The organism is Mangrovimonas sp. CR14, assembly GCF_011764015.1.
Lineage (GTDB): Bacteria > Bacteroidota > Bacteroidia > Flavobacteriales > Flavobacteriaceae > Mangrovimonas > Mangrovimonas futianensis.
Genome location: NZ_JAAFZY010000002.1, coordinates 519,043 through 618,642 on the forward strand (window position 1 = coordinate 519,043; position 99,600 = coordinate 618,642).

98 protein-coding genes, 1 tRNA gene and 1 riboswitch (1 of these 100 only partly in view) are annotated in these 99,600 nt (G+C 37.0%); of the genes, 36 read left to right on the forward strand and 63 right to left on the reverse strand.

The genetic code is table 11. The annotated features are described in order from the left end of the window. Together GZ212_RS05495 and GZ212_RS05500 are read right to left on the reverse strand one after the other, a co-directional pair. Nucleotides 1-3,478 carry the 5' portion of an ATP-binding protein gene (locus tag GZ212_RS05495; protein WP_166957977.1) on the reverse strand. Its footprint begins 383 nt before the window's first position, so only the first 3,478 of its 3,861 coding nucleotides appear in the window; it begins with the start codon at nucleotides 3,476-3,478; its stop codon lies beyond the left edge, outside the window. Between the two features lie 583 nt (nucleotides 3,479-4,061). Then, complete coding sequence (locus GZ212_RS05500; protein WP_166957979.1) at nucleotides 4,062-6,017, reverse strand: helix-turn-helix domain-containing protein; 1,956 nt, start codon at nucleotides 6,015-6,017, stop codon at nucleotides 4,062-4,064. 269 nt (nucleotides 6,018-6,286) lie between these two features. On the opposite strand from GZ212_RS05500, the gene GZ212_RS05505 reads away from it, so the two are divergent. Beyond that, nucleotides 6,287-6,922 carry a hypothetical protein gene (locus GZ212_RS05505; protein WP_166957981.1) on the forward strand — a complete coding sequence of 212 codons (636 nt, stop codon included), beginning with the start codon at nucleotides 6,287-6,289 and terminating at the stop codon, nucleotides 6,920-6,922. Nucleotides 6,923-7,035: 113 nt separating this feature from the next. Here GZ212_RS05505 and GZ212_RS05510 read toward each other — a convergent pair. The 8 genes from GZ212_RS05510 to GZ212_RS05545 all read right to left on the reverse strand — a co-directional run bounded on the left by GZ212_RS05510 (nucleotide 7,036) and on the right by GZ212_RS05545 (nucleotide 16,722). Beyond that, nucleotides 7,036-7,109: transfer RNA gene (locus GZ212_RS05510), tRNA-Asp, on the reverse strand. Nucleotides 7,110-7,175: 66 nt separating this feature from the next. Then, entirely contained in the window at nucleotides 7,176-8,105 is a 930-nt protein-coding gene (locus GZ212_RS05515; protein ID WP_166957983.1) for a DUF58 domain-containing protein, read from the reverse strand. A 4-nt stretch (nucleotides 8,106-8,109) separates the two neighbouring features. After that, nucleotides 8,110-8,652, reverse strand: a complete 543-nt coding sequence (locus tag GZ212_RS05520) for a ClpP family protease (protein WP_166957985.1) — start codon at nucleotides 8,650-8,652, stop codon at nucleotides 8,110-8,112. A gap of 77 nt (nucleotides 8,653-8,729) precedes the next feature. Then, complete coding sequence (gene trxA, locus GZ212_RS05525) at nucleotides 8,730-9,047, reverse strand: thioredoxin (RefSeq protein ID WP_053971131.1); 318 nt, start codon at nucleotides 9,045-9,047, stop codon at nucleotides 8,730-8,732. A gap of 148 nt (nucleotides 9,048-9,195) precedes the next feature. Next, entirely contained in the window at nucleotides 9,196-10,497 is a 1,302-nt protein-coding gene (locus GZ212_RS05530; protein ID WP_166957987.1) for a DUF2254 domain-containing protein, read from the reverse strand. An 18-nt stretch (nucleotides 10,498-10,515) separates the two neighbouring features. Continuing rightward, nucleotides 10,516-14,895 (reverse strand): DNA polymerase III subunit alpha, encoded by a 4,380-nt coding sequence (dnaE, locus tag GZ212_RS05535; RefSeq protein ID WP_166957989.1) that lies wholly within the window; start codon nucleotides 14,893-14,895, stop codon nucleotides 10,516-10,518. A gap of 160 nt (nucleotides 14,896-15,055) precedes the next feature. Beyond that, nucleotides 15,056-15,505 carry a PA2169 family four-helix-bundle protein gene (locus GZ212_RS05540; RefSeq protein WP_166957991.1) on the reverse strand — a complete coding sequence of 150 codons (450 nt, stop codon included), beginning with the start codon at nucleotides 15,503-15,505 and terminating at the stop codon, nucleotides 15,056-15,058. Between the two features lie 188 nt (nucleotides 15,506-15,693). Continuing rightward, nucleotides 15,694-16,722: a DUF6252 family protein gene (locus tag GZ212_RS05545; protein ID WP_166957993.1), complete on the reverse strand. Its 1,029-nt coding sequence runs from the start codon at nucleotides 16,720-16,722 to the stop codon at nucleotides 15,694-15,696. 155 nt (nucleotides 16,723-16,877) lie between these two features. Between GZ212_RS05545 and GZ212_RS05550 the strand changes: the two genes are divergently transcribed. The 7 genes from GZ212_RS05550 to GZ212_RS05580 all read left to right on the forward strand — a co-directional run bounded on the left by GZ212_RS05550 (nucleotide 16,878) and on the right by GZ212_RS05580 (nucleotide 25,408). Continuing rightward, a complete protein-coding gene (locus GZ212_RS05550; RefSeq protein WP_053971126.1) occupies nucleotides 16,878-17,387 on the forward strand; it encodes a 30S ribosomal protein S16 in 510 nt (169 codons plus the stop codon). Between the two features lie 63 nt (nucleotides 17,388-17,450). Then, nucleotides 17,451-17,978 carry a ribosome maturation factor RimM gene (gene rimM, locus GZ212_RS05555; RefSeq protein ID WP_166957995.1) on the forward strand — a complete coding sequence of 176 codons (528 nt, stop codon included), beginning with the start codon at nucleotides 17,451-17,453 and terminating at the stop codon, nucleotides 17,976-17,978. Then, the gene (locus GZ212_RS05560) at nucleotides 17,975-18,694 is read left to right on the forward strand and encodes a tRNA1(Val) (adenine(37)-N6)-methyltransferase (protein WP_166957997.1); all 720 of its coding nucleotides are present in this window, start codon (nucleotides 17,975-17,977) and stop codon (nucleotides 18,692-18,694) included. Before rimM ends, GZ212_RS05560 begins: the two co-directional genes overlap by 4 nt. A gap of 61 nt (nucleotides 18,695-18,755) precedes the next feature. Continuing rightward, a complete protein-coding gene (locus GZ212_RS05565) occupies nucleotides 18,756-21,047 on the forward strand; it encodes a GH92 family glycosyl hydrolase (protein ID WP_166957999.1) in 2,292 nt (763 codons plus the stop codon). 2 nt (nucleotides 21,048-21,049) lie between these two features. Then, on the forward strand, nucleotides 21,050-23,362 hold the full coding sequence (locus tag GZ212_RS05570; protein ID WP_166958001.1) for a GH92 family glycosyl hydrolase: 2,313 nt from the start codon (nucleotides 21,050-21,052) through the stop codon (nucleotides 23,360-23,362). Nucleotides 23,363-23,438: 76 nt separating this feature from the next. Next, nucleotides 23,439-24,617 (forward strand): acyl-CoA dehydrogenase family protein, encoded by a 1,179-nt coding sequence (locus tag GZ212_RS05575; RefSeq protein WP_166958002.1) that lies wholly within the window; start codon nucleotides 23,439-23,441, stop codon nucleotides 24,615-24,617. Between the two features lie 50 nt (nucleotides 24,618-24,667). After that, nucleotides 24,668-25,408, forward strand: coding sequence for an SGNH/GDSL hydrolase family protein (locus GZ212_RS05580; RefSeq protein WP_166958004.1), 741 nt, complete (start codon nucleotides 24,668-24,670; stop codon nucleotides 25,406-25,408). A gap of 8 nt (nucleotides 25,409-25,416) precedes the next feature. On the opposite strand, the gene GZ212_RS05585 is transcribed toward GZ212_RS05580, so the two are convergent. The 7 genes from GZ212_RS05585 to trmB all read right to left on the reverse strand — a co-directional run bounded on the left by GZ212_RS05585 (nucleotide 25,417) and on the right by trmB (nucleotide 30,084). Next, nucleotides 25,417-25,752: a 2Fe-2S iron-sulfur cluster-binding protein gene (locus GZ212_RS05585; protein WP_166958006.1), complete on the reverse strand. Its 336-nt coding sequence runs from the start codon at nucleotides 25,750-25,752 to the stop codon at nucleotides 25,417-25,419. A 3-nt stretch (nucleotides 25,753-25,755) separates the two neighbouring features. After that, nucleotides 25,756-26,823: an NAD(P)/FAD-dependent oxidoreductase gene (locus tag GZ212_RS05590; protein WP_166958008.1), complete on the reverse strand. Its 1,068-nt coding sequence runs from the start codon at nucleotides 26,821-26,823 to the stop codon at nucleotides 25,756-25,758. Between the two features lie 69 nt (nucleotides 26,824-26,892). After that, on the reverse strand, nucleotides 26,893-27,135 hold the full coding sequence (locus GZ212_RS05595; RefSeq protein ID WP_166958009.1) for a NifU family protein: 243 nt from the start codon (nucleotides 27,133-27,135) through the stop codon (nucleotides 26,893-26,895). 3 nt (nucleotides 27,136-27,138) lie between these two features. After that, nucleotides 27,139-28,272 carry an Mrp/NBP35 family ATP-binding protein gene (locus GZ212_RS05600; RefSeq protein ID WP_053971116.1) on the reverse strand — a complete coding sequence of 378 codons (1,134 nt, stop codon included), beginning with the start codon at nucleotides 28,270-28,272 and terminating at the stop codon, nucleotides 27,139-27,141. Between the two features lie 173 nt (nucleotides 28,273-28,445). Further along, nucleotides 28,446-28,778 (reverse strand): MGMT family protein, encoded by a 333-nt coding sequence (locus GZ212_RS05605; protein WP_166958011.1) that lies wholly within the window; start codon nucleotides 28,776-28,778, stop codon nucleotides 28,446-28,448. Next, complete coding sequence (locus tag GZ212_RS05610; protein ID WP_157492088.1) at nucleotides 28,778-29,353, reverse strand: LysE family transporter; 576 nt, start codon at nucleotides 29,351-29,353, stop codon at nucleotides 28,778-28,780. The genes GZ212_RS05605 and GZ212_RS05610 overlap by 1 nt, the downstream gene beginning before the upstream one ends. 56 nt (nucleotides 29,354-29,409) lie before the next feature. Beyond that, on the reverse strand, nucleotides 29,410-30,084 hold the full coding sequence (gene trmB, locus GZ212_RS05615) for a tRNA (guanosine(46)-N7)-methyltransferase TrmB (RefSeq protein ID WP_166958013.1): 675 nt from the start codon (nucleotides 30,082-30,084) through the stop codon (nucleotides 29,410-29,412). 61 nt (nucleotides 30,085-30,145) lie between these two features. Here trmB and GZ212_RS05620 point away from each other — a divergent pair, with 61 nt between their 5' ends. Then, nucleotides 30,146-31,195 (forward strand): glycosyltransferase, encoded by a 1,050-nt coding sequence (locus GZ212_RS05620; RefSeq protein WP_166958015.1) that lies wholly within the window; start codon nucleotides 30,146-30,148, stop codon nucleotides 31,193-31,195. On the opposite strand, the gene GZ212_RS05625 is transcribed toward GZ212_RS05620, so the two are convergent. Next, a complete protein-coding gene (locus GZ212_RS05625) occupies nucleotides 31,178-32,215 on the reverse strand; it encodes a cell wall metabolism sensor histidine kinase WalK (RefSeq protein WP_166958017.1) in 1,038 nt (345 codons plus the stop codon). The two genes, GZ212_RS05620 and GZ212_RS05625, sit on opposite strands and share 18 nt — an antisense overlap. Then, nucleotides 32,215-32,898, reverse strand: a complete 684-nt coding sequence (locus GZ212_RS05630; protein WP_053971110.1) for a response regulator transcription factor — start codon at nucleotides 32,896-32,898, stop codon at nucleotides 32,215-32,217. Before GZ212_RS05630 ends, GZ212_RS05625 begins: the two co-directional genes overlap by 1 nt. A gap of 197 nt (nucleotides 32,899-33,095) precedes the next feature. On the opposite strand from GZ212_RS05630, the gene GZ212_RS05635 reads away from it, so the two are divergent. The 3 genes from GZ212_RS05635 to GZ212_RS05645 all read left to right on the forward strand — a co-directional run bounded on the left by GZ212_RS05635 (nucleotide 33,096) and on the right by GZ212_RS05645 (nucleotide 36,224). Then, nucleotides 33,096-33,431 (forward strand): T9SS type A sorting domain-containing protein, encoded by a 336-nt coding sequence (locus GZ212_RS05635; protein WP_166958019.1) that lies wholly within the window; start codon nucleotides 33,096-33,098, stop codon nucleotides 33,429-33,431. 108 nt (nucleotides 33,432-33,539) lie between these two features. After that, a complete protein-coding gene (locus GZ212_RS05640; RefSeq protein WP_166958021.1) occupies nucleotides 33,540-35,174 on the forward strand; it encodes a T9SS type A sorting domain-containing protein in 1,635 nt (544 codons plus the stop codon). Nucleotides 35,175-35,246: 72 nt separating this feature from the next. Continuing rightward, nucleotides 35,247-36,224, forward strand: a complete 978-nt coding sequence (locus GZ212_RS05645) for an acyl transferase (protein WP_166958023.1) — start codon at nucleotides 35,247-35,249, stop codon at nucleotides 36,222-36,224. 128 nt (nucleotides 36,225-36,352) lie between these two features. On the opposite strand, the gene tyrS is transcribed toward GZ212_RS05645, so the two are convergent. Beyond that, complete coding sequence (tyrS, locus tag GZ212_RS05650) at nucleotides 36,353-37,660, reverse strand: tyrosine--tRNA ligase (RefSeq protein WP_053971106.1); 1,308 nt, start codon at nucleotides 37,658-37,660, stop codon at nucleotides 36,353-36,355. On the opposite strand from tyrS, the gene GZ212_RS05655 reads away from it, so the two are divergent. Next, on the forward strand, nucleotides 37,659-38,756 hold the full coding sequence (locus GZ212_RS05655) for an NAD-dependent epimerase/dehydratase family protein (protein ID WP_370520454.1): 1,098 nt from the start codon (nucleotides 37,659-37,661) through the stop codon (nucleotides 38,754-38,756). The genes tyrS and GZ212_RS05655 overlap by 2 nt on opposite strands. On the opposite strand, the gene GZ212_RS05660 is transcribed toward GZ212_RS05655, so the two are convergent. The 3 genes from GZ212_RS05660 to GZ212_RS05670 are packed head-to-tail and all read right to left on the reverse strand — an operon-like array spanning nucleotide 38,742 to nucleotide 41,319. Next, entirely contained in the window at nucleotides 38,742-39,248 is a 507-nt protein-coding gene (locus GZ212_RS05660; RefSeq protein ID WP_166958025.1) for a DUF4296 domain-containing protein, read from the reverse strand. The two genes, GZ212_RS05655 and GZ212_RS05660, sit on opposite strands and share 15 nt — an antisense overlap. Next, entirely contained in the window at nucleotides 39,245-40,591 is a 1,347-nt protein-coding gene (locus tag GZ212_RS05665) for a dihydroorotase (RefSeq protein WP_166958027.1), read from the reverse strand. Before GZ212_RS05665 ends, GZ212_RS05660 begins: the two co-directional genes overlap by 4 nt. Beyond that, entirely contained in the window at nucleotides 40,567-41,319 is a 753-nt protein-coding gene (locus tag GZ212_RS05670) for a polyprenol monophosphomannose synthase (protein ID WP_166958030.1), read from the reverse strand. The genes GZ212_RS05665 and GZ212_RS05670 overlap by 25 nt, the downstream gene beginning before the upstream one ends. Nucleotides 41,320-41,424: 105 nt before the next feature. Here GZ212_RS05670 and GZ212_RS05675 point away from each other — a divergent pair, with 105 nt between their 5' ends. Continuing rightward, nucleotides 41,425-42,081, forward strand: a complete 657-nt coding sequence (locus tag GZ212_RS05675) for a DUF4271 domain-containing protein (protein WP_166958032.1) — start codon at nucleotides 41,425-41,427, stop codon at nucleotides 42,079-42,081. Nucleotides 42,082-42,095: 14 nt separating this feature from the next. Then, nucleotides 42,096-42,845, forward strand: a complete 750-nt coding sequence (locus GZ212_RS05680) for a uroporphyrinogen-III synthase (RefSeq protein WP_053971101.1) — start codon at nucleotides 42,096-42,098, stop codon at nucleotides 42,843-42,845. 70 nt (nucleotides 42,846-42,915) lie between these two features. On the opposite strand, the gene GZ212_RS05685 is transcribed toward GZ212_RS05680, so the two are convergent. From GZ212_RS05685 to GZ212_RS05695, 3 genes are all read right to left on the reverse strand, one after another. After that, complete coding sequence (locus GZ212_RS05685; RefSeq protein ID WP_166958034.1) at nucleotides 42,916-43,872, reverse strand: T9SS type A sorting domain-containing protein; 957 nt, start codon at nucleotides 43,870-43,872, stop codon at nucleotides 42,916-42,918. A 102-nt stretch (nucleotides 43,873-43,974) separates the two neighbouring features. Next, nucleotides 43,975-45,591, reverse strand: a complete 1,617-nt coding sequence (gene pckA / locus GZ212_RS05690) for a phosphoenolpyruvate carboxykinase (ATP) (RefSeq protein ID WP_166958035.1) — start codon at nucleotides 45,589-45,591, stop codon at nucleotides 43,975-43,977. A 66-nt stretch (nucleotides 45,592-45,657) separates the two neighbouring features. Next, the gene (locus GZ212_RS05695; RefSeq protein ID WP_166958037.1) at nucleotides 45,658-46,047 is read right to left on the reverse strand and encodes a DUF423 domain-containing protein; all 390 of its coding nucleotides are present in this window, start codon (nucleotides 46,045-46,047) and stop codon (nucleotides 45,658-45,660) included. A gap of 79 nt (nucleotides 46,048-46,126) precedes the next feature. Between GZ212_RS05695 and GZ212_RS05700 the strand changes: the two genes are divergently transcribed. Together GZ212_RS05700 and GZ212_RS05705 are read left to right on the forward strand one after the other, a co-directional pair. Beyond that, on the forward strand, nucleotides 46,127-47,491 hold the full coding sequence (locus GZ212_RS05700) for a saccharopine dehydrogenase family protein (protein ID WP_166958039.1): 1,365 nt from the start codon (nucleotides 46,127-46,129) through the stop codon (nucleotides 47,489-47,491). Between the two features lie 114 nt (nucleotides 47,492-47,605). Next, nucleotides 47,606-48,079: an Lrp/AsnC ligand binding domain-containing protein gene (locus tag GZ212_RS05705; RefSeq protein ID WP_053971096.1), complete on the forward strand. Its 474-nt coding sequence runs from the start codon at nucleotides 47,606-47,608 to the stop codon at nucleotides 48,077-48,079. A 47-nt stretch (nucleotides 48,080-48,126) separates the two neighbouring features. On the opposite strand, the gene GZ212_RS05710 is transcribed toward GZ212_RS05705, so the two are convergent. The 5 genes from GZ212_RS05710 to leuS all read right to left on the reverse strand — a co-directional run bounded on the left by GZ212_RS05710 (nucleotide 48,127) and on the right by leuS (nucleotide 56,279). Beyond that, nucleotides 48,127-48,831 (reverse strand): Bax inhibitor-1 family protein, encoded by a 705-nt coding sequence (locus GZ212_RS05710; RefSeq protein ID WP_166958041.1) that lies wholly within the window; start codon nucleotides 48,829-48,831, stop codon nucleotides 48,127-48,129. Nucleotides 48,832-48,918: 87 nt separating this feature from the next. Continuing rightward, entirely contained in the window at nucleotides 48,919-49,614 is a 696-nt protein-coding gene (locus GZ212_RS05715) for a zinc metallopeptidase (RefSeq protein ID WP_053971094.1), read from the reverse strand. Nucleotides 49,615-49,693: 79 nt separating this feature from the next. After that, nucleotides 49,694-50,794, reverse strand: a complete 1,101-nt coding sequence (gene ald / locus GZ212_RS05720) for an alanine dehydrogenase (protein WP_166958180.1) — start codon at nucleotides 50,792-50,794, stop codon at nucleotides 49,694-49,696. 246 nt (nucleotides 50,795-51,040) lie between these two features. Further along, nucleotides 51,041-53,344 carry a type IA DNA topoisomerase gene (locus GZ212_RS05725; RefSeq protein ID WP_166958043.1) on the reverse strand — a complete coding sequence of 768 codons (2,304 nt, stop codon included), beginning with the start codon at nucleotides 53,342-53,344 and terminating at the stop codon, nucleotides 51,041-51,043. A 118-nt stretch (nucleotides 53,345-53,462) separates the two neighbouring features. After that, nucleotides 53,463-56,279, reverse strand: coding sequence for a leucine--tRNA ligase (gene leuS / locus GZ212_RS05730; protein WP_166958045.1), 2,817 nt, complete (start codon nucleotides 56,277-56,279; stop codon nucleotides 53,463-53,465). Between the two features lie 126 nt (nucleotides 56,280-56,405). Here leuS and GZ212_RS05735 point away from each other — a divergent pair, with 126 nt between their 5' ends. The 10 genes from GZ212_RS05735 (at nucleotide 56,406) to GZ212_RS05780 (ending at nucleotide 62,631) form a co-directional block, all read left to right on the forward strand. After that, on the forward strand, nucleotides 56,406-57,284 hold the full coding sequence (locus GZ212_RS05735) for an ABC transporter permease (protein ID WP_166958047.1): 879 nt from the start codon (nucleotides 56,406-56,408) through the stop codon (nucleotides 57,282-57,284). 8 nt (nucleotides 57,285-57,292) lie between these two features. Next, entirely contained in the window at nucleotides 57,293-57,640 is a 348-nt protein-coding gene (locus GZ212_RS05740; protein ID WP_166958049.1) for a hypothetical protein, read from the forward strand. A gap of 2 nt (nucleotides 57,641-57,642) precedes the next feature. Beyond that, on the forward strand, nucleotides 57,643-57,897 hold the full coding sequence (locus tag GZ212_RS05745) for a DUF3098 domain-containing protein (RefSeq protein WP_166958051.1): 255 nt from the start codon (nucleotides 57,643-57,645) through the stop codon (nucleotides 57,895-57,897). 40 nt (nucleotides 57,898-57,937) lie between these two features. Beyond that, complete coding sequence (locus tag GZ212_RS05750) at nucleotides 57,938-58,732, forward strand: undecaprenyl-diphosphate phosphatase (RefSeq protein ID WP_166958053.1); 795 nt, start codon at nucleotides 57,938-57,940, stop codon at nucleotides 58,730-58,732. Beyond that, complete coding sequence (gene truB, locus GZ212_RS05755) at nucleotides 58,732-59,418, forward strand: tRNA pseudouridine(55) synthase TruB (protein ID WP_166958055.1); 687 nt, start codon at nucleotides 58,732-58,734, stop codon at nucleotides 59,416-59,418. Before GZ212_RS05750 ends, truB begins: the two co-directional genes overlap by 1 nt. 65 nt (nucleotides 59,419-59,483) lie before the next feature. Beyond that, on the forward strand, nucleotides 59,484-60,218 hold the full coding sequence (locus GZ212_RS05760; RefSeq protein WP_240923762.1) for an energy transducer TonB: 735 nt from the start codon (nucleotides 59,484-59,486) through the stop codon (nucleotides 60,216-60,218). A 42-nt stretch (nucleotides 60,219-60,260) separates the two neighbouring features. After that, entirely contained in the window at nucleotides 60,261-60,824 is a 564-nt protein-coding gene (locus GZ212_RS05765) for a DNA-3-methyladenine glycosylase I (RefSeq protein WP_166958057.1), read from the forward strand. A 1-nt stretch (nucleotide 60,825) separates the two neighbouring features. Beyond that, nucleotides 60,826-61,605, forward strand: a complete 780-nt coding sequence (locus GZ212_RS05770) for a threonine/serine exporter ThrE family protein (RefSeq protein ID WP_166958059.1) — start codon at nucleotides 60,826-60,828, stop codon at nucleotides 61,603-61,605. Nucleotides 61,606-61,617: 12 nt separating this feature from the next. After that, nucleotides 61,618-62,118 (forward strand): threonine/serine exporter family protein, encoded by a 501-nt coding sequence (locus tag GZ212_RS05775; RefSeq protein ID WP_206080388.1) that lies wholly within the window; start codon nucleotides 61,618-61,620, stop codon nucleotides 62,116-62,118. Nucleotides 62,119-62,184: 66 nt separating this feature from the next. After that, nucleotides 62,185-62,631, forward strand: coding sequence for a hypothetical protein (locus GZ212_RS05780; RefSeq protein WP_166958063.1), 447 nt, complete (start codon nucleotides 62,185-62,187; stop codon nucleotides 62,629-62,631). 209 nt (nucleotides 62,632-62,840) lie between these two features. Here GZ212_RS05780 and GZ212_RS05785 read toward each other — a convergent pair whose 3' ends face one another. The 7 genes from GZ212_RS05785 to GZ212_RS05815 form a co-directional block, all read right to left on the reverse strand. Beyond that, nucleotides 62,841-63,794 (reverse strand): Fic family protein, encoded by a 954-nt coding sequence (locus tag GZ212_RS05785; RefSeq protein WP_166958065.1) that lies wholly within the window; start codon nucleotides 63,792-63,794, stop codon nucleotides 62,841-62,843. Between the two features lie 187 nt (nucleotides 63,795-63,981). Beyond that, nucleotides 63,982-64,542, reverse strand: a complete 561-nt coding sequence (locus GZ212_RS05790; protein ID WP_166958067.1) for a hypothetical protein — start codon at nucleotides 64,540-64,542, stop codon at nucleotides 63,982-63,984. A gap of 146 nt (nucleotides 64,543-64,688) precedes the next feature. Next, nucleotides 64,689-65,135 (reverse strand): hypothetical protein, encoded by a 447-nt coding sequence (locus tag GZ212_RS05795; protein WP_166958069.1) that lies wholly within the window; start codon nucleotides 65,133-65,135, stop codon nucleotides 64,689-64,691. Between the two features lie 389 nt (nucleotides 65,136-65,524). Continuing rightward, on the reverse strand, nucleotides 65,525-66,148 hold the full coding sequence (aat, locus tag GZ212_RS05800) for a leucyl/phenylalanyl-tRNA--protein transferase (protein WP_166958071.1): 624 nt from the start codon (nucleotides 66,146-66,148) through the stop codon (nucleotides 65,525-65,527). Between the two features lie 8 nt (nucleotides 66,149-66,156). Then, nucleotides 66,157-67,533, reverse strand: a complete 1,377-nt coding sequence (locus tag GZ212_RS05805) for a short-chain fatty acid transporter (protein WP_166958073.1) — start codon at nucleotides 67,531-67,533, stop codon at nucleotides 66,157-66,159. Nucleotides 67,534-67,588: 55 nt separating this feature from the next. Next, on the reverse strand, nucleotides 67,589-67,966 hold the full coding sequence (locus tag GZ212_RS05810; protein WP_053971079.1) for a DUF3127 domain-containing protein: 378 nt from the start codon (nucleotides 67,964-67,966) through the stop codon (nucleotides 67,589-67,591). Between the two features lie 20 nt (nucleotides 67,967-67,986). After that, entirely contained in the window at nucleotides 67,987-68,856 is an 870-nt protein-coding gene (locus GZ212_RS05815) for a flavin reductase family protein (protein ID WP_166958075.1), read from the reverse strand. Between the two features lie 119 nt (nucleotides 68,857-68,975). Here GZ212_RS05815 and GZ212_RS05820 point away from each other — a divergent pair, with 119 nt between their 5' ends. Together GZ212_RS05820 and GZ212_RS05825 are read left to right on the forward strand one after the other, a co-directional pair. Then, nucleotides 68,976-70,178, forward strand: coding sequence for a PAS domain-containing sensor histidine kinase (locus GZ212_RS05820; protein ID WP_166958077.1), 1,203 nt, complete (start codon nucleotides 68,976-68,978; stop codon nucleotides 70,176-70,178). Nucleotides 70,179-70,180: 2 nt separating this feature from the next. Further along, the gene (locus tag GZ212_RS05825; protein WP_166958079.1) at nucleotides 70,181-70,528 is read left to right on the forward strand and encodes a hypothetical protein; all 348 of its coding nucleotides are present in this window, start codon (nucleotides 70,181-70,183) and stop codon (nucleotides 70,526-70,528) included. Here GZ212_RS05825 and GZ212_RS05830 read toward each other — a convergent pair. Together GZ212_RS05830 and greA are read right to left on the reverse strand one after the other, a co-directional pair. Beyond that, complete coding sequence (locus tag GZ212_RS05830) at nucleotides 70,503-70,892, reverse strand: HIT family protein (RefSeq protein WP_166958081.1); 390 nt, start codon at nucleotides 70,890-70,892, stop codon at nucleotides 70,503-70,505. The genes GZ212_RS05825 and GZ212_RS05830 overlap by 26 nt on opposite strands. Before the next feature lie 84 nt (nucleotides 70,893-70,976). After that, nucleotides 70,977-71,450, reverse strand: a complete 474-nt coding sequence (gene greA, locus GZ212_RS05835) for a transcription elongation factor GreA (RefSeq protein WP_053971075.1) — start codon at nucleotides 71,448-71,450, stop codon at nucleotides 70,977-70,979. A 183-nt stretch (nucleotides 71,451-71,633) separates the two neighbouring features. Between greA and GZ212_RS05840 the strand changes: the two genes are divergently transcribed. Continuing rightward, complete coding sequence (locus tag GZ212_RS05840) at nucleotides 71,634-72,080, forward strand: hypothetical protein (protein ID WP_166958083.1); 447 nt, start codon at nucleotides 71,634-71,636, stop codon at nucleotides 72,078-72,080. Here the strand turns inward: GZ212_RS05840 and GZ212_RS05845 are convergent. The 10 genes from GZ212_RS05845 to GZ212_RS05890 all read right to left on the reverse strand — a co-directional run bounded on the left by GZ212_RS05845 (nucleotide 72,077) and on the right by GZ212_RS05890 (nucleotide 80,513). After that, nucleotides 72,077-72,424, reverse strand: coding sequence for a hypothetical protein (locus GZ212_RS05845; protein ID WP_166958085.1), 348 nt, complete (start codon nucleotides 72,422-72,424; stop codon nucleotides 72,077-72,079). The two genes, GZ212_RS05840 and GZ212_RS05845, sit on opposite strands and share 4 nt — an antisense overlap. A 31-nt stretch (nucleotides 72,425-72,455) precedes the next feature. Then, nucleotides 72,456-73,061 (reverse strand): hypothetical protein, encoded by a 606-nt coding sequence (locus GZ212_RS05850; protein ID WP_166958087.1) that lies wholly within the window; start codon nucleotides 73,059-73,061, stop codon nucleotides 72,456-72,458. A 211-nt stretch (nucleotides 73,062-73,272) separates the two neighbouring features. Then, nucleotides 73,273-75,477, reverse strand: a complete 2,205-nt coding sequence (locus GZ212_RS05855; RefSeq protein WP_166958089.1) for a TonB-dependent receptor — start codon at nucleotides 75,475-75,477, stop codon at nucleotides 73,273-73,275. A gap of 130 nt (nucleotides 75,478-75,607) precedes the next feature. Continuing rightward, a riboswitch (TPP riboswitch) is annotated at nucleotides 75,608-75,699 on the reverse strand. Between the two features lie 79 nt (nucleotides 75,700-75,778). Then, the gene (gene arfB / locus GZ212_RS05860) at nucleotides 75,779-76,183 is read right to left on the reverse strand and encodes an alternative ribosome rescue aminoacyl-tRNA hydrolase ArfB (RefSeq protein ID WP_053971070.1); all 405 of its coding nucleotides are present in this window, start codon (nucleotides 76,181-76,183) and stop codon (nucleotides 75,779-75,781) included. After that, nucleotides 76,183-77,742, reverse strand: a complete 1,560-nt coding sequence (locus GZ212_RS05865; protein ID WP_166958091.1) for a DUF4301 family protein — start codon at nucleotides 77,740-77,742, stop codon at nucleotides 76,183-76,185. The genes arfB and GZ212_RS05865 overlap by 1 nt, the downstream gene beginning before the upstream one ends. Beyond that, nucleotides 77,732-78,304 carry an AAA family ATPase gene (locus tag GZ212_RS05870; RefSeq protein WP_166958093.1) on the reverse strand — a complete coding sequence of 191 codons (573 nt, stop codon included), beginning with the start codon at nucleotides 78,302-78,304 and terminating at the stop codon, nucleotides 77,732-77,734. Before GZ212_RS05870 ends, GZ212_RS05865 begins: the two co-directional genes overlap by 11 nt. After that, nucleotides 78,265-78,897, reverse strand: coding sequence for a nicotinamide riboside transporter PnuC (pnuC, locus tag GZ212_RS05875; protein ID WP_166958095.1), 633 nt, complete (start codon nucleotides 78,895-78,897; stop codon nucleotides 78,265-78,267). Before pnuC ends, GZ212_RS05870 begins: the two co-directional genes overlap by 40 nt. After that, on the reverse strand, nucleotides 78,881-79,141 hold the full coding sequence (locus GZ212_RS05880) for a thiamine-binding protein (RefSeq protein ID WP_166958097.1): 261 nt from the start codon (nucleotides 79,139-79,141) through the stop codon (nucleotides 78,881-78,883). The genes pnuC and GZ212_RS05880 overlap by 17 nt, the downstream gene beginning before the upstream one ends. Continuing rightward, nucleotides 79,141-79,887, reverse strand: a complete 747-nt coding sequence (locus GZ212_RS05885) for a geranylgeranylglyceryl/heptaprenylglyceryl phosphate synthase (protein WP_166958099.1) — start codon at nucleotides 79,885-79,887, stop codon at nucleotides 79,141-79,143. Before GZ212_RS05885 ends, GZ212_RS05880 begins: the two co-directional genes overlap by 1 nt. Beyond that, nucleotides 79,887-80,513, reverse strand: coding sequence for a 4'-phosphopantetheinyl transferase superfamily protein (locus GZ212_RS05890; protein WP_053971064.1), 627 nt, complete (start codon nucleotides 80,511-80,513; stop codon nucleotides 79,887-79,889). The genes GZ212_RS05885 and GZ212_RS05890 overlap by 1 nt, the downstream gene beginning before the upstream one ends. A 63-nt stretch (nucleotides 80,514-80,576) precedes the next feature. Between GZ212_RS05890 and ahcY the strand changes: the two genes are divergently transcribed. Together ahcY and GZ212_RS05900 are read left to right on the forward strand one after the other, a co-directional pair. Next, nucleotides 80,577-81,893, forward strand: a complete 1,317-nt coding sequence (gene ahcY / locus GZ212_RS05895) for an adenosylhomocysteinase (RefSeq protein ID WP_166958101.1) — start codon at nucleotides 80,577-80,579, stop codon at nucleotides 81,891-81,893. Nucleotides 81,894-82,010: 117 nt separating this feature from the next. Next, a complete protein-coding gene (locus GZ212_RS05900; RefSeq protein ID WP_166958103.1) occupies nucleotides 82,011-82,478 on the forward strand; it encodes a very short patch repair endonuclease in 468 nt (155 codons plus the stop codon). A gap of 128 nt (nucleotides 82,479-82,606) precedes the next feature. Here GZ212_RS05900 and GZ212_RS05905 read toward each other — a convergent pair whose 3' ends face one another. The 7 genes from GZ212_RS05905 to GZ212_RS05935 form a co-directional block, all read right to left on the reverse strand. Next, the gene (locus GZ212_RS05905) at nucleotides 82,607-83,566 is read right to left on the reverse strand and encodes a metallophosphoesterase (protein WP_166958105.1); all 960 of its coding nucleotides are present in this window, start codon (nucleotides 83,564-83,566) and stop codon (nucleotides 82,607-82,609) included. A 66-nt stretch (nucleotides 83,567-83,632) separates the two neighbouring features. Next, nucleotides 83,633-84,640, reverse strand: coding sequence for a phytase (locus GZ212_RS05910; RefSeq protein ID WP_166958107.1), 1,008 nt, complete (start codon nucleotides 84,638-84,640; stop codon nucleotides 83,633-83,635). A gap of 4 nt (nucleotides 84,641-84,644) precedes the next feature. After that, complete coding sequence (locus GZ212_RS05915; RefSeq protein ID WP_166958109.1) at nucleotides 84,645-87,494, reverse strand: TonB-dependent receptor; 2,850 nt, start codon at nucleotides 87,492-87,494, stop codon at nucleotides 84,645-84,647. Between the two features lie 161 nt (nucleotides 87,495-87,655). Beyond that, complete coding sequence (locus GZ212_RS05920; protein ID WP_166958111.1) at nucleotides 87,656-89,239, reverse strand: tetratricopeptide repeat protein; 1,584 nt, start codon at nucleotides 89,237-89,239, stop codon at nucleotides 87,656-87,658. A 134-nt stretch (nucleotides 89,240-89,373) separates the two neighbouring features. Beyond that, on the reverse strand, nucleotides 89,374-89,634 hold the full coding sequence (rpmA, locus tag GZ212_RS05925; RefSeq protein ID WP_053971058.1) for a 50S ribosomal protein L27: 261 nt from the start codon (nucleotides 89,632-89,634) through the stop codon (nucleotides 89,374-89,376). Nucleotides 89,635-89,658: 24 nt separating this feature from the next. Continuing rightward, the gene (rplU, locus tag GZ212_RS05930) at nucleotides 89,659-90,141 is read right to left on the reverse strand and encodes a 50S ribosomal protein L21 (RefSeq protein ID WP_053971057.1); all 483 of its coding nucleotides are present in this window, start codon (nucleotides 90,139-90,141) and stop codon (nucleotides 89,659-89,661) included. Nucleotides 90,142-90,239: 98 nt separating this feature from the next. Continuing rightward, on the reverse strand, nucleotides 90,240-90,692 hold the full coding sequence (locus GZ212_RS05935) for a DUF4199 domain-containing protein (RefSeq protein WP_053972083.1): 453 nt from the start codon (nucleotides 90,690-90,692) through the stop codon (nucleotides 90,240-90,242). Between the two features lie 149 nt (nucleotides 90,693-90,841). Here GZ212_RS05935 and GZ212_RS05940 point away from each other — a divergent pair, with 149 nt between their 5' ends. Beyond that, nucleotides 90,842-91,570, forward strand: coding sequence for a hypothetical protein (locus GZ212_RS05940; RefSeq protein ID WP_166958113.1), 729 nt, complete (start codon nucleotides 90,842-90,844; stop codon nucleotides 91,568-91,570). 40 nt (nucleotides 91,571-91,610) lie between these two features. Here the strand turns inward: GZ212_RS05940 and GZ212_RS05945 are convergent, their stop codons facing one another. Further along, a complete protein-coding gene (locus GZ212_RS05945; RefSeq protein WP_166958115.1) occupies nucleotides 91,611-92,489 on the reverse strand; it encodes a DMT family transporter in 879 nt (292 codons plus the stop codon). 87 nt (nucleotides 92,490-92,576) lie between these two features. Between GZ212_RS05945 and GZ212_RS05950 the strand changes: the two genes are divergently transcribed. Beyond that, nucleotides 92,577-93,107, forward strand: a complete 531-nt coding sequence (locus GZ212_RS05950; protein ID WP_166958117.1) for a heavy-metal-associated domain-containing protein — start codon at nucleotides 92,577-92,579, stop codon at nucleotides 93,105-93,107. A gap of 50 nt (nucleotides 93,108-93,157) precedes the next feature. On the opposite strand, the gene gldD is transcribed toward GZ212_RS05950, so the two are convergent. From gldD to mutY, 4 genes are all read right to left on the reverse strand, one after another. Further along, nucleotides 93,158-93,742, reverse strand: coding sequence for a gliding motility lipoprotein GldD (gldD, locus tag GZ212_RS05955; RefSeq protein ID WP_166958119.1), 585 nt, complete (start codon nucleotides 93,740-93,742; stop codon nucleotides 93,158-93,160). After that, on the reverse strand, nucleotides 93,742-95,046 hold the full coding sequence (locus tag GZ212_RS05960) for a gliding motility-associated protein GldE (RefSeq protein WP_053971052.1): 1,305 nt from the start codon (nucleotides 95,044-95,046) through the stop codon (nucleotides 93,742-93,744). The genes gldD and GZ212_RS05960 overlap by 1 nt, the downstream gene beginning before the upstream one ends. Before the next feature lie 27 nt (nucleotides 95,047-95,073). Then, nucleotides 95,074-95,523, reverse strand: coding sequence for a single-stranded DNA-binding protein (locus GZ212_RS05965; protein WP_166958121.1), 450 nt, complete (start codon nucleotides 95,521-95,523; stop codon nucleotides 95,074-95,076). A 71-nt stretch (nucleotides 95,524-95,594) separates the two neighbouring features. Next, nucleotides 95,595-96,650: an A/G-specific adenine glycosylase gene (mutY, locus tag GZ212_RS05970; protein WP_166958123.1), complete on the reverse strand. Its 1,056-nt coding sequence runs from the start codon at nucleotides 96,648-96,650 to the stop codon at nucleotides 95,595-95,597. A gap of 126 nt (nucleotides 96,651-96,776) precedes the next feature. Here mutY and GZ212_RS05975 point away from each other — a divergent pair, with 126 nt between their 5' ends. Then, nucleotides 96,777-97,076 carry an HU family DNA-binding protein gene (locus GZ212_RS05975; protein ID WP_304438205.1) on the forward strand — a complete coding sequence of 100 codons (300 nt, stop codon included), beginning with the start codon at nucleotides 96,777-96,779 and terminating at the stop codon, nucleotides 97,074-97,076. 302 nt (nucleotides 97,077-97,378) lie between these two features. After that, nucleotides 97,379-98,923 (forward strand): ribonuclease E/G, encoded by a 1,545-nt coding sequence (locus tag GZ212_RS05980; protein WP_053971048.1) that lies wholly within the window; start codon nucleotides 97,379-97,381, stop codon nucleotides 98,921-98,923. 63 nt (nucleotides 98,924-98,986) lie between these two features. Here the strand turns inward: GZ212_RS05980 and GZ212_RS05985 are convergent. Continuing rightward, on the reverse strand, nucleotides 98,987-99,600 hold a 614-nt coding region (locus tag GZ212_RS05985; RefSeq protein ID WP_166958125.1), incomplete at its 5' end, for an OmpA family protein.

A 99,600-nucleotide genomic window follows, 5' to 3' on the forward strand; every position in this document is an offset into this window, starting at 1 on the left:
GCCTTAAGGTTTTTTGCCATTTAAAGGTATTGATGATTTTGGCCAATAAGTATTTGACATTGACAGGCTTTTCTATATACTCTGAAATACCGCTTTCAATACTTTCAATCTGCTGAACTGAGTTTTGAAGAACTGTAAGCATGAAAATGGGAATGTGATTTAAATTGATGTCCTCTTTCAGCTTCTTAGACATTTCCATACCATCCATTTCAGGCATTATCAAATCTGTAAGAATTAAATCTGGGAATTGTTGTAAAGCCACTTCTAGACCTTCTGAACCATTACTAGCTTCAAAAATTTGAAAATGCTTTCCTAGGGTTTCAACGAGGATACTTCTCAATTCATCATTATCCTCAACTATCAAAATTTTATTATCACTAAAATCATCTAGTTCTGAAGGGTCATCCAAATCACTAGGAGATACAGGAACTACGGTTTTCTCTTTAACCAATTCTTGCTCCCTGAATTTAGATTTCAAGTTAGGTAATTCCACAAAAAATGAGGTTCCTTTATTTTCTTCACTCTCAAAGGTAATAGACCCACCAACCTTTTCTATCAATTTTTTAACCATGACCAAACCCAAGCCTGTTCCTGGTCTTTGACTATTAATAGCATTCCTCGCTCGATAGTACCTTTTTAAAATATATTTTTGCTGCTCCTTTGGTATTCCAAGTCCATGATCTTCAATTTCAATTCGCAAATCACCAAATCTAGTTGTACTGGTGTATAAATTAATGTTACCATCATCAAAGGAATATTTAATTGCATTTGACAAAAGGTTTAAAACAATTTTATCAAAGATATCTCTATCAAAGAAGAAAACTTCTTTATCCCATTTATGGGTTATTTCAAGATTTAAATTTCTTTCACTCGTCAAAGGTTTAAAATCGTCTATTATACCTTTTAAATGGGACTCAACTTTTATAGGCATAATATTTTGAACTTCCAGATCACCACTTGTCACTTTGTGAAAGTTCAGCATTTGCTCAAACAAAGAGTTAATTCGTTTTACGGTACGCTTAATTTTAACCTTTGATTCTTCATTAGATTTTACATTTTCTGTCATACCATCCAATGAGGACAATAATATTGCTAATGGCGTCTTGATCTCATGTGTAATGTTATTAAAGAAATCAATTTGTTCATCTGCATGACGTTTATGAACTACAACACTCGTAAAGTGAATTATCAATAGAATAACACCTATTATTAAAAAGGTATAGATAAAAAATGCCTTATTTGTTGCCCACCAAGGGGACGAAATCTCAACATTTAGGCTTCTCTCATCCCCAAAATTTCCATATTTATCAATAGCCCTTACTCTAAATACATATTTACCAGAGTTCAAATTGGTATAGGTAGCAAAACCATTGGGACTTGGCTCAGACCAATCTTCTTCAAACCCCTCCAAAAAATAAGAATAAGTCACCTTTGAAGGCGTACCATGTGAAACACCTGTGAATTCAATTTCCAAAGAATTCTCATCACTCTCCAAAACAATTTCATCAGTTTCATTAATATGTTTTTCAAGGACATGAGATTCACCTGGCTTAATTTGTTGATTGAACAATTTAAAACCATCAAAAACAATGGATGGGCTATGGCTTTGACCTTTGATTTTATCAGGGTTAAAAATGGTAACCCCATCGACACCTCCAAAAGCAATTAATCCATCTTTCAACCTGGTATAACTCCCATAATTGAACTCTGTTCCAGCCATACCATCTCTTTTGTCATACACCCTAATAATGGTATCTTTTTCTGAGGTCATAATATGAGCCAATCCTTTGGTGGTACTGGCCCAGACATCATCAACATCCATAGCTATTACCCCTTGTACAATATCTGACGGCATTCCAGACTTGACTGTCAATTTTTTAACATCTCTAGAATTTGAATTGAAATAAACCAAACCCGCACCATTGGTTGCAACAATGATCTCTCCGTTCGATGTTAGATCGATAGCACTAATAGTAGAGTATGCTAAGTTATTGGATTGTGGGCTTAACTCTTCTATTAATTTAAATTCACGTTTTTGATCATTTATCCTATAAATTCCATTTCTGCCCGAGGCCAAAATATCACCATCGGGGGCTAATTGTAAAGATTTAATCGTCTGAATAGGGTATGTTTCAACCCGATTGTCTGGTCTTAAAACTGTAAGATCCTCTTCAATACCTGCAAACCATAAGTTACCTACTAAATCCTTGCATATGGCATATATTTTCTTGAGCTTGATATTGGCATCTCTAGTTTCATTGAAGGGAACAATTTGAAAATTAGAAATATGGATTCTAAAAAGTCCGTTATTATAGGTGCCAGCCCACATATATTCTCCATCGGCTTCCAAGGATAAGACGATATCCTCTGCTTTTTGTGGGTTAGGGCTTAGATATTTGAAATTCTTCCAACTATTTTTTGCTACATTCCAAACGCTCAGTCCCTTTTTGGTTCCAAACCAAACATTTCCATTAGAATCTTGAGCTATGGCCCGAGTAAAATCAGTAATCAGCGTATGCTCATTATTTAATTCATGTTGTATTTTAATAAAAGGTAGTTTATTGGAATTATAATAATTGACTCCCCCCCCATAGGTTGCAATCCACAGAATTCCCTCATTACCCATTTCTATATCATAAATACCATTACTATTGAGAGAATTTTGATCATCTGGGTCATCTATAAAGTGGTCTACAACATTGAAATTCTTGTTCAGCAGATACAGACCATCCCCGTCGGTTGCCAAAAACAAATTCCCCTTTTTATCTGAAGAGAAATCGGTAATAGGAAATAACCCTAGAAAATCAACATCAACACGTTCAAGCTCCTCCTTTTCAACATTTAAGGTAAATAGCTCTCCATTTTTTGAACCAACTAGAATTTCATTATTTATTTTATGAATCACATTGATACTAGAAACAGTACCTTTAATAAAATGTGACTTTTGATTATTTATTTGATAGGCATATAAGCCCTTCCCAGTTCCTAAATAGAGTGTATTCCCTTCTTGATAGATATTTTGAACTACAAGATTTCCAATAATTCTTTCTAAACCATCAGAATGTTTTTCTGGTTGAAACTTCCATAAACCATTAAAAGCTCCAATCCAAATATTTCCATTTCCGTCTTCCGTTATTTTATTTACTAATGACGGATTGATATCATCTGCTTTCCCAATTAGATCAAACTTATCAAAGTTTTTATTATACAAGCAAATTCCATTCTCCATACCAACCCATACTTGCTGTTTGGAATCTATAAAAACTTCAGTAGTCCTATTGCTTATATTCTCAGGAAGCCCATCATAGGTGTCATAAATTTTAAAAAACCTTGAGTTATGTTTTAGGACACCCTCTTCTGACGCTATCCACACATTACCGATGCTATCCTGTTCTATGTCATAAGTAATACTTTGAGTAGACACATTGTCTCCCGTGAGCTGCTTGAATTCAATTGCAGATTGAGCCTGAATTCGCATGAAATTGCATAACAGAAGAAAAATCAAAAAATGTTTGTATGATAACATGTATAAACCGAGTAACGCTACTAAAAGTTAATTCACTTAATTGAGAAAATATAAAATTTATAACCTATAAATACGTGCCTTTTAACGAATGTCAAAAGAAAGCATTCTATTTCTGGCAATCCATATTAAGTCGTAAATTTCACTTTTTCTATGCTTGAATAAACAAAATAACTAAAATTCACTTAAAATAATCACAATATAATAAACCAAATCTTCAAAGTGGTCTTCCCATTACCATTTCAAAGAGTTTATTACCGATTAACCAATCATCCAAAGCATTTACTATTTACAATACCTATGACATAGGCATTCCATGAACAGGTGTAAATTGTATTTAAAATCCAGAAAAATGCTGTGGTGCAAGATTCAATAGGATGTATCCTCCACCGGAAGCTCCTTTTGAATAAATTAGGCTACTTTCCAGTAACCTATTAACACAAAAAAAGCCCCAATTTCTTGGAGCTTTGTGCATTGTTGCGGTCTGGACGGGGCATGATTAACTTAATTACGATGTATCAATATTTACAGCAACATATTACTGGTATTGAGTATCAGCATAGGCCTGAAATGTTTCTTCCTCTTTTGGCAGGTTTAAACTGGAAACAAACGCTTCAAACCTTGGATCGTTCTTTATACCCTCAAATTCCGGTACTACCATGGCCCATGCTACAAAAGCATGTTTTGGTTCTGTTTCCAACATTTTAACTGCCATTTGGGCATCATTTAAACCTGCATACAACATCGCCAAATTAAAATTTCTCCAAGCAGACTTTGGCCAGTTCTCTACTTCTTTAAGTAATTCATGAGTCTTGTCCAAATCATCATTTAAAGCATAAATATTTCCAAGCATACCGGCATATCCCGGTGTCAAATCATGTAACCTTTCAAAAGTTTGAATAGCTTTATCCATTTTGCCTTTTTTCCTATAAATAAATCCTTTTGCCAAATAGGCTATTGCATTATCCGGAGCCACATTTAATGCCTCCTCCACTTTTTCCGCTGCCTCCTTATAATGGCCATAGTAGGCAAGCAACCAAGCTCCCCATGCCATATATTTTACATTAAACGGGTCTAGCTTTTCAGCCATTTCATGATGATATATTGCTTTCTGCTCTTTCCCAATCAACAAGCAATACCAAGCATAATCATAATGAACATTTGCCATACTTGAGTTTCGTGATAAGATGTAGCGAAACAAATCTTCTGCCTCCTTCCAACTTCTATCGTGGTAAATGGCTATACTTGCCATACTGGCATAGGCCTCCAGAAGCGTAGAGTCAAGCTCTATAGCTTGTCTCGCAGCTATTTTAGCCGTTCCAAACACATTCTTGTTCTGTGCAGAACTATGGCCCAAAATAACGTGTCCGTAGGCTAAGCCAGCATAAGCCAAGGGCTCTGAAGGATCATCATCAAGCGACTTATAAAGGAAGCGGATCCCTTTATCAAAGTATTCTTGTGAAGATTTATGAAGGTAATACATCCCCTTAATATAATTTTTGTAGGCATTTTTATTAATTTTCCTGTTGTAATAACCAATTTCAGAATGGTTATCATCCAAAACCCCGATGTATAAAGCAATTCTCTTTGAGACTTCATTTTGAACCGTTATAATATTCTCAATAGAAGTATTAAAATCAAATGTTTGAAGTCCAGCTTTAGGAGCCCCCAATTTATAAACCGTTACATTTAAAACCAGCCTGTCATCTTGCAAATAATCAACCTTTCCAGACACCAAAAAATCGACATTTAGCTCTTTTATAATCTCCTCCATTGACAATTTACTGTCCTTATACTTTGCAGTAGTTGCGCTCGAGAGCACATTAAACTTCTTTATTTTCCCCAGGGAACTTGTTAGACCTTTCTGAACACCTTCAGACAAAATATCCTTCTCTATGGCTGTTGATTTCACCTCAAAAGGCATAATAGCCAAAGATTTAGACATTTGTTTACTAGGCATTTTTAAAGAATGATAGAACATGCTCACTGTGAAAAGCATCAAGAAACTTACAGCAATCTTAAATGCATTTATTCTAAAGCCCCCTAAACCAAAAGAATATTTGAATAACCTATCAAATAAAGGGTTCTTTGAAGTAGAAGAAGTAAAGGAAATAGGTTGTGGCTCCTCCTCTTCACCTACTAACGTTCCTTGCTCTATTTTTGCTTTTAATTCCCCAGGCGAACAATGGTATGTTTTCCGAAAGCATTTAATAAAATATGAAACGTTGCTAAAGCCTACATCATAAGCTATTTCGGAAACTGTTGACACATCATTTTTCAACAAAATAAATGCCTTTTGAAGCCTAAATAACCTAATATATTTGCTAGTAGTTACACCTTTGATATCGTGCAATTTTCGGTGAAGCTGTGATCTGCTTATCCCAATGGTTAACGCAAGTTTATTAACCCCAAAATTTTCATTTTGGTAATGTTTCTCAAGAATTTCATTAAGCTTTGAAATAAAAGATTGATCCTTTGACAATAGGCTTTCCATACCTTAAACATCCTAAAAACAACTTCTATAAGTTACAAAATTTTTTACAATTGGAGTTTCAATCAAAACTGTCTATTTATTAAGAAATCCCCAATTCATGGGAATTATCCCTTTATCAGTCTTACTCCTTGCAACATATGTTTTATTAACACAACATATGTTTTACCAATTACAACTTGCAATCCATTTGAAGCTTTACAAAAAATATAATTTCATAAATACTAATTAGTCTTTATTAATCTTATTGTTTTATCAAAAATCAAACTAAAATGAAAAATGTAAAATCCTTATTCATTGCCGCATGCTTAATTTATACATTTAGCGCATGTGAGGAACCCCAAGAGATGATAATGGAAGACAACCCATCTGGATTGTCCTTCAATGACAAAGCATCCCAACCGGCAGAAATTCCATTTAAAGCCAAGCTGCACACAAGTCAAGCAGAGGATGCTCTTTCAATAATTTGCTCAGTCAATTCCCCGACAGATTTCTGGGCAATGGAACATCAAGTAGGTGGAGGCCAAGGAACACACTTAGGTAATTTTACGGTCGATCTAACATTTTGCTTTCATATTGTTTTAGATGGGGAAGGTTTCCCGGATTTGGAAGGAGGATTTGGTGAATATGATGGTTCTGATGGACTAGAAGCCCCTATAATCATGGCAGCAAATGGCGATCTATTGTATGCTGAAGTATTAGAAGAATCAAGTCTAGTTCCCGTTCAAAATGAAACTTACGATTTTGAATTTGATGATGTTTGGTACATAATAGGAGGCACCGGACGATTTGAAAATGCCTCTGGTGAATTTAATGGCCATGGTAAGGTACGAAGCGATGGAACTGGAACCGATCACGTTTGGGAAGGCACCCTTATTTTACCCAATGCGTCGTCAAACCAAGATTAACTATTGAGCACATAAATTTAAAACACCCTACAATTTGTAGGGTTTGTTTTGTCAGTTAAAAAACTGTTTTATATCAAAAAAGCCCCAATTTCTTGGAGCTTTGTGCATTTTTGCGGTCTGGACGGGACTCGAACCCGCGACCCCCTGCGTGACAGGCAGATATTCTAACCAACTGAACTACCAGACCGTTGCTTTAATGCGGATGCAAATATACGTGCCTTTTTTAATAAGTCAAATATTTTTTCAGGTTTTTTTAAATAAATTTTTGCCGCTCTACCATGTAGGTCGTCAAGATATGGTCAAAGGCGTCATTTATATTGGCCTCAACGTACTTTATCTGGTATTGCCCACACTTCAATTTAACAGCCTGAAAGTACTCTTTTACAGCTTTTTGGTAGCTTTCCTGAATATTCTCAGCATATAAATTGATGTGTTCTCCCGTCTCAACATCTACAAATCGTCTGGGTGCGTTGTCAAAATCAAAATCCAATTCCTTTTCCTTGTCAAAAACATGAAACAACACGACTTCATGCTTATTATACTTCAAATGCCTTAAGGCTTCAAATAATTTAGTCTGATCTGTTTCGGTTTGGAACATATCTGTAAAGAAGAAAATCAAAGACCTCCTATGAATTTTTTCAGCAATCTGATGTAGATAGGTAAAAGTTTCCGTTTGCTTATTCTCTGGCTTGCTTAACACCATTTGAGTCAATTGATGCAACAACATATGATGGTGTCTATCACTTCCCTTTTCCGGCGCGTAATAATCATAGGCATCACTATAGATACTCAATCCTACAGCATCTCTCTGTTTTTTTAAAATATGCATTAGACTCGCAGCGGCCAAAGCAGAAAAGCCTATTTTATTCAACCTATCAATGGAGAAGGAACTCATGTTTGGATAATGCATGGAACTGCTGTTATCGATAATCAAATGACAGCGTAAATTGGTTTCCTCGTCATAGCGCTTGGTATACAATTTATCCGTTTTGGCATAGAGCTTCCAATCAATATGTTTGGTACTCTCACCACTGTTATAAATTTTGTGCTCTGCAAATTCTGCCGAAAAACCATGAAACGGACTCTTATGCATCCCAGCAATAAACCCTTCCACCACCTGTTTTGCCAACAGTTCTAAATTGGTAAATCCACTTGTTTTATTAAGCTCCTTGGTTAAATCCACGTGATTAAATTACCGCATCCACAATTCCGTATGCCACCGATTCTTCAGCATCCATCCAATGGTCTCTATTGAAATCCTTTAAGACCTTTTCATAATCCTGTCCACAGTTATCGGCCAAAATCTTTGCACTTAATTCTTTCGTTTTTAGAATTTCTTGTGCCGTAATTTCAATGTCACTGGCTGGTCCTCTAGCCCCTCCACTTGGTTGATGGATCATCACTTTGGCATGTGGCTGGATAAATCGTTTCCCTTTGGCTCCCACAGACAATAGTATAGATCCCATTGAAGCTGCCAATCCTGTACAAATTGTAGACACATCACTTTTCAAAGATTGAATGCAATCGTACATAGCAAATCCCGAAGTTACATAGCCTCCAGGACTGTTAATATAGAGATGGATGTCTTTGGTTTCCAAAGCATCCAAATATAGTAATCTATCAATGACATGTTTGGCCGAATCATCGTCCACTTGCCCCCAAAGAAACACTTTACGTTCCTCTAGTAATTTATGGTCTAATAGGTCTTGGACCTTAGTTGTTTTGCTCATATGAAATAATTTTACCTAAAAATAAAAAAAGGTTTGCAGTAACTGCAAACCTTTTATCAATACTTTATGTTTTTATCTTACAAAAGCGAATCGATAGCTTCACTGTAGGTTCCTTTAGGAGCTACACCAACCTGACGTCCTACTACTTCACCGTTTTGGAATACCAATACGGTTGGAATGTTTCTCACACCGTATTTTGCAGCAAACTCTTGATTGGCATCAACATCTACTTTTCCAATTACTGCTTTTCCTTCATATTCCTTACTTAATTCATCTATGATAGGAGCTACCATTCTACAAGGTCCGCACCATGCAGCCCAGAAGTCAACCATTACTGGTTTGTCGCTTTTTAATACCGTTTCTTCAAACGTTGCATCTGTGATTTCTAATGCCATAATATATAATTTAATATGTTCTACTTAACTCATCTATTAATAATGCAAACTTAGTCAAAAATTCTGCCAAACCTTACAGCCTGACAATTTGTTTTTTTTATGCCGACATTGTTGCAGATTATGCGGTAATCTTTTAAAAAACTAATATTTAGTCAAAGGACACCTTATTCGCCAACTGTTTTAAAAGATCCAGATCTTGTGTGTTTTTAATATGACCCTCTACATCATACATCAACCGATCCAATTCTTCTTTTATGGCGTTCTTATGGATTTTAGTTGCGTTTGGATTTGCAACTAGTGTAGCCATCATCATAACCAATTTTTGACTACATGTCATGTCTTGCTTACAGTAAGTCCTATAACTCATCATGATTTGAGACAACAAATCTGAAAAAGACAAGGTCCTTAATTTCACACAGGGATCACCTTCCTTTTTACAGATAAAATCACAATCAGCCTCCAGTAATTTTAATGCAAAAAGTTCGGTTAAATAATCTATGGTATTTACGGCTGTTCCAGGATCATTAACTCCTGGCGACATAGCTCTCACTCCAATCTCAGCAATTTGTTTAAATCCCAACACATAATTCTCCCTGACATTTTCAGTGGATCTATTAAGAAGAATAAAATCAAAGACACTATTTAATTCGTCATCAGATAAGGGCTTACTCGATTTAAAAAGCGGCATTCCCGCTCCAACAAAAAAACCTTGATATTTCAACAACTCAAGTTTAAAATTTTCCTTTTCACAGATATCCAAAAGTCCTTCCCGATTTAATCCTCTAAAGTACCCAAACGTCTTTGCGGAATATGATGTCCAGTTTTCCGAATCTGGAAAAGAAACAGGATCCTTTTGATTATCAATTATAAATTGAAGCCTCTTACTAGCTTTATTGAAAATACTGTCCAATATACTTTCAACCTGTATGGATTTTGAAATCGAATCAATAAAATAAATGAAAAAAAACAGACAGATGATGGTTAAGATAATCCCAATAAGAATGGAAAAACCAGGCAATTGGTATTGATCTTTTGTTGGCTCAATACCCACCATCACAAAGGTATTATAAAGTAACGTTCCTAAATAAAGACCTAAGATATACTGATGCTTTCGTACTGAAATCAATCCTGGCAAAACGCGTGGGGAAAAATTACTGGAAGCCTGATTAAGCAATAACATCACCATGGAAAAACTAAACACCATGATGGAAATTATTCCAGCAGACAAATAACTCAACAGTGTTGCCGCTGTTTCGTAATTATTGATTATTAAAAAAGGGGCCTTTTCGATTAAATAGGGAGTAATACCCCATTTTTCAGAAAGACCTGCAAGGACACCTAACAGAAATCCGGCCACTCCCAAAACTCCGGGAATGAAGGCAATGTTATTTGCAATGGTTTTAAAAAAGGTCTTTATTTTCCAAAAACTTGAAAAATAGGAATTATCCATAGTTGGTTATTTGACAAATCAATTCAATTTATAAAATAACTCTTGTTCCGTCAACTGATTTAACAATTCTTGGGAAATTTTCACCTTCTGTCTTCTACTTGGCATCGTTAATTTTAATTGGTCCTCATTATCATAAATGATAAAAGTCAACGCCTTGTCACCTTCATGCTCTTTGAACAAATTCTGTAAGGTTTTAATACGATCATCCTTTAAGTCCAAAATATTCAATTGCACAGATAATTTTCTGGCATAGGTATCCATCACATCATGCAATAATTGAAAACTATTGAATTGCAATCGAGGCTCACCTTTAACACCTGTATTCTTATTGACCCAACCTTCTCTTACAAAGGCTTTCACAAACACAAAGGAATTTTTAACCAAAAAGTGCCTAAATTTTAGATATTCTTCACCAAAAATCCGAAACTCAAAACTATCGTCATAATCCTCAATGATAAACAAGGCCCATCCTTTTCCTTGTTTACTGGTACGGTGTTGGATATCGGTAACTACGCCTCCAAAAACCATTTCACGATTGACAAATGGCTCTAAGTTTTTAAAATTGGACACCACAGCATTGCAAAAGGTTTTCATCTCTATTTTGAAATCATCTAATGGATGTCCAGAAATATAAATACCCACTACCTCCTTTTCTTGCGCCAACTTTTCCATAGTACCCCACTCTTCACAAGGCGGCACTTTAGGCTCCTCAATTTGCACTTCACTAGCATCCCCAAACAAACTTACCTGTGCAGAATTCTCGTTCTCTTGATGTTTAGCGCCATACTTCATGGCCTTTTCCAAAAAGGTAATGCCATCACCTTCGTCTTTAAAGTACTGGGCTCTGTGCGTATCGTCAAAACAATCAAACCCCCCAGCATAGGCCAAGTTCTCGAATGCACGCTTATTGGCTGCCCTTAAGTCTATACGTTTTGCCAAATCAAAGATGGATTTATAGGGCCCATTCTCCTTTCTATTCTCCACAATGGTCTTAACAGCACCATGACCTACACCCTTAATAGCTCCCATTCCAAACCTAACGGCGTTATCTTTGTTTACAGAAAACTTATAGAACGATTCATTTACATCAGGCCCCAACACGTTTAATTTCATACGCTTACACTCTTCCATGAAAAAGGTCACCTGCTTGATGTCATTCATGTTGTTTGAAAGTACCGCCGCCATATATTCGGCTGGGTAATGAGCTTTTAAATAGGCTGTTTGATAAGCAATCCAAGCATAACAAGTAGAGTGCGATTTGTTAAATGCATAACTGGCAAAAGCTTCCCAATCCTTCCAAATTTTCTCCAGCACCTCTCTCGGATGTCCGTTAGCCTCTCCGCCATCCAAAAACTGAGGCTTCAGTTTCTCCAATAAAGCAAATATCTTTTTACCCATCGCCTTACGGAGCATATCGGCATCACCCTTGGAGAAGTTGGCCAATTTCTGCGAGAGTAACATTACCTGCTCTTGATATACCGTAATCCCATAGGTTTCCTTTAGATATTCCTCCATGGCAGGTAAATCGTAAACAATTTCCTGGTCTCCATGTTTACGCGCAATAAAGTCTGGAATGTATTCCATTGGCCCCGGACGGTACAGGGCATTCATTGCAATAAGGTCATCAAACACAGTGGGCTTTAAGGACTGCATGTGTTTTTGCATCCCAGGAGATTCGTATTGGAACACCCCAACTGTTTCACCACGTTGGAACAACTCATAGGTCTTTTGATCGTCTAGAGGAAAATTCTCTGGGTCCAATTCAATACCATGTTTGGCTTTGACGATTTTGACCGTGTCCTTTATCAATGTAAGGGTCTTCAAACCCAAGAAGTCCATTTTTAACAACCCAGCACTTTCTACTACCGAGTTGTCAAATTGGGTGACGTATAAATCAGAATCCTTAGCTGTAGAAACCGGAACAAAATTGGTAATATCATCAGGGGTAATAATCACCCCACAGGCATGGATACCAGTATTTCTTACAGACCCTTCCAAAACCCTTGCTTGGTTTACCGTTTCAGCCTCCAAATCACTTCCGTCAGCTATATTCAATAACTGATTGATGTTTTCCACCTCTTCTGAACGAAATTTGCTTTTCAAAGTCTTTTCATCCATACCAAATATCTTGGCCAATTTGGTATTCGGAATCAACTTGGCAATTCTATCGGCATCAAATAATGGCAAATCCAAAACCCTCGCTGTATCTCGAATAGATGATTTGGCAGCCATGGTACCATAAGTAATAATCTGTGCCACCTGGTTCGCCCCATATTTATTGATTACATAATCCATAACACGTCCCCGACCTTCATCATCAAAGTCAATATCAATATCGGGCATACTGACACGGTCTGGATTCAAGAATCTCTCAAAAAGTAAGTCGTACTTGATAGGATCAATATTGGTAATCCCAAGACAATAAGCCACCGCCGAACCTGCAGCAGAACCACGTCCGGGGCCTACCGAAACCCCCATATTTCTGGCCTCACGAATAAAGTCCTCAACAATCAAGAAATAACCTGGGTATCCTGTATTCTCAATAACGGACAATTCAAAGTCAAGTCGTTCTTGGATGGATTCGGTAATCTCTTCATAACGCCTTTTAGCTCCCTCATAAGTAAGATGCCTTAAGAATTTATTCTCACCTCGCTTTCCTCCATCAACCTGATCTTCCTCTACTTGAAACTCCTCAGGAATATTAAACTTCGGAAGCAAGACGTCCCGAGCCAATTCAAAAGGCTCAATTTTATCTACAATTTCTTGAATATTGGTAATGGCCTCAGGCAAATCCTTAAAGAGCTCTTTCATTTCATCAGAAGACTTAAAGTAATACTCCTGATTAGGTAAGCCATAACGGTATCCTCGTCCACGCCCAATAGGTGTGGCCTGCTTCTCCCCATCCTTAACACACAACAAAATATCATGGGCATTGGCATCCTCCTGTTCTGCATAATAGGTATTATTTGAAGCCACCAGTTTCACCTCATGTTTTTGAGCAAACTCAACCAAAACTTTGTTTACCCTATTTTCATCCTCTTGATTGTGACGCATTAACTCAATGTACAAGTCGTCACCAAAGGTTTCCTTCCACCATACCAAAGCCTCTTCAGCTTGCTTTTCACCTACATTAAGTACCTTACTAGGCACCTCTCCATATAAGTTTCCTGTAAGCACAATAACATCTTCCTTGTACTTTTCTATTAAGTTTTTATCGATTCTGGGCACATAATAAAACCCCTCTGTATATGCTATAGAAGAAAGTTTTGCCAAATTGTGATAGCCCCTTTTATTTTTTGCCAAAAGAACAATTTGATATCCATTGTCCTTGACATTTTTATTGGTATGATCTTCACAAACAAAGAATTCACATCCTACAATCCCCTTAATAGGCTTAACATCAGCTTGTTCTCCATTTGCTTCTGCGGCTTCAATTTTATCCTTTATCGATCGATTGTAATTCCCAATTTCCTTCACAAAATGAAAGGCTCCCATCATATTAGCATGATCTGTCAAGGCTACAGCAGGCATATTATGTTTGGCGGCAGAGGCCACCAAATCTGGAATGCTAATCGTCGATTGTAAAATGGAGAATTGTGAGTGGTTATGCAAATGCACAAAATCAACATCGGCCAGCTCCTGAATGTTTTGTTTGATTTCAGCCGACGATATCGAATCTTCCTGCTTTTTTAATCGCTCATAGATTTTGGCACTCTCCTTTTTTAAATTGATGTGCTTTAAACCTATGAGTTGAATTTCCCTAGGGTTAGCTTGTGAAAAATTCTCAAAATAATCAGATTCTACATCCAATTCTTTTTTGTCAAATTCCTCTCTTCTTACCAACTCAAAGAAACATCTTGTTGTAGCCTCAACGTCGGCAGTGGCGTTGTGGGCCTCAGCAAAGGGCTCGTTGAATAAAAACTCATGAAGTTCCGTCAAGGTAGGCAGTTTAAATCTCCCTCCACGTCCTCCAGGGATTTGACACAGCTCTGCCGTTTTCTCTGTACAGGTATCTAAAATAGGTAGTTCCTGTAATTGATTTTCAAAATCCTCACGAAAAAATTCACATCCCATCACCTTGACATCAAACTCCACATTCTGCCCAACCACAAATTTGGCTTTCTGCAGTACGGCATGAAATTTATGTAATACTTCAGTCAAAGGCACACCTTGTTCTTCAGCCAATGCTGTTGAAATTCCGTGGACTTTTTCCGCATCATAAGGAATATTAAACCCCTCTGGCTGTATCAAAAAATCTTCATGCTCTATGACATTCCCCATGGCATCATGAAGTTGCCAAGCTATCTGGATAGCCCTAGGCCAATTATCTGTATCGCTTATTGGCGCTTGAAAACTTCTTGGTAAACCTGTGGTTTCTGTATCAAAAATGAGGTACATAGAACAATCGATTTTTTTAAAGTGACTCTTAAATTTGGAATAAGAAAAGTGATTAAAAATAAAGAGTTTTGTCGGAAAAAATCAAAGAACTTTTCAATAGTTTTAAACAAAAAAGCGCCGCATAAACAGCGACGCTTTTTTGTTATTTTGTTTCAATAAATTAAGAAATACTTTCTTCATGCACCTTTTCGGTATTGATGGCCGATTGAATGGCATTCTTATGTTTATTTAGTAAGGCATCTATACTTGGCGGCAAGTTCTTGTCTTTTAAAATAGCATTATATTCTTCCAGACTGGCTTCTTCTCCTCTGATAGCTTCTTCCAAAACAGCCTCCTCACTATTCTGAGAAAACGTATTTTTCAAATTCATCCAATTTCTATGCAATGCCCCTTGAAACGTACCTGATTTTTCTGGCGTCTCACCGTATTGAAGAATTTCAGTCCTTAATTCCTTAGCAAACATGCTTCTTTCAGATGCTCGACGTTTAAAAAACATTTTTAAACGATCATTTTCCACTTGTTCCATGGCATTTAAATAACCTTTCTCGGCGTCATAATTCTTTTCTAGTAACTCATTCAACTTATTCGACATATCTTTTGCAAATTCCATGATATTTTGATTTTTAAGTTTTTCAATGACCTTTTTTAAAGATGTGCATTGTTCAACATCTCTAAATCAAGATACCATGTAATGGCTGTGAAAGCAACTAGTTTAACAACTTTACCAATTTGTTATGTTTAATTAACAAAAAACGCAGCCCTAAAGCTGCGTTTCTGTTAAAGTATTTTAAGATATTATTAGTTGGCATCCAAATAATCTGGAATACCATCACTGTCTGCATCTTGAGCATCATCTGGGTTTCCATCGCCGTTTGGATCTGGATTTTCATCGATAGTCAATATCGTATCATTGTCATCATCATTATCCAAATAATCCAAAATACCATCCGAATCAGAATCTAAAGGATTGCCTAAAGCATCTTCTATTTCATACATGGTTAAAATGGAATCCCCATCATCATCTGTATCTAAATAATCTGGTGTACCGTCACCATCTGTATCGTCATTTGTCAAATCACCATCACCATTGGTATCCTCATCAACATCTGCAATACCATCTCCATCTTGGTCAGAAGCCTCACAATTCAACCCATCTATAATTCCTTGCAAAACCCCAGTTGCATCACCACAAGCAACTTGCTGATCCATTAAAGCTTCCTTATAATTGTTACATACTACAACATAATTAGCATCTGTTGGACTTGCTGCTTGATAAGTCTGAAGCGCAGTAGCTGCTGCAGAAACTGCCTCATCACAAGACATAATATCATCTCCTCCACCTACATAAGGCATAACTATATCAAAAAACACCCCTTCACTGAAATTAACTGTTTCATCTCCAGTTTCATTGTAAGCATTAAACCAAAATTCCCCAGAAATTTCACGTAAATCTGGATTCCATCTTGTAATGGTCACTTCCCCATCTGGAGGATACATAAAGTTCTCACCATCGTTTAGATAGTTGGTTGAATATAAGTCTCCATTAGATAATTCTAATGCCGCCATACGAGAGTTTGTACCAGACTCACCCCCTAATTGGTAAGTTTGTCCTTGGCTTGGGGCATTCACTCTAATGGTTAAGGTTTCATATCTACTTCTTGCAGTAATCACAACACGACCAGCTTCATCATAATCTCCAGACATGGAAACAGCTTTCCAATAGTCTCCATTAAATCTTCCTTGAACAGCAGGCGAATTGAATTCTACTTCATCTTGACAGCCTACCAAAGAAAGGACTGCCAACAGTAATACATAAATTTTTTTCATAGTCGATTTTAATAGTAAGGGTACAAATATGCCCAAAAATAGAATAAAATAATTAATTCATATCGCAGAGAAATAAAAAGTTGAAAATTAAAAAATTGTGGTATATTTGCACCCTCATTAATAACCGAGGTCGCGAACCTCAAAATTTAATTATTATGCCTGTAAAAATTAGATTACAAAGACATGGTAAAAAGGGGAAACCTTTTTACTGGATCGTAGCCGCTGATTCGCGTGCTAAAAGAGATGGTAAATACCTTGAAAAAATTGGTGCTTACAATCCAAACACTAACCCTGCAACAATTGACCTTGACGTTGATGGTGCTGTAAAATGGTTACAAAATGGAGCGCAACCTACAGATACAGCGAGAGCTATTTTATCTTACAAAGGTGCTTTATTGAAAAACCACTTAGCTGGAGGTGTTAAAAAAGGAGCTTTAACTGAAGAACAAGCTGAACAAAAGTTCACTGCTTGGTTAGATGAAAAAGCAAACAAAGTACAAGCAAAAGCTGATGGTTTAGCCCAAGCTGATGCTGATGCCAAGGCTGCTGCCTTAGAAGCTGAAAAAGCAGTAAATGCTGCTAGAATCGCTGCTAATACTCCTGAAGAAGAAGTAGCAGAAGAAGCTCCTGAAGTAGAAGCTGAAGCTTCTAACGAAGAGGAATAAAAAATTTATTTTTTATACTTTTAACCCCGACAAGTTTTGTCGGGGTTTTTTATTGCCAAGACTATGAAAAAGGAAGAATGTTTCTACTTAGGTAAAATTGTAAAAAAATACAGTTTCAAGGGTGAATTACTCGCCAAATTAGATACCGATGAACCAGAACTCTATGAAAATTTAGATTCTGTTTTTATCGAATTAAGAGGCCAGCTGATTCCCTTTTTTATTGAGTCCTCCCAATTCCACAAATCGGAATTATTGAGAATCAAATTTGAGGATGTTGAAAACGAAGCCGATGCCGACGCCCTTTTAAAACATGATATTTACCTGCCATTAGCTTTTCTGCCAAAACTGGAAGATGATAAATTCTATTACCATGAAATTATAGGTTTTGATATCGAGGATATTAACTTCGGAAAAGTTGGCGTTATTAAAGGCGTGAATGATTCGACGGCTCAAGCTCTTTTTGAAATAGACCGAGACGGAACCGAGATTTTAATTCCGATGAATGATGAATTTATCACAAAAATTGATAAAGAAAATAGAACTATTTTTGTTGAAACTCCCGAAGGTTTAATTGACCTTTACCTATCATGAAACCCTTCCAATTCAAACAGTTTTCCATAAATCAGGACCAATGTGCCATGAAAATTGGCACCGATGGCGTTCTACTTGGAGCCTGGTCTAAAATTGATAATCATCCACGAAATATCCTAGACATTGGAGCGGGAACGGGAGTTATTTCCCTTATGCTTGCCCAAAGAAGCGACGCTCCCGCAATTGATGCCCTAGAAATTGATCCCGATGCATACGAGCAATCTGTAGAGAATTTTGAAAACTCTCCTTGGGACGACCGCTTATTTTGTTATCATGCCGAATTCACAGAATTTGTTGCCGAGATGTTTGAGGAAGAAGAAACCTATGACATCATTGTGTCCAACCCCCCTTTTTATACCGAACAAGTTTCTTCTGGAAATTCAAAAAGAGATCAAGCAAGAATGTCCTCATCCTTACCTTTTGAAGATTTAATAGAAGGAACCTCCCTTATTCTTTCAGAGAACGGAATTTTCAATGTGGTTATCCCAAACAAGGAAGAGACAACTTTTATCCAATTGGCCAGTCAATTTGAATTGTTCCCTTTTGAAATCATGCGAGTCAAAGGAACAGGCACATCAGAAATCAAACGAAGCCTACTAGCATTTAGCTTTGAACAAAAGGATCCTGAATTTTCGGAATTAATCATAGAAACCGAAAGACATCAATATACAGATGCTTATAAGGAATTAGTAAAAGACTTTTATTTAAAAATGTAGCAAGGGCTTAAAACATATATAATAGGTATATTTAAGGCTTTAAAGATTTCTTCTTCCTATTATGAAACACGCCCTTTTTGCTCTCCTTATCCTTTTCTGCTGGATATCCCATTCACAGGAGGCACTTGTTAACCAAATCAATAGTCCTGTAGATTATGTGAACCCTTTAATGGGAACAGATTCCAAACCGAGCCTCTCCAATGGTAATACTTATCCAGTTATCGCCTTACCCTGGGGAATGAATTTTTGGACACCTCAAACCGGACCAATGGGCCACGGTTGGGCCTACACTTATGATGCGGACAAAATAAGGGGCTTTAAGCAAACACACCAACCCTCCCCTTGGATGAATGATTATGGGCAATTTTCTATCATGCCTATTACCGGAAGTTTGCGATTCACGGAAAACGAACGAGCTAGCTGGTTCTCACATAAAGCAGAAAAAGCAACCCCATATTACTATCAGGTTTATTTGGCAGATCATGATGTGACGACGGAATTTACTCCTACAGAGAGAGCTGTCATGTTTCGTTTTACATTTCCAAAAACAGATAGCTCATTTGTTGTTATTGATGCCTTTGACAAAGGCTCTTACATAAAAATAGATCCAGATCACAAAAGAATCACTGGATATACCACCAAGAATAGCGGTGGTGTCCCCGAGAATTTTAAAAATTATTTTGTGATTGAATTTGACAAACCTTTCACCTTCAACCAGACCTTCTCTGGTGAAACACTTATGAATTCTTTGGAAAATACAGATGACCATGTTGGCGCTGTTATTGGGTTTAAAACCGAGAAAGGAGAACAGGTTCACGCCAAGATAGCTTCCTCGTTTATCAGTAAGGAACAGGCCTTCCAAAATCTGAAGGAGATTGGACCAAACAATTTTGATACTTTAAAGGAAAAGGGCAAAACCAGTTGGAATAAAGAGTTGAACCGAATTAAAGTTACGGGAGGTACTGTCGAACAAACTAGAACATTTTACTCTTGTCTCTATCGCACCTTACTATTCCCGAGAAAGTTCTACGAAATGGATGCGACAGGAAACATAGTTCATTACAGTCCTTACAATGGTGAAATTCTTCCAGGGTATATGTTCACGGACACCGGCTTTTGGGACACGTTCCGGTCTCTATTTCCATTCCTTAATTTTATGTACCCACAACTCAATGTACACATGCAAGAGGGATTGGCCAACGCCTATAAAGAAAGTGGATGGTTACCAGAATGGGCTAGTCCGGGTCTAAGAAATATTATGGTTGGAAACAATTCAGCTTCGGTAGTAGCTGATGCCTATCTTAAAAACAAAGAGCAATTTCCCTATGACATTGAAACCTTATATGAAGCAGTAATTCATGGTGCCAATAATGAGGGACCTATGGAAGCCGTTGGAAGAGCGGGAGCTGAAGCATACAAATCGCTTGGATATGTTCCATATGATATCGGCATAAATGAAAATGCAGCAAGGACCTTAGAATATGCTTATGACGATTTTGCCATATACCAACTTGCCAAGGCACTCAATAAGCCCAAGGAAGAAATTGAAGTTTACAAAAAGAGAAGTCTTAACTACAAAAATCTGTATGATCCTAAAACGGGTTTGATGAGAGGGAAAAATAAAAATGGCCAATTTATGGCTCCCTTTAATCCTTTTAAATGGGGAGATGCTTTTACTGAAGGTAACAGCTGGCACTACACCTGGTCTGTTTTTCATGATATTGAAGGTTTAATTGGGCTCATGGGAGGCAAAGAGAAATTTGTCCAAAAACTGGATAGTGTCTTTACCATGAAACCTATTTTTGATGATTCCTATTACGGTGGAACCATCCATGAAATAAGGGAAATGCAAATTGCTAATATGGGGCAATATGCCCATGGAAACCAACCCATACAGCATATGATTTACCTCTATAATTATGCTGGAACACCTTGGAAAGCTCAATATTGGATAAGAGAAACCATGAACAGGCTCTATCTTCCTACCCCAGATGGTTATTGTGGTGATGAAGACAATGGACAAACATCAGCATGGTATGTGTTTTCTTCCCTTGGATTTTACCCAGTTTGTCCAGCTACAGACCAATATATTTTAGGCGCTCCTCTATTTAAAAAAGCTGAGATTAGTCTCGAAAATGGAAACACTATAACTATAGAAGCCAAAGAAAACAACTCTGCAAACCGATACATTCAAAGCATGACATTTAATGGTAAGCCATACACTAAAAATTGGTTATCACATTCAGAACTGATGAAAGCCGCCACTATTGAAATTAAAATGGGACCTCAACCTAATAAAGAAAGAGGCACAACACCAAATGACGTTCCATATTCATTATCAAATCAAAAATAATTATGAATAAACTCTCATTATATAGTATTTGTATAACTACACTACTATTTCTCCCGTTTAACATATTTTCTCAGCAAAACAAACTCATACAATTTGCAAACCCAATGATTGGAACAGCCAAAATGGGGCATACCTATCCTGGCGCGTCATCCCCTTTTGGTAGCGTTCAATTAAGTCCAGACACCGACACCATCCCCTTTGCTGTCAATGGCAGATACAATCCTGACGTTTATAAATATTGCGCGGGTTATCAATATGAGGATACAACAATCGTTGGTTTTAGCCATACGCATTTTAGTGGCACCGGCCATTCTGATTTAGGTGATCTTCTCATTATGCCTACTACTGGAAAACTTCAACTAAATTCAGGAACAGAGGAGCACCCTGAGAATGGTTATCGGTCTGTTTTCTCCCATGACACCGAAATTGCACAACCTGGTTACTACAGTGTCCTACTGGAAGATCACAACATAAAAGCAGAACTAACAGCAACCACCAGAACGGGCATGCATCAATATACTTTCCCAAAGTCGGAAGATGCACACATTATCCTAGACTTAACTTCGGGCATCTATAATTATGAAGATAAAAATGTTTGGACGTTCCTTCGAGTTGAAAACGACACCCTTATAACAGGATATCGACAAACCAATGGATGGGCGAGAACCCGAACGGTATATTTTGCCATGGCTTTTAGCAAACCTTATAAAAATTATGGCTATCAGAAACTGGAGAAAAGCACCTATCAAGGCTTTTGGAGAAAGTTTGACCAGATGCATCAGTTTCCAGAAATAGCAGGCAAACAAATAAAAGCCTATTTCGATTTTGACACTAAAGATCAAGAATCCATTCAAATCAAAGTAGCCCTTTCACCCGTAAGTACAGAAGGTGCTATAAAAAACATGCAAACTGAAATTCCAAATTGGGATTTTGAAGGCACCAAAAAGAAGGTTCAGGGTAATTGGGAAAAGGAACTTCAAAAAATAGAAATCACTTCATTAAATGATAGTGACAAAACCAATTTTTATACGGCTATGTATCATGCCTTTTTAGGGCCAACCGTTTACATGGATGTAGATGGAAACTATAAGGGACTGGACATGAACACCCATAAAGCTAGCGGCTTCACAAATTATACGAGCTTTTCACTTTGGGACACCTATCGAGCACTCCATCCTTTTTTCAATTTGATCCAACCCAAAAGAAATGGAGATATGATACAATCCATGATGGCACATCAAGAACAAAGTGTGCATCACATGCTTCCTATTTGGTCGCACTATGCCAATGAGAACTGGTGTATGATTGGATATCACAGCGCTTCGGTGATTGCCGATGCCATTGTCAAAGGAAACTCTAACTTTGACACCAATCAAGCGCTGCAAGCATGTGTTGCTACAGCCAATGTCCCCTATTTTGACGGTTTGGATTATTACATCAAAAAAGGATTTGTTCCAGAAGACAAAAATGGAGCATCTGTATCCAAGACTCTAGAATATGCCTATGATGATTGGGCGATTGCTCAAGCCGCCAAAACTTTAGGAGAACAAACTATATATTCAGAATTTATAAATCGTTCCAAAAACTATCAAAACGTATTTGATGCCAAAACTGGGTTTATGCGACCTAAATTGTCCAACGGCACCTTTAAAAAGGAGTTTGACCCATTGGATACCCATGGCCAAGGTTTTATTGAAGGAAACTCTTGGAATTATAGTCTGTATGTACCTCATGATCCCGAAAACATGGTAACCATGATGGGTGGAAAAGAACAATTCTCCCGACATCTAGATTCATTGTTCTCAATGGAATTACCAGATAAGTACTTTGAGAAAACCGAGGACATTTCAAGAGATGGCATTATTGGGAATTATGTTCATGGCAACGAACCATCACATCATGTGGTCTATTTGTACAACTGGACAAAAGATCCTTGGAAGTCCCATGATAAAATCAAAATGATCTTAAGAACCATGTATAAACCAACTGTAGATGGTCTAGGCGGTAATGATGATTTTGGTCAAATGAGCGCCTGGTATATTTTTAGCAGTCTTGGTTTCTACCCTGTTGCTCCTGGCAGTGAGGACTACGCTTTAGGTAGCCCACTGGTAAAGGATGCGGTACTTCACTTGGAAAATGGCAAGACCTTTCGCGTGGAATCGAAAAAACTTTCAGAGAAAAACAAATATGTTCAAAGCGTTCTTTGGAATGGAAAAGAACTGTCTCTACCTATTATAAAACACAGCCAAATAATGCAAGGAGGTGTTTTAACCTTTGAAATGGGCAGCAAACCAAATAAAAAATTATACCAGTAATTTATGTCAAAACCAGGCAATTTATTATGCCTTTGAAAACGATTTCGTTAATTTTGTGACAAACTAAAAACAACTCATGAAACCAGACTTATTTGAAGCTCCAGATTACTATCAATTAGACGAGTTACTTTCAGAAGAACATAAATTAGTACGTGATGCTGCCCGCGAATGGGTAAAGCGTAATGTATCTCCCATTATAGAAGAATACGCTCAAAATGCAGAATTTCCAAATCAAATCATTAATGGTTTGGCTGAAATAGGAGCCTTTGGGCCTTACATTCCTGAGGAATACGGCGGTGCAGGTCTAGATCAAATTTCCTACGGATTGATTATGCAAGAAATAGAAAGGGGCGACTCTGGAGTAAGAAGTACAGCTTCTGTACAATCAAGTTTGGTGATGTACCCTATTTGGAAATACGGTTCAGAGGAACAGTGCCAAAAATACCTTCCAAAGCTAGCCTCTGGAGAAATGATGGGCTGTTTTGGATTGACTGAGCCAGATCATGGAAGTAATCCAGGAGGCATGGTGACTAATTTCAAAGATATGGGCGATCATTACTTATTGAATGGAGCCAAAATGTGGATTAGTAACGCCCCCTTTGCGGATATCGCAGTTGTTTGGGCAAAGGATGAAGAAGGCCGTATCCACGGATTGATTGTAGAACGTGGCATGGAAGGTTTTTCTACCCCTGAAACCCATAACAAATGGTCTTTACGAGCTTCGGCTACCGGAGAGTTGATATTTGACAATGTTAAGGTTCCTAAAGAAAATTTATTACCTAAAAAATCTGGGTTAGGAGCGCCACTTGGATGTTTAGATTCTGCCAGATATGGAATTGCATGGGGAGCTATAGGAGCTGCCATGGACTGTTATGATACCGCTTTGAGATATAGCAAAGAAAGAACTCAATTCGGAAAACCAATTGGGCAATTTCAGCTGCAACAAAAGAAATTGGCCGAAATGATTACCGAAATTACCAAGGCTCAATTATTAACTTGGAGACTTGGCGTTTTAAGAAATGAAGGGAAAGCCACTACAGCACAAATATCCATGGCAAAAAGAAATAATGTAGATATGGCCATTAATATTGCTAGAGAAGCACGCCAAATGTTAGGCGGTATGGGAATCACAGGAGAATATTCCATCATGCGTCATTCCATGAATTTGGAAAGTGTGATTACTTATGAAGGCACCCATGATATTCACCTGCTTATTACTGGCTTGGATATCACAGGGCTTAATGCCTTCAAATAATAAAACTGAATGAGCTTTCTTTTCGTAAATTGTAGAAATATATGTTCGCAATGAAAGCTCATTTTTTAATTTTTATCGTTTTACTATTCGGATGCTCTTCCGGTAATAATTCTTCCAATAATTCGAATAGTCCTGTTGATTATTCTGAAGAAACCACTTCTGAAAATAATTCGAATACCACCCCAGAATATAAACTCTTGTTTCTTGGAGATAGTTACACGGTGGGACAAAGTGTATGTGGAACCTGTAACTTTCCGGCCCAACTTATTAGTCGTTTAGAAAATTCTGAAATTAGTGGTGATTATAACAAAGAAGTGATTGCCCAAACGGGCTGGACCACCACCAATTTACTAGGTGCTATTAGCGCTCAAAACCCTTCTAATGATTATGATTTAGTCACTCTTTTAATAGGGGTTAATAATCAATACCAACATAAGCCGTTTAGCATTTATGAAGAAGAATTCCCAGAGCTATTAGATTTAGCTAAAAGTTTTGCAGGTGGAGACCCCAATAGGGTCATTGTTATTTCTATCCCTGACTATGCATACACTCCATATGGTGAGAACAATCCAGACTTTGAATTGATTTCACAACAGATTGATCAGTACAATGACTTTGCCCAATCGATTGCAGAAACCAACAATGTCACCTTCCTATATATTACCGACATAACAAGGCTAGGACTTGAAAATCCCAGTTTGGTAGCTTCTGATGGATTGCATCCGTCAGTAGAAGCATACTCCCAGTTTGTGGATAGATTGATGCCTTTGGCTATAGAAAAAATTCCATAGGAGAGGAATTAGCTTTCCGGAGCCAGTTCTACTTTTAAACCATCCAATTCAGGCGTAATATGAATTTGACAACCCAAGCGACTGTTATCTTTGACATAAAAAGCTTCACTTAACATGGCTTCTTCGTCATCCTGTATCTCCGGAAGTTCGGTATCACTTAAAACATAACATTGGCAAGAGGCACACATGGCCATACCACCACAAACGCCAATAGTTCCTTCTGGAGCCAATTCATAACTGCGAACCACCTCCATTAAATTCATGGCCATATCTGTAGGAGCATCCACTTCATGGGTTACTCCATCTCTATCTATAATCGTGATTTTTATATCTTGTTCTTCCATGAATTAATTAATTGCTTTAACTACAGCTTTCGGGGCTTCTTTTCTCGTTCCATCAAACCCATCAACACCGCTAACCGTAGTATATTTTAAAACATATCGCTTTCCAGGGTTAATGATTTGGTATGCTGCTTGACACATCAATGTGGCTTCATGAAAACCACATAAAATGAGCTTTAATTTCCCTGGATAGGTATTCACATCTCCAATGGCAAAAATACCAGGAATATTGGTTTGATAATCTAAAGCATTATTAACCACTATGGCATTCTTCTCAATCTCCAACCCCCAATTTGCAATGGGCCCTAATTTTGGAGACAACCCAAACAATGGGATAAAATGGTCACACTCAATTTCAAATTCCTTTTCAATATGATCAGCTTGAGACACTACCACCCCTTTCAAATGATCCATAGGATCACCTAAAATCCCAGTCACTTCACCAGGCGTAATCAAATTGATTTTACCTTGATTTTTTAAATCTTGAACTTTCTCAACAGAATCCAAAGCTCCTCTGAACTCATTTCTTCTATGGATCAATGTGACTTCCTTGGCTACATCACTTAGGAAAATACTCCAGTCCAAAGCTGAATCTCCTCCACCAGCTATAACAACGCGCTTGTCTCTATAAACTTCTGGATCTTTAATCATATACTCCACACCTTTATCTTCAAAGTCTGAAATGTTATGAATTAAAGGTTTCCTGGGTTCAAAACTCCCCAAACCTCCAGCAATAGCAACTACAGGAGCCTGATGTTTAGTTCCTTTATTGGTTGTCACTATAAAGCTGCCATCTTCTAGTTTTTCAATGGTTTCGGCTCTTTCCCCCAATGTGAAACCAGGTTCAAATTGCTTCCCTTGCTCCAAAAGTTTTTCAGTAAGATCACCTGCTAAAATTTCTGGATAGGCAGGAATATCATAAATAGGTTTTTTAGGATATATTTCCGAGCATTGCCCCCCTGCTTGTGGTAAGGCATCTATTAGGTGACATTTTAATTTCAACAAACCTGCTTCAAAAACTGTAAATAGCCCTGTTGGTCCAGCGCCAATTATTAAAATATCTGTTTTAATCATGAATTTGTTTTTTGTTGTAAAGGAACGTTAGAAGAGACTTGTTCCAATACCATTAGAAATTCCGTTTGGTTAAATCTCTATGTTTATGACTTTTTCAATTTGAGGAACATATTTTTTAATAGTCATTTCCACCCCTGATTTTAAGGTCATTTGGTTGACACTACAATTAATACATGCACCTTCCAATTGCACTTTAACTAGCTTATCATCTTCAATAGAAATTAAGGAAATATTCCCTCCATCACTCTGAAGAAATGGACGAATCTCGTCCAAAGCCTTTTCAACATTCAATTTTATTTCTTCTGTTGTCATCACTTATTTCTTAACGGCTGAGCAACCAGCCATAGTTGTAATTTTAATTGCTTCGGTTGGCGGCAATTGGTCGTTTCTTTTAACAACTTCTTGCACCACATTTTGGGTGATTTTTTCAAAGGATTGCTCTAATGGCGTAGCCGTTTGGAGTGCTGCAGGTCTTCCCACATCACCAGCTTCCCTAATGCTTTGCACCAAAGGAATTTCTCCTAAAAATGGCACTTCTAGATTCTCTGAAAGATTCCTAGCTCCTTCCTTTCCAAAAATATAGTATTTGTTATCTGGAAGCTCTTCAGGAGTGAAATAGGCCATATTCTCAATGATACCCAATACTGGTACATTGATACTTTCCTGTTGGAACATCGCAACTCCTTTTCTGGCATCTGCCAAGGCCACTTGTTGTGGTGTACTTACTACTACCGCTCCAGTAATAGGCAAAGATTGCATAATACTTAAATGAATATCTCCAGTTCCCGGAGGTAAATCGATCAATAAGAAATCTAGGGTTCCCCAAGCCGCATCAAAAATCATCTGATTTAATGCTTTGGCAGCCATAGGCCCTCGCCAAATTACAGCCTGATCAGGCTTTGTAAAAAAGCCTATAGATAAAATTTTAACCCCATAACTTTCTATCGGTTTCATTTTGGACTTTCCATCGACTTGAACAGATAATGGTTTTTCAAATTCCACATCATACATAATGGGAATGGATGGACCGTAAATATCTGCATCTAGAATTCCAACTTGGAATCCCATTTTAGCCAGGGTTGCAGCTAAATTGGCTGTCACTGTAGACTTTCCTACCCCTCCCTTTCCAGAAGCCACAGCAATGATGTTCTGAATCCCGGGAATCGCCTTTCCTTTAATTTCGTTCTTAGGTTTTTCTGGGGCATCTACTTTGACATTCACCTTTATTTTTGCCTTTTCATATACTTTCTCATGAATAACCTTCATGATTTCAACCTCGGTCTTTTTCTTGGCTTGAAGACTCGGATTTTTAATAGTTACATCTACTATGACTTCATCTCCAAAGGTCACTACATTACCAACGGCACCACTTTCTATCAAATTCTGACCCTCTCCTGGGGCTGATATAGTTTCTAAAGCTGCAAGAATATCTTGTTTATTCAATTTCATTTTTTAATCAATACGTAAAGTTACTAGCTGAGCTAAACAACTCATGTAACGTAAGTTACAAACTTATTATTCAGAATAATTCTAAACTCCAAATATACTGCGAAATGTTTAGAAAGGGAAGCGGTTTTATTGAAATGATTTATGGTTTGATTAATCAAAATGATTGGTAGGTTCTATTTCAATTCCTTGGATGGATCCCAAAACAGCGAATCAAAATCTTGAACCTGATTATCAACTACTTGAACACCCTCAGCTTCCAGAAGTTGCTGCATGAGATTGGTTCCTTCAAAATGATGCTTTCCAGTCAACAAGCCTACTCTATTGACAACTCGGTGCGCAGGCACATTCTTTTCACCCGACACATTCATGGCATAACCAACCATCCTGGAACTTCTAGGAGCACCCAAATAGGAAGCAATGGCGCCATAACTGGTAACCCTTCCGAAAGGAATTAACCTAGCAACTTCATACACCTTTTCAAAAAAACTTAGTGTTTCTGGTTTCATTAAAATTCTTGAATGATTCTGATTAAAGTAATCAAAGAAATGATGGCCGTAATAGTTCCGATTATACGGTTCATATTTCGTTGGTTATTGAATTTTTTACTCTTAATTTTTTCGAAGAAAAACAAATAGATATACAACCCTACAAAGGCTCCTGAAGTCGATCCTGCGACATAAGACAAAATACTTATCTTATCAAAATGCAACCAACCAAAATCAGAATAGGAAATGGTAACATAAGCCTGAAACGGAATGGGAAACACATTGATAACCGACAAAAACATTCCCTGAAAAAACCGACTGGTTTTACTTCTACTGTCAAGATCTGCCTTGGGTCTTTCATGTTTATTCGCAATAAAAAAGAAGTAAATACTCACCAAAATAAATATCACCAAAGCGACTCTTTGAAGAATATCGACTACATCTGGATGGTTGCTTAAATACCGAGCAAATATGGTTGCCAGAAGCACTTGAAATACTATGACCAAGCATGCCCCCAATGCAAACATGACACTTCGAACATGACCTTCTCGCATGCTGATTTTGGCCGCAGTCATATTAAGTAATCCTGGTGGCATTGTGGTTAAAAAAGTTACCACAAAACCCAGGAAAAAGACAAAAGTTAAATTCAATTCTATCTCAATTTAAACCTAATATACGTAATTGGTTTGTTTTGTTCCAAATACTGACTTTCGTAGAAGGTTTGGATTCCAGTCACTTCCTCAGGGCTTCCCTGCTGTCTATACACATCATGATTGGCATAAATAATTTCATGGCCTTCGCCATGAAGCAACCCAAGCGTATATCCGTGCATAAACTCAGAATCTGTTTTTAAGTTAAGAACACCATCGGGCTTTAAAACCTTCCTGTATTTTTCTAAAAAATGAGTATTGGTCATTCTATGCTTCGTGCGCTTGTATTTGATTTGAGGATCTGGGAAAGTAATCCAGATTTCGTCAACTTCATTCTCTGCAAAAGCATATTCAATCAATTCTATTTGAATCCTCAAAAAGCCGACATTCGATATCCCTTCTTCAATAGCCGTCTTAGCTCCTCGCCAAAATCTAGCCCCCTTAATATCGATCCCTATAAAATTTCTATCTGGAAATTTCTTTGCTAAACCTACAGAGTATTCACCTTTACCACAACCCAATTCCAAAACTAAAGGCTGGTCGTTTTTGAAAAACGTTTTATTCCATTGCCCTTTTAATTGAAAATCACCATTCACCAATTCCTCCCTACTAGGTTGGATAACGTTATCAAAAGATTCATTCTCTTTAAATCTTTTTAGTTTATTTTTACTTCCCACGGATAAATTTAAAGTTTAGGCAAAATTAAGGAAACATAGCCGCTTTACATTTGCTTTTTTTATGAAATTGAGAAAACGCATATTAGTAGCCCCTCTTAATTGGGGTTTAGGTCATTCCACACGTTGCATTCCAATAATTCAAGCTTTAATTGATCAAGGGTTTGACCCAGTCATTGCTAGTGATGGAGTCGCATTAGAATTGCTTAAAAAAGAATTCCCCAGCTTAATCCATGAAGAATTACCCTCCTATAACATTACCTATTCCAAAAAAGGGATGTTTTTTAAATATAAGATTTTAAAAGACGCTCCAAGAATATTGAGGACCCAAAAGGAAGAGCTTCAAAAAGTCAAAGAATTGGTTAAAACTTATGATATTGTTGGAATCATTTCAGATAACCGATTTGGAGTAAGGCATAAAAACATTCCTTCCATATTTATCACACATCAATTACAAGTCTTAAGTGGTGCTACCACATGGTTTAGCACAAGGTTTCATCATAACGTCATTAAAAAATTTGATGAATGTTGGGTGCCAGATGCTGAAGGAAAAGTGAATTTAAGTGGTAAGCTGGGGCATTTAGACCACCCCATTATTCCTACTAAATATTTGGGTCCTATTAGCCGGTTTAACAAGCAAGACTTGGAAATAATTTATGACTTGATGGTGCTTCTCTCTGGTCCAGAACCTCAACGCACAATACTTCAAGAAAAGCTACTAACCGAACTTTCAAATTACAATGGAAAAGTCCTTTTTGTGAGGGGCGTCATTGAATCAAAGCAATTGGTTGAAAAAAAAGAAAATATTACCATTTACAATTTCATGACCAGTAACGAATTGGAAACCGCACTGAACCAAAGTGCCATAGTAATTTCTAGGTCTGGATATACCACTGTATTGGATTTAGCTAAACTAGGCAAAAAAGCATTTTTCATTCCCACACCTGGGCAAACGGAACAAGAATATTTAGCTATAGAATTACAAAAACAAGGATTGGTTCCTACATGCAAACAAAGTCAATTCAAAATTAAAGACCTTGAGCGTGTTAAGGATTTTAAAGGGCTCTCATTTGAGACAGAAACAAATTTTGAAAGTCTATTCAGCCTTTTCTAAACTAAAAGAAAATTCACTCCCTACCCCCAACTCACTTTCAATGTAAATTTTCTCTTCGTGCGCTTCAATGATGTGCTTAACTATGGAAAGTCCAAGACCAGAACCGCCCTCTTTTCTTGACCCGCTTTTATCAACCCTATAGAATCGTTCAAAAATTCTGGAGATATGTTCTTCACCAATACCTTCTCCATTGTCAGTTACCCTGATAATAATTTTATTTTTTATCAAGTTTTCTATACTTACCTCTGTTGTTCCCTTTTCCCTTCCGTATTTAATGGAGTTCACCATAAGATTGGTCACCACCTGTTGAATTCGTTCTTTATCTGCTTTTACCAAAACCGGCTCATCATAATTCAAGTCAAACATTAAGGTTATCTCTTTTTTGGCCGCCTTCATCTCCAGCATATCAAAAACGCTTTGGACGACCTCCACAATGTTAAACACCTCCATATTAAGTCGCAAATCACCTGCCTCTAATTTGGTAATCATATCAAGGTCCTTTACTATATAAATGAGTCTTTCTACCCCCTTATTGGCTCTTGATAAATATTTTTTAAGGATTTTTTTATCCTTCATGGCACCATCGAGGAGGGTTAAAATATAGCCTTGGACAGTAAATAAAGGGGTCTTTAACTCATGAGAAACATTTCCTAGAAACTCCTTTCGATATTCCTCCCTAACCTTTAAAGTTTCAATTTCCAACTTTTTATCCTTGGCATATTTGTCTATTTCCTTGGTCAGAGTAGCCATATCCGTAGTAATAGGCTGTTTAGTCAAGGACGTAGATTCCAAGAGGGTCAAATCATCATAAATTTTCTTAACCCTTCTGTATATGAAGCGTTCCACGCGGTATTGAATAATTGCAAAACAAACCAAATAAGAAAGAAGTGCAAAAGGAATCACAAACCAACCTAAGGCACCCACCACATATAAAAAAACACTCAAAAGGAGTGTTAGTATTATGGTGATAAACAGCGATGTTCTAATCGCAAATTTATATGTTTTCTTGAGTTTCTGCATCAATCGACAAACTTGTACCCAACACCTTTTACGGTTTTAAAGCTTTTGTCTCCAATTTTTTCACGAAGCTTTCTGATGTGTACATCAATGGTACGTCCACCAACAACAACTTCATTACCCCAAACTTTATCCAAAATTTCCTCTCGCTTGAAAACTTTACCTGGCTTTGATGCCAACAAAGATAGTAATTCAAATTCTTTTCTAGGAAGTATAATTTCTTCATTCTTAAGGGTGATTTTATACTCGTCCCTATTGATTACCAAGCTTCCAATTTTCACTGTAGACTCTTGGGTTTCATCTTCTTTAATTCGTCTTAATAAGGCCTTCACCTTACTTACCAGCACTTTTGGCTTAATCGGCTTGGTAATGTAATCATCAGCACCTGCATCAAAACCAGCAACTTGTGAATAATCTTCACCTCTAGCTGTTAAAAAAGTAACAATAGTATCCTGTAAGTCTGGCACTTTCCTGATTTGCTCACAAGCCTCAATTCCATCCATTTCAGGCATCATAACATCCAATATAATTAAATGCGGCTTCTCCTTTTTAGCTTTTTTCAAAGCTTCAACTCCATTCTCGGCTGTAATTACTTGATAACCTTCACTTGTCAAGTTATAACCTATGATTTCCAAAATATCTGGTTCATCATCTACAAGGAGGATTTTGATGTCCTTTTTTTTCATTTTTAAAGGTTTCGTTTAGTTTGAAAAGTAAAGATAGTATTAATCAAAATAATTTAATATCATTTGATTACAAATAACAATTAGGTAACAAATACCTTACAACAAGTTAAAGAAAAAGGGCGTTTTAACGAATGTTATGATAATTTTGGTCTGATTTTTGAATTATTTTATTACATTTAATTGAATAATTTTTCCCAATGAAGCAGTTTTACCTAATAACATTCTTTTGTGTGGTCTTTTCTCTAAGTGGTTTCTCCCAAACTACTGAGAAGTATATGGCGGCCAAACAAGATACGGAACTAGCAGAAAATTTAACGCTATATCCCAATCCTGCTAGTCATGGAAAAGTTTATATCTCCTCTAAAAACAACAAGGTTAAAAAAATTGAAATTTTCAATGTTTTAGGAAAATTGATTTTATCCACCACCCAATTAGGTAACGAACTCAATATTTCCAAGTTAAAGGCAGGTGCCTATATTGTGAAAATTTCTGAAGAAAGCCTAACAGTGACTAGGAAACTTATAGTTCGCTAAAACCCTTATGTTATATTAACGTAAAAACTGACATAAACCTACTTCTCAGGTAGATTTTACTCATAATAATCTTTATATTTGTTTTTCAACATATTAAATCAATAATCTATGAGAAAAATTTACTTATTATTAATTCTACTTATTACCTCTGCGGTTTCGTTTGGACAAAACCTAGCCGTAAATGGTGGTTTTGAAAATTGGACTGGAGGCGTTCTTGACACATGGACCTCTGAATCAGGAACAACCATTACTCAAGAAACCACAACATTTTCTGAAGGTACTTATGCTGCTAATTTTGAAGTTACTACTACTACACAAGGTGATACAGATTTTAGACAATCTATAGATGTTACTGCCGGAACAGTTTATAATGTATCCGTTGACATTTACCAAGTGGACAATGGTAGTAGAGCGAGAATTTATGCTGGCAACTATCAAGGATATTCAGACCCCGCCCTTGTAGGTGAGTGGCAAACCATTACTTATGAGTATACTGCTGCAGGAAATGAGTCAATTGAATTTGGCCTTCGTTTTTATGATACTGATGATTGGAATGGAACTTCTTCCTTTATCATTGTAGATAATTTCATCGTTGAAGCACAATCTGGACCATCCCTAGCAATTCTTTCGCCTTCAGACGGAGAATCTGTTGTTGGTCCCGATGTAGACGTTGAATTATCAGTTCAAAATTTTGAAGTTGGAGCTACTGATGCTGGATTGGATGGACACATTCATTATTCTTTAGATGCTGGTGGTACGGTTATGGTATATGACACAGATCCTATTGCATTAACTGGACTTGCTGATGGTGAGCATACAGTAGATGTTTGGTTAGTAGACAACACACATACTCCTTTAGACCCACCAGTTGAGGCTTCTGTTACTTTTACTGTGACTTCTATTACTGAGGTAGCTGACCTTGCTGCTTTAAGAGCTTCTGCCGAAGGTGGAATCTATGAAGTGACTGGTGAAGTTATTGTCACCTTTGTAACAGGAAACAACAGAAATCAAATTTTCATCCAAGATGCGACTGCTGGAATGTTAATTGATGATAATGCCGGAACAATTACTACTGCCTATATGGATGGAGATGGTATTACAGGTCTTACAGGACAATTGGGCAGCTATGCAGACATGCTTCAATTTGTACCCACTGAAGATCCAGGTGCCGCAACTTCTTCTGCTAACAGTATCTCTCCTCAAATGGTGACATTGACTGATTTGGAAAATAATTTGGATATGTACGAATCAGAATTAGTTATGATTAACGGTGTTACTTTTGCAGATGGCGATGGCACAACTACTTTTACTTCGAATACCAATTATGATATCTCTGATAGCACTTCTTCTGCCTTTGTGTTTAGAACCAATTATCCAAATGACAATTTGGAGGGAGAACTAATTCCTAATACGCCTGTAAATATCATGACTCTTGCAGGTGAATTTTTTGGAACTCCTCAGGTATATCCAACGGGAGCAGATTATTTATTATCAGTAAACGAAATCAATTCTCTAAGTACTCTAAGTATGTATCCTAATCCAGTTTTAGGAAACCAGGTAACCATTCAAACTCAAGGTAATGGTACTATTTCTGTTTCAGTATTTGACGTATTAGGGAAAAATGTATTGAACAAAGAAATTTCTAATAACACATTAAATGTTTCAAGTTTAAAGTCTGGAATTTATTTGGTTAGAATTTCTCAAAACGGGTTTAACACAACTAAGAAATTAGTAGTTAAATAAAAGAAACACAACCTAATTTTTATAAGCACTGTCTATTGGCAGTGCTTTTTTATTTTCAATACTTTTGTGAACATGGATCCCGCTACTATTTTTAATATTAATTCCCCTACCAACTTTGAGCAAAAAGCTCTGGAAGTTTTTAAATATCAATTTCAAAACAATAAAGTTTATAGGTCCTTTTGCGATCTACTCTATAAGAATCCAGCGGATGTGAACTGCATAGAGGACATTCCTTTTCTACCCATATCCTTCTTTAAAGCCAAAGAAATTACTACCACACCGGGAATCAAAGACATTATCTTTACAAGTTCCGGTACTACAGGCTCTTCTACCAGCAAGCATTATGTTTCTGATATTTCATGGTACATTGAAAGTTTTAGAAAAGGATTTCAGCATTTCTACGGGAATATTGAAGATTACACTATTCTTGCTCTCTTACCTTCTTATTTAGAACGAGAAGGCTCCTCACTCATATACATGGTTGAAGACCTTATTAAAAACTCCAAAAAGGAGAATAGTGGGTTCTATTTGAATGATTTAAAAAAATTAGCACACACTTTAAACCAATTGGATGCCCAAGGAGAAAAAACATTGTTAATAGGTGTCTCTTTTGCACTGTTAGATTTGGTTGAAAAGTACTCCTTCAATCTTCAAAACACCATTATCATGGAAACAGGGGGAATGAAAGGACGTCGCAAAGAATTGATTCGCGTGGAATTACATGCCATCTTGGAAGAAGGATTTGGCGTTAAAGAAATTCATAGTGAATATGGCATGACCGAATTATTAAGCCAAGGATATTCTAAAGGGACTGGAATTTTTAATTGCCCCCCTTGGATGAAAGTTCTAACCAGAGATCCAGAAGACGCTCTTACCATTCAAAACCATGGCAAAACTGGAGGTATTAATGTGATTGATCTCGCTAATTATCACTCTTGCTCCTTTGTTGCCACCCAAGATTTAGGAAAAACACATAAAGATGGAAGTTTTGAAGTTATAGGCCGATTTGATCATTCAGACATTAGGGGATGTAACCTTCTAATCTTGTAAGGAATTAATTTTCCAATCGACTAATAACATGCTTTCATGGAAAAGAAATTGATTTTTAAGTTGGTTAGAAAGCAAAGCGCCTGAAGATTTATATCTCAGGCGCTTTTATAGTTATTGATACGGCTTAATTAAACCGCCTTTATTATATAAGTATTTTTCTTCCCTTTATTTATAATAACATACCTATCATTGATCAAGTCATCACGTGTCAACAGATAGTCTTCCTTAACCTTCTCTTTATTGACAGCAATAGCATTTTCTTTCAAGGATCTTCTAGCTTCACCATTGGAGGCCAAAAACTCCGTTTTTGCGGCCAAAGCACCAATCATATCAACCCCTTCATCAAAATCTGAAATAGGTAATTCGGCTTGAGGCACACCTTCAAACACGTCTAAGAAAGTCTTTTCATCCAAAGTTTGAATATCTTGTTTAAAGGATTTACTAAACAAAATATTTGAAGCCTTTTCAGCTGTTTCAAAGGCTTCTTTAGAATGCACAAAAGTAGTCACTTCCTCTGCCAATCTTTTTTGTAAGATTCTATAATGAGGAGCTTCCTGATGGGCTTCAACCAATCCTGCAATAGTAGCTCTATCCAAAAAGGTGAAAATCTTGATATACTTTTCAGCATCTTCATCAGAAGTATTCAACCAAAATTGATAAAACTTATAAACGGATGTTTTTTCAGGATCTAACCATACGTTCCCTCCTTCACTCTTCCCAAATTTAGAGCCATCTGCTTTAGTTATCAACGGACAGGTCATCGCAAATGCCTTTGTCTCTTCTCCCACATTCATTCTTCTCACCAACTCGGTACCGGTAGTTATATTTCCCCATTGATCACTTCCTCCCATTTGAAGCAAGCAATTGAAGTTTTGGTGCAAATAATAAAAGTCGTAACCCTGTATTAGCTGATAAGTGAATTCCGTAAAAGACATACCTACACTACCCTCTTCTCCCGATAAACGTTTTTTAACAGAATCCTTGGCCATCATATAATTAACCGTGATTCGTTTTCCTACATCCCGAGCAAAATCTATAAACGAGAAGTCCTTCATCCAATCGTAGTTATTAACTAAAACAGGAGCATTTTCATCCTTAGAATCAAAATCCAAAAACCTAGAGAGCACGCCTTTAATACCTTCAACATTATGGTTTAAGGTAGCTTCATCCAATAAATTTCTTTCATCACTCTTCCCAGATGGGTCACCAATCATCCCAGTAGCACCTCCTACCAAGGCAATAGGTCTATGTCCAAAATTCTTAAGGTGCACCAACAAAATAATAGGCACCAAACTACCAATATGTAAAGAATCTGAGGTTGGATCAAAGCCGATATAAGCTGTTGTCATTTCCTTATTAAGTTGCTCCTCCGTCCCAGGCATGATATCATGAACCATTCCTCGCCAACGTAATTCTTCTACGATTGAATTTGACATGTATAAAATTTTAAAATTTAATTGGAGCAAAGATAAAAATACAACAAGAATTACTGAGCCTTTCAATAGAATTCTTTACTTTAGTTTCATGATTTTGGTAACCGGCGGAACAGGGTTAGTAGGCGCTCATCTACTTTACCATCTAGTAAAAAAGGGGGAAAGTGTAAGAGCTATTTTCAGAAGTGAGAACAAGCTCTCTGTTACCAAAAAAGTGTTCTCTTACTACGAATCCAACTTCGAACTTTTATGGAACCAAATAGATTGGGTTCATGCCGACCTATTGGATATTCCAAAACTTTCTGAGGCATTCAAAAACGTTGAATATGTTTACCACTGTGCAGCCATGGTCTCCTTTGACCCTGATTGTTATCACCAACTCCGGAAAACCAATATAGAAGGTACTGCCAACATTGTCAACCTCTGCATTGCAAATAACATAAAAAAAATATGCTATGTGAGCTCTGTTGCCACCTTAGGTAAAACTCCAAATAACACTCCAATAACTGAAGAAACTGCTTGGAATCCAGAGGCAGATAACAATGTTTATGCTATAACCAAGTATGGTGCAGAAATAGAAGTATGGCGCGGGACCCAAGAAGGTTTAAATGCAGTTATTGTAAATCCAGGAGTCATTCTTGGCGGCGGAAATTGGGATCAAGGAAGTGGTATCATTTTCAAAAAAGCCTTTGAAGGAAATAAATATTACACCAAAGGAGGCACTGGTTATGTGGACGTTCAGGATGTGGTTAACATTATGATGCTTTTGATGTCGAGCAACATACAAAATGAGACTTATATTTTAGTTGCAGACCATTTGTCCTCTCATGACATTTTATCCAAAATTTCAACCTATTTAAAAATACCAAAACCAACTAAAGAGGTATCCCAATGGATGTTGGAGATTGGCTGGCGAATGGATTGGTTAAAAACGAAATTAACAGGAAAAGAACGCCTACTTACCAAGCAACTGGCCAAAACTTTAAATACCCCAAGCTTCTACAGTAATTCTAAAATAGTCCAGGAATTGAATTATGAATTCACCCCCATTGACCAGACCATTCAACGGGTATGCAATGAATTTTTAATCGACAATTAGAGAATCCACTCTTTCTAGCCCCTTATTTTCAACTCTATCATTTATTCCACGAAGCTGATTTAAAGAATCATTTGTGACTGGTTTAATTCTTTTTGCTCCAGTTACACTATCTGATTTACCAATCCCTCGCATACTTTCTTCCTCCTTCTTCATATCTTCACTCAGACCCTTCCTGATGACATCCAAACTATCCATTACCTTTTGGATTATTTCATCATAGTCATCTACTCGATAAGCATAGTAATTATTATTCTCTGCAAATTGCAGGCTATCTATTTGGTACTTTTTGTAAATGTATTGATCAGGGACTATCCCATTGTTTTCCAACATTTTTTTATTAACTCCTTTGGCAGAATTTACAAGGGCTAAATCTAAAAGTATATGCACCATTTGCTCCTTTGACAGTAAGTTTTCTGGCTCTTCAGGCATTTTAACATCATGACAACCCAAAAAAACTGCTAATACTAAGAATAAGAGCACCCCTTTTTTCATCTATTGAATGTTAATCTTTTAGCAAACCTTTTTTCATTTACCTTGGAGCTTTCATAAGCCACATTACCATTCAACAAGGTATGAGTAATACGCGACTTAAAAGTGACCCCTTCAAAAGGTGACCAACCACATTTGTATAAAATATTAGATTTATTGACGGTCCATGGATTGGCAGGATTTACCACCACCAAATCAGCATAGTATCCTTCTCTAATAAACCCTCTTTTTTCAACTTCAAACAGAATCGCTGGATTGTGGCACATTTTTTCTACCAATTTCTCCAGAGATATTTTACCGCGATGATGCATCTCAAACATGGCTACCAAAGCATGTTGAACCAAAGGCCCGCCTGATGGTGCTTGCGTGTACACATTATTTTTTTCCTCCCAAGTATGTGGAGCATGATCTGTGGCAATAACATCTATTCGATCATCTAATAATGCCTTCCAAAGTTCATCCCTATCCTTTGTGGTTTTAACTGCCGGATTCCATTTAATTAATGTCCCCTTCTTCTCATAGTCTTCATCAGTAAACCAAAGATGGTGAATACAAACCTCGGCCGTAATTTTTTTCTCCTTTAATGGTAATTTGTTTGAGAATAACTTTGTTTCCCTTCCTGTTGACAAATGGAATACATGAAGTCTAGCACCTGTTTTCTTCGCCAATTCAATAGCCTTTGAAGAAGACAAATAACAAGCTTCCTCACTCCTGATTTTGGGATGCATCTCCATTGGAATGTCATCGCCATACTCTTTAAGATAGGCTTTAAGATTATTCTTAATGGTTTGTTCATCTTCACAATGCACAGAAATAACCATATCGGTGCTTGAAAATATTTTTTCTAAAACCTCAGGATTATCCACTAACATATTCCCTGTAGAAGACCCTAAAAACAACTTTAATCCAGCTACATCTTTGGGATCTACCTTTAAAATTTCATCAAGATTATCATTGGTTCCTCCAAACATAAAAGAGTAATTGGCATAAGACCTTTTTGAGGCAATTCCGAATTTTTCTTCCATCGCCTCAAGATTTACAGTTTGTGGATTGGTATTAGGCATTTCCACAAATGAAGTAATACCACCCGCAATGGCGGCTTTAGACTCTGTTTCTATTGTAGCTTTATGGGTTAACCCAGGCTCCCTAAAATGGACTTGGTCATCAATAACACCGGGCATAACATAATTACCTTCCACATCTATCACCTTAACCTGTGCAGATTTAGCACTGATACTGCTATCTATTTCCTTTATGAAGGCATCCTCAATTAAAATATCACCATCAAAAATTTTCCCTTCATTTATGATTCGAGCATTCTTTAAAAGAATAGTGTTCTTTGCCATGTTTTTTTATGATTGAAAATACTTTTTAATTTCATTTTTATTACTCCAAAAATAGCTTCAGAAATAATTCCTTTACTCATTTTTGATTTCCCTTTGGTTCTATCTGTAAAAATAACAGGAACCTCAACAATTTCATACCCTAATAAATGGGTTTTAAACTTCATCTCAATTTGAAAGGCATACCCAACAAATTCTATCTTATCCAAATTTATGGATTCCAAAACTTCTCTTCTATAACAAACAAACCCAGCAGTTGTGTCGTGTATTTCCATCCCGGTAACAAAGCGAACATACTTGGAGGCAAAATAAGACAGTAGAATTCTACTCATAGGCCAATTCACCACATTAACACCAACTACATATCGTGACCCGATGGACAAATCGGCTCCTTTTGAACTACATGCCTCATAGAGCCTCACCAAATCGTTTGGATTATGCGAAAAATCGGCATCCATTTCAAAAATATAATGATAGTCCTTCTGAAGTGCCCATTTAAACCCTTCAATATAGGCCGTACCTAACCCGGTTTTACCTTCCCGCTCCAATAAGAACAGCTGATTATGAAACTCTTCTTGAAGTTCCTTTGCCTTGTAACCAGTCATATCAGGTGAGTTATCATCAACTACCAAAATATGAAACTCCTTATTCTGCGAAAAAACAGCACGGATAATGGCTTCAATATTTTCAATTTCGTTAAAGGTAGGTATGATCACTAAGGCGTCCGCCATTGACAAGGAATTTTCAGCAAATGTAAGTTAATTATTATTGATGACTTTTTAAATATTACTTAAATTAAAAAGACCGGTATCAAAATTTTGTAATAATTTTAAACCATGCTAAGAGATTATGACACGCATGACTTATTTACCATCCTTATGGTAACAGGAATTATTTTGGTAGCTGCCTCCAAATTGTTTTTTGAAAGGCGGTTTAACCAATTTATAGGGATTTTTGTAAGCTCAACTTACCTCAAGGTCTATGAAAAAAATCAAAAGTTTTTTGATTACTTCGACAGCTTGTTATTTGTCAATCTCATTTTCTCCCTAGCTATTTTTATTTGGATCACACTTAATACAGTTTTTGAACCCATTGAAATATCTGCAAATAATCTTCTTAGACTTATATTGGCAATCAGTGTCTTTATACTGGTAAAGGTGCTTATAGAAAGGTTGGTGGCAAGTATATTCAACATCGACAAACTGATCGACGAATACCTTTTTCAAAAAATTTCCTACAAAAACTTTTTGGGTATTCTATTAGTCCCCATAAATGCCGTTTTATTATATAGTTTGACACCCAATAAAACCATCATTCTTATTGTTATTGCCCTCCTGTTTTTAGTCAATTTAGTAGGTCTAATCACCTCTTACAAATCACATCAAAGTTTAATTAAAAAGGAATTCTTTTATTTTATTTTGTATCTTTGCGCACTTGAAATCGGACCTTATCTGATTTTATACAAGTTGTTTATTGAAACTGCAAAAGCATAAAACTGACTTATCCTATGAAAGTGAAAACAATTTTAGTGTCTCAACCCGAACCTAAAATAGAAAATTCGCCCTATTTTGATCTACAAGAGAAACAAAAAGTTAAAATTGATTTTAGACCCTTTATTCATGTCGAAGGTGTAGAAGCCAAAGAAATTAGACATCAAAAGGTCGACCTTAACAATTACTCGGCTATTATTCTTACGAGTAGAAATGCTGTGGACCATTTCTTCAGAGTAGCAGAAGAAATGCGCTTTAAGGTTCCTGATACCATGAAATATTTTTGTCAGTCTGAGGCTGTTGCTTACTATTTGCAAAAATATGTGGTTTACAGAAAACGTAAAATTTATGTAGGTAAGAGAACGTTTGCTGAATTATCTCCTTTAATCAAAAAATATAAGGACGAAAAATTCTTACTTCCTACCACCGACAAATTGAAGCCTGAAGTCCCTGAAATTCTAAACAATTTGGGAATTGATTGGAAAGAAGCTATTTTTTATAGAACCGTGATCAGTGATTTATCTGATCTAGCTAATGTTTATTACGATATCCTAGTTTTCTTTAGTCCTTCAGGAATTGAATCCCTATTTCACAATTTCCCTGATTTCAAACAAAATAACACGCGTTTAGCTGTTTTTGGGAACACCACTCTTAAAGCAGTTGAAGAGAAAGGATTAAGGGTTGATATTCAAGCACCCACTCCAGAGACGCCTTCTATGACAATGGCGCTTGAGAAATACATTAATGAAGTAAACAAAAAGAAGTAAGTTTTTGACTTATTCAAAATAAAAAGCGACTACTTAAAGTAGTCGTTTTTTTTATGACGTATGATTTTCCTTATTGAATGACCAGCTTCTTAATTTCCATATGGTCATCTACAAACAACTTGGCCATGTAGATCCCACCAGAAAGATGAGACATATTTATGACATTACTCCCTTCTAACAATTCACTAGAATGCACCAGTTTCCCTGTAACACTGTAAATTTCAAGTTGAGCAGTTTGGTTTCCATTTAAACGAACATTTAGATTATTACTAACCGGATTGGGATACACTTGGAATCCTATTTCATTATCTACCTCCGATACAGATAGAGTGCATTCAGAGGATTCATTCATTAAAGTTGTTTGTGCATCTATGGTCCATCCAGACAAATATGCAGCACTAGGGTCATCAACAAACAAGCAGCTTAAGTTTCCATTAAAATCAGTATCAAATGAGGTGATATTAGCATTGTTTCCATTCCTTAAATCTATCAAAATTAAACTCGATCCGCCACCATTATTATAAGCATCCAGTGTAACTAAATTGATATTTAAGCTCAAGTCAAGGGTAATTAAATTATTAGCTCTAACATTTAAATTTTGCAACGCAAAATTAGAACTCAAATCCAGGCTATTTATAGCGGCATCTGGCATGTATAAATCTGTCAAATCAAACAAGCCAGCGACATCAATGCTTTCCAAAGAAGAACAGCTCTCACATGAAATAGATTCCAATTGCGGTAAGACCGAAAAATCAGCAAATTCCAAATTAGCATTATAACCTAAAATAATACCCGTAATGTTATCAAATGCCTCAATACCTGATAAATCTGTAATATCAAAGTTCTCAATATTCAAAACCTCAGTAAAGGCCGAAGCCGTTGCGGTTGGTATTTGGTTGTCATTGGGGATGTCGTCAAAAAAAGCCAAGGCTAATTCTAAATTAGAATCTGGTATTGCTGTATACTGGCAAACACCAGAAAAACCAAAGCTTAATAAAGCAATAAATAATAGTAGTTTTTGTTTCATAGGATAAATTGGTTAATAGTTTGTCTTCTTAAACTTACCAATTTTTTAACATAAACAAAAAAAAATCAGATGAACAACATCTGATTTTTAGGTATTTGTATTTTAAAAGCTATATCGCTGTGGTCCTCCCCGTCTGATTTCTTCACTGGCAAAAGATTCAAATTTTTTGAAATTTTCCCGGAAAGCATTTGAAAGTTTAAAAGCTGTTGTATAATACGCTTTGTCATTATTCCAAGTAGTTCTTGGACTTAAAACTTCAGATGGTACTCCTGGACAATGTCTAGGTTGTGCCACCCCAAATACAGAGTGAATGTGATAATCATCATAATTATACAGACCCAAATCACCATTTAAAACGGCATTGATCATAGCTCTTGTATACTTTAATTTCATTCGGGTTCCTACACCATAAGGTCCACCAGTCCAACCAGTATTGACCAACCAAACGTTAACCCCAGCTTCCTTCATTTTTTTGCTCAACATTTCAGCGTACTTTGTTGGATGCAATGGCATAAAAGGCGCACCAAAACAAGCCGAGAAAGAAGGCTGGGGTTCTACAACGCCTGCCTCTGTACCCGCCACTTTAGCGGTATATCCCGAAATAAAATGGTAAGCAGCCTGAGCCGGAGTAAGCTTTGAAATTGGAGGTAAAACTCCAAAAGCATCAGCAGTAAGGAAAAAGATATTTTTTGGATTTTCACCAATTGACGGTTTTTTAATATTGTCTATGTGGTAAATAGGATAACTCACCCTTGTATTTTGAGTTATCGAGGTATCTTCATAATCAACTTCACCATTTGAATCCAAAATAACATTTTCTAGAATAGCCCCCTTTTTAATCGCTTGAAAGATTTCAGGTTCATTTTCCTGTGACAGATTGATGACTTTAGCATAGCAACCGCCTTCAAAATTAAATACGGTATTTTCGTTAGTCCAACCATGCTCATCATCCCCAATCAAACTTCTGTTAGGGTCAGTTGACAAAGTAGTTTTCCCTGTTCCAGATAAACCAAAGAAAATAGCAGTATCGCCATCTTTCCCAACATTAGCACTACAGTGCATAGGAAGGGTGTTTTTGAAAACAGGTAAAATAAAATTAAGTGCTGAGAAAATACCTTTTTTTATTTCCCCAGTATAACCAGTTCCTCCAATCAACGCTATCTTTCTTGTAAAATCCAAAATAGCAAAATTGTGTTGGCGTGTCCCGTCCACTTCAGGGTTAGCCATAAAACCGGGAGCATTGACCACAGTCCATTCTGGTGAGAAGTCTTCTAATTCTGTTTCATCAGGTCTTAAGAACATATTATAAGCAAACATATTGCTCCATGGATATTCATTAATGACGCGAATGTTCAATTTATAGTTAGGATCTGCACAAGCATAGGCATCTCTCACGAAAATTTCCTTTCCTGAAAGGTAATCTACAACTTTGTCATATAGTTTTTGAAATTGATCAGAATCAAAAGGAATATTGATATTTCCCCACCAAACCTTATCTTCTGTGATAGCATCCTTTACAATAAAACGATCTTTGGGAGACCTTCCCGTAAATTCACCTGTGTTAACTGCCAAAGTTCCATTTGCAGTTTCTACACCTTGTCCATTTTCAATAGTTACTTCTTGAAGTTCTTCTGGAGATAGTTGGTAATTTACCTGAGCATTCTTAATGCCATAGGGCTCTAACGAAATCGTTTTCGTTGTTTGGGTGTAATTAGCCATGAGTTTTTGTTTTGAATTGTTGGTACAAAGCTAAAACTTTATTTTTATATAGCTATTTTTAATGATTTAAACCTGTGACTTTTTTATAAAACCAACCAACATGACCACCCAAGCGGCTATTAATGCTGAACCTCCAACTGGTGTGATAAGAGCAATGGTTTTGAAATTAAAGGCAGACATCTCATTTGTAGCCAAACCATAAATAGATCCAGAAAAAAAGATAATACCGACAAGGATTAAAATAAAAATGGTTTTCTTAGTCTTAACCTCTAAAATATTGGTCCCACCAACAAATAAAAGCAATATCGCGTGATACATTTGGTAGCGCACACCTGTTTCAAATGTAGTTAGTTGCTCGGGACTTAATACAGCTTTCAATCCATGGGCACCAAAAGCACCTAAAGCCACACTTAAGATTCCAAAAAGGGCTCCAGTTATTAAAATTTTCTGATTCATCTAAAAAAGTATTTTAGGTTTTTATTGCTCATTCAATTCACTAAATTCGTGAACACAAAATTACTCAACTTAACTAATTATGCGAAAAATATTGGTCATTGGTTCAGGCAAATCATCGTCTTACTTGATAAAATATCTGCTTGACAAATCCGAAGAAGAAAATCTACTCATCATTGTTGGCGACAAAAATTTCAGTCATGCCCAAAAATTAGTACACAACCACAAAAACGGACAAGCCATTGTCTTTGATGTTTTTGATAAACAAGTTCGTGAAAATGCCATTGAAAATGCAGATATCGTGGTCTCCATGCTACCAGCTAGATTTCACATTGAAGCCGCAAAAGATTGTATCAAATTCAACAAGAACATGGTTACCGCATCCTATGTAAGCGATGATATGCAAAATCTGGATAAAGCAGCAAAGGATAAGGGTCTTGTTTTCATGAATGAAATTGGTGTGGATCCAGGAATTGATCACATGAGCGCCATGAAAGTGATTGATACCATTCGAGATAAAGGCGGAAAAATGATTTTATTCGAATCCTTCACTGGGGGGCTGGTTGCGCCCGAAAGCGACAATAACCTATGGAATTATAAATTCACTTGGAACCCGAGAAACGTGGTCGTTGCAGGTCAAGGTGGCGCTGCTAAATTTCTTCAAGAAGGAACCTACAAGTACATACCTTATAACCGTCTATTTAGAAGAACCGAATTTTTAGATGTGGAAGGCTACGGAAGGTTTGAGGCCTATGCCAATAGAGACTCCCTAAAATATCAATCGACCTATGGTCTTGATCAAGTTAAAACCCTATACCGTGGTACGATGAGACGGGTTGGTTTTTCTAGAGCCTGGAATATGTTTGTGCAACTGGGTATGACGGATGATAGTTACACCATAGAGGATAGTGAGAACATGACTTATAGAGATTTCGTAAATGCCTTTCTGCCATACAGTCCAACAGATTCTGTAGAACTCAAATTCAGACATCAATTGAAAATTGACCAAGACGATATTGTTTGGGATAAATTGGAAGAACTAGATATTTTTAGCCATTCTAAAAAAGTGGAACTCAGAGAAGCCACTCCGGCGCAAATACTTCAAAAGATTTTAATGGACAGCTGGGACTTAGCTCCAGATGACAAAGATATGATTGTCATGTACCACAAATTCGGCTATGAACTTAACGGGAAAAAGCATCAAATAGACGCCACCATGGTTACCACAGGTGAAGATCAAACGTACACCGCCATGTCTAAAACGGTAGGCTTGCCGGTAGCCATTGCTACCCTCGCCATTTTGAACAAAAAGATAACCACTCCAGGTGTTCAAATCCCCATAACCAAAGAAGTATACGACCCTATTTTAAAGGAATTGGAAACCTTTGATATTCGGTTCCATGAGTATGAAGTTCCTTATTTTGGCTATAATCCTTTAAACCTTTAGTGATAGATAGATGCCAATCTCATTCATTTTTTAAACAATTATTGTAAAACATTGATTTTAAGCTTTCATTTTAAAACTCAATGCTTACATTTACATTCCTAAAATTATACTATAGTGAAAGTTACAAATCAAAACCATATTGAAATCGATGGAATAGATAAACAAATCCTGCGCGCCCTTATGGAAGACGCAAGAACCCCTATCCTGGAAATAGCTCGACAAGTGGGCATTTCTGGAGCTGCTATTCATCAAAGATTGAGAAAATTAGAGAAGTCTGGTTTGCTTTCAGGATCCAAATTTATTATCAACCCCAAAGTATTAGGTTACACCACCATGGCTTTTATTGGTGTTTATTTAGATAAGGCCATGAACAACCCTGAGGCGGTGAAACAATTAAAAAAAGTACCTGAAGTTATTGAATGTCATTACACCACAGGTAACTGGAGTATTTTTATCAAAATATTATGTAAGGACAATGAACATTTAATGCATTTGTTGAATAAAGAAATTCAATCCATCCCGGGAGTTTCCCGAACGGAAACCTTTATTTCACTGCAGCAGCAAATTGACCGTCAAATTCAAGTATAAAAAAAAGCCCTTTTTGAAAGGGCTTTTTTAATCTTATAGATTTCTTTTTAGTCTCTACTCATAAAGATCTGAAGTATATACCAAAATAACAACATTAAAGAAGCAAACAATCCCAAAGCAGCCGGAATATAATCATCCGTCGAGTATTTATTCACCAAGTTAGAGGTTTGATACAAGATACTCCCTCCTGCCAGTAAACACATCGCAACAGAGAACCATAAACCTAAGTCAAACCCAAAGATGGCTCCTGCGGCAATTAATCCTAGAGCAATAAAAAAACCAATGGTTAAACCGGTTCTTAAAAAGGAAAAGTCCTTTTTGGTCACAAAAACAACAGCAGACAGACCGGTGAACAATGATAAGGTGACAATAGCCGCTTGATTTAGCACCTTAGTCCCTTCTGGCAATAAATTGATTACAATATATAGGAGTGGAACAAAAATAAAAGCCTCAGCTAAAATATACAGACCATAAGCCAAGTACTGTTTATTTTTATCTTCACTTTTCATAGCCATATTTTCTGCATAATTGGTAATGAACATAAACCCACCCAACATCAATAACCAACGCCAACCTTGGGTCATAGATAGAGCGAAATCAACAATTGCATCACTTTGCAACAGTAAGTACTCAAAAAGAATAAAAACCAATACCCCTCCAGCCACATGGGCATAGGTCTTTTTGTAAAATGCTACCCTATCGACAGCTGACAAATCACTTAATAACAATTTGTTTTCCATTTGATTTTCCATAAATAAGATTTAGTTAATTGAGGAGGTAATTTAGCAAAAAAAAAGTCGGAAAGAAAAATCCGACTTTCAATTTTTATATGTGACTTTTTAATCCCGTCTTCCAAATACTTGGAATGCCCAATACAATAAAGAAGCTAAGGCACCTATTGCCGCCACCAAATAGGTTCTGGCAGCCCATTTTAAAGCATCTTCAGCTCCAGCATATTCCTCTTGTGACAACATATTCTTGTTCTTTAACCAAGCCAAAGCTCGGTTACTGGCATCATATTCTACAGGAAGAGTTATAAAACTAAATAAGGTTGCAAATCCCATAAATGCCAATCCGGCAACGGCTATCCAGTAACCCAAGCCCATTCCGGCTCCCGCACCTAACACCAATCCACCAATGACCAACCATTGAGACATTCCAGAAGTAACACTTACAATAGGTACCAATGCAGAACGCATTCCTAATGCACTATATGCTTGTGCATGCTGAACCGCATGTCCACATTCGTGGGCAGCAACGGCAGCGGCCGCAGCATTCCTTTGTGAGTAAACCGATTCACTCAAGTTGACTGTCTTATTTTTTGGGTTGTAATGATCTGTTAATTGACCTGGTGTAGAAATAACTTGCACATCACGAATGCCATTATCCGCTAACATCTTTTCAGCAATCTCGCGTCCGCTCATTCCATTCCGAAGATGTACTTGCGAATATTTATGGAATTTTTGCTTCAGTTGATTACTCACCAACCAACTGACGAGCGCAATCGCTCCTAATAATATATAATAGCCTAACATACTCTCAATTTTTAAATATTAAAATTAGAGCAATTACAGCAAATAATGCGCCAAATTCTTGTTAAGAAATTTTGTCAGATTAAGCTGTCTTGGACTCCCATCCAAAGGCCTCAGCAATTTCATTGTAAACAACCTTTCCATGCACCACGTTCAAACCTTTTTGCAAGGACTCATCGGCTTCACAGGCCTTTACCCATCCCATATTTGCCAATTTTAAAATATAAGGCAGAGTGACATGGGTGAGTGCCAAGGTAGAAGTATAGGGAACCGCTCCGGGCATGTTAGCCACACAATAATGTACAATATCATCAATAATATAGGTCGGGTTTTCGTGGGTTGTGGGCTTAGTTGTTTCCATACAACCTCCTTGATCTACTGCCACATCCACTAATACGGTCCCAGGACGCATCAGTTTCAGCATCTCCCTAGTGATTAATTTAGGAGCTTTAGCGCCTTTTATCAAAACCCCACCAATAATCAAATCATGGGTTTGAATGTGTTTTTTAATATTGAATTTACTGGAATATTCAGTAACCACATGGGGAGGCATAATATCATTAATATATCTGAGACGTTTCATATTCACATCCATAATGGTCACATGAGCCCCTAGACCAGCCGCCATTTTTGCTGCTTGAACACCCACAACACCTGCTCCTAAAATGAGAACCTTCCCCGGTGTCACCCCAGGCACACCTCCTAACAAAACGCCTCGTCCTTTAATGGGCTTTTCCAAATATTTGGCCCCTTGCTGAATAGCCATTCTACCAGCCACTTCAGACATGGGTGTCAATAAAGGCAACGTACCCTCCTCATCCTCTACCGTTTCATAGGCAATACATACGGCATTGCTTTTTAACATGGCTAAGGTTAGGGCTTCACTGGAAGCAAAATGAAAATAAGTAAACACAATTTGTTTTGGTTTCACCAAAGAATATTCGGAAGCAATGGGCTCTTTAACCTTCACAATCATATCAGCAATATCATAGACCTCCTCGATACTTTGCAGAATTTCTGCTCCTACTTCCTGATAATCCTCATCAAAAAATCCACTACCTTCTCCTGCAGTGGACTGAATATAAACCGAATGACCGCTATTGATTAATTCGAAAACCCCAGCGGGAGTCATCCCTACACGATTTTCATTGTTTTTGATCTCCTTTGGAACACCTATTTTCATGATTTCAAGATTTTTATATTCCAAAATTGGGTTTTTTATTTCATACCCCCAAACAAAAAAGGAGTCAGATTTCCTTTTTAACAATTTTACTAAAATGACCCCTATAAATTATAGGGTATTTTGTTTTTAGAGCTAAAATTAATGATTTTTTTGTTCCTCATACGAGTTAGGGATGACACCGTTTGAACTTGAAAGATTCCTGCCTTCGCAGGAATGACAAGTGGGTTAAGAATGATAAAAATAGGTTTATTTGTGCGAAGTTAAAATCTGATACACCAAAGCCTTGGTTGGTTTTTGATCCCCAATGGCTTTCCTAACGACATCAAAATCCACCTTAAAATCACAGCCCGATTTATAGGCACTACAACCATAGGCTGTTTTACCTTTTATGACAGTTCCTTTTTGGCACTTTGGGCACGCCAAAACATTTGTATCTGTTGAAGCCTTCTTTTTGACCGCTCCTTTCTTAGGTTCCAATTTCAACTTAAAGTTTTCATCAAACCGCAGTAAGCCTTCCACAATTCCGCCGTCTGCCTTAAAACCTTTTAAATTGACCGTAGACCCCTTTTGAAGCAATCGAATCCACTGCTTTTCGGATATCTTCTTGCCCATAAAACTAAAGGCCAACACAAAATCGCAACCAGACTTATAGCCACTACAGCCATAAGCGGTTTTCCCTTTCAGTAATTTGGCCTTTTGACATTTAGGGCAGTCCTCATTTAGAATTCCTGCTGCCTTTACTTTTTCAGCTTTGACCGCTCTATTTTTAACTACCATGGCTTGCGAAATATTAGCACGGGTGGTTTCACTACGTACCTCATACACCAAAGCATCTACCATGCGCTTCATGTTTTTTATAAAAGCAGCGGCACTATACTCCCCTTTTTCAATGTCCTTTAATTGCTTTTCCCAAGAACCTGTCAACTCGGCCGATTTCAACAAATCATTCTGAATAGTATCAATCAACTGAATACCGGTCACCGTGGGCAATACCTGTTTTTTATTTCGCTTGATATATTTTCTCTTGAATAGGGTCTCAATAATATTGGCGCGGGTAGATGGCCTTCCAATACCATTTTCTTTCATGAGATCCCGTAGCTCTTCATTATCTACTTGTTTGCCTGCAGTTTCCATGGCACGCAATAGGGAAGCTTCGGTGAATTGTCTTGGGGGTTTGGTTTCCTTTTCTAAAAACGAAGGCTCATGAGTCCCTTTTTCACCCTTTTCAAAAGCTGGTAAAATATCTGGTTCCCTTTCCTTGGCATCCGGATTTTCAAACACCACACGCCAGCCTTTTTTTAAGATTTCCTTACCCGTAGCCTTAAACAAAATTTTAGCAGCATTTCCTGTAACTGTGGTATTGGAAACCGTACAATCTTCATAAAACACAGCAATAAAACGTCGGGTAATGATGTCGTAAACTTGCTGTTGGTTATATGGCAAACTGGCCTCCATACCCGTGGGAATTATAGCATGGTGATCGGTTACCTTTTTATCGTTGAATACCTTTGTGGACTTTTTGATTTTCTTTCCCAGCAAGGGTTGCGTCAATGCTGAGTACTGCGTTAGTTTATTTAGAATGCCTTCCACTTTGGGATAGATATCACTTGGTAAAAAAGTTGTATCTACCCTAGGGTAAGTCACAACCTTTCGTTCATATAAGGTTTGAACAATTTTTAATGTTTCATCGGCTGAAAAACCAAATTTGGTATTGCAGTACACTTGCAAGCCAGTCAAATCAAAGAGCTTGGGCGCATATTCTTTGCCTTTTTTCTTAGAGACATCCTCAATTTCAAACTCACTTTCTTTAACTTGGTTTGCCAAAGCCTCTCCATCTTCCTTTTTTAAGAACCGGCCTTCCTCATAACTAAAAAGGGTATCGCGGTAGAGGGTCTGCAACTCCCAATATGGCTGTGGCTTAAAATTTTCAATCTCCTTAAAACGATTAACCACCATGGCCAGGGTTGGAGTTTGCACCCGACCTATAGACAGCACTTGTTTATATCCCCCATGTTTTAGGGTGTATAATCTGGTGGCATTCATTCCCAATAACCAATCGCCAATAGCCCTAGAAAAACCTGCATAGTAAAGGTTGTCGTAATGGGCAGCAGGTTTGAGATTATCAAAACCTTCTTTTATGGCCTCGGTAGTTAAAGACGAAATCCACAAGCGTTTTACCTCACCTTGATAATTAGCTTCATTCATCACCCAACGCTGTATCAATTCTCCCTCTTGGCCAGCATCCCCGCAGTTGATAATCACCTCAGCTTTCTGAAATAATGACTTGACAATTTTAAACTGTTTTTGAATGCCCGAATTGGCTACCACCTTGGTTTCAAACTTTTCGGGTAACATGGGTAAATTATTCAAATCCCAACTTTTCCAATGGGGTTTGTAATCATTGGGTTCTTTGAGGGTACAAAGGTGACCAAACGTATAGGTCACTGCATACCCATTGCCTTCAAAATAGCCATCACGCTTGGTATTAGCCCCCAATACAGAGGCTATTTCACGTGCGACACTTGGTTTCTCGGCAATACAAACTTTCATGAAAATGATTTACAAAGTGGGATGCAAAATAGGACTTTTAAAGAGTTTTCAAAAGATAGAACTCAAAAAATAAGGGCCATTAACATAACCCTTATTTCTTATGATATGTTTAAGGATTTCATCCTACAATATTGACAATTTTACCAGGAACTACAATCACCTTTTTAGGGGTACGACCTTGTAACTGCTCTTGGGTTTTATCATATTCCAATACCGCCTTTTCTATGTCTTCCTTGCTCATATCCATAGGAAGCTCCATAGTGAAACGCATTTTCCCATTAAAGGAAATGGGATAATTCTTGCTGCTTTCCACCAAATGGGATTCGTCAAATTGAGGAAATGCTATCGTAGAGATACTGCCTTCATGACCCAATTGGCTCCACAATTCTTCGGTGATATGAGGTGCGTATGGCGAAATCAATACCAACAAAGACTCCAATATCGCTCTACTAGTACATTTTTGAGCTGTCAACTCATTTACAGCAATCATAAAGGTCGAAACCGAAGTATTAAAAGAGAAATTTTCGATATCTTCTTCTACCTTTTTAATGGTTTTATGCAAGGTCTTTAAACTGTCTTTGGACGGTTCAGCATCTGTGACTTTGATGCCATTGTCGTCTACATACAACTTCCAAAGTTTCTTCAAGAATCCATGAACCCCTGTAATACCAGCGGTATTCCAAGGCTTGTATTGTTCTAAAGGCCCCAAGAACATTTCGTACAATCTTAAACTGTCTGCCCCGTATTCTGTACAGATATTGTCTGGATTGACGACATTGTATTTGGACTTGGACATTTTTTCGACTTCGCGACCGACTTTAAAAGTTCCGTCTTCCGCGGTTATAAATTGAGCATCTTTAAATTCTGGACGCCAATTCCTAAAGGCATCAACATCCAACTCATCCGAAGCATTTACGAATGAAACATCAGCATGAATAGGTTGAACCGTTTGATCTTGAACCAAATCTTTAGAAACAAATTTATTTTCTCCTTCTATCCGATAAACAAACGCACTCGTCCCCAAAATCATACCTTGGTTAATGAGTTTTTTGGCAAACTCATCTACTTGCACATAACCACGGTCTTTTAAAAACTTGGTCCAGAAACGGGCATACAATAAATGGCCTGTAGCATGCTCGCTACCTCCAATATATAAATCCACATTCTGCCAATAGTCCAAAGCTTCTTTGCTAGCAAAAGCCTCATCATTATGCGCATCCATATACCTAAAGAAATACCACGAACTTCCAGCCCAACCCGGCATGGTGTTCAATTCCAATGGAAATATAGTTTTGTTATCGATCATCTCATTGCTAACCACCTCAGCAGTTTCGGTATTCCAAGCCCAAACGTCGGCACGACCTAATGGCGGCTCCCCTTCTTCGGTTGGCAAATACTTTTCTACTTCCGGTAATGTGATAGGCAAATGTTTAGCTTCAATCATTTGAGGCATTCCGTTCACATAATACACAGGGAAAGGTTCTCCCCAATAACGCTGACGGCTAAATACCGCATCACGCAAACGGTAATTGGTTTTTCCTTCCCCCTGACCTAGTTTTTCAAGTTCCTCAATGGCTTTTTTGGTAGCTTGCTTGTAGTTTAATCCGTTAAGGAAATCACTATTCCCAATAACGGTGTTTTCTTTATCAGCAAAGGCTTCTTCAGAAATATCAACCCCTTCAAAAATATTAGGAATCGTGATATTAAAATGCTTCGCAAAATCGTAATCACGTTGATCCCCACATGGAACTGCCATGACAGCCCCAGTTCCATAACTGGCCAACACGTAGTCACCAATCCAAATCGGCACCGGTTCTTTTGTGAACGGATGTTCGGCATAGGCACCTGTAAACACCCCTGAAATAGTTTTTACATCCGCCATACGCTCACGTTCGCTGCGTTTGGCTGTTTTTTCTATATAAGCTTCTACCTCCGCTTGTTGTTCCGGCGTGGTAATTTTAGATACTAATTCATGCTCTGGGGCCAAGGTCATAAAACTCACCCCAAAAATAGTATCAGGACGTGTGGTGAATACTTCAATCGTAACCTCATGATCCTTGACATTGAAAACCACTGAAGCCCCTACCGATTTCCCGATCCAATTACGCTGACTTTCTTTAAGAGAATCGGTCCAATCGATGGTTTCCAATCCTTGAAGCAAACGTTCTGCATAAGCCGAAATACGCATGCTCCATTGTGTCATTTTCTTTCTAACCACAGGATGACCACCTCTTTCAGAAACTCCGTTGACTATTTCATCATTCGCCAACACGGTTCCCAAAGCCGGACACCAGTTAACTTCGGTTTCCGCTAAGTAAGTCAATCTATATTTTAATAAGATTTCTTGTTGCTTTTCTGAAGACCAGCTGTTCCAATCTTCAGCAGAAAAACTAGGCGTATCCTCATCGCAAACAGCATCTACCTTGGCATTACCGGCACGTTCAAACTCTTTGATTAATTCTGAAATGTCTTCAGCTTTGTTATCGATGTTGCAGTAATACGAATTGAACAACTGAATGAAAATCCACTGCGTCCACTTGTAATAGTCTGGATTGCTGGTACGCACTTCGCGTGACCAATCAAATGAAAATCCAATTTGATCCAACTGACGTCGATAGGTGGCAATGTTTTCCTCGGTAGTCACCGCAGGGTGTTGCCCAGTCTGTATGGCATATTGCTCTGCCGGCAAACCAAAACTATCATACCCTTGAGGGTGTAAGACATTAAAGCCCTTATGTCGTTTATAACGCGCATAAATATCAGAAGCGATATATCCTAGCGGATGCCCCACATGCAATCCCGCTCCAGAAGGATAAGGAAACATGTCTAAGACATAATACTTAGGTTTATCACTATGGTTTTCGGCTTTAAAAGTTTGGTTCTCGGCCCAGTATGCCTGCCATTTGGCTTCGATGTCGTTGAAATTGTATTTCATCGTTGAGTTTCTGCTTTTTAAAAGCGCAAATTTACGGTTAATATAACAATGTTGAAAGTTTAAACGTTGTAAAGGTTAGGTTAAGAGATTTCTTTATATTTTTACAGAGTTAACCCTACATATTCTATGAGTTCATCGTTTGAAAGGTATCAAAAACGCCGATTGATTTCTTCTTATTTTTCTGTAGTACTAAGCATCGCCCTTGTGTTGTTTCTATTGGGTCTTTTGGGTCTTTTGGTTTTGAATGCCAAAAAAGTTTCAGACCATTTTAAAGAACAAGTGGTATTGACCATCTACTTGAAAGACACAGCCAAAGAGGTTGAAGTGAAGCAAATGGAGAAAAGTCTTGCCATGGCAGATTATGTAAAATCCATAGAATATGTTTCCAAAGAGCAGGCTGCCGAATCTATGAAAGCCGAAAATGGGGAAGATTTTATGGAATTCCTTGGTTTTAATCCGCTTTTAAACTCGATTGATGTACACATCAAAGCCGATTATGTGACCGAAGAACAACTGAAACTCATAGCCGATGAAACCACTTCAAAAAGCTTTGTAGATGAAGTGCGTTATGACAATGATCTGGTTACTCTTATGAACAACAACGTCAAGAAAATAAGCTTTTGGATTTTAGTAATCAGCGGTCTATTTACCGTGATTGCCGTGTTATTGATTAACAGCTCCATCAGACTTTCGGTATATTCCAAACGGTTTACTATCAAAACCATGCAAATGGTGGGAGCCACGAAAAAATTCATTAGACGTCCGTTTGTTTGGAAGAGTGTACGTTTAGGTATTATTGGAGCCGTTGTCGCACTTATTGGAATGGCTGTGGTATTATATTACATTGACAAAACGTTCCCCGAATTGGAATTTTTGAAAAACCAAATACTGATTGCTTCGTTATTTTTAGGTGTTTTTGCCATGGGGATTGTCATCACGTGGATCAGTACCTTTATTGCCACACAACGATTCTTGAATTTAAAAACAGATCAGTTGTATTACTAATTTGAGTTATGAAAAAAATATTCTACATCTTTCTTTTATTGTTTGCGGTGTTTATTTTTTTCATTGCCAAATCAAACATTATCTCAGATCCAAAACCTGAGGAATGTGCCAGTCAAACGGTACAGATTGTTGAAATTTATGAAGGTTCCTCACATGATATTGTCTTTAAGGATGGCAGTGGGGATTTATACTACATTAACCGCGGCTTGGAAAGAGGCCTAAATTTAGATAGCCTTAACAAGCAAATTTTAAATAAATCCGTTACTTTGCAACTGCCAAAGCTGTTTTGGGGCACTTCTGAACATATTGCCCAAATACAGCTAGGAGACCAGATTATTTTTACCGAATTCAATTGATTATGGGAGAGAAAAAACGTAGAGAAGAAGCCAAAGGGCAATTCCTTTTTGGGAAAAAGAACTACAAATTCATGCTTATTGGTTTAGCCTTTATTGCCGTTGGTTTTATTTTAATGTCTGGTGGTGGAAGCGACGATCCCAATGTCTTCAATCCTGATATTTTTAGTTTTAGACGCATTCGATTGGCCCCTACTCTTGTATTGATTGGGTTTGCCATTGAAGTTTATGCCATCTTGGTCAATCCAGACAAAGACTAACTGGCTCCTCATTACTTAAACTCCAACCATACCAATTTTCATGGATATCATTGATTCAATCATTTTAGGTATTATACAAGGGCTTACCGAGTTTTTACCTGTATCTTCCAGCGGCCATTTGGAACTGGGGAAAGCCATTCTAGGGGATAATTCTGTGCCTAAGGAAAGTCTGTTGTTTACCGTTGTATTACACTTTGCAACAGCATTGAGCACCTTGGTAATTTTCAGAAAAGACATTTACAACATTATCAAAGGAATTTTAAAATTCCAATGGAATGACGATTTACAATTTGCGGTTAAAATCGGTATTTCCATGATTCCAGCAGTCATTATAGGCTTGTTGTTCGAAGAAGAATTGGAAAATTTGTTCAGCGGAAACATTCTTTTGGTAGGCTTGATGCTATTGGTTACAGCAGCCCTTTTATTCTTGGCAGATCGTGCCAAAGACACACAAAAACCAGTAAGCTTTGCCAATGCCTTTGTGATTGGAATATCACAAGCTATTGCTATGTTGCCCGGTATTTCCAGATCTGGAGCGACCATTTCTACATCTGTATTGCTAGGAAACGACAAAACCAAAGCCGCTAGATTTTCTTTCTTAATGGTGGTCCCATTAATATTAGGGAAAATTGCTAAAGATATTTTAGGGGGCGAATTAACTTATGAGGCTACCAACTTTATGCCTTTGACCATAGGTTTTATTGCTGCCTTTGTATCTGGGTTATTTGCTTGCACCTGGATGATATCTTTGGTAAGAAAAAGCAAACTCACCTATTTTGCAGTCTATTGTGCCATCGTTGGTTTAATTGCCATCATTTATTCATTCACAAGCTAATGATAACGGGAGAAGATTTTAAAAACGGACAGGTGCTGCTCATTGACAAGCCTTTAGATTGGACTTCCTTTCAAGTAGTGAATAAGCTTCGTTGGGCAATTAGAAAAAAACACAACCTTAAAAAAATAAAAGTCGGTCACGCAGGAACCCTAGATCCTTTGGCTACTGGGTTATTGGTCATCTGCACAGGAAAAAAAACCAAGGAAATACAAACCTTCCAAGGTCAGGAAAAAGAATACATCGGAACCATCGTATTGGGAAGCACGACACCTTCTTATGATTTGGAAACCGAAATTGATCAAACCTTTCCTACCGAGCATATTTCCGAAACCTTGATTCACGAAACCACCAAACAGTTTATTGGTGACATCCAGCAATTTCCACCTGTATTTTCTGCCATTAAAAAGGAAGGGAAGCGCCTTTACGAATTTGCAAGAGAAGGTAAAGAAGTAGAAATCCAATCCAGAACCATTAACATATCAGAATTTGAAATAACCCAAATAAATGGATTGCAAGTAGATTTTAGGGTGGTTTGCAGTAAAGGGACTTACATCCGCTCTTTGGCCCATGATTTTGGAAAAGCATTGAATTCTGGCGGGCATCTTTCAGCTCTTAGACGTACTAGAATTGGCGATTTCTCCATTGAGAATAGCCAGTCCATTGATAGCTTTTTGGACAACTTATGAACTAAAAACGTGAATTTTACGTATATTTCGTGAAAACTAACGGCATCCAACCCAAATTGTGACGTTTGAATTTATCTGATAAACATAAGGCCATTCTCATAACAGCACTCATTTCTGGTACTGTTTTGCTCACCGTTTTCAATATGCATTTAAAAAGGCAAAAAGAGGTGCTTGCAGAAAGTTACTACGAAATGGAGCCTCAAGAAATGCTTGAAGAGCTTAAAAAACTGGAAGAATTGGAAGCCGAGGCAGAAGACAATGCTGCCAATAGCACCAATAAGGCTATAAACGAAACCAGCACTTACAAACGATTCGCTCAAGCATATCAACCCATTGAGCCACCTCAAGACTACGAATTAAAAAACACCGAAACCACAGAAGTATCAGAAGAGCCTTTGGAAGATTCCAGTGCTGACAGCGATGCAGGTATCGATGAGGAGACCATGAGTTCTTTCAATGAGGTTAATGCCCTATTAAAAAAACAACGCAGTAGTGCGGCTCCGGGAGAACAATCGGTTAACAAAAATACAACCATCAGATACTCCCTTAAGGACCGAACTCATGAATACCTTCCCATTCCTATTTACTTATGTGAAGATGGCGGAAAAGTGGTCATTAATATCACAGTTAATGAACAGGGCATGGTCACCAAGGCTAACGTGAACGGATCCACAACTTCCTCAAACGAGTGTTTGGAAGAAAGTGCTTTGGAATATGCCAAAAAGGCCAGATTTAATCCCGATCGGGCTAAAAAAACCCAATTAGGAACCATTACATTTTTATTTAAATCCAAACATTAGCTTCCGTTTCTTTCTTATCTTAGTGTCTTAATTTGGCACAAAATGGCGAAACATAAATGTGGTTGGTGTGTAGGCGACGACCTCTATGAAGCTTACCATGATCAAGAATGGGGGGTTCCTGTTTATGACGACGAAACCCTTTTTGAATTCCTTGTTTTAGAAACCTTTCAAGCAGGTTTAAGTTGGATCACCATCCTAAGAAAACGCGACAACTTTAGAAAAGCCTTTGATGATTTTGACTATCATAAAATAGCGCAGTATTCAGAAGAAAAAATATTGGATCTCCTTCAAGATGCTGGCATCATTAGAAACAAACTAAAAGTACGCGCCACTGTGACCAATGCTCAGGCCTTCATGAAAGTCCAGGAAGAATTCGGGTCGTTTTCCAAATATATTTGGGGATTTGTAGATGGCAAACCCATTAAAAACAAACTGGATCATTACAAGTCAGCACCTGCTACCACACCACTCAGCGATGCCATAAGTAAAGATTTAAAGAAACGCGGGTTTAAGTTTGTTGGCTCTACCGTTATTTACGCCCACATGCAGGCTACAGGTATGGTCAATGACCATGAAGTGAATTGCTTTAGGTATCAAGAAGTTTAGTATGCAACAGGCTAGCAACAATAACGAGCATTTAAACGATCTAGGAGACCTCCTACTCGAGGTGGGGACCTTATTGATGAGTGCCGGGGCCAACACCAACAGGATTCGGGTGACCATGAAACGGATTGCCCAAAGCTATCACAACCAAGCCGAATTTCTCATAACCCATAGGGCCATCATGTTGACTATTTATGACGAAAAGGGCAAAACCTTTTTCAATCAAGTAAAGCAAACGTATGCCCAGGTCCCCGATTTCACTATGGTAAGCGGCATCAGTCGTTTAAGTTGGCACATAGTTGAAGAACAATTACCAATGGCTGAAGTTAGGAAAGAAATCGAACGTTTAAAATCCAAACCCAAATATCCTAGATGGGTGGTTTTAACAGCTGTGGCATTCGCCTGTAGTTCCTTTTGTAGGTTAGCGGGAGGCGATCCCCTTGAAATGGGAGCCGTCTTTATTGCAGCCATTACAGGTCTCTTTCTTAGACAGGAATTAACCAAGAAGAGCTTCAACCCTTATTTCACCGTATTTTTAGCGGCGTTCCTGTCCACAATAATCTCTGGAAGTCTTGGCTATTTTGGGCTTTATGAGCACGATAACATCACCTTAGTAACTTCCATTTTATATTTGATTCCTGGGATTCCATTAATTAATTCCATTTCTGATTTCTTAGATGGCTATTCCCTAAACGGATTGGTAAGAGCTGTAAACGGGTTTGTTATTTCCTTTGCCATTGCATCGGGATTATTGATAGCCTTATTAATCTATAATTTTGTATAACGGATGGACTGGATGCACTTTATAGAAAGTTGGTTTTGGTTTGGTTTTGCGGCCTTGGGATTTGCCATCTTGTTTAACGTTCCCAAAAGAACCCTAACTGCCATTTTTATGATGGGGGGATTTGGTGGTCTTGTCAAACTGTTATTCTTAGAATGGAATAACGGTGTTATTTTAGGCACTTTAATTGCCTCTATCTTTATTGGCTTTGTAAGTATTGCTGCTGCCCATTCCAAGCATTCCCCGCCTTTTGTTTTTGCCATTCCGGCTGTCATTCCTATGGTTCCCGGATCTTTTGCCTACCATACCATGAAGGGAATTATCAGGTTGGCTTACAACCAAACTCCTGAAGATTTTTTACCGTTGCTAAACGAGACTGTGACCAATGGCTTCAAGACCATGTTCATTCTATTGGCCATTGCTGTAGGGGTGTTTGCCCCTATGTTATTGACCGCAAGGGAATCAGCCAAACAAATAAAAATTCCTTTGTTTAGCCATGACAAAAATCAAGACTAAGGAAGCTTTTTTAACATTCATTTTTTTCGTACCTTAGAGATACTTCACAAACTAATTTATTTAAAAATGAGAACACTAATCTCCAGTCTGCTATTGGGTTTATTAGTCATATTTTCGTGTAACAACGATGACGATAGCAGCTCAAACAACACCCAAAATGAAATTGAAAATAATGTCACCGCTAGCACTTGGAAGATTACTAAGTTCATTGACTCGGGGGATAACGAAACTGCCAATTTCTCGGGATATAACTTCAACTTTATGAGCAATGGAAGTGTTAGCGCCACCAACGGAACCAATACTTATGATGGGACTTGGAGCATCACAGATAGTAATAGCAACGATGACAGTCCCGACGATTTGCATTTCAATCTGCATTTCAACTTGACCAACAATTTTGAAGACTTGAATGATGACTGGGACTTTATATCCCAATCTTCAACCAAAATTGAATTGATTGACGTTAGTGGTGGTAATGGCGGTACGGATTATTTGACTTTTGAGAAGAATTAAGACTTAACCCACTTAATGACCTGTTGAAATCTGCTTTCCGATATCGCGGATTTACAATCCGTGATTCTTCCACAAACATCCCAATCACTTCTTCCACTTAAATTTAAACCCACAAGTAACAAAAATCCCAATCACTACCCAAACATAAATGTCCTCTCATAATATGTCATCAAGTCTTAGGGGCCCCTTCAATTCTTGGTTAATGCCGCTTATTTTTTGCGATACTTTGTTTTATTTTTCTCTCCTCTTTTTTCGAATAATTTTAATTCCACACCTTTTTTTAAATCCCTACTAGCAGTCGCAGAAGAAATATCCTTAAAAACATCCATGTAATCTTTTCTCGTAAATTCCGTTTTGTTCAAAGAAGTAAAATACTCCAACCGATCCTTTTCGGTGAATGTTCGGTTATTAAAATCCAATAATTCGCTTATTGAAATATCAATAACGTTTAGCATGTATTCTATAAATCTTGTTGATTCCCCAGATTTATCACTTTCGGCCAACACTTTATAATAGCTCTCTTGGTCATTACTAATTAAAGTTTCAAAAGGTAAAAATTCAAAAACGGGATATTTTTCCATTAAAATTAAAGTCTGCCACAATCTTCCCATTCTACCATTTCCATCCAAAAATGGATGTATAAATTCCATTTCGTAATGAAAGACGCAACTTTTAATTAGTTCAATTTCGTCTGACTTTTGCAAGTATTGAAAAAGGTTTTTCATTAAAAACGGAACATTTTCAAATGGAGGTGCCAAATGTTCTACTTTTGACCCCTTAACAATTCCCACACTTTGATTTCTGTATTTCCCCCCATTTTCAATGAGACCTTCCATTAAGTTTTGATGGGCTTTTAAAAAAGATTTTTCATTGGAAGGATTATATGCTTCTAAGTTCTCATAAATTTTAATCGCATTTAAAACTTCAATAACATCTTTCTTGGGACCGATTACTCTTTTGTTTTCAAGCAGTGCTGTAATTTGTTCTTCAGTAAGCGTGTTTCCTTCAATTTTTAGAGAAGAATGAATGGTTTTTATTCTGTTCTGCTTTCTCAGTTTAGGGGAAGGTTTGTTTAATAAATTAGCATTTACCTCCCCTATTTTTTCAGAAATAGAAGTTATTAATTTTAAAATAGAAGATGTTATATCGTAAGGTGGCTTCATTTATGATAGTATCATATGATACTATCAAAGATACAATCATTTAAACGAACGTATTGATTGAAATGGAACTTTTTTATTCATGAAAACAAATTCCTATGCTACCGCACAAGTCTTTTTGTGTGGTTTCCGAACGTTGAACAACCATACAATAGGGATTGGTTCTAAAGTAGTTGGAACACTTCCGCCATTACCCAATACCTCCATCTTCAACATATACATTTACTACTGTATTGTTTTTGACTATGTAAATTAATGCAAGCATGTGGCTTACTTCTACAAGATTCCCATTTAATATATCATCATAAGTCTTGCCCCTTAAGTCGTTGACGGTATTTTCAAAATATATTATTTGTACAAAAAATATACTTTCATCCCTTTTAGAAACAAAGATTAACTTATTCTCCTCATTGTTAAATTTATAAGATTCAATCGGTTTTGTTTCTATTTCCAAACGATCATTCCTAGCTTGGGCAAAATCTTTCTCATCCCAATCAAGCTCAGCAAACACAGAATCTTTAACAGCTAAAGAATAAGTAGTCGTCTCTCCTAAAACTTTTTTATAATAAAAATTAAATTCTAAATCAAATCCATTTTCTATTATCGGATAATCAAGGTTCAATGTATGTCCATATTTTTTATCCGAAATATTATTCCCTTCTAAAAGATAATCCATAATACTCTTTTCTCTCTTTTCACAAGAAAAACTAAGTATAAAAAGTGGTAAGCATAAAATTAATCTTCTAATCATAACCTCTGGATCATTTGCATTGATATTATAGCAATTTGCTCCTTGTCGCCACCCAATTTACTGGATTTGAAATCTGTAAATTTAACCGATATCGCGGATTTGCAATCCGTGATTCTGACTCAGCCGGCACAAATGTGTTAAGAAACTCATTTATCTATAACATAAACCGGTTTGGAAACATAAAAATATTTTGTCAAAACTCGTAAAGGAGAATCTTCTAAAAAATATACTTCGTCCCTAAAAAGTCCCTCAAGATAACATTTACCTACAGTTGGGAATTTTTGTTCAAAATGTATAATATAATTATTGTTATCTATATCAGATTTTCTCGGATAAAAACTATCCTTCGCCACCGTTTTTAATAATTCTTCTATATTATTGGTTACAAAGCTTTTATTCTTTCTAGTGTAGAATGTAATCATCCTTAATGTATCTTCACCCTCAAATAGTTTCTTGGTAATTGTATCAAATCTATTATAATACTTTACAAATCCTTTATTGGTTGAATTTACAGTAACCGTATCCGGAAAATATAAATCCATATAATTCTCCTTTAAACCCTTTATTTCAGCCGAAACATTCGGCTCCTTCATGTTCTTTTTACAAGAAAACAAACAAGTAAGAAATAATAAAACGAATAAACATCTCATGTTAATACTCAATATCGTGATTCTACCTCAACTACCACAAACATCCTACCCATATCCTCCACTTAAATTCAAACCCACAAGTAACAAAAATCCCAATCACTACCCAAACATAAATGTCCTCCCCAATACCTAAATCTGTATAGCCATTTTAGGACGGCCTAGTTTGTATTGTCCTAAAATAGCTATACACAAAACCACGTATATGGAAGAGGCCTTTCGGAATAAAGGATCCAATTCGGCATAAATGGCAAAAACAAGACAGCCAAACCAAAGACAGCTGCATCCCTCCAATCCACCACAGGAAGGTTTGACTTTTCAACCATGCAATATGCTTACAGGCAACTCAAAAACACCTCCCGGGCCATATCCTCGGCACCCAAACTAGCCAAATGATCGGTATGCACCTGGCAATCGATAAGCCGATAGTCATAATCCTGAACCAATCTAATAAACCCCACCTTGCTGGCGTTACTCACCTTGGCAAACATACTCTCCCCACAAAACACACCCTTGCCCAAATCAACCCCATACAAACCACCCACCAGTTCGTTGTTTTCCCAAACCTCCACCGATTTGGCAAATCCATATTGGTGGAGCTTCACATAGGCTTGAATCATATCCTGGGTAATCCAGGTACTATCCTGACCTTTCCGATGGATGTTGGCGCAGTTCTCAATCACTGCTCTAAAATCTTGATTGTAAGTAACCCGGAATTGGTTACTTCTCAAAACCTGTTTCATGCTTTTGGAAACCTTCAACTTTTTAGGAAACAACACAAACCGTGGATCAGGACACCACCAAAGGATGGTCTGCCCCTCCTCAAACCAAGGAAAAACACCTTTGCCATAAGCTTCCAAAAGTCGGTTTACCGACAGCTCACCACCAAGGGCCACCACACCTTCCATGGCGGTTTGTGGGATTTCAGGAAAGGGAACATTCGGCTCTAAATATATCATAACCTATCTTAAAAAATGAGCAATCCTAAAACAAAAACCGCTATCCCAACCACCATCATGATCAAGGTGTAGGGTAAAATTTCCTTAGCCTTTAGCTTGGTAATCCCCAATAGGGGCAACGCCCAAAACGGCTGTAACATATTCGTGATTTGATCTCCATAAGCCAAGGCCATGATGGCTTTGGGAAGTGGTACCCCCAATTTCAAGGCCGATTCAATGACAATAGGGCCTTGAATAGCCCATTGTCCGCCTCCACTGGGAACAAAGATATTGACCAACCCGGCACTAAAAAAAGTAAAAATGGGAAGGGTTGTAGCATTAGCGATGGACACAAAAAAATCAGAAACCATGACCACCATACCCGTTTCCTTCATTATTCCCATAATTCCAAAATACAAAGGAAACTGTATCAATATTCCAGAAGTATCCTTGATAGCTTCTTCTAGAGCAGCAAGAAAATTATGAAAATTACCGTGCATCAAAATTGCCAATCCCAACATGAAAAAATTCAACATATTGGGTGTGATTTGCAAGGTCATAAAAGCATCCCAATATTGATATAAAAGAGCTCCTAAAATAATGAGTCCGAAAACCCAAGCCATTATTTTTGAAATTTCAAGTAGTTCTGCTCCCTCCAATTTTTGATTTTCTTTTGTATGAAACTTGTAAACTTCTAAAGACGGCACTTTCATAGAAGTAGACTTAGATACTTTGACAAGAACCCACGGAATCAATACCAATAAAACACCAATGAGTATCAAGTTCCACCAACTGAAAACCGTTTCATTAAAATTGATACTATTAGGCAATTTGGCAAGAACCTCCTCGGAAGCTATTTGAGACATTAAAGAATTCAAGTGTCCCGTCTCAGCTACTTTTATGGGTGCCGAACCACTTATCCCTCCATGCCACACCATTAGACCCACATAGCCACAAGCACCAATTAACGGATAATTGATAGGGGTTTGATTTTCTGCTGCCTGTTCTCCTACCTTTCGAGCCAAAATGGCTCCAAAAATAAGTCCGAGACCCCAATTAAAAAAGGCCACCAACATGGTACTGACACTTACCAAAACGATAGCTTTGGTCGTGGTATTAGCATATTGGGTCAACTTTAGAATAAGCTGGTTCATTGGTTTACTAAGAACCAACACATGCCCAAGAACCAAAATAAGCATCATTTGATAGGCAAAAACCAAAAGGGCATTATTCCAGATACCATTCTCCCAAAAAGAAAGCACTTGAAGAAACGACTTCCCATCAGCACCCCCCGGTGAAAAAATAAAACCGAGAGCTATAGTCAGCAAAGTAAGCAAAACAGCTATGGTAAAAGGTGAAGGCAAAAACCTCTTAAAAACAGTCTCTATGGTTTGGGTAATATTCATAAAAAAGCCTGTTAATTAACTTAACAGGCTCAATTTAATCTTTTAATCTCTTTTATTAAAATGGTAAATCGTCGTGATCTTCATCATTTAAATCATTGGCTGGTTCAAAAGCCTCAGCTGGCGGCATAGGTGGCATATTTCCATTTGAAGCATCCGCTTGTAGCGCTTCAATTCTCCATCCTTGAATCGAGTTAAAATATTTAGTCTCTCCTTGTGGATTCACCCATTCTCTTCCTCTTAAATTGATGCTAACTTTCACCTGTTGTCCTACTTGAAATGTATTCAACAAATCCGTTTTATCTTGAACAAACTCAATCATGATGTGCTGCGGATATTGCTCTTCTGTAGTTACAACTACCTCACGCTTTCTAAAACCATTACTTCCAAACGATTGCGTGTCTCCAATCAATTTAATTCTTCCTTGTACTTCCATTTTCTAATTCAATTTACTAATTACGATAATAATATTTTCCAGGCGCTTTCTACATCGCCATAACTTAAATAATTTTGTGCCAACTTATGTTTCTCCCTGTTGGTAGCGGTCTTCACATTGGGGTGTTTCTCTGCTAATTGAGACACAAAGGTCTTCACCTCATCTTGCGATGGTAAGGTTTCTACATTGCCTAACATTCCCAAATCATTACCCGTTAGCACCATGCTATTCCTAATGGCTTCAGGCATACTATCCACTCCTATGCCCAAGGTAGTCAAAGGTTTTGGAATTTCAAAAAAGCCAGTCTTGGCTCTACTGTAATAACTTCCACCGGCACGAGAAACCAAATCTAATTTCTCCTGAACAATCATGCCATGATCATCCAGCACATCCTTGTCTAAATGCAGCTTGATCACCTCACAGATAATTAAATTTCCAGCACCACCTTCAGTCCCCAATTTGATAATATCATTGACCTTGCACTCAAATTGCACAGGCGATTCTGCGACTCTATAAGGTTTCACCAAATCAGATGGAACCATAGTCAATCCCGCTTTGTCAAATTCATTGACCCCATCAGGATATTCCGTACTGCTCAAAGACATTTGGTGAACCAAATCATAGTTCACCACATTGATAACCACCTCTCTCGTTGCTTCAGCATTCTCCAAAGTGTGCTTAGTGGTATTATCCCTAACTCTTCGAGCCGGCGAAAATACCAAAATTGGCGGATTCGAGCTAAACACATTAAAGAAACTAAACGGAGACAAGTTTGGATTTCCGCTTTCATCCACGGTACTTGCAAAAGCTATAGGCCTAGGCGCAACAGCACTCTGTAAATAAGCCTGCAATTTGGCTGTAGGCAATTCCTGAGGTTCGTATGAGGTCATTAAGTTTCCAATTTGTACAAATGTAACCAATTAGCATTTCAACAAAAAATGATTTGAAGTAGGACTTGTACAATATTATTAACAGAATTACATTATATTTCAAGAACAAAATAAGTCGCATGCTTTTTTCAAAATACCCCAATGTCATGAGATGGGTCATGGTGTTCCTCTCTTTTGTCATTATATCCCTCATTTTGTGGAATACCTATGTATTTTTTCAAAACTTCAAGGAAGAAGAGCGCACCAAAATGGAAAACTGGTCCTTTGCCCAAAAGGAGTATTTGAGGATTTTAGACAACCTTTCCATAGATAACGACTTCAATCCAAAGGATCTAGACCTTATCTTGAAAATACTAGGAAGCAATACCACCACACCTATGATTGTGGCCGACCAAGATTTAAATGTGGTAACTTTTAGTAACATTGGAGAAAGCAAAGTGACCGACTCCACCTTTGTAAGCAAGAAAGACTCGTTGTTTGTGATGAACAATGCCAAACAACTCATTGAGCAATTCAGCAATGAAAACAAACCCATTGCCATTATCAATGAAAACCAAACACTCTACTACGGAAATTCACCATTACTCAATAAACTCAAATATTATCCGCTTGCGCTTATTTTGATTATCGTCCTGTTTAGCGCTGTGGTTTATTTCTTTTATAGAAGCTCCAAGATAGCGACCCAGAACAAACTCTGGTCTGGTATGGCCAAGGAAACAGCACATCAAATAGGAACGCCTTTGTCCTCATTGATTGGTTGGACCGAAATATTAAAATCTGAAAACACCAACCCCGAGTACATCGTAGAAATTGAGAAAGACATTAGCAGGCTGCAAACCATTACCGAACGCTTCAGCAAAATAGGCTCTGTGCCCACCTTGCAAAAAGCTGATATTGTCAAGGAAACTATTGAGTCTTATGACTATCTGAAGGCACGTTCCTCTAATCTGGTGGAATTTGAACTTGAGACCCCTCAAGAAGAAATTTTTGTGCTTTTAAACCAGCAACTTTATAGTTGGACCATAGAAAACTTAGTCAAAAATGCCATTGACGCCATGAAGGGTAAGGGAAAACTATCGGTACGGATTACGCATTTGGAAGACGAAGTAAAAATTCAAGTAAAAGATACCGGAAAAGGTCTCCATAAAAACCAATTTAAAAGTATATTTGAACCTGGTTTCACCACCAAAAAAAGAGGCTGGGGACTAGGTCTGTCTCTGGCAAAGCGCATTATTGAAGACTTTCACAGTGGCAAGATTAAAGTTTTACATTCTGAAATAGGAAAAGGAACCACCATGCAAATCATCTTAAAAACCATCTAAATATGGACGTTAAGTACATTACGGTTAAGGAAGCTGCCCTGAACAACAATTGTCCGGAATGCTTCAACAATCAAGGGCTCAACTTGACTTTCAAACAGAAGTTTGTGGAGAATAAATTCTATAAGTCTTTAACCGAAGAGACCATTCAAGAAATTGAATGCCGTGTGTGCAACACTATGATTTACCCTGTAAGATGGACAGAAGATATTGAGCGTGTTTTTAAGTATCACCAAAAAGCTTTTATCCCAAAAACCAAGTCCATGAAGTTAAAGAAACTGTCTTGGGTTCTGATAATCTCCTCAATCATATTACTGGCGCTTCTTATTACAGCTGCGCTCTTATGGCTTTAGCAACAGCTTCAAAGTCCTCAGGCGTGTGAGCGGACTTTGTAATAAAACGGGCATCGTCCATGGAGGTCAACGGAATGAGATGCACATGAACATGAGGTACTTCCAACCCAATTACAGTCATACCCACCCGTTTACATGGCACAGCCTTTTCAATGGCCAAAGCCACGGTCCTTGAAAAAGCCATCAAACCCATATAGGTTTCCTTATCCAAGTCAAAGAGTTTATCCACCTCCTTTTTAGGAATACAAAGGGTATGTCCCTTGGCATTGGGATTAATATCCAGAAACGCCAAAAAGTCATCGGTTTCTGCAATTTTGTAACATGGGATTTCTCCGTTGATAATTTTAGTAAAAATGGATGCCATGGGTATGTGTTTTGAGTACTAAAGATAAAAAGAAAATTCCTGCCTAAAGTCATCTAAGCAGGAATCTTTATAGGTTGTAAAATCTTATCGGCTGATTTCTAAGATGTCAAATTTCATGATTCCATTAGGCACCTGAATTTCGGCTACATCACCAACAGATTTACCAAGCAAACCTTTCCCAATTGGGGAATTCACAGAAATTTTTCCAGTTTTTAAATCGGCTTCACTTTCTGCCACCAACGTATAGGTCATTTCCATACCATTGGTCTGGTTTTTTAATTTCACCTTAGACAATACCAATACTTTAGAAGTATCCAATTGTGATTCGTCAATCAGTCTCGCATTGGCCAGCGTCTCTTCCATTTTGGATATTTTCATTTCCAAAAGTCCTTGCGCTTCCTTGGCGGCATCATATTCGGCATTCTCACTTAAGTCTCCCTTATCTCTTGCATCTGCAATAGCTTGGGAGGCCTTTGGACGTTCTATATCTTTTAATTGGTTTAACTCGTCTCGTAACTTTTTTAATCCTTCTGCCGTGTAATAAGATACTTTACTCATAACTTCATCGTTTTTAAATTATAATTAGCGCTTGTTTGTGTACAAAAAGCCCGTCCAAAAAATTCCTGAAGACGGGACATAAACGCAAAAAATCCCGTTCTCACGAGATTGTCCTACAAATATACAAAATATTTATGTCTCTGTGCTTTTTGTTGTAAATTGTGCCTAAAAATTGAAGAAAAAATGAAATCCTTTAAACTCCTCATAATCTTGGCGGTTACCGTGCTGTTTTCATGTAATAAGGATGATGATGACAACAACAGAAACCCTTATTTACCCAACGTGTCTTTTGACACTGGAAATATGATCAACACCAATTTACCCCAGTATAGTGATTTGAATTTTACTGGCAACCACAAGGTGGTTCCTGGAGAAGGTGTGGGTATAAGAGGTATTGTTGTATATAATACGGGTAGTGGCTATACCGCTTTTGAAATTGCAGATCCCAATCATACCCTTCAAACTTGCTCTACACTTACTGTAGATGGCATTATTGCCTCTTGCAATTGTGATGATGGCAACTCCTATGACATTGTTACGGGCAGCCCTCAAGAAGGTACCAACGGCCCCTATGCGCTTTTAAATTACCGGGTACAAGTTTCTGGTAGCATCATTAGGGTTTATAACTAATTGCACTTATCATAAACCTTAATTCTTAAATGGGTTTTAGGAAACCGAATGGGCTTCATTTTTACTTCATCTTCGCGTGAGATTGACATAGCACCCTCATCAAAAAGAAACTTGGGGCGCTCCCTCATGAATATTAAATCGTTAGACGTAGCAGTCTCAAAATTGGCTTGTGATGATAACACAAAACCGTTAAGTATGATTTGCTTTTTGGATGGAGAAGAACTGAACAATCCCAATGAGCCATCTTTTGTCTCTAAGCTTAATAGGGAATAGCCTGAGATATCAGTTTGGGCATTTAAACTGAAACAAGATAGAATAAAAAGAATACTTAAATGACATCCCATAATTCACAACTACAAAAACCTAAGATACATTTTATTCTGTTGAAGCTTCCTCTTCTGGCCAAGAATCCAACATGTCTAAGTTCAAATAATAGATTTGAATGTTCTTATTTGAATCTTTTAATTGTTGATTTGAGGTTTCTAAAACTTTCCTGTTTTTTTTACTTCCCATGAATTTAGCCCAAAGAACTATAGCTATATTTTGATTCTCTGGAAAACGAACTGATTCTCCATGCTGATCAATTATAAAACCCTCTAATTGCGATATGCTTTTTGCATTAAATTGAAGCATACTATCCTCAAAAATCATGTCGTAATAGTTCGTAGCTAAACCCTCGTCTTTTTTCTTAACCAAACACATCTGTGTTTCTTCCACAAAACCGCCTTTTTTATTAAACAGATACGTATCTGGCAATCTAAATAAAGAATCTCGGAATATAGCTAAATCATTATAGCCATAATAACCAGACAAATAGAGGCTATTAGCAAACCCTATAGGCAATGATTCTTTTTGAATATATTGTTCAAGGGAATGAATACTTTCAACTTTAGGTTTCTTTATACCTGCAACGGTTCTCAAAACCGGTTGGCAACTCAAAAAAACTAAAATCATTACCAGAATACTAAATTTTCTTATCATAATATTTAAAAATATATTCCTTACTAATCCAGCCTTCGAAATAAATGCAAGACTTGAAACTTTCTAAATTGGGCCAACCTATGGAAATTAAAACCCAACAAAAAATGTAATAATTTTTAAATCTATTTTATTGAATTAAAAAAGCCAAGGAAATCCTTGGCTTTTTTTAAGACTAATAGATTCTGAAACAAGTTCAGAATGACAATTCCCTTTAAAAATTCAGTGTCACTCCCACTAAAAAGTTAGCCGTAGCTTGTGGGTAATATCCCGCACCTTCAATGGTTGTAATTTGATTGGGATTACTCCAAGTATCATCATAGGTATAGTAATACCCATTTGATATGTATTTGGTATTGAAAATGTTATTGGCCAAACCAGTAATTACAATACTATCAAATACCAACTTGGTTTTAATCTCATAAGTAACACTAAAATCGTTTACAAAATAGCTGTCCAACTTCGATCTTTCGGCATCTGTATTCCCCATATATTGCTCACCTACATATTTACTCAACAAGGTCATTTGTAGATTCTTCAAAGGTGTCACAATAATGGCATTTCCAGCAATCAACTCGGGAGAAAACGAAATATTTGTTTTTCCTAAATTCACCAATTCGCCATCCAAAGATGTGACAAACTCCTTATTTTTATTGGTGCTTAACGTGATATTTGGCTGCACTGTTAATACATCATTAATTCTTACCGCAGCTTCCACCTCAAGTCCCAAACGGTAGCTCTCACCACTGTTGTCACGTAAAGGGCTACCCACATCATCCAACTCACCCGTAAGCACCAGTTGTTCATTGTACATCATGTAATAGCCATTAACATTTAACCTGAAATTTTTATTGTTATGTCTCCAACCCAATTCAAAATCGTTTAAGCGCTCTGGTTGCACGTCTGGGTTTCCTTTAAAATCATCTCTATTAGGTTCTCTATTGGCTCTAGCATAGGAGAAATAGAGGTTATTCATTTGGTTTAGCTCATAGGTCAATCCCAACTTCGGGTTGAAAAACGTATAGTTTTTATCGACTACAAAAGGCACCAAATCAGATGAAATTCCAGAAGTCTCATAGGCCACATTTCTAACTTGGAAATCGGCAAAAAGACTCCAATGGCTATCAAAGCGCAAGTTAGCCTTGGCAAAACCACTTAAATCCTGTTTCTTTCCAACGCCATCATAGTAGCGGTCACGTATTTCACTTTGGCTCGCGTAACGTGCCCAAATGATTTCCCCAAAATGATCCCCTTCATAATAGCTATAAGATCCTCCAAAGATCACATCCATAAAATCGTCTTTGTAATTGGCATTCGCATTGACCACATAAAAGTCGTTATCCAACCATCTGCGACGAATCAAATCGGTAGTATTGATTGTTTCCCCACCAATCACAATCTCTTCCAAATCGTAATCCGAAAAACTTTCGTCCTCTTTATATTGCTCAAAATACCCTCTTCCGTAGGTATAATTCAACCCCACATTGGTTGACCAACGGTTGCTGTATTTTTGGTTCCAATGCAATTGGTAATGATCTTGTTGATAGTGGTCAATTTCATTATCGTAAAATTGCATGTTACCTTCTTCGTCATAATACATTCCTGCCGTGTTAAAAGTTCTATCATTTTCCAGCTTGTCCAAATCTTCCAGTCCGTTCCAGCTTTGATAAGTGATTTCCTTACCACCAAACATAACCACCTTAATTAGTGTTTGATCACTCACATAGGAGCCTTGAACAAAATAAGATTTCAAATCGGACGAAGCCCTGTCAATATAGCCATCGGACTTGATTTGCGAAAGCCGGCCCGCAATTTCAAAATGATCATTCATCAGTCCGGTGCTGTATTTTAAAGTGTGCTTACGGGTATTATAACTTCCAAAGGAATTGGAAATTTGTCCGCTAGACTCTTTTGAAACGGCATCAGTAAGCACGTTGATACTCGCCCCAAAAGCTCCTGAACCATTTGTGGAGGTACCAACCCCACGTTGTAGTTGCAAACTTTCTACTGAAGAAGCAAAATCTCCTAAATTCACCCAGAAGGTTCCTAATGATTCTGCATCATTGTAGGGAATCCCGTTAATGGTCACATTAGTAGATTGGGAACTCACCCCACGAACACGAATGCCCGTATACCCCACACCTGCACCAGCATCTGAAGTAGTCACTACCGAAGGTAAAAAGTTTAACAAGACTGGAATGTCTTGACCTAAATTTCGCTTTTCCAATTCTTCACCCGTGACATTGGAATGGGTAATAGGAGATGTAGCATTGACCCTTACGGCCTTTACCAATACCTCATCCAGGCTTTCCAGTTTGGTTGAATCTTGGGTTGTTTCTGATGGATTCTCCTGCGACCACCCTGTCGTGGCAGTTATTAATAGCCCTAGGAGAACACTTGATTTGAATAAAATTTTCATTCGTTAAAATAAATTTTAGCGAATAAAAAGAGGCAATTATTCTTTGTTGTTAAATGATTTATTTTGAGCGTTAAAAGCAGTAAAAAAGCAAAGCTTTTTTTGATACTCACTAAAAACATCTACTAGATGTTTTCTTAACGTTCGTAGTCCCTAAACAGCATTACCTGTTCTAGGTTCATTGGGTATGATCTCAGCCGATATTAGGCACCCCTTTATGAGAACGGCGCAAAATTAATGAAGAATTAACAATTAACAAGGAAAAAACAGAAAAGATACCCCAAATTTGAAATATGAACCACCTTTATATTTCAGGCGGCTTTCTATTGGCCTTTTTATCAGATTGTTTGCGTTTATTATCCAGCCGTTTTCTTTTAACAGACGCTGGAATTTTAGTAGGTTTTCTTTTTTTAGGCTTCTTGAATGCCTGCTGAATCATTGCCAAAAAGCGTTCAATCACCAACTGTTTATTTTTATGTTGGCTTCTACTTTCATCACATTGAAGAATCAAAACCCCTTCATTACTGATCTTATTCTGAAGTTTTTCAAACAAGCTTTGTTTTTGCTCTTCATTCAAAGCCAAAGAAGCTTCCACATCAAAACGCAATTCTACCTTACTGGATACCTTGTTGACATTCTGTCCACCAGCACCCGAACTCCTCATGGCTGAAAATTGCAATTCTGATATGAGAGCTTCCTCTTGTACCATTACCCCTTAATTTGATGGGTGGTTTTTAACAAATCATTGACCGTTTTCACGGGATTAAAAGTTATTAAAGGAACCTCAACAAAAATGGTATTCCAAAAAGCCATACTGCCGTTCCAAAGTCCGGGCAATTCCAAGGCCTTTAAATCTTTACCTTGTTTGGTTTTTTTAGTGATAAAAGCCGCTTGATGGTCTACATATTGGGTTAAATCAAATTTGTTGCCTTGGTAATCCTTAACGCCACAAACGATATCCACAGGATTAAAATGAGTAGCATTTTTCAATATGCTTTTTTGCTTCTTATTCTTCAAGTTGATTTGTGCCGATTCCACAATTTGAAGAGAAACGTTCGCAAATTCATCCTTCACCCAAAATGGACCACCTCCCGGTTCCCCTTCATTTTTGACCATGCCACAGACTCTCAAAGGTCTATTTAATTTGTCTCTCAAATAGGCTATTTGATATTTGGTTTTATATTTTTCAAATTCTGGAGAGATTCTCACATTTAAGTGCTGTGAAAGAAAAGCCGCCACCTCTTCTATTTCTGATTCAGATAACTGATGGTCATCCATTTGCTTTAAATACTCAAAAGCTTGTTGCTGGACCTCGATAAGAATCCCCGCCAACATCTTTTTATATTTGGCTACATCTTCTTTGTACTTATAAACCACCACATTATCTATGTTTTTCATAAAGATAATATTAGCTTCCAAATCATTGAGGTTCTCAATCAATGCGCCATGACCTGATGGCCTGAACAGCAAAGAACCGTCTTCATTTCTAAACGGTTTGTCCTTTGGCGTAACGGCAATAGTATCAGTAGATTGCTTTTGATAGGAAAAGGAAATATCAAATTTAGATCCCGTCTTTCCTTCAACTTTTTCTTCAATACGGTCAAATTCCTTTTTAAACTTATCCTGATGGTTTTCAGATATCGTAAAATGGATTTGAGTGGTACTATTGGAAGGTGCATAAAGCGCCGTTTCAAATAGATGCTCTTCAAAGGCCGTAGAAATCACCTGATTTTTATATTCATGAAATGGCAACAACCCTTTTGGACAATCACCATAATTTAACATTTGGGGATCCAACATCGCCTTAACAAACAGATAGGATCGCTCATTGATGTTTTTGCTTTCCAAGTCTGGATATGCCTTTTGGAGCTCCTCCATAACTTCATAATAGAATGGAAACTTTTCTAAACCGATAAAGAATAAATTTAAGTCCTTAGTGTCATGATTGTTGACATAAGAATTAAGACTTTCTTTCTCGGGATTGTATTCATCCAAGAACTGGAAAAGGAATTTAAACATTCTGGTCGCGGCTCCAGATGCCGGAACAAACTTTACAATGTCCAATTTATTTTTATCCGCCTCAAATTTTTCAATGGCTTTAGCCTCTTCTACTTCTGAAAGTCGCAAAATACCGTTATCTATAGTAGCCGCTTCTACCAAGTTTGAAAACGGAAGTCCGCTTTTAAATAACTCTATTTGTTCATTGACTTTTTCTTCGGTTAAGCCTTTACTTTTAATTTGTTTAAGATCTTTATTTTTAAATGCCATACGTTTTTGATAAAAGTTTATCGATTTGTTTTACTGCTTCATTAAATCGGGTAGCTTGATCCCCTTTGAGTAAAACAAAAGGTCTTTTGTGATTGATTAATGCTTGTTGAAATGTTTGAAACATTTCTTCTCTTTCATTGGGTTTATCTCTAATATTATCAGCAACCCAAGGAAGGTCAATATAGGTTAAAAAATACAAATCATAGGTGTTTTCTAGAGCGAATTTCTGCACGGGGTCTGGACAAAACCCTGAATAATACCACTCGCTATACACCTTCGTCTCTAACAAATCGGTATCACAAATAAGGAGTCTTTCTACTTGTTTAGATAATTTATTTTCCTCCTTCATTTGCCCAAATGCTATAGGAAGGACATCTTTTTCAGATAGTGTTTCTCCCAATTGCCACTTTTCCTCAGCATAAATACGCGAATATTCTTGAACCCATTTAGTTTGATAATGGCTTGCCAATCGTTCAGCCAACGTACTTTTACCTGTTGATTCGGGACCAAACAGGACTACTTTTATGATATTTCGGGATTGCTGTTTAAGCTTTTCTTCCATGCCTTATAACCGTAAATGGCGATGATGGTAAACAATAGATACTGAAATGATGTAAAGATAAGGCCTTTATAAAAATATAAGGGCACCGATATCACATCACCTATAATCCAATAGGTCCAGTTTTCTAGCTTCTTCTTAGCCATAAGCCACATGCCCACAAAGAATATTGCCGTAGTGAGTGTATCCACATAGGCTGTCCAGTGGTTAAATTTATCATTGACGGCGTAAACCACAATTATAAAAATGATGGTAAGAATAAATATAATGACACTCCAGAGCTGCTCCTTTTTGCTGGTTTTGGTGACAGGCACTTCTTGATTGTTCCCGTCCTTCCGAGTCCAGTAATACCATCCATAAATACTCATAGAAAAGTAATAGGCATTGATAAGCATATCTCCCAGTAATCCAAAAACCCATAAGATGTAAACAAACAGAGCTGTACTTATGATACCGGTAGGATAAACCAAAATATTCTCCTTTTTGGAATACCACACACTCAAAAACCCAAAGACAACCCCAATAAGTTCTAAAACAACTAAATGAGTATCTACGCCTTCATATTGCGCAAAAAACCAATCAAAAATGTGGTTCATAGTCGTAGCGGTCTGACTTAACAATTTTCATATATAACAAGCCACGTTCTATAAGTTCAAAAGCTTCTTTGATTTCAACAGTCAAAACTCGCATTACTGCATCATAATCGCCGTAAACTTGTGTGCTCAATGGATTTTCCAAAACCTTAAGCTCTGATTCCCTTAATTTCTTGATAAAATGAATGATAGATGGCTCATAGTTATCCTGAATAGGCGTCAATGTTAATTCTACTGATATTTTCATTATATATGTTTTAATTTGGGTTCTAATTTTAGTTCTTCAAAAAAGGATTCATCTTCCTCAAACGCGGTACCGATAACAATCATATCGGCTCCAGCACCATAGGCAAGTTCCATTTGTTGCATGCTTCTTATACCGCCACCAACAATTAATGGAATTTTAAGTTCCATTCGTACTGCTTCAATCACATCATTGGCTACAGGTTGTTGTGCACCACTTCCGGCTTCCAAATAAATCAATTGCTTGCCCATCAACTCTCCCGCTTTGGCTGTATGTGCAATCAACTCCACTTCAGTCTTACTGATTGGTTTGGTGCCTGTGACTCTTTCTACAGCCGTTTCTTTCCCATTTTCAATCAAAATATAGCCAGTAGGTATAACTTCCAATTGCGTCTCTTTCAAAATAGGAATGGCTTGCACATGTTTTTCTATCAAATAATCTGGGTTTCTTCCCGAGATTAAACTCAAGAATAATAAAGCATCTGCTTCAGAAGTAATTTGGTTCACATCCCCTGGAAAAATCACTATGGGTAAATTAGTATGCTTTTTTATTTCGACTACCAACTTTTCAGTTTGGTCTACTGCTACGGTACTTCCACCTACAAAAACATACTGAATTACGGAAGAATTCACCTTTTTCAGAAACTCAGGAACGGTTTCCAACTTTACCTTATCAGGATCCATTAAAACTGCAAGTAGTTTTTCTCCCTTATCAATGGATTGCTTTATGTGAGAATAGACCGATTTCATTATGGAATGGCATAAGCAAAGGTAAATCCCTCAAATTCTAAAAATCCTGACTGATATGATGATTTTGAACCTTGATAATCTATCCAAGCTTTAGTACCCGCTTCTTCCATTGTAAATGGAATCACCAGAGTATGCTGCAAAAAGCTTAGACCCGGTGTTGCGAATAATTTATAAAGCGATTCCTTGATGCACCAAATAACCGTAAGCTTATTAATGTATTCTGGGTCTTCTTCTTTTAAATACAGAAATTCATAGTCCAAAAACTTTTGGGCAATCACTCCTATTTTTTCCCGTTGCTTTTCAATATCGATTCCAATCACATCATCACTTACTGCAACAGCTGAGAAGGTAAAAGAATGGGTAATAGAAATATGCTTCCCATCCGTTAAATGAGGCTTGCCATTATCATCATAATACAAGTCTTCATCGGTATAGCCAAATTCGGCCAGCAAGTGTCTTACGCTTAAAAAACCACGTTGATGCAGTTCACTTTTCATACCCAAAACCCGTGTTTCACAAACAGGTCTCAAAATCACATCCTGCTTCAAATAGTCGTATGACTCAGTGATTTTCCAAATTTTAATGGTGGTATTGGGGTTGGGATTAAGTGTTTTATACAGTGGCATTTAAAATTCTAAAACTTATTATTTATCTTTGCGGTCTAAAATTTTGAATGTAAATATACAACTATGAGCACAAAAACAATTCCTTACGTACCATATAAAGTGAAAGATATTTCATTGGCAGATTGGGGAAGAAAAGAAATAGAATTGGCTGAGGCTGAAATGCCTGGATTAATGAGTTTGAGAGAAGAGTATGGTGCACAACAACCTTTAAAAGGCGCTAGAATTGCTGGATGTTTGCATATGACCATTCAAACAGCTGTACTTATTGAAACATTGGTAGCCCTTGGTGCTGAAGTAACTTGGAGCTCTTGTAACATATTCTCTACACAAGATCATGCCGCTGCTGCCATTGCTGCTGCTGGAATTCCTGTTTACGCCTGGAAAGGTATGAACGAAGAAGAATTTGACTGGTGTATTGAACAAACTTTATTCTTTGGAGAAGAAAGACAACCTCTAAATATGATTTTGGATGACGGTGGAGATTTAACCAATATGGTTTTAGACCAATATCCTGAATTAGCCGCTGGTATCAAGGGACTTTCAGAAGAAACTACTACTGGAGTTCACCGTTTGTATGAGCGTATGGAAAATGGCACATTACCTATGCCAGCCATTAATGTAAACGACTCTGTAACCAAATCGAAGTTTGACAACAAATATGGCTGTAGAGAAAGTGCTGTGGATGCTATTCGTCGTGCTACTGATGTCATGTTGGCTGGAAAGCGTGTTGTGGTTTGTGGATATGGTGATGTAGGTAAAGGAACTGCAGCTTCTTTTAGAGGAGCTGGAAGTATTGTTACCGTGACTGAAATCGATCCAATTTGTGCCTTACAAGCAGCTATGGATGGTTATGAAGTAAAACGTTTGGAGTCTGTAGTTGGGAAAGCGGATGTTGTAATCACGACCACAGGAAACAAAGACATCGTTCGCGGTGAGCATTTTGAAGCTATGAAAGACAAAACCATCGTTTGTAATATCGGGCATTTTGATAATGAAATTGATGTAGCTTGGTTAAAAAACAATCATGGTAGCACCAAAGTTGAAATCAAACCTCAAGTAGATAAATACACGGTTAATGGAAACGATATTATCCTATTGGCTGAAGGTCGCTTGGTAAATCTTGGTTGTGCTACGGGTCACCCAAGTTTTGTAATGAGTAATTCATTCACCAACCAAACTTTGGCACAAATAGAACTTTGGAATTACAGCGACAAATACGGAAATGAAGTTTATATGCTTCCTAAGCATTTGGATGAAAAAGTAGCCAAACTGCACTTGGAAAAAATTGGCGTTGAGTTGACTGAATTGAAGCCAGATCAAGCCAAATATATTGGTGTTAAGGTAGAAGGACCATACAAGCCAGAATACTACAGATATTAATAAGACCGCTAGCGCTTCTAGAACATCTAGATCGCTTCGCTTTTAGATATTAAGATGAACCCTTGCAGTGATGTGAGGGTTTTCTTTTGGCTCAAAAATTGCTTAAATTACCAGCACATGGCATATCAAGAAGTCAAAATAAAAGTGCCTCGATTTAATGAGGAATCTGGGTTCTATACCACTGAAAAACGCTCCAAGATGATGGGCAAAATTCGTGGGAAGAACACCAAACCAGAAATGCTATTCCGAAAAGCACTTTGGAAAAAAGGTATTCGATATCGCTTAAACAACAAACTTCCTGGTAACCCAGACATCTCTATTAAAAAATACAAACTTGCCATTTTTATTGATGGCGAATTTTGGCATGGGTATGATTGGGACGAAAGAAAACAAACTATCAAATCAAATCGGGAGTTTTGGATTCCAAAAATAGAGCGAAACATGCAACGGGACCGTGAAGTGAATCGGGCGCTTGCTGAAAAAGGATTTACCGTCTTCCGGTTTTGGAGCCACGAGATCAAACGTGAATTAAAAACGTGCCTCAATGATATCTTGATTTACATTGAAACTGGCCGAATCTGGTAAAAAAATCCCCTTCAATTTATGAAGGGGAGTGTAAATGGAAACTATTTCCAATTATATTGTTGTCATATCAAAACCATCTGTCTCTTTGGCTCCTAGATTATGAGTTTTCACGTATAATATTATAGAAATTACAGTTCAATCTCTGTTTTATACATAATCTCTCCTTTCCAATTAACAGCTTGAACCAACATTTTTGAAGGCAATAAACTAACTATTAAAAATCCTTGTTCAGATTTAGAAAACTTCGTGAAATTTGACTCTCCCGTAGGTCGAACATCAGAACCTGCACCCGAAATAAAATGATGGGTGTACACACCCTTTGGTTTTAAATGCTGTATATCATGCTCATGACCTGCAAAATAAACAGGCACTTTATTAGTTTCGAAAAGAGCCTCTAAATGATATCTTACATAAGGTTTGTCATCTACTCGTTTACCGGAAGTGTATAATGGATGATGTCCAATAACTATATTCCAGTCGGCGGTAGAATTTTTCAATGTTTCTTCTAACCATTTCTTTTGTTTTAAGGAATCTTGAGTTTTTACTTGTTGATATTTTTCCTCATGATAATAATCGTCTTCAAAAGGGTTGGTATCTAAAAATAAAAATTTTGCTCGGGTTTTATCATCCTCTAAAGTCTTCTCAAATTCATAATAATGATCGGGCATATTCCATCTTTGACTTACCTGAGAATAATCTAACTGAGCTTGGTAATTTCCTCTGTAACCATGATTTCCCAAAATAACATACCACGGACAAAATAAATTAGACCCGTAATAAATGTCTTCAAAACTACTCTTAATAAAAGGGTCGTTTACAGAAGCGATTCCATCGGGGTAAAAATTATCCCCCACAGAAATGATGAATTCAGGTTCCAATATAAATCCAGCTTGTTGCATTATATCAGCCACCTCTACCTGTTTAAAATGACCATTTCTACCCCAATCACCAATAACATAAAAATGAAATGCCTCTTTTTCTACTTGAAGTTGATTTAAATTGGCATTTTCATTTTGATTATAGTACTTCCTCTGAGCCTGAATCTGACAAACAGTTAAGACCAAAATAAAAAATAAAATTCTGTGCATGTTTTTAGAATTATTAAAGGCACAAAGAAATATGAACTCTGTACCTTTAATGTTTACTTTAAGTTGTTACTCAACGATTTTTGATAGGTCGTAGAAATAGAAATTTTTATTGTCATTCATAGCAACAAACAGTCCATTTTTAAACGTTTCGTTTAAATAGCCCGTGTAGGCCTCACATCCGTCAGTCTCTAGAGTTCCCAGATTCTTTGCATATAAAAACTCATTGGTTTTTCTATCAAAAACATTAAAGGTATGTTCCTGCTGATCTGACACAATAATATAACCTTCACCGTCTTTATAAGAAGCAATGGCTATCCCTTCTATATCTCTATTAAATGTGTCTCCACCAAAACAGGAAACCTCTTCATTACTTGCATCTGGCTCAGCCATATACTTTCTAACACAGCTCATTTCATCAGAATAATAGATATAGCCTAACTCGCTATCTACTGCAATCGCTTCAATTTCCTTTTTCCCACTAAAGTTACCAAACTCACGTACCAACTTGAACTCTAAATGATCTCCTCCAGGAATTAATTCAAATTGATGCAAGTAGTTTGTTGAAGGTCCATTTTTTCTTCCCACAACTGCATAGACCTTCTCACTTTTTGGTGATTTGTAAATAGAAATTCCCATAGGTAAATTCCATTCATTCTCTAATGTATCTTGAAACACTTTAAACCCTCCCTGATCTAAGGGTTTCATATCAGGAATAGAAAATACACGTATTTGCTCACGCTCTCTTTCTGTAAAAACAAGTATATCTGTTATGGTCGAATCATTGATTTTCACATCGTAAGCTACATCGACATTATTTGGACGTTTCATTCCACGCAAGGTCTTCTCCTCAATAATCTTCCCTTGCAAATTAAAAGCGTAAATGGCTCCATTGGTATCTTTATCGGTTCCAAAAACAATACTTTCTTCTGTATTTTCTTTATTCACCCAAATAGCAGGATCATCTGTATCATGCAAAGTACTTTCTGTGATAATATCAGGAGCTATTTCTACTAAATTAGGTTTACATGAGAATATTAAGCTTATTAACCCTAGGGTTAATAGGCCTTTTCTCATTTGTTTACTTTTTAAATAAATCATATTTCAATCCAAAGGTTAATCTTTTTTCATAGTATTCCATCTGCATGGTTCTTCCTTTTACCCCTTGGTAGTAACGTAAAGGTTGATTGGTGATGTTATTTAAGCTCGCATAGACACTTAGATTTTTAGATAATGCTACATTAGCATTAAAATCTAAGAAGAATTGCTCATCATAGTAACGATCTTCAAAAGCGCGTCCACCGATTTCATCGATGTAAGAATCAGAATAGTTGGCAGATAATCTCAAACTAAATCTCTTTCCAGCGTATCCTAAAGATCCGTTGAACATATTAGGAGCTGTGTTAGGAAGATCTAAATCAGTTCTTTCTTCCCCATCTTCATTGTAAATTCCATCAGCATCAGACTTTAAATAGGTATAGTTTAAATACACACTGAAATTTTTAGCAAACCCAGGCAAGAAATCCAATCTTCTTTGGATAGAAACTTCAGCTCCAAAGACTGTTGCTCCCTCACCGTTTAATGGCTGATACACCTCATAACCATCAGCATTTTCGGTCTGTCTGGTATAAACAAATTTGTCAATATTCTTATAAAACAACCCTCCAGAAATAATACCTACAGACTTGAAATAGTGTTCTGCCATAAGGTCAAAGTTCATAGATGTAGTTGGGTCCAATTCAGAATTTCCTAAGAATATTTCTTCATCTTCATTATTCACCTCTTGGTAAGGCACTAAGTCTACGTAATTTGGTCTAGCCAAAGTATTGGTCCATGATAAACGAAGAATGGTATTCTCTGTCACATCATATTTTAAGTGCACACCAGGAAGTATGTTTGTATAATCATTTTTGTCTTTCAATACATTGGTTCCTGCATAATCACCGTCTGTATCAAAAATCAATTCATTCCCCTCACTCTCAATTGAGGTATGCTCTAATCTTACCCCAGCTAGGACACTAAATTTATTTGTTATGTTTTGATTTAACATCAGGTATCCTGCATATACATCTTCGTTTACATCAAAATTGGCGGTCAGGTATTCTTCAGGTAAATCTTCACCTTCAAATAAATTAGAATCATATAAGTTCAATCCTCCTAAAAATTCTGAAGATGCAAATGACCCCAATTGGTATTGGCTTCCTGCCAAATAATCCTCATCTGTGTAATTATGGGTTGGAACCATTCCTAACATTTCCAATGCTCCAGTTTCATCAGAATACTCAATAAAACCATTGGTTCTATTCTTATTTTTCATTCTGGTTTTAGCTCCAACTTTTAAGAATCCTTCTTGATTTGAAACAATCGAAACAGGAAATTGAGCATTGACAAAGATGTTGATATCTTCCTCCTCTGTATATTGATTTTCCTCAGTGATTTCATTCAACTCAAACAAGTTATAATCGGCATCAGCTTGACTTAAAGGGGAAAACAAAGGTTTATCTTCATTGTTGTTAAAAGCAATTCCATATTCACTTTCATATTCAATATAACGCTCGTTTAAACGCTCTTCAGAAGCTTTAGCAAAAGATGCCATCCAGTCTAATTTCACTTTACCAATCAAGTGGTCTCCTCCTAGGCTATAGTTTTGCATACGTTGGTCTTCCAGTCTGGCGTTTTGATTTCTATTGTTATCAATACCTCCCTTGGTCTGACGTTTTGCTTCAACTGGGAAACTAGTTAAATTTCCATTACTATCCACGGTGAAATCATCAAAAGAAATATCTTCCCCATCTAAAATTTCATGTTCCAAACGATACCTGTTTTCTCTATCGTCTCTCCAGTTATAAATGGACTTGAAGTAAATGGTGTTGTTTTTATCAAACTTATAATCAAAATTTGCAGAGAAGCTTCTTCTAATACGTTGTACCAAATATTCTCTCATTTCAAACACACTGGCATATGGATTCACATTTACAGCTTCTAAATTGTCTTCATCACCTGCATTATATTCAAATTCATCTTCCCATTCTGCTTCCACGTTATCACTTCCGAAGGCATTGTCATTAAAAGATGCCGAAACCATCCACCCAAACTTGTCATTTTTAGAGCGATCCCCTAATAGGAAAGATCCATTTAAAATTCGCTTGTTGGTGATAAAATTTAAACCTGAACCAGCGGTAGCCGATAAACGGAACCCTTGTGGTGATGTTCTTGTTATTAAGTTAACAGATCCTCCTAATGCATCCGCATCCATGTCTGGCGTCACAGCCTTATTTACCTCAATGGTTTGAATCATATCTGAAGGGATCAAATCCATTTGAACATTTCTGTTATCTCCCTCTGCAGATGGTATTCTAGAACCATTTAACGTTACAGAGTTCAATTGAGGTGCTAAACCACGAACGATAATATTTCTGGCTTCACCTTGATCTACTTGCATGGTTATACCCGGAATACGCTTTACAGCGTCCCCGATATTAGCATCAGGAAATTTCCCTATTTGATCTGTAGAAACAATGTTTGTTATATTCTGTTTGTTTTTTTGTGTGTTCAGAGCCCTTGATTGTCCGCTTAAACCATACCCAGTAATCAATACCTCATCTAATTCGGTATCTTGACCAGAAAGCGTAAAGTTTAAAGTAACCGTCCCAGAAGCAGGAACAATAGCCTCTTGGCTTATATTTTCGTATCCTAGATATTTTACAGTAATGGTATAAGTACCCTCCTGCACATTTAAAATGGTATAGGTTCCATCAAAATCAGAAATAGCTCCTTTGTTAGTCGTTTCTACAATAACGGATGCCCCAGGAACGACCAATCCATTATTGTCTGTAATCATCCCCCTAATAATCCCATTCTGGGCCATCATGGAGTTAGCACCAAAAATAATTAGGCACCAAATAAAAAGATTTTTAAAAAGTAGTTTCATTGTCATTTTTTGTATCAATTAGTTAGACACAAAACTATATTGCCATCTTGGCTTCAAGCTAAAATTAGCGTTAACAAAAAGTGAGTAAACCACCTATTCTGGCTATAAAACAAGGCAACATTAACAAAGGGGTAACATTGAATTAAGTTTGAGGAAACTTTCTATAAATTCACTAAAAAAGACTGGATATCCTCTTTGGAATCAAGTGGCAGTTTTTTTCGCATGCGGTATCTAGCAATTCGAACACTATCTGGAGTAATTCTTAAAATGGAAGCAATTTCCTTTGAAGACAAGTTAAGGCGAAGTAACATGCCGAGGCGTAATTCTGTAGGAGAAAGTTCTGGATTAGCAATAGTATTCAAACGCTGAAAGAAATGAGGATGAATCTGCTCAAAATATCCCGTGAATTCATCCCACTCCTTATCTTTAGATAAATCGAAATCTATTTCCTTTATTAATTCCTCCAATTTCGGTTTTATCATAGCTTGATTTCTATCCTTCAAATTGGTTAGTGTTTTGGAAACGGCATTCAACATTTTGTTTTTATGAGCCAAATGCAAACTATAATTGGTTAAGGCCGAAAGCTTAAAATCTACTTCGCGCTGCAAGGAAGCTTCTTCTGCAGTCTTCCTTTCTAATTCAGCCTGCAATAATTTTTGTTTATAATTAATAATATTGGATTCCTGCTGCTGCCTCTTTTTATAATACAGAAACCATCCTAGCAGTACCGCAAGAACAAACAGACTAATCAATAATAAAACCGTTTGTCTAATGTTATTCAACTCATTCTCTTTACTCAGTAAGGCCAGTTTTGCTTCGTTATCCTTGACGTTATATAAAACTTGGAGCGTATTAACTTGTTGGGCATTTTTTCTTTCAATTTCATTTTCAAAGACCTCTGCATGTTTATTCATATAATTTAAAGCCAAATCGAAACGCTCCATTTTTGAATATGTGCGAGCCATGTCTTTTAAAGCGCTCTCCTCTTGATGAATATTTTTTGTTTTTTGAGACAGTTCTAAAGCCTTCTTGGTATAGAAAAGAGCCTCTTCCAATGCCCCCTTTTTTCTTTTGGAATCTCCTAAATTGTTGATGATATTGATCAAAACATTGTTTGGACTATGCTGCGCCAATTGTTCCGCACGCTGAAAATATTGGAAAGCCATATCATAAGACTCTAAATCTTCATAAACACTACCAATGTTTTCCAAACATATAGCCATTCCTGTACTATCCTTAAGGGTTTCGAAAAGCAAAAAACTCTGATTTTGATAACCCAATGCCTGATCATAGCTCTTTTGCTTTTCGGCCACAGTTCCCGAACGGGCCAATGCCACTGCCTTTCCTTTGTTAAAAGATAATTTTTCTGATAGCATTAATCCTCGAGTCAAATAATCCTGAGCTGTCCCATACTTTTTTAAAGATATATAAACAGAAGCCAATTGATTATTAAGATAAATGGTAGTAGTATCTTCCATTGTTTGACTCACTAACGCTTCATGATAATGTTTAATAGCCTCATTGGCAATGCCCAACCTATCATAAAAATCTCCTAATTTACTTTGAGCTTGAATGAGGCCGTCCAAGTCATGATTCTGTTTTGAAGTTTGAAGTAATTCCTTAAACTCGGAGACTTTGGAAGTCAAGTGCTCCATTTGATAATTTCCTTGTGCCAGAATAGTAGTATGGATAAATAAGCTAAGCAACAAGGATAAGGTTCCTTTTAAAGGAAGAGATAATTTCATGGATATGTTAAAGTAAAATATCCAAAGAAACAGTTTCAATGTTACTTAAAAATGATAAGAACATTAAATAATAGAAAACAAAAAACCCTTTCAAAATTGAAAGGGTTTCCAGTTATATTGAAAAAGAGCTGTAATTATGCTTCAAATGGAACAATTGAAACATAAGACTTGTTGTCTTTTTTCTTTTCAAATTTCACGATACCATCAACTTTAGCGTGTAAAGTATGGTCTTTACCAGCGTATACGTTTTCACCTGGATGGTGAGCAGTACCTCTTTGTCTTACGATAATGTTACCAGCGATAGCCGCTTGACCACCAAAAATCTTAACTCCTAATCGTTTCGATTCTGATTCTCTACCGTTTTTCGAACTTCCGACTCCTTTTTTATGTGCCATTTTATTTCGATTTTATTTTGGTTATTAACTTAAAGCTTCGATTAATTCAGCTTTCTTCATTGAAGAATATCCTGAAATATCTTTAGCTTTCGCCATTTCTCTTAATTCAGCAACAGTCAAAGCACTTAAATCTTGAGAAGCTTCAGCTTTAGGAGCCTCAACTTTTTTCTCAGCTTTAGCAGCTGGTTTTGCACCTGAAGCAACGATACTTTCAATAACAATCTCAGTTAATGCTTGTCTGTGACCGTTTTTAACACGGTAACCTTTTCTACGTTTCTTTTTGAAAACGATAACTTTATCACCTTTAAGGTGCTTTAAAACTTTTGCTCCTACTTGAGCTCCGTTTATAGCTGGGGCGCCTAAAGTTACTTTGTCTCCGTCTCCTACCATCAAAACATTATCAAAAGATACTGTTTTACCTTCTTCGGTAGCTAAACGATGAACAAACACTTTTTGGTCTTTTTCAACTTTAAATTGTTGCCCTGCTATCTCTACAATTGCGTACATAGCGTAACGTTTATGTTAATTAATTTAAATTAAAATGTGCCTGCCAGCTGGCTAAGGCGGGTGCAAATATACTGCTAAATAATTAATCTACAAACGTTTTATTCAAATTGACCTATTTTCTTGCTGTTTTTGAAAATTTGCATAAACGATAAGGTAAGCACCACAGTTGAAGCAAAACCTTCAATGAGAATGATAAACAATAACATACCTCCACCGTAATTACCATTTAAAAACTTTTGAAGAATGCTATTCATAAATTCTGGATCCAAATGAAAAAGATAAATGGCCATAAAAATCATAAATAGAAAAGTCCCAATAAAACCAGTAAACAAGCCAGTCTTGAACCCTTCCGTATAATTAAATTCCATACCAGACGCCAACTTATAACTTTTGATGGCGGCATATAAGCCATAGGCCATAATCGCTCCATTTAATATACGTAACCATATATTTTGATGCAACCCGAACAAACGAAGAATCAAAAAATAGCCGATTAGGCCCAATGAAATAAAGAATCCATATTTTACCGAAACTGACAAGGAAGAATCCATTTTGTTTGATTTTTAATTAGTTGTCCATTCAATTTCCGAAAAAAATGTCATTTATTAAAAACTTTATGAACTTATTTACATTTAGCTACATAGTTGTAACATAAATCATAACTTGCATACCAATAGCCAAATAATAAAATAAACAACACATGAAAAAAATAGTTTTTACAGCCCTTATAGCCTTTTTAGGATTCAATTTACAAGCTCAGGAAGCAACACCAACAACTGCTCCAGAAATTAAAGCTGCCCCAAATGGCGTCACAGCCCAAACCGTGTACAAGGAATACATTAAGGCCATTGGAGGCGAAAAGAAATTAAAATCGATTGAGACGGCTGCAATCCAAGGAACCGTTACTATCCCTGGTGCTCCTATGATTATTTCCACCGAAATGAAAATAAAAGTACCTAATAAAGAATACATGGCAATGACCGCCGAGGGCATGGGCCTTTTAAACAAACAAGTATTTGATGGTGAAAAAGGATATGTTGAGCAACAAGGAATGAAAGTAGATCTAACCGAAGAGCAAATCGCTCCAAAGAAAGGAAAGCACACCTTGTTTCAAGAATTATATGCTAAAAGTGATGAGATAGCATTAGAAGGCATCGTTACTGAAGGTGACAAAGAGCTTTACAAAATAAAAGTATTGGATGAAGCCACTAAAAGTTACAGATTCTACAATACCAAAACCCACCTACTGGAAAAAGTGGAAGTAGAAGGCGGCACTGTAAAATCCATAATAGCTTACTCAGACTACAAAGAAATAGACGGAATTTTATTTCCATTCAAACAAGATATGGTCTCTGGAATGCAATCCATCAATATTACATTTACAAGCGTAGTATTTAACGAAGGCGTTACCGACGAAGACTTCAACTAGAAAATACTTTAGTTTAGAGAAGGCCTTTTTAAGGCCTTTTTTATTTATTCTTCCTCTGCGCTAAGTAAACCCCCAATAATATTAGAGCAGAACCAATGATTTGAACCCCACCAAACTTCTCTCCATCTATCACGCCCCAAACCAAAGCAATAACAGGCATCAAATAAGTAACGGAGGAAGCGAATACTGGGGATGACATATGTACCAACTTGTTAAATAATACTTTTGCTACAGCTGTACCAAAAAAAGAAAGGATAACCACATAAATCAGTGATTGTTTTAGCTCAGGATGGTTCAATCTTTCATTTTCAAAAAAACCTGAAAACAAAAGCACTAAAACAGCAGGCAATACAATGGTTGCATAATTACCTACTGCGATGGTTAGAGGTTTTACATGTTGCAAATTCCTTTTAATAATATTCACATTTGCTGCATACATGATAGTCGCCACAATGATAAATGCCGCATACAAATAGTTTTGATCGGGATTCAATTCAGCCCCCTGAAAAATTAAAACAGCTGTTCCCACAAATCCTATCATCACCCCAATCAATTGCCTTTTGGTAGACTTGATATGAAATATAGAAGCGCCCATAATCAGAGTAAAAATGGGCACTAAAGAGTTTAGCATGGAAGCTATAGCGCTATCAATTTCAGTTTCAGCAATAGCAAAAAGAAAAGCAGGCATTAAGGACCCTAAGAAACCAGACAAAGCCAGCCATTTCCAATCTGAGGATGAAATGGTTTTAATACGCTTATATCCCACCAAGAAAAGAAAAAAACCTGTAATGATAGTGCGTAAGGCACCCATTTGAAAAGCCGACAAGCCTAATAGAGATTTCTTTATCAGGATAAATGAAGTCCCCCATATTAAAGAAAGGAGCACTAAATAAAACCACTTATTTTGAGAATTTTTCATCAATTTTTACAAAATGCAAAATTCATATATTTAGGGCAATTAACCGAGAAGAATTCTTAATTTTGTGACATTAAATACTTTAATCAAATGAAAAACTTAAAACATATTTTCGCCATACTTGTTGTAGTAACATTTTTAACCTCTTGTAAAGACAATGTTTCTCCAGAGGTAAAAACGGTTGAAATGGAAACTTCAAGCGAGGTAAAGGAACTTGACCCTAATGCAACATATGCCAAGGCTGAATTCACCATTGAAGGTATGACCTGCGCCATGGGATGTGCTAAAACCATTGAAAACAAAATGGCTCACATGGAAGGCGTCAAGTCGGCCAAGGTAGATTTTGATAAAAAATTGGCCATGGTAGAATATGATGAAGCCAAAGTAACACCTGCATCTCTTGAAGAAACCGTAAAAAAAGCTGGAGAAGTATATGAGGTTAAAGACCTAAAAAAGGTTGAATCCTTTTCATCTGAGACCATGGCTTGTAAACCTGGATGCACTAAAGACTGTTGTGCTGGTAAAAAAGCTGAAGAAAAAGAAACTGCTTCAAATGACAAACCCATGACTTGCAAAGAAGATTGTAAAATGGCTTGTTGTGCACAAAAAGCGAAAGCTTAAAAGTTCAGCATATTAAAGACACACTAAAGCATCCTATTATGGATGCTTTTTTATTTCCACTTAACAGTTTCCATAATATATCTGATATCCTTTTCCAAATAATGAGCTGCAGGAAGAATGGAGTCGTAATTTGGTTTAGCATAAAAGTATAAGGATCCCGTCAGAAAATGGTTGATGCTATCTGTAATATAAAATTGCGACTGTGATGCCGCATTACCCCCAACTTCATAAAACATCCCATAGACCCTACGGTCTTTACTTTCATACACCTGTTCGGAAATCTCATCAGCTTTTCTAGTATGCTCTTGTGTAAATTTTTGGGCATCCCTGAGGTAGGCGATCAACTTGTCCTTGTTTTGGTCTACCCCTTTATAGGTCAAAAATATGGTTCCTTTTAGTTTAGGATAACTCAAATCAATACCAAAACTATTTGTTACGCTATCCAATTGCCTAATTTTCACATCCTCTGCCATAGTATTCTTTTCAAAAGTGAACGGGAGTTTAAGATCTACCTCTTTATAAGTAGCTTCAGGATATTCCAATCGCAAAAATGCATTTGGTTTTGGAACAGGATCATCTTTACAAGAACAGGTGACAATAAATAATATAGCAAGGGACAATAAATTTTTCAACATTATGGCAAGGTAACTTTTAATCGTTTAATACGTTTTTTATCTAATGATTCTATGGTAAAAATATAACCATGATAATTTATTTTTGCTCCCAATTTGGGAAACCCTCCCGAAATTTCCAAAACAAATCCAGCAACAGTTTCAGCTTCCCCCTTTGAACTTTCAAAAATAGTATCGTCTTCTAACTTGATAATTTTATAAAAATCCTTCAACGGTGTTTTACCTTCAAACACATAGTTGTTATTATCCAATTTGGAATAAACGAGGTCTTCATCATCAAATTCATCACTGATATCACCCACAATCTCCTCAATAATATCTTCCAAAGAAATCAATCCTGAGGTTCCCCCATATTCATCCACTACAACAGCTAGATGCACTTTCTTTTCTTGAAACTCTACCATCAAATCATCCAGCTTCTTGTTCTCTGGAACAAAAAATGGCTCCCGTAGTAAAGTCGTCCAATCCAATTGTTTTTTGTCTAAATGAGGAAGTAAATCCTTAACATACAAAACCCCTTTAATGTTATCAATATTGTCTTCATAAACTGGAATTCTGGAATACCCTTGTTTCACTATCCCCGATATAATTTCAGTATATTTTTGATTAATATTGATAGCAAAAATATCTATTCTTGGCCTCATAACCTGTTTGGTATCTGTATTCCCGAAGGAAACAATGCCTTGAAGGATTTTTTGCTCTTCCTTAGTAGTATCTTCCTCACTAGTTAGCTCCAAAGCTTGGGACAATTGGTCTACACTAAAATTTAATTTTTGCTTTCCTAATTTATTATGAATAGCCAATGTAATACTTCTCATTGGAAGACTTAATGGAGAGAAAAACACATCCAGTACACGAAGTGGATAAGACATAAAGGAAGCAAATTTAACTCGATTTCGACTTGCATAAATTTTAGGCAATATTTCGCCAAAAAGCAGGATTAAAAAAGTAACAAGAACAACCTCCAATAAAAATTTTAAAACAGGAGAAATCAATCCAGCAAACAAGAATTCCCCTAAGTAAGAGAACAAAATAACAATACCAATGTTTATAAAATTATTGGCTACTAAAATGGTGGCTAATAATTTTTTAGGTCTTTCAAGCAATTTGGTCAAAATAGGAACGGCATTGGACTTTTCTCCAAAGCCTTCCTCCAAATCGGTTCTACTCAAGGAAAACAATGCTACTTCAGCACCAGAAATCAGCGCTGAACATATCAGCAAAATAAAAAGCAGCACGAAACCTAGGACAATAGAAATATCCGCGGTCAATAAATTGATGATTAAACTCGGGGGTTCAGGGTCCAATTATCAATGGTTTAGTTAGACATATGGTTAGAAAGGAAGATCATCATTATCATCATCTATCATGGGTTCACTTACCTGTGAATCTTGTTTAGGTGCAGATGGCTTGTTTTGAAAATCGCCAGATGGTCTTTCGCTTTCACTCTTTGTGGTCAAAAACGTAAAATCTGTACATTGGATTTCTGTTGAATATCTTTCGTTCCCGTTTTCATCTTGCCATTTTCTCGTTTTTATACGACCTTCAACATAAATACGATCTCCTTTACTTAGGTATTTTTCACAAATCTCTGCCGCTTTGTTTCTCACTACAATATTATGCCATTCGGTGTTGGTAACACGCTCATTGGTTTGCCTGTTGGTATAAGTTTCATTTGTTGCCAAAGGAAACCTACCTACACAACCTCCACCATCAAAATAATGCATTTTCACTTCATCTCCCAAATGCCCTATTAGCATCACTTTATTTAATGTACCTGACATAATTTTCCTGAAATTTAAGTTAGCAAAGTTACATATTTGCTTATGACTACTTTAAATTTAATAAAAATTTATTATTCTTTTAAAACCTCTTGGAAATTAAAGACCTCCAAAAAATTCCCAATTAATATAGGAACTGCATATTTTTTAACTAGATCCCAATTTACGCCCTCAACAGGTAATCTATCAGTTAATACAATCCAAAATTTGGTATAAAGGTGTCTGTGGGATAATTTATGTACGATATCGTCCTCATTATATAGGTATATTTCAGAAACAGTGTTGGATAACAATTCAGATTGATCAACCAAAACTTGAACCTCCTGAACCTTTAAACTTTTTGAAGTTTCCACTAATGGAAATTGATATAAGTTCTTCCAAATCCCTTTACCCTTTCGTTTTTCCAATATGGTTTCATTATCTGAAAGAAAAACTAAAAAATTGAAGTACTTTTTTTCTGGTTTTTTACCTTTAAGTTTTACAGGTAACTCAGAAGTCTTTCCTTCGGCAAATGCCACACAGGTATTCTGAAAAGGGCACGTGTCACAACTTGGGTTTGTTGGAGTGCAATGAAGCGCTCCAAACTCCATTATAGCTTGATTGTGTTTTTCGGGATCCCTTTCGTCCAAAATATCTTGAGCCAAAGCCTTAAAAACTTTAAATCCTTGGGACGTATTAATAGGCGTATCAATTCCGAAGTACCTTGAAAGGAAACGATAAACATTACCATCCAAAACAGCACTTGGTTCCCCAAAGCAAATAGATGCAATGGCACTTGCAGTATAATCTCCTATACCTTTAAGCTTTAATAAACCACCGTAGGTCTCTGGAAATTGACCATTTAATTCATAGGCAACATACTTTGCTGTTGCATGTAAATTTCTGGCTCTAGAGTAATAACCCAACCCTTGCCACAATTTCAAAACCTCTTCCTCAGAGGCATTGGCCAAGTCATAAACATTTGGAAACCTTAAAATAAACCGTTCATAATAGGGTAATCCCTGCTTGATTTGAGTTTGTTGTAAAATTATTTCTGATAACCAAACACGATATGGATCTTTTGTTTTTCTCCATGGCAAATCCCTTTTACTGTTTGAATACCAAGAGGTTAAATTTTTTGTGATAGTCATTTAAGATAAATACGAAAAGCAAAAATAATTGTTTATTTAATTAAATTTTAGTGTTTTAGGTTTGAAGAATTGGATATTTAATTCCTATATTTGCAACCCTTTTAATTTAATAGTAACATAATAAAAATAAATAAAATGACTAAGGCAGATTTAGTAGCAAGAATTTCTGAAAAATTAGGAATTGAAAAAGGTGATGTACAGGCAACTGTTGAATCATTCATGGATGAAGTTAAGACTTCATTAGAAGCTGGAGACAATGTTTATCTTAGAGGTTTTGGTAGCTTTATTGTTAAAACTAGAGCAGAAAAAACTGGTAGAAATATCTCCAAAAATACAACTATTAAAATACCAGCTCACAATATTCCAGCTTTTAAACCAGCTAAAGTATTTGTAGAAGGTGTAAAATCTAACGTAGAAGTTAAATAAACACAGTAATAATTTAAAAAAACGAGTACAACATGCCAAGTGGTAAAAAACGCAAAAGACACAAGGTTGCAACGCACAAGCGTAAAAAAAGAAGACGCGCTAATCGTCACAAAAAGAAAAAATAAGTCAAAAAAGTAGTTGTCTAACTACTTTTTTGGTTTTTTAACCAAAACGTTCTTTGAAAAGAGTTGAGTAAAACGAAACCTTGCGTTTTTAACCAACTCCACGGATTTAAAATCCTGTGAACAAATTATTTTTTAATCCATCTATCATGCTTAGCGTGATGGATAAAAATTAACACAATGAATAAAGAATTGATTATTCGATCTAATTCTGAACATGTTGATTTTGCCTTATTAAAAGATGGAAAACTAATTGAATTACAAAAAGATGAAGGGGGTAATAACTTTTCTGTTGGTGATGTGTTTATAGCCAAAATCAGAAAAGCCGTTCCTGGTCTAAATGCTGCATTTGTAAATGTAGGCTACGAAAAAGATGCCTTTTTACATTATCATGATTTAGGACCAAAACTTCCCTCTCTTTTAAAATTCACCAAACGTGTAAGCACAGGTAAACTAAAAGATTTTTCTCTTAAGAATTTCCCATTTGAAAAGGACATTGATAAGGACGGAAAAATTAACGACGTTCTTAAATCAAACCAATCTATTCTAGTACAAATTGTCAAGGAACCTATCTCAACGAAAGGTCCTAGAATCAGTTCTGAATTATCAATTGCTGGTCGCTATATAGTTTTAGTTCCTTTCTCCGATCGTATTTCTATTTCTCAAAAAATAGAAGATAGAGAAGAGAAAGACCGCTTAAAACGCTTAGTAAAAAGTATTGCGCCGGCTGGATTTGGAGTTATTGTACGAACAGTAGCAGAAGGCAAAAAAGTAGCCGAATTAGATAAAGATTTACAAAATCTTTTAGGTCGTTGGACGGCCATGTGTAAAAAATTACACAAAGCTCATCATCCCAGTAAAGTATTGGGAGAGCTCAATAAAGCCTCTTCAATTATGAGAGATATGTTTAATGACACATTTACAAACATTCATATCGACGATGAGGAGCTTTACATTAAAATCAAAGATTATGTGCAAGAAATTGCACCTAAGAAAGAATCTATAGTTAAGTTACATCAATCCAATGTACCCATTTTTGAAAAATTTGGGATAGAAAGACAGATCAAAACTTCATTTGGTAAAACTGTCTCTATGGCCAAGGGAGCTTATTTAGTAATAGAACACACTGAAGCACTACATGTGGTAGACGTGAACAGTGGAAATCGTTCTAACAAAGCTAAAACCCAGGAAGAAACAGCGTTGGAAGTCAATTTAATTGCGGCATCAGAAATAGCCAGGCAATTAAGATTACGTGATATGGGTGGTATCATAGTCATTGACTTTATTGATATGACAAAAGCTGATAACAGAAAGACCCTTTACAATCATCTTCGAGAAGAAATGAAAGATGATAGGGCAAAACACAAAATATTACCTCCAAGTAAATTTGGATTGGTACAAATTACAAGACAGCGTGTAAGACCTGAAATGAACATTAAAACCCGTGAGGAAAATCCTAACGGCACTAATGGCGAAGAAGTTGAAGCACCAATTGTTCTAGTCCAAAAGATCACCCACGATTTAGAACAAATCTTTAAAAAAGACTATAAAAAGGTAACCTTAAACACACACCCTTTTATAGCAGCCTTTTTAACAAAAGGATTTCCATCAGTACGTTCAAAATGGTTTTTTGAACACAAAAAATGGGTGAAAATTTTACCTAGAGATGCTTACACATATTTAGAATATCATTTTTTAGATAAAAATGGTAAAGAAATCAGATAACAAAAAAGCCCTACCGTTTGGTAGGGCTTTTTTTATGCTCTTATGTTTGGGTTCTCCATCTCCCTATTGGTCCTGTGGACCTCCAGTGGTGATGATAAACTCAGACCTTCTGTTCAATTGGTGCTCCTCCTCGCTGCAGTTGCTTCCGCAATCCACCTTTGGATCGCTCTCGCCCATACCCTTACCGGTGATCCTTGAGGCATCAATGCCCTTGGAGATCACATACTGTACGGTCGTCTTGGCACGTCTGTCTGACAATCTCTCGTTGTATGAGGCAGATCCACGGCTGTCCGTATGTGAAGTCGCGTTGATCACCATATCCGGGTACTTGTTCATCACCTGTACCAACTTGTCAAGTTCAAAGGCGGCCTCTGGCGTGATGTTTGACTTGTCGAACTCAAAGTAGATAGGGTTCAGTACCACTTGGTCCTCTGCAACGATCATCTCGATCGGATCCAGGGCCACATCTACAGTAGTCGATTCATCAAATGTACCGGCAACACTTACCTTTTCGCTCTCATAACCGTCCATGCTCACCTCAAGACCAGACTGCTTGTCGCACTCTACCAAGAAGGTTGCCTTTCCTTCTGCATCGGTCAACTGGGTAAGCAACATGCTCCCCTGGTCATCGTATACAGATACGCTGGCTCCCTGCAATGGCTCCCCGCTCTGGCTGT

Coding starts and splice junctions, on each gene's coding strand:
- GZ212_RS05500 (WP_166957979.1), bottom strand. CDS start 6,017: ATGGAAAGCCTATTGTCAAAGGATCAATCTTTTATTTCAAAGCTTAAT.
- GZ212_RS05505 (WP_166957981.1), top strand. CDS start 6,287: ATGAAAAATGTAAAATCCTTATTCATTGCCGCATGCTTAATTTATACA.
- GZ212_RS05520 (WP_166957985.1), bottom strand. CDS start 8,652: ATGAGCAAAACAACTAAGGTCCAAGACCTATTAGACCATAAATTACTA.
- trxA (WP_053971131.1), bottom strand. CDS start 9,047: ATGGCATTAGAAATCACAGATGCAACGTTTGAAGAAACGGTATTAAAA.
- GZ212_RS05530 (WP_166957987.1), bottom strand. CDS start 10,497: ATGGATAATTCCTATTTTTCAAGTTTTTGGAAAATAAAGACCTTTTTT.
- dnaE (WP_166957989.1), bottom strand. CDS start 14,895: ATGTACCTCATTTTTGATACAGAAACCACAGGTTTACCAAGAAGTTTT.
- GZ212_RS05540 (WP_166957991.1), bottom strand. CDS start 15,505: ATGGAATTTGCAAAAGATATGTCGAATAAGTTGAATGAGTTACTAGAA.
- GZ212_RS05545 (WP_166957993.1), bottom strand. CDS start 16,722: ATGAAAAAAATTTATGTATTACTGTTGGCAGTCCTTTCTTTGGTAGGC.
- GZ212_RS05550 (WP_053971126.1), top strand. CDS start 16,878: ATGCCTGTAAAAATTAGATTACAAAGACATGGTAAAAAGGGGAAACCT.
- rimM (WP_166957995.1), top strand. CDS start 17,451: ATGAAAAAGGAAGAATGTTTCTACTTAGGTAAAATTGTAAAAAAATAC.
- GZ212_RS05560 (WP_166957997.1), top strand. CDS start 17,975: ATGAAACCCTTCCAATTCAAACAGTTTTCCATAAATCAGGACCAATGT.
- GZ212_RS05565 (WP_166957999.1), top strand. CDS start 18,756: ATGAAACACGCCCTTTTTGCTCTCCTTATCCTTTTCTGCTGGATATCC.
- GZ212_RS05570 (WP_166958001.1), top strand. CDS start 21,050: ATGAATAAACTCTCATTATATAGTATTTGTATAACTACACTACTATTT.
- GZ212_RS05575 (WP_166958002.1), top strand. CDS start 23,439: ATGAAACCAGACTTATTTGAAGCTCCAGATTACTATCAATTAGACGAG.
- GZ212_RS05580 (WP_166958004.1), top strand. CDS start 24,668: ATGAAAGCTCATTTTTTAATTTTTATCGTTTTACTATTCGGATGCTCT.
- GZ212_RS05585 (WP_166958006.1), bottom strand. CDS start 25,752: ATGGAAGAACAAGATATAAAAATCACGATTATAGATAGAGATGGAGTA.
- GZ212_RS05590 (WP_166958008.1), bottom strand. CDS start 26,823: ATGATTAAAACAGATATTTTAATAATTGGCGCTGGACCAACAGGGCTA.
- GZ212_RS05595 (WP_166958009.1), bottom strand. CDS start 27,135: ATGACAACAGAAGAAATAAAATTGAATGTTGAAAAGGCTTTGGACGAG.
- GZ212_RS05600 (WP_053971116.1), bottom strand. CDS start 28,272: ATGAAATTGAATAAACAAGATATTCTTGCAGCTTTAGAAACTATATCA.
- GZ212_RS05605 (WP_166958011.1), bottom strand. CDS start 28,778: ATGAAACCAGAAACACTAAGTTTTTTTGAAAAGGTGTATGAAGTTGCT.
- GZ212_RS05610 (WP_157492088.1), bottom strand. CDS start 29,353: ATGCCACCAGGATTACTTAATATGACTGCGGCCAAAATCAGCATGCGA.
- GZ212_RS05620 (WP_166958015.1), top strand. CDS start 30,146: ATGAAATTGAGAAAACGCATATTAGTAGCCCCTCTTAATTGGGGTTTA.
- GZ212_RS05625 (WP_166958017.1), bottom strand. CDS start 32,215: ATGCAGAAACTCAAGAAAACATATAAATTTGCGATTAGAACATCGCTG.
- GZ212_RS05630 (WP_053971110.1), bottom strand. CDS start 32,898: ATGAAAAAAAAGGACATCAAAATCCTCCTTGTAGATGATGAACCAGAT.
- GZ212_RS05635 (WP_166958019.1), top strand. CDS start 33,096: ATGAAGCAGTTTTACCTAATAACATTCTTTTGTGTGGTCTTTTCTCTA.
- GZ212_RS05640 (WP_166958021.1), top strand. CDS start 33,540: ATGAGAAAAATTTACTTATTATTAATTCTACTTATTACCTCTGCGGTT.
- GZ212_RS05645 (WP_166958023.1), top strand. CDS start 35,247: ATGGATCCCGCTACTATTTTTAATATTAATTCCCCTACCAACTTTGAG.
- GZ212_RS05655 (WP_370520454.1), top strand. CDS start 37,659: ATGTATAAAATTTTAAAATTTAATTGGAGCAAAGATAAAAATACAACA.
- tyrS (WP_053971106.1), bottom strand. CDS start 37,660: ATGTCAAATTCAATCGTAGAAGAATTACGTTGGCGAGGAATGGTTCAT.
- GZ212_RS05660 (WP_166958025.1), bottom strand. CDS start 39,248: ATGAAAAAAGGGGTGCTCTTATTCTTAGTATTAGCAGTTTTTTTGGGT.
- GZ212_RS05665 (WP_166958027.1), bottom strand. CDS start 40,591: ATGGCAAAGAACACTATTCTTTTAAAGAATGCTCGAATCATAAATGAA.
- GZ212_RS05670 (WP_166958030.1), bottom strand. CDS start 41,319: ATGGCGGACGCCTTAGTGATCATACCTACCTTTAACGAAATTGAAAAT.
- GZ212_RS05675 (WP_166958032.1), top strand. CDS start 41,425: ATGCTAAGAGATTATGACACGCATGACTTATTTACCATCCTTATGGTA.
- GZ212_RS05680 (WP_053971101.1), top strand. CDS start 42,096: ATGAAAGTGAAAACAATTTTAGTGTCTCAACCCGAACCTAAAATAGAA.
- GZ212_RS05685 (WP_166958034.1), bottom strand. CDS start 43,872: ATGAAACAAAAACTACTATTATTTATTGCTTTATTAAGCTTTGGTTTT.
- pckA (WP_166958035.1), bottom strand. CDS start 45,591: ATGGCTAATTACACCCAAACAACGAAAACGATTTCGTTAGAGCCCTAT.
- GZ212_RS05695 (WP_166958037.1), bottom strand. CDS start 46,047: ATGAATCAGAAAATTTTAATAACTGGAGCCCTTTTTGGAATCTTAAGT.
- GZ212_RS05700 (WP_166958039.1), top strand. CDS start 46,127: ATGCGAAAAATATTGGTCATTGGTTCAGGCAAATCATCGTCTTACTTG.
- GZ212_RS05710 (WP_166958041.1), bottom strand. CDS start 48,831: ATGGAAAATCAAATGGAAAACAAATTGTTATTAAGTGATTTGTCAGCT.
- GZ212_RS05715 (WP_053971094.1), bottom strand. CDS start 49,614: ATGTTAGGCTATTATATATTATTAGGAGCGATTGCGCTCGTCAGTTGG.
- ald (WP_166958180.1), bottom strand. CDS start 50,794: ATGAAAATAGGTGTTCCAAAGGAGATCAAAAACAATGAAAATCGTGTA.
- GZ212_RS05725 (WP_166958043.1), bottom strand. CDS start 53,344: ATGAAAGTTTGTATTGCCGAGAAACCAAGTGTCGCACGTGAAATAGCC.
- leuS (WP_166958045.1), bottom strand. CDS start 56,279: ATGAAATACAATTTCAACGACATCGAAGCCAAATGGCAGGCATACTGG.
- GZ212_RS05735 (WP_166958047.1), top strand. CDS start 56,406: ATGAGTTCATCGTTTGAAAGGTATCAAAAACGCCGATTGATTTCTTCT.
- GZ212_RS05740 (WP_166958049.1), top strand. CDS start 57,293: ATGAAAAAAATATTCTACATCTTTCTTTTATTGTTTGCGGTGTTTATT.
- GZ212_RS05745 (WP_166958051.1), top strand. CDS start 57,643: ATGGGAGAGAAAAAACGTAGAGAAGAAGCCAAAGGGCAATTCCTTTTT.
- GZ212_RS05750 (WP_166958053.1), top strand. CDS start 57,938: ATGGATATCATTGATTCAATCATTTTAGGTATTATACAAGGGCTTACC.
- truB (WP_166958055.1), top strand. CDS start 58,732: ATGATAACGGGAGAAGATTTTAAAAACGGACAGGTGCTGCTCATTGAC.
- GZ212_RS05765 (WP_166958057.1), top strand. CDS start 60,261: ATGGCGAAACATAAATGTGGTTGGTGTGTAGGCGACGACCTCTATGAA.
- GZ212_RS05770 (WP_166958059.1), top strand. CDS start 60,826: ATGCAACAGGCTAGCAACAATAACGAGCATTTAAACGATCTAGGAGAC.
- GZ212_RS05775 (WP_206080388.1), top strand. CDS start 61,618: ATGCACTTTATAGAAAGTTGGTTTTGGTTTGGTTTTGCGGCCTTGGGA.
- GZ212_RS05780 (WP_166958063.1), top strand. CDS start 62,185: ATGAGAACACTAATCTCCAGTCTGCTATTGGGTTTATTAGTCATATTT.
- GZ212_RS05785 (WP_166958065.1), bottom strand. CDS start 63,794: ATGAAGCCACCTTACGATATAACATCTTCTATTTTAAAATTAATAACT.
- GZ212_RS05790 (WP_166958067.1), bottom strand. CDS start 64,542: ATGATTAGAAGATTAATTTTATGCTTACCACTTTTTATACTTAGTTTT.
- GZ212_RS05795 (WP_166958069.1), bottom strand. CDS start 65,135: ATGAAGGAGCCGAATGTTTCGGCTGAAATAAAGGGTTTAAAGGAGAAT.
- aat (WP_166958071.1), bottom strand. CDS start 66,148: ATGATATATTTAGAGCCGAATGTTCCCTTTCCTGAAATCCCACAAACC.
- GZ212_RS05805 (WP_166958073.1), bottom strand. CDS start 67,533: ATGAATATTACCCAAACCATAGAGACTGTTTTTAAGAGGTTTTTGCCT.
- GZ212_RS05810 (WP_053971079.1), bottom strand. CDS start 67,966: ATGGAAGTACAAGGAAGAATTAAATTGATTGGAGACACGCAATCGTTT.
- GZ212_RS05815 (WP_166958075.1), bottom strand. CDS start 68,856: ATGACCTCATACGAACCTCAGGAATTGCCTACAGCCAAATTGCAGGCT.
- GZ212_RS05820 (WP_166958077.1), top strand. CDS start 68,976: ATGCTTTTTTCAAAATACCCCAATGTCATGAGATGGGTCATGGTGTTC.
- GZ212_RS05825 (WP_166958079.1), top strand. CDS start 70,181: ATGGACGTTAAGTACATTACGGTTAAGGAAGCTGCCCTGAACAACAAT.
- GZ212_RS05830 (WP_166958081.1), bottom strand. CDS start 70,892: ATGGCATCCATTTTTACTAAAATTATCAACGGAGAAATCCCATGTTAC.
- greA (WP_053971075.1), bottom strand. CDS start 71,450: ATGAGTAAAGTATCTTATTACACGGCAGAAGGATTAAAAAAGTTACGA.
- GZ212_RS05840 (WP_166958083.1), top strand. CDS start 71,634: ATGAAATCCTTTAAACTCCTCATAATCTTGGCGGTTACCGTGCTGTTT.
- GZ212_RS05845 (WP_166958085.1), bottom strand. CDS start 72,424: ATGGGATGTCATTTAAGTATTCTTTTTATTCTATCTTGTTTCAGTTTA.
- GZ212_RS05850 (WP_166958087.1), bottom strand. CDS start 73,061: ATGATAAGAAAATTTAGTATTCTGGTAATGATTTTAGTTTTTTTGAGT.
- GZ212_RS05855 (WP_166958089.1), bottom strand. CDS start 75,477: ATGAAAATTTTATTCAAATCAAGTGTTCTCCTAGGGCTATTAATAACT.
- arfB (WP_053971070.1), bottom strand. CDS start 76,183: ATGGTACAAGAGGAAGCTCTCATATCAGAATTGCAATTTTCAGCCATG.
- GZ212_RS05865 (WP_166958091.1), bottom strand. CDS start 77,742: ATGGCATTTAAAAATAAAGATCTTAAACAAATTAAAAGTAAAGGCTTA.
- GZ212_RS05870 (WP_166958093.1), bottom strand. CDS start 78,304: ATGGAAGAAAAGCTTAAACAGCAATCCCGAAATATCATAAAAGTAGTC.
- pnuC (WP_166958095.1), bottom strand. CDS start 78,897: ATGAACCACATTTTTGATTGGTTTTTTGCGCAATATGAAGGCGTAGAT.
- GZ212_RS05880 (WP_166958097.1), bottom strand. CDS start 79,141: ATGAAAATATCAGTAGAATTAACATTGACGCCTATTCAGGATAACTAT.
- GZ212_RS05885 (WP_166958099.1), bottom strand. CDS start 79,887: ATGAAATCGGTCTATTCTCACATAAAGCAATCCATTGATAAGGGAGAA.
- GZ212_RS05890 (WP_053971064.1), bottom strand. CDS start 80,513: ATGCCACTGTATAAAACACTTAATCCCAACCCCAATACCACCATTAAA.
- ahcY (WP_166958101.1), top strand. CDS start 80,577: ATGAGCACAAAAACAATTCCTTACGTACCATATAAAGTGAAAGATATT.
- GZ212_RS05900 (WP_166958103.1), top strand. CDS start 82,011: ATGGCATATCAAGAAGTCAAAATAAAAGTGCCTCGATTTAATGAGGAA.
- GZ212_RS05905 (WP_166958105.1), bottom strand. CDS start 83,566: ATGCACAGAATTTTATTTTTTATTTTGGTCTTAACTGTTTGTCAGATT.
- GZ212_RS05910 (WP_166958107.1), bottom strand. CDS start 84,640: ATGAGAAAAGGCCTATTAACCCTAGGGTTAATAAGCTTAATATTCTCA.
- GZ212_RS05915 (WP_166958109.1), bottom strand. CDS start 87,494: ATGAAACTACTTTTTAAAAATCTTTTTATTTGGTGCCTAATTATTTTT.
- GZ212_RS05920 (WP_166958111.1), bottom strand. CDS start 89,239: ATGAAATTATCTCTTCCTTTAAAAGGAACCTTATCCTTGTTGCTTAGC.
- rpmA (WP_053971058.1), bottom strand. CDS start 89,634: ATGGCACATAAAAAAGGAGTCGGAAGTTCGAAAAACGGTAGAGAATCA.
- rplU (WP_053971057.1), bottom strand. CDS start 90,141: ATGTACGCAATTGTAGAGATAGCAGGGCAACAATTTAAAGTTGAAAAA.
- GZ212_RS05935 (WP_053972083.1), bottom strand. CDS start 90,692: ATGGATTCTTCCTTGTCAGTTTCGGTAAAATATGGATTCTTTATTTCA.
- GZ212_RS05940 (WP_166958113.1), top strand. CDS start 90,842: ATGAAAAAAATAGTTTTTACAGCCCTTATAGCCTTTTTAGGATTCAAT.
- GZ212_RS05945 (WP_166958115.1), bottom strand. CDS start 92,489: ATGAAAAATTCTCAAAATAAGTGGTTTTATTTAGTGCTCCTTTCTTTA.
- GZ212_RS05950 (WP_166958117.1), top strand. CDS start 92,577: ATGAAAAACTTAAAACATATTTTCGCCATACTTGTTGTAGTAACATTT.
- gldD (WP_166958119.1), bottom strand. CDS start 93,742: ATGTTGAAAAATTTATTGTCCCTTGCTATATTATTTATTGTCACCTGT.
- GZ212_RS05965 (WP_166958121.1), bottom strand. CDS start 95,523: ATGTCAGGTACATTAAATAAAGTGATGCTAATAGGGCATTTGGGAGAT.
- mutY (WP_166958123.1), bottom strand. CDS start 96,650: ATGACTATCACAAAAAATTTAACCTCTTGGTATTCAAACAGTAAAAGG.
- GZ212_RS05980 (WP_053971048.1), top strand. CDS start 97,379: ATGAATAAAGAATTGATTATTCGATCTAATTCTGAACATGTTGATTTT.